This is a genomic window from Streptomyces ficellus (genome assembly GCF_009739905.1).
GTDB classification, from domain to species: domain Bacteria; phylum Actinomycetota; class Actinomycetes; order Streptomycetales; family Streptomycetaceae; genus Streptomyces; species Streptomyces ficellus_A.
In genome coordinates this window covers 1-113,028 of the sequence record NZ_CP034279.1, presented here as the reverse complement: position 1 = coordinate 113,028, position 113,028 = coordinate 1, and the positions used below count along the sequence as shown (strand labels likewise).

Annotated in this window: 99 protein-coding genes, 1 tRNA gene and 6 pseudogenes (1 of these 106 only partly in view); 53 read left to right on the top strand and 53 right to left on the bottom strand. The window is 72.2% G+C overall.

All coding sequences use genetic code 11. The annotated features are described in order from the left end of the window. Together EIZ62_RS00515 and EIZ62_RS00510 are read right to left on the bottom strand one after the other, a co-directional pair. Positions 1-169 carry the 5' end (the start) of an RNA polymerase sigma factor gene (locus EIZ62_RS00515; protein WP_208827720.1) on the bottom strand. 425 nt of this gene lie to the left of the window's left edge, so 169 of the gene's 594 nt are visible here — the first part of the coding sequence; the start codon lies at positions 167-169; its stop codon lies off the left edge, out of view. A 455-nt stretch (positions 170-624) separates the two neighbouring features. Further along, on the bottom strand, positions 625-1,218 hold the full coding sequence (locus EIZ62_RS00510) for a hypothetical protein (protein ID WP_244375323.1): 594 nt from the start codon (positions 1,216-1,218) through the stop codon (positions 625-627). A 133-nt stretch (positions 1,219-1,351) separates the two neighbouring features. Between EIZ62_RS00510 and EIZ62_RS32670 the strand changes: the two genes are divergently transcribed. Both EIZ62_RS32670 and pstS read left to right on the top strand, forming a co-directional pair. Further along, positions 1,352-6,028 carry a hypothetical protein gene (locus EIZ62_RS32670; protein WP_156690736.1) on the top strand — a complete coding sequence of 1,559 codons (4,677 nt, stop codon included), beginning with the start codon at positions 1,352-1,354 and terminating at the stop codon, positions 6,026-6,028. 116 nt (positions 6,029-6,144) lie between these two features. After that, entirely contained in the window at positions 6,145-7,266 is a 1,122-nt protein-coding gene (gene pstS, locus EIZ62_RS00500) for a phosphate ABC transporter substrate-binding protein PstS (protein ID WP_156690735.1), read from the top strand. 67 nt (positions 7,267-7,333) lie between these two features. On the opposite strand, the gene EIZ62_RS00495 is transcribed toward pstS, so the two are convergent. Then, positions 7,334-7,603: a hypothetical protein gene (locus EIZ62_RS00495; protein WP_156690734.1), complete on the bottom strand. Its 270-nt coding sequence runs from the start codon at positions 7,601-7,603 to the stop codon at positions 7,334-7,336. A 106-nt stretch (positions 7,604-7,709) separates the two neighbouring features. Between EIZ62_RS00495 and EIZ62_RS00490 the strand changes: the two genes are divergently transcribed. Further along, positions 7,710-8,630 (top strand): ATP-grasp domain-containing protein, encoded by a 921-nt coding sequence (locus tag EIZ62_RS00490; RefSeq protein ID WP_156690733.1) that lies wholly within the window; start codon positions 7,710-7,712, stop codon positions 8,628-8,630. Positions 8,631-8,795: 165 nt separating this feature from the next. Here the strand turns inward: EIZ62_RS00490 and EIZ62_RS00485 are convergent, their stop codons facing one another. Beyond that, positions 8,796-9,161 carry an MmcQ/YjbR family DNA-binding protein gene (locus tag EIZ62_RS00485; RefSeq protein WP_156690732.1) on the bottom strand — a complete coding sequence of 122 codons (366 nt, stop codon included), beginning with the start codon at positions 9,159-9,161 and terminating at the stop codon, positions 8,796-8,798. A gap of 92 nt (positions 9,162-9,253) precedes the next feature. Beyond that, a complete protein-coding gene (locus EIZ62_RS00480) occupies positions 9,254-10,126 on the bottom strand; it encodes a hypothetical protein (RefSeq protein WP_156690731.1) in 873 nt (290 codons plus the stop codon). A gap of 174 nt (positions 10,127-10,300) precedes the next feature. On the opposite strand from EIZ62_RS00480, the gene EIZ62_RS00475 reads away from it, so the two are divergent. The 4 genes from EIZ62_RS00475 (at position 10,301) to EIZ62_RS00460 (ending at position 14,995) form a co-directional block, all read left to right on the top strand. After that, positions 10,301-10,972: a maltokinase N-terminal cap-like domain-containing protein gene (locus EIZ62_RS00475; RefSeq protein ID WP_156690730.1), complete on the top strand. Its 672-nt coding sequence runs from the start codon at positions 10,301-10,303 to the stop codon at positions 10,970-10,972. 126 nt (positions 10,973-11,098) lie between these two features. After that, the gene (locus EIZ62_RS00470) at positions 11,099-11,821 is read left to right on the top strand and encodes a VOC family protein (protein ID WP_156690729.1); all 723 of its coding nucleotides are present in this window, start codon (positions 11,099-11,101) and stop codon (positions 11,819-11,821) included. 262 nt (positions 11,822-12,083) lie between these two features. Beyond that, positions 12,084-13,292, top strand: coding sequence for a lycopene cyclase family protein (locus EIZ62_RS00465; protein WP_156696113.1), 1,209 nt, complete (start codon positions 12,084-12,086; stop codon positions 13,290-13,292). Positions 13,293-13,366: 74 nt separating this feature from the next. Then, positions 13,367-14,995: an FAD-dependent oxidoreductase gene (locus tag EIZ62_RS00460; protein ID WP_156696112.1), complete on the top strand. Its 1,629-nt coding sequence runs from the start codon at positions 13,367-13,369 to the stop codon at positions 14,993-14,995. Positions 14,996-15,022: 27 nt separating this feature from the next. Here the strand turns inward: EIZ62_RS00460 and EIZ62_RS00455 are convergent, their stop codons facing one another. The 4 genes from EIZ62_RS00455 to EIZ62_RS00440 all read right to left on the bottom strand — a co-directional run bounded on the left by EIZ62_RS00455 (position 15,023) and on the right by EIZ62_RS00440 (position 20,887). Next, the gene (locus EIZ62_RS00455; protein WP_156690728.1) at positions 15,023-16,021 is read right to left on the bottom strand and encodes a Rieske (2Fe-2S) protein; all 999 of its coding nucleotides are present in this window, start codon (positions 16,019-16,021) and stop codon (positions 15,023-15,025) included. Next, positions 16,018-16,986: a phytoene/squalene synthase family protein gene (locus EIZ62_RS00450; protein WP_156690727.1), complete on the bottom strand. Its 969-nt coding sequence runs from the start codon at positions 16,984-16,986 to the stop codon at positions 16,018-16,020. Before EIZ62_RS00450 ends, EIZ62_RS00455 begins: the two co-directional genes overlap by 4 nt. Beyond that, on the bottom strand, positions 16,983-18,524 hold the full coding sequence (gene crtI, locus EIZ62_RS00445; protein ID WP_156690726.1) for a phytoene desaturase family protein: 1,542 nt from the start codon (positions 18,522-18,524) through the stop codon (positions 16,983-16,985). The genes EIZ62_RS00450 and crtI overlap by 4 nt, the downstream gene beginning before the upstream one ends. 260 nt (positions 18,525-18,784) lie before the next feature. Continuing rightward, on the bottom strand, positions 18,785-20,887 hold the full coding sequence (locus EIZ62_RS00440) for an MMPL family transporter (protein ID WP_156690725.1): 2,103 nt from the start codon (positions 20,885-20,887) through the stop codon (positions 18,785-18,787). 179 nt (positions 20,888-21,066) lie between these two features. Here EIZ62_RS00440 and EIZ62_RS00435 point away from each other — a divergent pair, with 179 nt between their 5' ends. Together EIZ62_RS00435 and EIZ62_RS00430 are read left to right on the top strand one after the other, a co-directional pair. Beyond that, positions 21,067-22,611 carry an SDR family oxidoreductase gene (locus EIZ62_RS00435; protein WP_156690724.1) on the top strand — a complete coding sequence of 515 codons (1,545 nt, stop codon included), beginning with the start codon at positions 21,067-21,069 and terminating at the stop codon, positions 22,609-22,611. After that, positions 22,608-24,053: a cryptochrome/photolyase family protein gene (locus tag EIZ62_RS00430; RefSeq protein WP_156690723.1), complete on the top strand. Its 1,446-nt coding sequence runs from the start codon at positions 22,608-22,610 to the stop codon at positions 24,051-24,053. The genes EIZ62_RS00435 and EIZ62_RS00430 overlap by 4 nt, the downstream gene beginning before the upstream one ends. A gap of 41 nt (positions 24,054-24,094) precedes the next feature. Here the strand turns inward: EIZ62_RS00430 and EIZ62_RS00425 are convergent, their stop codons facing one another. Continuing rightward, positions 24,095-25,180, bottom strand: coding sequence for a MerR family transcriptional regulator (locus tag EIZ62_RS00425; RefSeq protein WP_156696111.1), 1,086 nt, complete (start codon positions 25,178-25,180; stop codon positions 24,095-24,097). A gap of 297 nt (positions 25,181-25,477) precedes the next feature. On the opposite strand from EIZ62_RS00425, the gene EIZ62_RS00420 reads away from it, so the two are divergent. From EIZ62_RS00420 to EIZ62_RS00410, 3 genes and pseudogenes are all read left to right on the top strand, one after another. Then, complete coding sequence (locus tag EIZ62_RS00420; RefSeq protein ID WP_156690722.1) at positions 25,478-26,059, top strand: sigma-70 family RNA polymerase sigma factor; 582 nt, start codon at positions 25,478-25,480, stop codon at positions 26,057-26,059. A 168-nt stretch (positions 26,060-26,227) separates the two neighbouring features. Next, positions 26,228-26,878, top strand: a pseudogene (locus tag EIZ62_RS00415) (lysophospholipid acyltransferase family protein); the annotation flags it as partial. Between the two features lie 108 nt (positions 26,879-26,986). Continuing rightward, positions 26,987-27,979, top strand: a complete 993-nt coding sequence (locus EIZ62_RS00410) for an immunity 49 family protein (RefSeq protein WP_156696110.1) — start codon at positions 26,987-26,989, stop codon at positions 27,977-27,979. A 100-nt stretch (positions 27,980-28,079) separates the two neighbouring features. On the opposite strand, the gene EIZ62_RS00405 is transcribed toward EIZ62_RS00410, so the two are convergent. Both EIZ62_RS00405 and EIZ62_RS00400 read right to left on the bottom strand, forming a co-directional pair. Continuing rightward, positions 28,080-28,838 carry a nucleotidyltransferase domain-containing protein gene (locus EIZ62_RS00405; RefSeq protein ID WP_156690721.1) on the bottom strand — a complete coding sequence of 253 codons (759 nt, stop codon included), beginning with the start codon at positions 28,836-28,838 and terminating at the stop codon, positions 28,080-28,082. A gap of 52 nt (positions 28,839-28,890) precedes the next feature. Further along, entirely contained in the window at positions 28,891-29,514 is a 624-nt protein-coding gene (locus EIZ62_RS00400) for a TetR/AcrR family transcriptional regulator (protein ID WP_156690720.1), read from the bottom strand. 125 nt (positions 29,515-29,639) lie between these two features. On the opposite strand from EIZ62_RS00400, the gene EIZ62_RS00395 reads away from it, so the two are divergent. The 6 genes from EIZ62_RS00395 (at position 29,640) to EIZ62_RS00370 (ending at position 36,523) form a co-directional block, all read left to right on the top strand. Continuing rightward, positions 29,640-30,200, top strand: a complete 561-nt coding sequence (locus EIZ62_RS00395; protein WP_156696109.1) for a PH domain-containing protein — start codon at positions 29,640-29,642, stop codon at positions 30,198-30,200. Positions 30,201-30,259: 59 nt separating this feature from the next. After that, complete coding sequence (locus tag EIZ62_RS00390) at positions 30,260-31,816, top strand: PH domain-containing protein (protein ID WP_244375321.1); 1,557 nt, start codon at positions 30,260-30,262, stop codon at positions 31,814-31,816. An 80-nt stretch (positions 31,817-31,896) separates the two neighbouring features. Beyond that, positions 31,897-32,586 (top strand): ArsR/SmtB family transcription factor, encoded by a 690-nt coding sequence (locus tag EIZ62_RS00385; protein ID WP_244375319.1) that lies wholly within the window; start codon positions 31,897-31,899, stop codon positions 32,584-32,586. Next, positions 32,583-33,917, top strand: coding sequence for an MFS transporter (locus tag EIZ62_RS00380; RefSeq protein WP_244375317.1), 1,335 nt, complete (start codon positions 32,583-32,585; stop codon positions 33,915-33,917). The genes EIZ62_RS00385 and EIZ62_RS00380 overlap by 4 nt, the downstream gene beginning before the upstream one ends. 241 nt (positions 33,918-34,158) lie before the next feature. Then, positions 34,159-35,496 (top strand): FAD-dependent oxidoreductase, encoded by a 1,338-nt coding sequence (locus EIZ62_RS00375; RefSeq protein ID WP_156690718.1) that lies wholly within the window; start codon positions 34,159-34,161, stop codon positions 35,494-35,496. Between the two features lie 191 nt (positions 35,497-35,687). Beyond that, positions 35,688-36,523 (top strand): IS5 family transposase gene (locus tag EIZ62_RS00370; RefSeq protein ID WP_156690717.1). Its coding sequence is split into 2 segments (ribosomal slippage): positions 35,688-36,048 and positions 36,048-36,523, totalling 837 coding nucleotides; the frame shifts between segments, so codons are not numbered across the junction. A gap of 20 nt (positions 36,524-36,543) precedes the next feature. Here EIZ62_RS00370 and EIZ62_RS00365 read toward each other — a convergent pair. Continuing rightward, the gene (locus EIZ62_RS00365) at positions 36,544-37,143 is read right to left on the bottom strand and encodes a YdcF family protein (RefSeq protein ID WP_156690716.1); all 600 of its coding nucleotides are present in this window, start codon (positions 37,141-37,143) and stop codon (positions 36,544-36,546) included. Positions 37,144-37,399: 256 nt separating this feature from the next. Between EIZ62_RS00365 and EIZ62_RS00360 the strand changes: the two genes are divergently transcribed. Further along, positions 37,400-38,449, top strand: a complete 1,050-nt coding sequence (locus EIZ62_RS00360; RefSeq protein ID WP_208827718.1) for an LppY/LpqO family protein — start codon at positions 37,400-37,402, stop codon at positions 38,447-38,449. A gap of 9 nt (positions 38,450-38,458) precedes the next feature. On the opposite strand, the gene EIZ62_RS00355 is transcribed toward EIZ62_RS00360, so the two are convergent. Further along, complete coding sequence (locus tag EIZ62_RS00355) at positions 38,459-38,833, bottom strand: fluoride efflux transporter FluC (protein ID WP_156690715.1); 375 nt, start codon at positions 38,831-38,833, stop codon at positions 38,459-38,461. Beyond that, positions 38,830-39,402 carry a FluC/FEX family fluoride channel gene (locus tag EIZ62_RS00350; protein WP_156690714.1) on the bottom strand — a complete coding sequence of 191 codons (573 nt, stop codon included), beginning with the start codon at positions 39,400-39,402 and terminating at the stop codon, positions 38,830-38,832. The genes EIZ62_RS00355 and EIZ62_RS00350 overlap by 4 nt, the downstream gene beginning before the upstream one ends. 150 nt (positions 39,403-39,552) lie before the next feature. Between EIZ62_RS00350 and EIZ62_RS00345 the strand changes: the two genes are divergently transcribed. Further along, positions 39,553-40,389, top strand: coding sequence for an inositol monophosphatase family protein (locus EIZ62_RS00345; protein ID WP_156690713.1), 837 nt, complete (start codon positions 39,553-39,555; stop codon positions 40,387-40,389). A gap of 13 nt (positions 40,390-40,402) precedes the next feature. Here the strand turns inward: EIZ62_RS00345 and EIZ62_RS00340 are convergent, their stop codons facing one another. Next, positions 40,403-41,137, bottom strand: coding sequence for a DUF2470 domain-containing protein (locus tag EIZ62_RS00340; RefSeq protein WP_156690712.1), 735 nt, complete (start codon positions 41,135-41,137; stop codon positions 40,403-40,405). A 218-nt stretch (positions 41,138-41,355) separates the two neighbouring features. Between EIZ62_RS00340 and EIZ62_RS00335 the strand changes: the two genes are divergently transcribed. Both EIZ62_RS00335 and EIZ62_RS00330 read left to right on the top strand, forming a co-directional pair. Beyond that, positions 41,356-41,724: a PRC-barrel domain-containing protein gene (locus tag EIZ62_RS00335; RefSeq protein ID WP_156690711.1), complete on the top strand. Its 369-nt coding sequence runs from the start codon at positions 41,356-41,358 to the stop codon at positions 41,722-41,724. A gap of 139 nt (positions 41,725-41,863) precedes the next feature. Further along, on the top strand, positions 41,864-42,724 hold the full coding sequence (locus tag EIZ62_RS00330; protein WP_156690710.1) for an SDR family NAD(P)-dependent oxidoreductase: 861 nt from the start codon (positions 41,864-41,866) through the stop codon (positions 42,722-42,724). 133 nt (positions 42,725-42,857) lie between these two features. On the opposite strand, the gene EIZ62_RS00325 is transcribed toward EIZ62_RS00330, so the two are convergent. Then, positions 42,858-43,406, bottom strand: coding sequence for a transglycosylase SLT domain-containing protein (locus EIZ62_RS00325; protein ID WP_156690709.1), 549 nt, complete (start codon positions 43,404-43,406; stop codon positions 42,858-42,860). Positions 43,407-44,001: 595 nt separating this feature from the next. On the opposite strand from EIZ62_RS00325, the gene EIZ62_RS00320 reads away from it, so the two are divergent. After that, entirely contained in the window at positions 44,002-45,651 is a 1,650-nt protein-coding gene (locus EIZ62_RS00320; RefSeq protein WP_244376076.1) for an ABC-F family ATP-binding cassette domain-containing protein, read from the top strand. Between the two features lie 10 nt (positions 45,652-45,661). Here EIZ62_RS00320 and EIZ62_RS00315 read toward each other — a convergent pair whose 3' ends face one another. After that, positions 45,662-45,856 carry a DUF1272 domain-containing protein gene (locus tag EIZ62_RS00315; RefSeq protein ID WP_156690707.1) on the bottom strand — a complete coding sequence of 65 codons (195 nt, stop codon included), beginning with the start codon at positions 45,854-45,856 and terminating at the stop codon, positions 45,662-45,664. A gap of 223 nt (positions 45,857-46,079) precedes the next feature. On the opposite strand from EIZ62_RS00315, the gene EIZ62_RS00310 reads away from it, so the two are divergent. After that, positions 46,080-46,442, top strand: coding sequence for a tetratricopeptide repeat protein (locus EIZ62_RS00310; protein ID WP_156690706.1), 363 nt, complete (start codon positions 46,080-46,082; stop codon positions 46,440-46,442). Between the two features lie 15 nt (positions 46,443-46,457). On the opposite strand, the gene EIZ62_RS00305 is transcribed toward EIZ62_RS00310, so the two are convergent. Together EIZ62_RS00305 and EIZ62_RS00300 are read right to left on the bottom strand one after the other, a co-directional pair. Beyond that, positions 46,458-48,962, bottom strand: coding sequence for a CehA/McbA family metallohydrolase (locus EIZ62_RS00305; RefSeq protein ID WP_156690705.1), 2,505 nt, complete (start codon positions 48,960-48,962; stop codon positions 46,458-46,460). Between the two features lie 138 nt (positions 48,963-49,100). Next, entirely contained in the window at positions 49,101-49,895 is a 795-nt protein-coding gene (locus EIZ62_RS00300; RefSeq protein ID WP_156690704.1) for an SDR family NAD(P)-dependent oxidoreductase, read from the bottom strand. 201 nt (positions 49,896-50,096) lie between these two features. Between EIZ62_RS00300 and EIZ62_RS00295 the strand changes: the two genes are divergently transcribed. After that, positions 50,097-50,684: a TetR/AcrR family transcriptional regulator gene (locus tag EIZ62_RS00295; protein ID WP_156690703.1), complete on the top strand. Its 588-nt coding sequence runs from the start codon at positions 50,097-50,099 to the stop codon at positions 50,682-50,684. Positions 50,685-50,768: 84 nt separating this feature from the next. On the opposite strand, the gene EIZ62_RS00290 is transcribed toward EIZ62_RS00295, so the two are convergent. Further along, positions 50,769-51,947, bottom strand: coding sequence for an FAD-dependent monooxygenase (locus EIZ62_RS00290; RefSeq protein ID WP_156690702.1), 1,179 nt, complete (start codon positions 51,945-51,947; stop codon positions 50,769-50,771). Between the two features lie 77 nt (positions 51,948-52,024). Here EIZ62_RS00290 and EIZ62_RS00285 point away from each other — a divergent pair, with 77 nt between their 5' ends. Both EIZ62_RS00285 and EIZ62_RS00280 read left to right on the top strand, forming a co-directional pair. Continuing rightward, positions 52,025-52,612 (top strand): TetR/AcrR family transcriptional regulator, encoded by a 588-nt coding sequence (locus EIZ62_RS00285; protein ID WP_156690701.1) that lies wholly within the window; start codon positions 52,025-52,027, stop codon positions 52,610-52,612. 146 nt (positions 52,613-52,758) lie between these two features. Continuing rightward, positions 52,759-53,799 carry an alpha/beta fold hydrolase gene (locus tag EIZ62_RS00280; RefSeq protein ID WP_156690700.1) on the top strand — a complete coding sequence of 347 codons (1,041 nt, stop codon included), beginning with the start codon at positions 52,759-52,761 and terminating at the stop codon, positions 53,797-53,799. 235 nt (positions 53,800-54,034) lie between these two features. Here EIZ62_RS00280 and EIZ62_RS00275 read toward each other — a convergent pair whose 3' ends face one another. Next, entirely contained in the window at positions 54,035-54,499 is a 465-nt protein-coding gene (locus EIZ62_RS00275; protein WP_156690699.1) for a hypothetical protein, read from the bottom strand. Between the two features lie 245 nt (positions 54,500-54,744). On the opposite strand from EIZ62_RS00275, the gene EIZ62_RS00270 reads away from it, so the two are divergent. From EIZ62_RS00270 to EIZ62_RS00260, 3 genes are all read left to right on the top strand, one after another. Beyond that, a complete protein-coding gene (locus tag EIZ62_RS00270) occupies positions 54,745-55,230 on the top strand; it encodes a cation:proton antiporter regulatory subunit (protein ID WP_156690698.1) in 486 nt (161 codons plus the stop codon). 5 nt (positions 55,231-55,235) lie between these two features. After that, complete coding sequence (locus EIZ62_RS00265; protein ID WP_156690697.1) at positions 55,236-56,489, top strand: cation:proton antiporter; 1,254 nt, start codon at positions 55,236-55,238, stop codon at positions 56,487-56,489. A gap of 139 nt (positions 56,490-56,628) precedes the next feature. Continuing rightward, a complete protein-coding gene (locus EIZ62_RS00260; protein ID WP_156690696.1) occupies positions 56,629-58,830 on the top strand; it encodes a SpoIIE family protein phosphatase in 2,202 nt (733 codons plus the stop codon). A gap of 50 nt (positions 58,831-58,880) precedes the next feature. Here EIZ62_RS00260 and EIZ62_RS00255 read toward each other — a convergent pair whose 3' ends face one another. Further along, positions 58,881-59,342, bottom strand: coding sequence for a hypothetical protein (locus tag EIZ62_RS00255; protein WP_156690695.1), 462 nt, complete (start codon positions 59,340-59,342; stop codon positions 58,881-58,883). A gap of 194 nt (positions 59,343-59,536) precedes the next feature. Between EIZ62_RS00255 and EIZ62_RS00250 the strand changes: the two genes are divergently transcribed. The 3 genes and pseudogenes from EIZ62_RS00250 to EIZ62_RS00240 all read left to right on the top strand — a co-directional run bounded on the left by EIZ62_RS00250 (position 59,537) and on the right by EIZ62_RS00240 (position 63,096). Further along, a complete protein-coding gene (locus EIZ62_RS00250) occupies positions 59,537-60,508 on the top strand; it encodes a GlxA family transcriptional regulator (protein ID WP_208828122.1) in 972 nt (323 codons plus the stop codon). Positions 60,509-60,553: 45 nt separating this feature from the next. Continuing rightward, positions 60,554-61,249 (top strand): annotated as a pseudogene (locus EIZ62_RS00245) (IS5 family transposase). Positions 61,250-61,623: 374 nt separating this feature from the next. Then, positions 61,624-63,096, top strand: coding sequence for an MFS transporter (locus EIZ62_RS00240; RefSeq protein ID WP_156690694.1), 1,473 nt, complete (start codon positions 61,624-61,626; stop codon positions 63,094-63,096). 103 nt (positions 63,097-63,199) lie between these two features. Here EIZ62_RS00240 and EIZ62_RS00235 read toward each other — a convergent pair. Beyond that, positions 63,200-64,112: pseudogene (locus EIZ62_RS00235) on the bottom strand (helix-turn-helix transcriptional regulator). 162 nt (positions 64,113-64,274) lie between these two features. Here EIZ62_RS00235 and EIZ62_RS32885 point away from each other — a divergent pair. Both EIZ62_RS32885 and EIZ62_RS32880 read left to right on the top strand, forming a co-directional pair. Beyond that, the gene (locus EIZ62_RS32885; RefSeq protein ID WP_425281891.1) at positions 64,275-64,421 is read left to right on the top strand and encodes a hypothetical protein; all 147 of its coding nucleotides are present in this window, start codon (positions 64,275-64,277) and stop codon (positions 64,419-64,421) included. Beyond that, positions 64,367-64,735, top strand: coding sequence for a hypothetical protein (locus tag EIZ62_RS32880; protein ID WP_425281867.1), 369 nt, complete (start codon positions 64,367-64,369; stop codon positions 64,733-64,735). Before EIZ62_RS32885 ends, EIZ62_RS32880 begins: the two co-directional genes overlap by 55 nt. Positions 64,736-64,880: 145 nt before the next feature. Here EIZ62_RS32880 and EIZ62_RS00225 read toward each other — a convergent pair whose 3' ends face one another. From EIZ62_RS00225 to EIZ62_RS00200, 6 genes are all read right to left on the bottom strand, one after another. Beyond that, positions 64,881-66,101 carry a beta-ketoacyl-[acyl-carrier-protein] synthase family protein gene (locus EIZ62_RS00225; protein WP_156690693.1) on the bottom strand — a complete coding sequence of 407 codons (1,221 nt, stop codon included), beginning with the start codon at positions 66,099-66,101 and terminating at the stop codon, positions 64,881-64,883. After that, positions 66,098-66,487: an acyl carrier protein gene (locus EIZ62_RS00220; RefSeq protein WP_156690692.1), complete on the bottom strand. Its 390-nt coding sequence runs from the start codon at positions 66,485-66,487 to the stop codon at positions 66,098-66,100. The genes EIZ62_RS00225 and EIZ62_RS00220 overlap by 4 nt, the downstream gene beginning before the upstream one ends. A 27-nt stretch (positions 66,488-66,514) precedes the next feature. Continuing rightward, positions 66,515-67,666: an SDR family oxidoreductase gene (locus EIZ62_RS00215; protein ID WP_156690691.1), complete on the bottom strand. Its 1,152-nt coding sequence runs from the start codon at positions 67,664-67,666 to the stop codon at positions 66,515-66,517. Positions 67,667-67,931: 265 nt separating this feature from the next. After that, positions 67,932-69,398, bottom strand: a complete 1,467-nt coding sequence (locus EIZ62_RS00210) for an esterase/lipase family protein (protein WP_156690690.1) — start codon at positions 69,396-69,398, stop codon at positions 67,932-67,934. Further along, positions 69,395-74,254, bottom strand: coding sequence for an ATP-binding protein (locus tag EIZ62_RS00205; protein ID WP_167536297.1), 4,860 nt, complete (start codon positions 74,252-74,254; stop codon positions 69,395-69,397). Before EIZ62_RS00205 ends, EIZ62_RS00210 begins: the two co-directional genes overlap by 4 nt. Before the next feature lie 632 nt (positions 74,255-74,886). Next, on the bottom strand, positions 74,887-76,374 hold the full coding sequence (locus EIZ62_RS00200) for a hypothetical protein (protein WP_244375311.1): 1,488 nt from the start codon (positions 76,372-76,374) through the stop codon (positions 74,887-74,889). Between the two features lie 155 nt (positions 76,375-76,529). Between EIZ62_RS00200 and EIZ62_RS00195 the strand changes: the two genes are divergently transcribed. Further along, on the top strand, positions 76,530-77,897 hold the full coding sequence (locus EIZ62_RS00195) for a pyridoxal phosphate-dependent decarboxylase family protein (protein WP_156690688.1): 1,368 nt from the start codon (positions 76,530-76,532) through the stop codon (positions 77,895-77,897). A 1-nt stretch (position 77,898) separates the two neighbouring features. Here EIZ62_RS00195 and EIZ62_RS00190 read toward each other — a convergent pair whose 3' ends face one another. The 10 genes and pseudogenes from EIZ62_RS00190 to EIZ62_RS00150 all read right to left on the bottom strand — a co-directional run bounded on the left by EIZ62_RS00190 (position 77,899) and on the right by EIZ62_RS00150 (position 86,058). Then, positions 77,899-78,675, bottom strand: coding sequence for a YhjD/YihY/BrkB family envelope integrity protein (locus EIZ62_RS00190; RefSeq protein WP_244375310.1), 777 nt, complete (start codon positions 78,673-78,675; stop codon positions 77,899-77,901). Positions 78,676-78,993: 318 nt separating this feature from the next. Beyond that, entirely contained in the window at positions 78,994-80,955 is a 1,962-nt protein-coding gene (locus EIZ62_RS00185; protein ID WP_156690686.1) for a hypothetical protein, read from the bottom strand. A gap of 128 nt (positions 80,956-81,083) precedes the next feature. Next, positions 81,084-81,428: a hypothetical protein gene (locus EIZ62_RS00180; RefSeq protein ID WP_156690685.1), complete on the bottom strand. Its 345-nt coding sequence runs from the start codon at positions 81,426-81,428 to the stop codon at positions 81,084-81,086. 62 nt (positions 81,429-81,490) lie between these two features. Further along, the gene (locus EIZ62_RS00175; protein WP_156690684.1) at positions 81,491-81,886 is read right to left on the bottom strand and encodes a hypothetical protein; all 396 of its coding nucleotides are present in this window, start codon (positions 81,884-81,886) and stop codon (positions 81,491-81,493) included. A 291-nt stretch (positions 81,887-82,177) separates the two neighbouring features. Then, positions 82,178-82,684, bottom strand: a complete 507-nt coding sequence (locus EIZ62_RS00170; RefSeq protein ID WP_156690683.1) for a MarR family winged helix-turn-helix transcriptional regulator — start codon at positions 82,682-82,684, stop codon at positions 82,178-82,180. A 32-nt stretch (positions 82,685-82,716) separates the two neighbouring features. Then, positions 82,717-83,238, bottom strand: coding sequence for a PP2C family protein-serine/threonine phosphatase (locus EIZ62_RS00165; RefSeq protein ID WP_425281781.1), 522 nt, complete (start codon positions 83,236-83,238; stop codon positions 82,717-82,719). Between the two features lie 208 nt (positions 83,239-83,446). Then, positions 83,447-84,454, bottom strand: coding sequence for a SpoIIE family protein phosphatase (locus EIZ62_RS00160; RefSeq protein ID WP_156690681.1), 1,008 nt, complete (start codon positions 84,452-84,454; stop codon positions 83,447-83,449). Continuing rightward, entirely contained in the window at positions 84,451-84,999 is a 549-nt protein-coding gene (locus tag EIZ62_RS00155) for an anti-sigma regulatory factor (RefSeq protein WP_244375308.1), read from the bottom strand. The genes EIZ62_RS00160 and EIZ62_RS00155 overlap by 4 nt, the downstream gene beginning before the upstream one ends. Next, a pseudogene (locus tag EIZ62_RS32210) lies at positions 84,941-85,147 on the bottom strand (STAS domain-containing protein); the annotation flags it as partial. The gene EIZ62_RS00155 and the pseudogene EIZ62_RS32210, both read right to left, overlap by 59 nt. 32 nt (positions 85,148-85,179) lie before the next feature. Continuing rightward, on the bottom strand, positions 85,180-86,058 hold the full coding sequence (locus tag EIZ62_RS00150; RefSeq protein ID WP_156690680.1) for an STAS domain-containing protein: 879 nt from the start codon (positions 86,056-86,058) through the stop codon (positions 85,180-85,182). Between the two features lie 35 nt (positions 86,059-86,093). Here EIZ62_RS00150 and EIZ62_RS32205 point away from each other — a divergent pair, with 35 nt between their 5' ends. Continuing rightward, positions 86,094-86,732 carry a MarR family winged helix-turn-helix transcriptional regulator gene (locus EIZ62_RS32205; RefSeq protein ID WP_156690679.1) on the top strand — a complete coding sequence of 213 codons (639 nt, stop codon included), beginning with the start codon at positions 86,094-86,096 and terminating at the stop codon, positions 86,730-86,732. Between the two features lie 204 nt (positions 86,733-86,936). Here EIZ62_RS32205 and EIZ62_RS00140 read toward each other — a convergent pair whose 3' ends face one another. Further along, a complete protein-coding gene (locus EIZ62_RS00140; RefSeq protein WP_156690678.1) occupies positions 86,937-87,428 on the bottom strand; it encodes a MarR family winged helix-turn-helix transcriptional regulator in 492 nt (163 codons plus the stop codon). Between the two features lie 103 nt (positions 87,429-87,531). Between EIZ62_RS00140 and EIZ62_RS00135 the strand changes: the two genes are divergently transcribed. Together EIZ62_RS00135 and EIZ62_RS31815 are read left to right on the top strand one after the other, a co-directional pair. Further along, positions 87,532-88,698: a PP2C family protein-serine/threonine phosphatase gene (locus EIZ62_RS00135; RefSeq protein ID WP_156690677.1), complete on the top strand. Its 1,167-nt coding sequence runs from the start codon at positions 87,532-87,534 to the stop codon at positions 88,696-88,698. A 184-nt stretch (positions 88,699-88,882) separates the two neighbouring features. Further along, a complete protein-coding gene (locus tag EIZ62_RS31815; protein ID WP_167536295.1) occupies positions 88,883-89,059 on the top strand; it encodes a hypothetical protein in 177 nt (58 codons plus the stop codon). A 388-nt stretch (positions 89,060-89,447) separates the two neighbouring features. Here EIZ62_RS31815 and EIZ62_RS00130 read toward each other — a convergent pair whose 3' ends face one another. After that, complete coding sequence (locus tag EIZ62_RS00130; RefSeq protein WP_156690676.1) at positions 89,448-90,395, bottom strand: LysR family transcriptional regulator; 948 nt, start codon at positions 90,393-90,395, stop codon at positions 89,448-89,450. 71 nt (positions 90,396-90,466) lie between these two features. On the opposite strand from EIZ62_RS00130, the gene dapA reads away from it, so the two are divergent. Further along, positions 90,467-91,390 carry a 4-hydroxy-tetrahydrodipicolinate synthase gene (dapA, locus tag EIZ62_RS00125; RefSeq protein ID WP_156690675.1) on the top strand — a complete coding sequence of 308 codons (924 nt, stop codon included), beginning with the start codon at positions 90,467-90,469 and terminating at the stop codon, positions 91,388-91,390. Positions 91,391-91,565: 175 nt separating this feature from the next. On the opposite strand, the gene EIZ62_RS00120 is transcribed toward dapA, so the two are convergent. Beyond that, complete coding sequence (locus EIZ62_RS00120) at positions 91,566-92,147, bottom strand: TetR/AcrR family transcriptional regulator (protein ID WP_156696102.1); 582 nt, start codon at positions 92,145-92,147, stop codon at positions 91,566-91,568. A 97-nt stretch (positions 92,148-92,244) separates the two neighbouring features. Here EIZ62_RS00120 and EIZ62_RS00115 point away from each other — a divergent pair, with 97 nt between their 5' ends. The 3 genes from EIZ62_RS00115 (at position 92,245) to EIZ62_RS00105 (ending at position 95,052) form a co-directional block, all read left to right on the top strand. Then, positions 92,245-92,691, top strand: a complete 447-nt coding sequence (locus EIZ62_RS00115; RefSeq protein ID WP_208827715.1) for a VOC family protein — start codon at positions 92,245-92,247, stop codon at positions 92,689-92,691. A gap of 431 nt (positions 92,692-93,122) precedes the next feature. Further along, positions 93,123-93,389 carry a DUF6199 family natural product biosynthesis protein gene (locus tag EIZ62_RS00110; RefSeq protein WP_167536294.1) on the top strand — a complete coding sequence of 89 codons (267 nt, stop codon included), beginning with the start codon at positions 93,123-93,125 and terminating at the stop codon, positions 93,387-93,389. Between the two features lie 577 nt (positions 93,390-93,966). Beyond that, on the top strand, positions 93,967-95,052 hold the full coding sequence (locus EIZ62_RS00105) for a hypothetical protein (protein ID WP_156690674.1): 1,086 nt from the start codon (positions 93,967-93,969) through the stop codon (positions 95,050-95,052). Between the two features lie 251 nt (positions 95,053-95,303). On the opposite strand, the gene EIZ62_RS00100 is transcribed toward EIZ62_RS00105, so the two are convergent. The 7 genes from EIZ62_RS00100 to EIZ62_RS00075 all read right to left on the bottom strand — a co-directional run bounded on the left by EIZ62_RS00100 (position 95,304) and on the right by EIZ62_RS00075 (position 102,502). Further along, entirely contained in the window at positions 95,304-96,530 is a 1,227-nt protein-coding gene (locus EIZ62_RS00100) for an alpha/beta hydrolase family protein (RefSeq protein ID WP_156690673.1), read from the bottom strand. Between the two features lie 981 nt (positions 96,531-97,511). Next, positions 97,512-98,264, bottom strand: a complete 753-nt coding sequence (locus tag EIZ62_RS00095; protein ID WP_156690672.1) for a hypothetical protein — start codon at positions 98,262-98,264, stop codon at positions 97,512-97,514. Beyond that, positions 98,246-98,824, bottom strand: coding sequence for a hemopexin repeat-containing protein (locus EIZ62_RS00090; RefSeq protein ID WP_167536293.1), 579 nt, complete (start codon positions 98,822-98,824; stop codon positions 98,246-98,248). The genes EIZ62_RS00095 and EIZ62_RS00090 overlap by 19 nt, the downstream gene beginning before the upstream one ends. 103 nt (positions 98,825-98,927) lie before the next feature. Then, positions 98,928-99,146, bottom strand: coding sequence for a hypothetical protein (locus EIZ62_RS31810; protein ID WP_167536292.1), 219 nt, complete (start codon positions 99,144-99,146; stop codon positions 98,928-98,930). Positions 99,147-99,278: 132 nt separating this feature from the next. Continuing rightward, the gene (locus EIZ62_RS00085) at positions 99,279-99,458 is read right to left on the bottom strand and encodes a hypothetical protein (protein ID WP_156690670.1); all 180 of its coding nucleotides are present in this window, start codon (positions 99,456-99,458) and stop codon (positions 99,279-99,281) included. A 93-nt stretch (positions 99,459-99,551) separates the two neighbouring features. Beyond that, complete coding sequence (locus EIZ62_RS00080; RefSeq protein ID WP_156690669.1) at positions 99,552-99,734, bottom strand: hypothetical protein; 183 nt, start codon at positions 99,732-99,734, stop codon at positions 99,552-99,554. 347 nt (positions 99,735-100,081) lie between these two features. Further along, entirely contained in the window at positions 100,082-102,502 is a 2,421-nt protein-coding gene (locus tag EIZ62_RS00075) for a S8 family serine peptidase (protein WP_156690668.1), read from the bottom strand. Positions 102,503-102,761: 259 nt separating this feature from the next. Here EIZ62_RS00075 and EIZ62_RS00070 point away from each other — a divergent pair, with 259 nt between their 5' ends. The 9 genes and pseudogenes from EIZ62_RS00070 (at position 102,762) to EIZ62_RS00025 (ending at position 110,761) form a co-directional block, all read left to right on the top strand. Continuing rightward, positions 102,762-103,556 carry an AfsR/SARP family transcriptional regulator gene (locus EIZ62_RS00070; protein ID WP_167536291.1) on the top strand — a complete coding sequence of 265 codons (795 nt, stop codon included), beginning with the start codon at positions 102,762-102,764 and terminating at the stop codon, positions 103,554-103,556. Positions 103,557-104,066: 510 nt separating this feature from the next. Beyond that, positions 104,067-104,168: pseudogene (locus EIZ62_RS32095) on the top strand (transposase); the annotation flags it as partial. Positions 104,169-104,232: 64 nt separating this feature from the next. Beyond that, a pseudogene (locus tag EIZ62_RS32875) lies at positions 104,233-104,529 on the top strand (transposase); the annotation flags it as partial. Positions 104,530-104,841: 312 nt separating this feature from the next. Continuing rightward, positions 104,842-106,872, top strand: a complete 2,031-nt coding sequence (locus EIZ62_RS32200; RefSeq protein ID WP_425281866.1) for a UvrD-helicase domain-containing protein — start codon at positions 104,842-104,844, stop codon at positions 106,870-106,872. A gap of 140 nt (positions 106,873-107,012) precedes the next feature. Further along, entirely contained in the window at positions 107,013-107,300 is a 288-nt protein-coding gene (locus tag EIZ62_RS00045) for a helix-turn-helix domain-containing protein (protein WP_156690665.1), read from the top strand. Next, positions 107,297-108,883 (top strand): helix-turn-helix domain-containing protein, encoded by a 1,587-nt coding sequence (locus EIZ62_RS00040; RefSeq protein ID WP_156690664.1) that lies wholly within the window; start codon positions 107,297-107,299, stop codon positions 108,881-108,883. Before EIZ62_RS00045 ends, EIZ62_RS00040 begins: the two co-directional genes overlap by 4 nt. Beyond that, positions 108,883-109,455 carry a transcriptional regulator gene (locus EIZ62_RS00035; protein ID WP_156690663.1) on the top strand — a complete coding sequence of 191 codons (573 nt, stop codon included), beginning with the start codon at positions 108,883-108,885 and terminating at the stop codon, positions 109,453-109,455. The genes EIZ62_RS00040 and EIZ62_RS00035 overlap by 1 nt, the downstream gene beginning before the upstream one ends. Positions 109,456-109,516: 61 nt before the next feature. Further along, positions 109,517-109,590 (top strand) — tRNA-Met (locus tag EIZ62_RS00030). A 541-nt stretch (positions 109,591-110,131) separates the two neighbouring features. Continuing rightward, positions 110,132-110,761 carry a hypothetical protein gene (locus tag EIZ62_RS00025; RefSeq protein WP_156690662.1) on the top strand — a complete coding sequence of 210 codons (630 nt, stop codon included), beginning with the start codon at positions 110,132-110,134 and terminating at the stop codon, positions 110,759-110,761. On the opposite strand, the gene EIZ62_RS00020 is transcribed toward EIZ62_RS00025, so the two are convergent. After that, positions 110,762-111,424, bottom strand: a complete 663-nt coding sequence (locus EIZ62_RS00020; protein WP_156690661.1) for a hypothetical protein — start codon at positions 111,422-111,424, stop codon at positions 110,762-110,764. 77 nt (positions 111,425-111,501) lie between these two features. Between EIZ62_RS00020 and EIZ62_RS00015 the strand changes: the two genes are divergently transcribed. Beyond that, on the top strand, positions 111,502-111,900 hold the full coding sequence (locus EIZ62_RS00015) for a hypothetical protein (protein ID WP_156690660.1): 399 nt from the start codon (positions 111,502-111,504) through the stop codon (positions 111,898-111,900). Positions 111,901-111,977: 77 nt separating this feature from the next. Here EIZ62_RS00015 and EIZ62_RS00010 read toward each other — a convergent pair whose 3' ends face one another. Both EIZ62_RS00010 and EIZ62_RS00005 read right to left on the bottom strand, forming a co-directional pair. After that, positions 111,978-112,265 carry a hypothetical protein gene (locus EIZ62_RS00010; protein ID WP_156690659.1) on the bottom strand — a complete coding sequence of 96 codons (288 nt, stop codon included), beginning with the start codon at positions 112,263-112,265 and terminating at the stop codon, positions 111,978-111,980. Positions 112,266-112,285: 20 nt separating this feature from the next. Beyond that, positions 112,286-113,028 (bottom strand): ImmA/IrrE family metallo-endopeptidase (locus EIZ62_RS00005; protein WP_156690658.1); only part of this gene is annotated, 743 nt, incomplete at its 5' end.

Below are 113,028 nucleotides of genomic sequence, written 5' to 3'. Positions count from 1 at the left end.
CCCGGAGGAACGCCTCCTGGGCGACGTCCTGGCCCTGGACCAGCGACATGCCGAAGGTCCGGCGCAGGGCTTCCGGCGCCCGCTCGATGTAGGCCGGGTAGACCTCGAGCAGCCGTTGTCCGAGGTTCCCGCCCAACCGGAGTGTTTCCCCGGGGGGTACGTCGTTCACCACAGGCCGGTCTCCCCGCGGCACCCCTCTGGGGCATGCCGCACCGTCCAGACGGTCAGTACGCTCCCGTCGGCCGCCTCGAAGCGTGCCACCCGGGGCACCAGGCACCGGCACTCCCGCTCCGCTCCGTTGCCCGGGCCCCGGCCCGGGTCCGTGCCCGGCCTCCGCCGAGCCAGCCGCCTCCAGGGCCGGCGCCGCACGGCGCCCAGCGCGTGCACCGCGCTCAACGCGGCCGTGACCAATCCGACCCAGTCCAGGGACGACGTCATGCAAGGGCTCCCGATCTTCCGTGAGAGAGCGCGGCGCGGACGCGCCGTCACCCTTGGACGCCCGGGAGACCCCGGACATTAACGGCTGATCGCACAAGGCCGGAGGTGATCGATGTGTCACCGGTACTGCTGCCTCGGTGACCGTTCCGGATCGGGCCTCGGCGCACGGGCGGCTTGGCCCACCGCCTACGGCTCGCCACCCGGCAGGTCGTGGACGCGCTCGGGGGACACCCCCAGGGGCGGCCCCAGGCCGGACACCCGGAACACCGCGCGGGCCGTCTCCCGGTCGACACCCACCGCCAGCTGGCGCAGCGCGGCGGCGCCGCACAGCAGCAGCCCTCCGGCCAGACACGCACGGGCGTCCTCGTCGACCACGCGCCACAGCGGCGGATTGTCGACCAGCACCCGCGGGTCGAGCTCCACCCGGCCGCCCTCCGCGTCCCGCAGCACCAGGCGCCGCGCCACCCCGTCGGACCGGCACACCGCCACCAGGCGGTCGGTCCGCACGCTGGTCTCGCCCCACACGCCGCGCGAGACCAGAAGGCCGGGGCGGGCCGACACCCTCGGCGGGGTGAGCACCGCGAGCAGCAGTACCGCCAGTACGGCCCAGAGCGCGACCCGCCAAGGACTGAGGCTCCCGGCGCCCGCGTCGATCACGAGCAGCATCCCGAAGAACACCGCCGCGCAGGAGCAGGCGAACCGGACGTCGGCCGCCCAGTTGCCGTCCCGCACCACGCAGGGGTGCCCGCTCGTGGGCACACCATCACGGTCATGTCCCATGGTGGCGACCGTAGGCCCGGGGCGGTCCTCACGGTCGCCGGTTGACGCAGTGCTGACGGAGTCAGAGCCCGTCCTTTACACCCCGTCAACTGCTGCCCTCGGCGCTGTCAGTGGCCCGTGTCAGGATGTTTTCATGATTGTCGCGCTTCCCGGGACGCCCCTCTCCTCCAGCCTGTACGTCGACTGGGTCCTCGCCCACGACCCCGGCGCCGAGCCCGCCGCACGGCGGTTGCTCGACACCGCGAGGGGTGAGCTGCCCGTGGCGTGGGAGAAGCCGGGGCGGTTCCTGGACGGCCTGGCGGTACGCGTCCGGCAGCTGCCGCCCGCCCATCTGCCGTGGTTCTGGGACACCGTGGGCCACTGGCTGACCGCCGCGCTGCGCTCGCCGCGCCACGCGGCACGCGCGTACGGGGAGGCCCGGAAGGCGGAGCGTACGCACGCGCTGCCGGTCGACGCCGACTACCACCGGGCCAACACCCTGCTGTTCGCCCGCGCCGGCGCGCTGCCCGCCAAGGAGCTGACGGAGCACCAGCGGTGGCTCGCCGGGACCTTCCCGCCGAAGGAGGCCCACGAGGACTACGTCCGGCTGCTGACCGCGTGGGCCGTGTCACCCGGCGAGCTCCCGGCCGACCTGGCACGCCGCGTCAAGGCCTCCGCGCGGGCCGCGGGGCTGGGCACCGACGAGGACGCCCGGGTCCTGGGCCAGGTCCTCGCGCAGGCCCGCGGCAAGGCCCTGCCGGACTCGCTGCTGGACGCGGCGGCGGCCGTACTGGAGGAACACCCGCCGGGCGACGAGGTCAACGCCGCCCTGCTGGACCTCTTCCCCCTCGCCAAGGGCGATGCCGCCCCCTGGCTGCGCCTGCTGCTCCGCTCGGGCGCCTCCGAGGCGCTGGCGGCCGGCCGGATCGTCCCCGAGGGCGGGCACGCGGCCTGGCTGGGCCGCTTCGCCGGCGACTACGCCTACCGCCCCCTGCACGGCGGCATCACACGCCAGCCCAAGCCGCCGGAGCTGTTCGACTTCGTGACCCTCCTCGCGCCACGGCTGCGCGCGGCGGACGTCCCCGTGTGCCTCCACAGGACCAAGTGGCGCTACACCAGCCTGGACGCCGACCTGCTCGACGCCTGCCTCGCCGAAGGCATCCCCGTCGAGGATCCGGGCGCCGGCGTGGGGCTGGAGTTCTGGGGCGGCCACTCCCGCCGCGACCTCAAGGCCCTGGCCTCCGACCCCGTCTTCGGGCCCCGCCTCGAAGGCACGGTCCACGAGGAGCTGCTGCGCGGACGGATGTCCGGCTCCCGCACACCCGGTACGGCGATCACCCGCCTCCCCGAGAACTCCGGCATCGCCACCGAGGTGCACCGCCGGATCAACGGCCTGCTCGACGCGCTGCGCGGCGGCGGACTGGGCGCCGCCGACGAGGCGGTGGACGAACTGGCCACGCTGCTCGACCGGCCCACCGCGACAGCGCTGGACGGCATCGAGGAGGCCCTGGCGGAGCTGGACCTCGTCGGCCCGCTCGCCCGTTCCCTGCGGGCCGGGCTCCCGGACGAGCTGGGCTGGCCCGCACTCGACCGCGTGCTCGCCGACTTCGCGGCCGGCTACCGGCGGCCCGGCGACGAGGTGGCGGGCGTGACCTGCACTTGGCCGGTGCTCACCGTCTTCTCGTCCTCCCGAGCCGTCGCCGTCGACCACGCCGGAACGCGCGCCTCCGCCACGTTCTCCGTCCCGGACGACGCCACCACGCACTGCGTCCACTACGCCGGCGGTCAGTTCCTCGTCAGCTGGAAGACCAGCGGGGGCGGATACAACGGGCACGCCTTCTGGACCGACCGTCCCGAGGACGTCTTCGTCCCGGACAATGCCCAGGGCATCGTCCGCTACGGCGGTTCCATCAACGGCGGCCTGGGCTACCAGTTCGAGAGCGCCGACGGCGGCGGCCGCCACGACGGCGAACGGATCCTGCGCCCCGGCGGCCGCGAAGGCATCGCCGACCTCGAACTCCAGATGTCCGACGGCGTCCGGATGTGGAGCTCCGAGATCTACCACCGCGGATGGGCCCTCCTCGACCCCGCCACCGGCGCCCGGACCGAGGACACCGCCCTCCCGGCCTTCCACACCGCCGGCGAACACCCGCCGGGCACCGCCCTGTTCGCCCGCGCCTCCACCCTCGCACCGCTGCCACCCGGGGCCCCGGCGTCCCCGCTGGGCCAGGACGGCGACCTGGCCGGCTGCCGGGTGCTGTACCGCACCGCCCACCGCGGCGGAGCGCCCACCGACTTCGTCGTCGAGGGCGTCGACGGCCGCACGGCCACCTACCGGGTGTCCCGGCCGGGCCAGGAGCCCTGGGGGATCGTCCGCCTGCCGGAAGGGGGCGAGGACGGCGTGCTCGCCGAGGAGACGGCCATCCGCTGCCACGCCTCCGAGGACGGCTCCCTGCTGTGGGAGGTCGACGGATTCCCCGGCCCCGACACCCCCGGCCACCGGTCGTCAGGCCGTTCGCACTCGGACAGCCCCTTCCCGCCACCCGCTTTCTGGCACTTCCTCACCCCGCGCCACCCCGCGTCCTCCGCCGCCCTGCGCGCCCTGACCGACGAGGCGGCCGCCGCCCTGCTCGCCGACCCCGCCGTCACCCCGGCCGGGGTGACCGACCCCCGCGTCGCTGCCGCCGCCCAGCGGGCCGCCCGGCTGGCGGCGGACGTACTGCGCCGCCGGGAGGAACTGTCGCGGCGCGTCGCCATCATGCGGTCCGGGCCCGCCGTCCGGCTGCCCGCCCAGGTCCCCGACACCGAGCTGGTGCCCGCGCTCTGGGGCCTCCTCCCCGAGTTCCGCGCCCACGGCGACCACCGCGCCCCGCAGCCCTACCCGGCCACCCTCACCTCCGTCGCCGCCGACGGCGCCTTCCTCGGCGGCGCTCTCGACGAGGAGACCCGCCGGCTCGCCCCGTCGTCCGCGCCCTACGACTGGAGCGTCCTGCTCGGGCACATCGACGCCGCCGCCTGGCGCGCGGCCGTGACCCCCGCCGGCGACCCCGGGCGGACCGCGCTCACCGCCCTGCTGGAGACCTGGGCGGCCCAGCCCTTCGCCGTACGGGGCAGCACCTGGCGCACCGGCCGTGCCCCCGCCGCCTCCTTCGGCGACCCGGGCCTGCGGGCGGCCGTCTCGGGACCGGCCAACTGGGCGAAGACCGTGCGGTACGTCCAGCCCGCCGACGCCCCCGCCCCCGCGGGCACGATCACCCGCGAGGAGGTGACCAACCCCGACCGGGCGAGCGAGCCCCAGACCGTGACCGTCACCATCGGCCGCGACGACGCCTCCCGGCTGGTCCGCCTCCTCGAACTCCTCGACGAGCACGGGCCGCTGACCGTGACCCCTGACGCCGTCCTCGCCTTCTCCCGCCGCACCGGCGCCCGGCGCGCCCTCGCGACGCTGGTCCTCGCCGGACTGCCCCGCCCCATGGGGTACGACGAGCGCAAGAAGCTCCTGCGCTCCGCGCCGTACAAGGCCGACAAGGACGTCACCGACGTGTACAACGGACTGCCGTACACGATCGGTCCGTCCGGCTGCGCCGAGGTCCTCGCGGCCGGCGTCCCCGACGACCCGGCCGACCTGTGGGCGGACGGCGGCCAGGTCCGGGCCGCCGAGCGGATGGCTGAGGCGTGGAACCGGCTCGTCGGCCAAAGGCCGTACGCGGACGAGGACCTCGCCGCCGCCCTGGACGCCGACCTGGGGCTCGGTGTCGCCTGGGCCCAGCGCCTGTCCGCCCCCGCCGACGCCGCCCCCTCCGCCGACGCCGACGCCGAGGACACCGGCACCGCACCGCGCTCCGACGGCTCCGGTCCGCGTTTCGTCCTCACCGGCGGCAGCACCGGAGGCCTGGACCTCCACCGAATCGAGCACGACGGCAGCTCCGGAGGCGTCGTCCGGCCCTGGGACCTCCCGCACACCGGGCCCGCCACCGTCCTGGCCTGGCTCCTGACCGAGCGTCCCGTCGGCGACCCGGCGCAGGCGCACGCCCGCCGGCTCCGCGCCGAGGTCCTCCGCACGCTCGACGCGCCGGGCATGCTCCTCCCCATGGGCCGGCGGTACGACCTGGCGGGCACGGCCCCCGACGACCCCGCCTTCACCCCGTACGAAGGCACCGTCCTGCCGAACACCTCGTCCGAGTACGGCCGGAACAATCCGTCGACGGCCTACGACGACGGGTGCCTCGTCGTCGCCGTGCCCGGCGGCGACACCTTCCTCCGCCCGTCCGGGGCCGCCTCCCGGCGCAGCGACGCCCCGCTCCAGGACGAGGCGCGGCGGATCGAGGCGGTGCACGCGGAGGACGGCGGCCTGGCACGGCTCGTCGAGCGCGCCGCGACCACGCCGGTGCCGGCGGGCGCGTACGAGGCCGACCCGCGCCACAGCGTCCCGGAACTGGTGGCCGACGTCTCCGGCGCGCTGTCCGTCGGGCCGGAGGCGGCGGCCCTCTACCTCCAGCTCCTGACCCTCGCACGGCCGACGGACCGCAACGTACGGCGCTGGAACGGCTGGACGGCCGCCCGGCACAAGAAGGCCCAGGCCGAACTCGAAGGTTCCGGCGCGATCGAGACCGGCAAACGCGCCCGCGCGGGCCGGACGGCGTTCATACCCGGCCCGTGGACCGAACTCAAGGCCCCCCACATCCCGCTGGAGACGGCGAAGCTCGACCTGTACCTGGCCACCGCCGGCAGCGGCAACAGTGTCACAGGGCCCTTCACCCACCTCCTGCCGCCGCGGCCGTTGCACGAACTCTTCGCCCTCGCCCGGGCGGAGGCCGAGGCGAGGGAGTAGCCGCCCGGCGCCTCCCAGGTGTCGATCCGTGGCCGACCCGTGTTCGCCGGCACGTCACCGCCGCGCCGCCCGCGTCGGCGAGCATCACGGTTCCCGCCTTCGGAGAGGAACCACAGGTGCAGCGTCGACGGGCACATCGCGGACGGCTGGTTCTGGGCACGCGCGTGGTGGCGGCGGGGAGCGTCCTGCTCCTCTCCGCCTGCGGTACCACGGCCGTCAGCGACAGCGCCCCGTCCCCCGCGCCCACGAGCGGCATCGCCTGCGCGTCCGGGGGCCGGCTGGCCGCGTCCGGCTCCAGCGCGCAGCAGAACGCGATGAAGCACTGGATGCGCGAGTACCAGAAGGCCTGCCCCGGCGTGGAGATCCGCTATGTGCCCATCGGGTCCGGCGGGGGAGTCGCCCAGTTCCTGCGCGGGGCGACCGTCCTCGGCGGAACGGACAGCCCGCTGAAGGCCGACGAAGTGGAGCTGTCCCGGGACGCGTGCCGGGGTGGCAGAGCCATCGACCTCCCCATGGTCGGCGGCCCCATCGCCATCGGGTACAACCTCTCCGGGGTGGACGACCTCGTCCTCGACGCGCCCACCCTCGCCAGGATCTTCGACTCCGAGATCACCCGGTGGGACGCGCCGGAGATCCGGCGCCTCAACCCCGGCGCGGCACTCCCCGCCCTCCCCATCGCCGCGGTGCACCGCTCCGACGAATCGGGCACCACCCAGAACCTCAACGCCTACCTCGCCGGAGCCGCGCCCGAGCAGTGGCCGTATCCCAAGGACAAGGCGTGGCAGGCCAAGGGCGGTCAGTCCGCCTCCGGCTCCGGCGGAGTGGCATCACAGGTGCAGGGCAACGACGGCGCGATCGGCTACGTCGAACTGTCCTTCGCCCGGGCGAAGGGGCTCAGCACGGTCAGGCTCGACACCGGCGCGCCCGAGCCGGTCGCCGTCTCCGCCCGGACCGCCTCGGCCGGCATCGCCACGGCCCATGCGGACGGCACGGGCAAGGACATGGCGCTGACCTTCGACTACCGGACGCGGGCGAGCGGCGCCTACCCCATCGTCCTCGTCACGTACGAGATCGTGTGCGACAGCGGGAACCCGCCCGAGGTGCTGCCCGCCCTGAAGTCCTTCCTGACCTACACGGCGAGCCCCCGGGGGCAGAAGGACCTCGCCCGGATCCACTACGCCCCCCTGCCGGACGAGGTGGCCGACCGCGTACGGCAGGTCGTCGGCGGCTTGTCGTGACGGTCGCCGCGCGCGGCACCACGCCGGCGACTCGTGACGGGCGCCGTGCGGGCAGGGGCGCGGAGGCTCATGGGCTGTCGCCCGACCAGTCCCAGCGGCCGGGGTCGGCGGCCCGGCGGCGGTAGTGGGTGCGGCCGCCCGGCCCGTACCGCCCGATCTCCGTCGGCAGCCGGGCCTCCTCCGCGAGCCGTTGCTCGCTCCAGCCGGTGACGTCCAGGAGGAGCCCGTCGAGAGGCCCGCCCACCAGCTCACCGTAGACACGGCCGGGACGCGGGCCGGGGTCCGGGTCCTCGTGGTCGGCGCCGTAGACGCGGCGCCGGAGAATGCTGTCGTCCATACCGGCCAGCTTCACATCCGGCACTGACAACCGGTCCTCCGGCGGCCGACGCACGGCCGGGGGCGACGGCCCGGGGCGACGGCCCGCGGGCGGATAGGGTGCGTGAATGGGGGCGACGTTCATCTTCTGCGCGGACCCGCTGCGGCCACGGCGGACCGACCCGCACTTCGCGGACGAGGCCCGCGCGGCGCGGGCCCTCGACCGCCCCGTCGCGCTGATCGACCACGACGCCCTGGTCTCCGGGGACGCGACCGCGGCCGTCGCGCGGGTTCCCGAAGGCTCCGGGGCGGCCTGGTACCGCGGCTGGATGCTCACCGCCGGACAGTACGGCGCGCTGTACGGTGCCCTGGCGGCGCGCGGAGTGCGGTTGCTGACCGCGCCCGCGGACTACCGGCGGGCCCATGAGCTTCCCGGCTGGTACGCGGTGTTCCGGGCGGCCACGCCGCACAGCGTCCGGCTGCCCGGCGCCCCGGGCACGCTGCCCGACGGGCCCGGGCTCGCCGCGGCGGCGGGCGCCCTCGGCGGCGGCCCCGCGGTCGTCAAGGACCACGTGAAGTCGCGCAAGCACGAGTGGCACGAGGCCTGCTTCGTACCCGACCTGACGGACACCCGCCGGCTCGCCTCCGTGGTCGCCCGTTTCGTGGAGCTTCAGGGCGACTCCCTCGTCGGGGGCGTGGTGCTCCGCGAGTTCGAGGACTTCGACCCCACCGTCGGCGAGGCGCGCGTGTGGTGGGTCGACGGGGAACCGGCGCTCCTCACGGCGCACCCCGACACGCCCGCCCTGAGGCCGGAGCCGGAACTCGGGTTCGTAGGGCCGCTGGTGGCGGCCCTCGGTTGCCGTTTCGTCACCACGGACCTGGCCCTGCGACGGGACGGAGCCTGGCGCGTGGTGGAGGTGGGCGACGGTCAGGTCAGCGACCTGCCGAAAGGCGCAGCCGCAGGCCATCTCGTCGACTGTCTGGCGACCGCGGCGACCGGGCGGGCGCCCCGGGCCCTGCGCCGGCCGGAGTCCCGGCGGGAAGGGTGAGATCCGCCGCGGACCGGGCAGCTCCCCGGGGCCCGGGTGCGCAACTCCAGGAAACCGCCTCAGAAGAGGCCCGGCAGACCACCGGCGCCCGACGGGGCGGATCTCCCGCGGGCCGGCGGACCCGACGGCCCCGTCCAGCCCCACCCGCCCGGCCTGTCCCCGGTGTCACTCGCCGGACCAGGCACCGGGCCGGAGGCCGGGGTGTTCCTCGACCAGCCGGTCCGGCGCCGCCTGTCTCCAGGAGTCGACGAGGATGTCACGCAGCTCCTCCTCGCCCTCCAGCGCGACGAGCCGCACCCGCACCCACGCCGAACTCGCCTCGTGCGGCGGCACCCAGAACTTCTCCGGCTCGGCGGCGATCAGCTCCGCCCGCTCGTGGCGCGGGCAACGCACCGCGAACGACGACTGGTCGTCGGGGATCGTCACGTACATCTTCCCGGCCACCCGGAAGGTCGGGATGTTCCAGGCCTCCTTCTCCACCGTCTCGGGAAGGGCCATCGCGATACGGCGGACGTCATTTGCGTCGATCATGGCAACCACCGTAACCAGCGCCACTGACACCCACCCCGCGCGAACTTCGGATCCCGTGCGGCGCTGCGGGCGCCCGCAGCGCGCCGGTGACGTCAGCGGAGACGTACGGCCGTGACGGTGAAGCGTTCCACCTCGGCGATGTGCCCGCCCGTCGAGGCGACGACCGTCAGCACCGCGTCCTTGGCTCCCTTGAAGGAGACCGAGGAGGACCACGGCTGCCCGGATCCGCCGGCCGGGACGCAGCACGACTCACCCAGGGGCTTCTGGGACGAGGGCTGGCGCACCTGGATCCGGAGGCTCTCGTCCACCCCGCTGATCCGGCCGCCGACGGCCAGGGGCGACCGGACCACCGACCCGTACGCGGGCTTCGTCAGCGAGAACGTCGTGTCGTCGGTGCCGACGACCTCCCAGGGCGCGTCGCGGCCGGTGCCGTAGCGCACGAGACGGACGACGGCCGCGCTGCCGGAACTCTCCGGTCCGCTGACGCCCACGCCGATGCGGGCCTGGGTGGCGGTGACGGTCCGTGAGGTGACGCGGTCGATCTCCGAGAAGCCCAGATAGCCCCGCGCGAAGGACAGCGCGGTCTGCTCCGGGTCGAGGTGCCAGGGCTGGTGGCCGTCCCTGCGGTAGTCGCGCTGCCACGCCTGCACCTGGGCGGGCGTGGTGAACGGCCATATCGGCTGCAGACGGCCCAGTCCCGGAACCGGTGTCACCCCGCCGGCGCCGGAGCTCGTGGAGGCGTCCGGTGCGGGCTTCGACGGAGTCCGCCCGCCCGTGGTGGCCGCCGGCTGTGACGGCTGCGCCGACGGCGACGAGTGGGCCGGTTGTGACGGCGACGACGCTCCCGGCGCGGCGGACGACGGCGGCGGCGCGGCCTGGCGCTCGCCGGTGCCGCTGCACGCAAGCAGGGACACGCCGGTCACGACCACCACACCCGTGAGGCGGAAACGGAGCCAGATGTTCATTGATGCCCCAGAGAACCAGTACCGACCCTCGATACCGTTCTTCCGGTCATCTTGCCACGATATGGGGCGGCTTCCCAGAGCGCTTCGGGCCGTGCGCGCGGTCCTCAAGTAACGTTGTGACCAGTGGTGTTCGTGCGTCGCACGAGCACACCGACAACGGGAGGATCACCGACGATGGCCGTCGTTCACCGGACCACCATGTCCCCCGGCAAGCTGGAACTCCTGACGTCCTGGCTGCCCACCCGCCCCTGGTACGTCCCGACGGGAAGCGCGCCGGAGCTCGCCGTGGCCGGTGGCTTCCGGCTGGACGACCCGGACGGCGAGGTGGGCATCGAGTTCATGGTGGTGACCGACACCTCCGGCGACCGCCCGGCCGCCTACCTCGTCCCGCTCACCTACCGGGGCGCCCCGCTCGCGGCCCCCGGGGACGGCCAGGACACGCTCGTCGGGACGTCCGAGCACGGGGTACTGGGCCGCCGCTGGATCTACGACGGCGCCGGCGACCCGGTCCTCGTCGTCCAGCTGCTCGCCCTCCTCCAGGGCCGTGCCGAGCCCCAGGCGCAGAGCCGGTCGGACGCCCCCGACCCGACCGTCACCCGGCACGGCGCCGAAGACACCCCGGCCTCCCCGACCGGGCCGGCCACCGCCACCGACGGACCGGACAGCACCGGCATCGGGGTCCCCACGGACGCCGGCCTCCTGACCCTCACCCTCACCCGGCTCCTCCACCTCTCGGCGCCCGACTCCGCCACGGACGCCGCCCAGGCCTGGATCACCGCTCCCTGGCGGCTCCCGGACGGCACCGAGCACCGGGCGCCGTTCGCCTCCCTGCGCGTCGGGCCCTGAAAGCGGAGCCCCGGTAATCCCGTTGCGTCCCCCGGGAGCGGGCTCCTAGCGTTGCTGCCGCTCATGGGCGGGGGAGACCAGCCCCCGTCCGCACCGACGCATCAAGGACCGGAGACACGGAACCGGATGACCTCTCAGCTCCTCGCGCTCTGCTTCGACGCGCACGACCCGCTCCGTCTCTCCCACTTCTGGGCAGGTGTCCTGGGCTGGGAACCGGCCGACGACCCCCACGACGCCATCTCCCTGGCACCGAACGACGACACCGGGTTCCACCTGCGGTTCGTGGGCAGCGAGGAGCGGAAGGCCGGTCCCAACCAGACCCACTTCGACCTGACGAGCACGTCCCCCGAGGACCAGCGCCGGACGGTGGCGACGGCGCTGGAACTCGGCGCACGCCACATCGACATCGGCCAGCGCCCGGAAGAGGGCCATGTGGTGCTCGCCGACCCGGAAGGCAACGAGTTCTGCGTCCTGGGGGCGGGCAACACGTTCCTCGCCGACTGCGGTTTCCTCGGAGCGCTCGCGAGCGACGGTTCGCAGGAGGTCGGGTACTTCTGGAGCCAGGCGCTCGGCTGGCCGCTGGTCTGGGACCAGGACGAGGAAACGGCGATCCGCTCGCCCCACGGCGGCCCGAAGATCACCTGGGGCGGTCCGCCGGTGGCGCGCAAGGTGGGGAAGAACCGGCTCCACTTCGATGTCGCGCCCCCTGCCGGCGTCGACCAGCAGGCGGAGGTCGAACGCCTCGTCTCCCTGGGAGCGAAGCGGATCGACATAGGCCAGAGTGATGTGGAGTGGGTCGTGATGGCCGACCCCGACGGCAACGAGTTCTGCGTGATGCCTCCGCGGTAGCGGCACCACCAGTGCCGGCGCGCGTGGCGGGTGCGGTTGGGGCGGTCGGCCGCCGCACCCGCCCAGAGCGCGCCAGCGTGCCGCCCCTCCGCGTACCCCCGCGTCCTGCACCATGGCCTCACCGGCGCACGCCACCGCCCCCGCCGGCCGGCCGAGCGGGGGCGCATCCAACCGGCGTGCTTCCGCCGAATGGGAGGGGAAGCCGCACCAGGAGGAGGAGCCGCCCGTGGCAGGGACGGACGACGACCGCGACACGCGGCCGGTGGTCGACACGGAGGTGGCGGTCGTCGGCGCCGGGGCCGCGGGACTGTCGCTGGCCCACCACCTGTGCGCGGCGGGACCCGGCGGCCCCCGGCCGGCGGACATCACGCTGATCGACGCGCCGGCCGGACCCCTCCGGCCCCCCGAACGCACCTGGTGCTACTGGGAGGAGCCGGGCGGCGACTGGGACGACCTGCTGGTCCGGTGCTGGGACCGGCTCCGGGTACGCGGCCCGGACGGCGGGACCTTCACCGGCAGCCCGGGTCCGCTGCGCTACAAGATGCTCCGCTCGGACGTCTTCACCCGCGCCGTCGGAGAACGCATCGGGGCAGTCAACCGCGTCGAGGCCGCCGTCCGGGCCGTCCTCGACCGGCCCGACGGAGCCGATGTGCTCGGTGTCACCGCCGACGGCCGTCACCTGCGGGTGCGTGCCCGATGGGTCTTCGACTCACGCCCGCCGCGGCGCCCGCCCCCCGCCCGCACCCTCCTCCTCCAGCATTTCCAGGGCTGGTTCCTGCACAGCGAGCGACCGGTGTTCGACCCCGCGACCGTGGAACTGATGGACTTCCGTGTGCCGCAGCCCCACCACGGACTCGCCTTCGGGTACGTCCTGCCGATCGGCACCCACCGGGCCCTCGTCGAGTACACCGAATTCTCCGCCGCGCCCCTCCGCCCCTCCGGCTACGACCGCGCCCTGCGCCACTACCTGCACGACGTGCTCGGCGTCCGGCGGTACGAGGTGACCGGCACCGAGCGCGGGGTGATCCCGATGGGCGACGGGCGCCACCGGCGCCGCGCGGGCCGCTCGGTGTTCCGGATCGGCGCCGCGGGCGGTGCGACCCGCCCCTCCACCGGCTACACCTTCGCCGGCCTGCAGCGGCAGACCCGCGCCGTCGCCGACGCCCTGCGCCACGGCCGCCTCCCCCTGCCGCCCGCCGCGCACCCGGCCAGATCCTTGGCCATGGACGCCGTGGTGCTGCGCGCGCTCGACACGGGACGGGTCGACGGACCCGCGTTCTTCACCGGCCTCTTCCGCACCGTGCCCACCGAACGCCTGCTGCGCTTCCTCGACGGCGAGACGCACCCGCTCGAAGAACTCGGCATCGGACTGCGCACCCCCGTCCTGCCCATGCTGCGCACCGTCGCCGAACTGCCCGTCCTGCCCCGCCGCCACACTCCGGCCGGCCGCCGACAAAGGAACCGCCCATGACCGCGCCGCACGACGAACGGCACCCGGACCGCACCGCGCCGCACGACGAACGGCCGGCGACAGAGGAACCGTCCATGACCGCGCCGCACGACGAACCGCACACGCCCCTGACCGCGCCGCCGCGCGACGAACGCCGAACGGGCCGGCCCCCTGGCCCGCGACCCGGGTCCGCGCCCCGGCGGGGCCGCGACCGCAAGGCTCGTGTCATCACCCCGCGGCCCGGCCGGCCACGCGTCATGGGCGAGGCACCCCGCACGGCGGTCGTCGGAGGCGGCATCGCCGGCCTGGCCACCGCCACCGCGCTGGCCGAACGCGGCGTGCACGTCACCCTCTACGAACGCGAACAGCAGCTCGGCGGGCGGCTCGCGGGTCGGCCGGTGACGCTCGCCGACGGCAGCACGGCGACCATGAGCCGCGGCTTCCACGCCTTCTTCCGCCAGTACTACAACCTGCGCGGCCTGTTGCGGCGGGCCGACCCGGGGCTCGACCGGCTGCGCGCCCTGCCCGACTACCCCCTGTGGCACAGCGGCGGGCTGCGCGACAGCTTCGCCCGCATCCCGCGCACCCCGCCGTGGAACGCCGTCGCGTTCGCCGCGCTCAGCCCGAGCTTCCGGGCGGCCGACCTGGCCGGCATGAACCCGCGCGAGGCGCTGCCCCTGTTCGACGTCCGCGTACCCGACGTCTACCGGCGGCTCGACGACACCAGCGCCCTGGACCTGCTGAAACGCATCCGCTTCCCCGAAGCCGCGCACCACCTGGCCTTCGAGGTCTTCTCCCGCAGCTTCTTCGTCCACCCGCGGACCCTGTCGGCGGCCGAACTGGCGCTGATGTTCCACATCTACTTCCTCGGCTCCAGCGAGGGCCTGCTCTTCGACGTGCCCGACGAGCCCTTCCCGCAAGCCCTGTGGGAGCCCCTCGGCGACTACCTCGCCGGGCACGGCGTCCAGTTGCTCGAAGGCCGGGCGGTCGACACCGTCGAACCCGCCCCGCACGGCGGGTTCACCGTCTCGGCGGCGGGCCGGGCCGACCATCACGACGCCGTGGTCCTCGCCCTCGACACGGCCGGTCTGCGGCGCCTCGTCGCACAGTCGCCCCGGCTGGGCGACCGGGCCTGGCGCACCCGGATCCGCCGCCTGCGCACGGCGCCCCCGTTCCTCGTCTCCCGCTACTGGCTGGACCGCCCCGTCGACCGCAACCGCGCCGGTTTCCTCGGCACCAGCGGCTACGACGGCCTCGACAACGTCAGCGTCCTGGAACGCTGGGAGGGCGAAGCGGCACGCTGGGCGGCCCGCACCGGGGGCAGCGTGGTCGAGCTCCACGCGTACGCCACCGCACCCGGCATCCACCGCCCCGGCTTCCAGGAGCGGATGCTGACCCGGCTGCGCTCCCTGTACCCCGAGACCCGGGACGCCCTGATCGTCGACGAGCGCCACGAATGGCGCGCCGACTGCCCCCACTTCCCCGTGGGCGGCTACCGGGACCGCCCCACCGTGCGCACCCCGGACCCGGCCGTGATGGTGGCGGGCGACCTGGTGCGTACCGGACTTCCCGTGGCGCTCATGGAACGGGCCGCCACCAGCGGCTTCCTGGCCGCGAACGCCCTGCTGGAACGGTGGGGCGTGCGCGGGCAGACCCTGTGGACCGTCCCCCCGCGCGGCCGCTCGGCACCCCTGCGCGCCCTGGCCCGGTTCGCCGCCGACTGAAAGGTTCACCCCCCGCCACGGCGGGGCTCAGCCCGGGAACCGCCCCGACGAGCGCAGCTCCCAGCGCCTCTCCGCGTACGCCAGGTCGTCGCGCCACAGCCGTCCCGCGGCGGCCCGCATCAGGGGCCGCACCAGCGGCGCCGCGGCCCGCGCGACGGCGAAGCCCCGCCGGTCCGAGGCGGCGACGACCGCCTCCACCACGGCTGTCCGGGGCTGCCCCGTGGAGTCGGGACCGAGCGGCGTGGCATGCGTCTCGACGACCGAGCCGCACCCCTCGCCCTCCTCGATCTCCATCACGACCGTCCGCGGCCCCGGTGCCGTGAACCGCGCCCGCACCGGCACCACCACCCGGCCGGCCAGCCGGAAGGAGACGTCGACCAGGAAGGCGTCCTCGTCCTCGCCGCTGTCCAGCACGGTCAGGTCGACGAAGGAGTACGGGTGGAACCAGGCACCGTGCCACGGGTCGAGGCGGTTGGCGACCACGTCCTCCGGCTCGCACCGCCCCACCCCCGACCACACCGCGGCGACCGCCCCGGCCGGGTCCGGGCGCACCGGCACGCGGGGCCGTTCCGTCGGTTCCTCGCCACCGCACCGGTCGAGCCGCACCCACATCAGCACCCCGTCGTCGTACGCGGGGAACGGCTCCCAGCCGGCGAACGGGCCGCCGTCCAGGGCCAGCCCGTGCCAGTGGCACACGAGCGTGCCGCACCGCACCCGCGCCTCACCCAGCGGCGCCCCGAGGTGCGGGCAGGCCCCGGGGCCCGCGTGCACCCGGCCGTCCGCCCCGCGCCAGGCGACCACCTCCTGCCCGGCCACGGTCAGGCCCAGCGGCCGGTCGGCCACCAGGGCCCGGGAGGCGCCCAGCACGTACCAGTTCCCGGACGGCCGGCCGCTCGCCCGCTTCAGCGCGCCCGCGATCAGCCCGGGCCGGGCGTCGCGCCACGTGGGCCGCTGCCGCTCCCAGGCGACGGACGACCGGCGCAGCGCGAGCGGGAACCGGCCCCCGCGCGAACCCCGGGGCCTCACGACGCCGCCCCGCGGACCGTCGCCCCGCGCACGGTCGAGCCGAGCCGGGCGGCCGCCACCCGCGCCACCCCGCCCGCGGCCACCACCGCGCGCCGCCGCCGCGGCACCGCCGCACGCCGGTGCACCGAGGACCAGCCGTCCCGCCGGACGGCGTCCAGGATCTCGCCGTACAGCACGAACGCCGCCCGCACGCACGGCCGGGACACCGGGTCCAGCATGGCGAGACCGGGCGCCGCCTCCCGGTACACGTCCCGGGTGAGCGCGGCCGCGGCCGCCAGCGCCGAGACGATCCTGGCGTCCCGGCGGCCGGTGCGCCTGCTCCACAGCAGCAGCTCCCGGTGCGCGCCGTGGGCCGCGAGGAGATCGGCCGGCAGGTAGACCCTGCCCCGGTCCAGGTCCTCGCCCACGTCCCGCACGAAGTTGGTCAGCTGGAACGCCAGACCCAGCGCCGCGGCGTGCGGCGCGGCCTCCTCGCGCGGCACGACCGTGCCGAGCACCGGCAGCATCTGGAGCCCGATGACGGCCGCCGACCCGTGCATGTAGGCGCGCAGTTCGTCGTACGTGGCGTAGTCGGTCACCACCAGGTCCGCCCGCATGGACACCAGGAAGTCCCGGAAGAAGGAGGGGTCGATGGCGTACGCCCCGGCCGTGTGCGCGAGTGCCCGCACGACCGGCTCCCGCACCGGGGCCCCGGCCAGCGCCGCGTCCAGCCGGGCCTCCAGCTCCCGCAGCGCCGCGGCCCGCTCCCCGGTGGTCGCCGTGTCACCCAGGTCGTCCACGATGTCGTCGGCCCGCCGCGCGAACCCGTACAGTGCGTGCACCGCCGGGCGCCGCTCGGGCGGCAGCAGCCGGGTGGCCAGGAAGTACGTCCGGCCGTGACGCGCGTTCAGATGGCGGGAGCGGGTGTAGGCGAGGCGCAGCTGAGGGTCGGTGATCCCCGCCGCGTCCAGTTCACGCACCGTCATACGGCCTCCGTCGTGGCTGTGTCCGCGGACCGCGGGTGGCGCGTCCCGGCCGGCCGCGTCCGCCCTCCGGTGATCCGGGCGGCGGCGAGCTTCCCGGACAGCAGCACGGTGGGCACCCCCACCCCCGGCGTGGTGCCGCACCCGGCGAGCACCGCGTTGTCGGTGCCCCGGACGAAATTGCGCGGCCGGAACGGGCCGGTCTGCGCGAAGGTGTGGGCGGCGGAGAACGGGGTGCCCGCGGCGTGTCCGGACGCGGTCCAGTCGGCGGGCGTCACCAGCAGCTCCTCCTCCACACAGCTGCCGAGCCCGGTCAGGCCCCGCCGCTCCAGCTCGGTGAGGAGCGCGTCGCGGTAACGCGGGGCCAGGTCCCGCCACTCGCGCGCGCCGGGCCCGATGTCGGTGTTCGGGCAGGGCGCGAGGACGTAGTGCAGATGCCGGCCGGGCGGCGCCAGGGACGGATCGGTGGCCGTGGGCCGGGTGATGAGCAGGGACGGGTCCGACATCAGCCGGCCCGTGCGGGTGATCTCCCCGAAGGTGCGGGCCCAGGCCGCCCCGAACGACAGGGTGTGGTGCCCCAGGTCCGGCCAGGACCGGTCCGTCCCCAGGTGCAGGACCACCGCGGAGGGGGAGTGGCGCAGTCGCAGCGGCCGGCGCGGCCGGCGGCCCAGCAACCCGTACGCGACCGGCAGGTCGGCCGTCAGGACCACCGCGTCGCACGGCACCCGGCCCCGGTCGGTGACGACGGCGGTGACCCTGCTCCCGGACCGCTCCAGGCGGGTGACGCTCTCCTCGTACCGGAACTCCGCGCCCGCCCCGGCCGCCGCGTCCGCCAGGGCACGCGGCAGGGCGTGCATCCCGCCCCGGGGGAAGAACACCCCGGCCACCGTGTCCATGTAGGCGATCACGGCGTACGCGGCCAGCGCCCGGGCCGGCGGGACACCCGCGTACAGCGCCTGGAAGGAGAACACCCGGCGCAGCCGCTCGTCGGACAGGAACCGGCCGATCCTGCCGTCCAGCCGGCCGAAGCCCCCCAGCGCGGCGAGGCGGGCCAGGTCGGCGCCGAACAACTGGAACGGCGAGTCGAAGTTGACGTCGATGAACCGGCGCATCTGCGCCCGGTAGAGCCGCTCCAGCCACTCCCGCAGCCGCAGGTACCCCAGCGCCTCCCGGGCCCCGGCGAACCGTTCCACCTCGGCGGCCATCGCCTCCGCGCCGGTGTGCACCGCCAGCGCCGAACCGTCCGCGAACCGCGCCCGGTAGGCCGGGTGCAGGGGCACCAGGTCCAGCCGGTCGCGCATCCGCGCACCGACGGCCGCGAACGCCTCCTCCACCAGGTCGGGCATGGTGAGCACGGTCGGGCCGGTGTCCATGCGGTACCCGCCGCGCGTCTCCAGACCGGCCCGCCCGCCCGGCACGGCGCACCGCTCCACCACCGTGACCCGCCGCCCCGCACCCAGCAGGTGCAGCGCGGCGGACAGGCCGGCCAACCCGGCCCCCACGACCACCACGTGGTCCGTACGCCCCGGTACGGTCCTCATCCGGCAACCCCTCGCGCGTCGACTGCACGGTCCTTCGAACCATTCGCCGCGGACGCGCCCGGCGGATGCACCCCGGCCCCCGCGGCGTACGGCTGCCGCGCGACGCGGCCCCGCGACAGCCGTACCCGCAGTGGATCACCGCGCGGGCCCGCGCGCCTTCCGGGCGCTGCCGTCCGGGTCCCCGCCCCACCCCGCGCCCGCCCGGCCGGATCGGCGCGCCCGCGTGCCCGGCCCGGCCGCCGCACGCAGCCCCCGCCGATTCACCGCCCCGCCGGGTCGCGCCGTTCCTCGGGGCGCCGGGACAGCGCGCCCGGCCACCAGGCGGCCGGGCCGATGTCCCGCACCAGGGCCGGGACCAGCAGCGAGCGGACCACCAGCGTGTCGAGCAGGACGCCGAACGCGACGATGAACGCGATCTGCAACAGGAACGCCAGCGGGATCACCGCCAGCGCGGCGAACGTGGCGGCGAGCACGACCCCCGCCGAGGTGATGACACCGCCCGTCGCCGTCAGCCCCCGCAGCACGCCCTCGCGCGTGCCGAACCGCAGCGACTCCTCCCGCACCCGGGACATCAGGAAGATGTTGTAGTCGACGCCCAGCGCCACCAGGAAGACGAACCCGTACAGCGGAACCGACGCGTCCGTGCCGCTGAAACCGAGCGCCCGCTCGAACACCAGCGCCGACACGCCCAGCGTGGCCAGGAAGTTGAGGGCCACCGTCGCGATCAGCAGCACCGGCACCAGCAGAGAACGCAACAACAGCACCAGGATCACCAGGATGATCGCGAGCACCACCGGGATGATGAGCAGGCGGTCCCGCTCGGCCGTCCGCTGCGTGTCGTACTGCTGGGCCGTGTAACCGCCCACCAGCGCGTCCGCCCCCGGCACCGCGTGCACGGCCGTGCGCAACCGGGCGACCGTGTCCTTCGCCTCGTCACTGTCGGCGGTGGCCGCCAGCGTCACGTCGATCCGGACCCGCCCGTCCACCACGAGCGGGGGACCGCCTCCGGGGCGGCCCGCGGCCGTCACCGGTGCCACCGAGGCCACCCCTCGCGTCCCCTGCGCAGCCCGGGTCACCTGCGTCACCCGGTCGGCGTCGGCGATCACCACGGCGGGATTGCCCGAGCCGCCGGGGAAGTGCCGGGCCAGCGTGGCCTGCGCCGACACGGACCGGGCGTCGGACACGAAGATCTCGTCCAGCGGAACGCCCCGCGCGGTCAGCGTCGGCGCGAAGGCGGCGCAGGCGGCCAGCGCGACGAGCGTCACCGCCCACACCCGGCGCGGCGCCCGGTCCACCAGGCCCGCCAGTCGCGACCACACCGGATGGCCCGTGTGCGCGGGCTTCGCCGGCCAGTAGGCCGCGCGCCCCAGCAGCACCAGCACCGCCGGCAGGAACGTGAGCGCGCTGAGCACGGCGCACACGATGCCGATCGCGCCGACCGGCCCCAGCGCGCGATTGTTCGTCAGGTCGCTCAGCAGCAGCGCCAGCAGCCCGAGCGCGACCGTCGCCGCGCTCGCCGTCACCGGACCCGCCGACCGCCGCACCGCCGCCCGCACCGCGGTGAACCGGTCGCGGCCCTCCGCCAGCTCCTCCCGGAACCGCGCCGTCAGCAGCAGCGCGTAGTCCGTCGCCGCGCCGATCACCAGGATGAACAGGATGCCCTGCACCTGGCCGTCCACCCGCACGACGTCCCGCTCCGCCAGCGCGTACACCACTCCGCACGCCAGCCCGAGGGCGAACACCGCACCGATGATGATCACCAGCGGAAGCAGCACGCTGCGGTACACCAGCAGCAGGATGAGCAGCACCGCGGCCAGCGCCACGAGCAGCAGCACACCGTCGATGCCCGCGAACGCGTCGGACAGGTCGGCCTGCGTCGCGGCCGGCCCGGCCAGCTGCACCCGGGTGCCGGGCACCTCCCCGGCCGCGTCCCGCACCCGGTCCAGCACCTCCGGCAGGTCGTCCCCCAGGTCCGGCCGCAGCTGCACGACCCCCTGGAGGGCCTCCCCGTCCCGCGACGGCAGCGCCGGCGACGGTTCGCCCACCACACCGGGGGCCCCGTCGAGCGACGCCAGCGCGGCGGTCGCCGCGCCCCGCCCGGCCGCGACCGGCACACCGCCGTCGCCGTCACCCGCCCCCGTCCAGACGACGATCACCGGCACCGACTCCTCCTGGCCGAAGGCCCGCCGGGCCTCCAGGACCCGCGTCGACTCGGCGCTGCGGGGCAGGAAGGCGGCCTGGTCGTTGGTGGCGACGTCGCCGAGCTTCCCGGCGTACGGTCCCAGACCGCCGCCGACGGCCAGCCAGACCACGATCAGAACGACGGGCAGCAGCCACCTGACGTACTTGCCGGTGAGAGGCATCGCACTCCTTGGACACACGGAACGGATCTGGCAGGGCTCGCAGGAGTACTTGTGCCGCGCGACGGCCGCCGGATGCACACCGCGCGGGACAGATGTACGCATCCGGACGGGTCCGCCGGGCGGAAGGAAGAGGCAGGGGGGAACGTGGAAGGGTCAGGACCATCCGGCAGGGAGCCCCCATGACCAACCCGAACGGCGCACGCCTGTGCCTGGTGACCGGCGCCACCGGCTACATCGGCGGCAGGCTGGTTCCGGAACTGCTCGACGCCGGGCACCGGGTGCGGTGCCTGGCCCGCACGCCCGGCAAACTGCGCGACCACCCTTGGGCCGGGCGGGTCGACGTGGCCCGTGGCGACGTCACCGACGAGGAATCGCTGCGCGCCGCGCTGCGCGACGTCGACGTGGCCTACTACCTCGTCCACGCCCTGGGCACCGGACGGGACTTCGAGGAGACCGACCGGGACGCCGCCCGCCTCTTCGGCCGCTGCGCCCGCGAGGCCGGTGTCCGGCGCATCGTCTACCTCGGCGGCCTCACCCCCGCCGGCGTGCCCGCGAGCGGGCTCTCCCCGCACCTGCGCTCCCGCGCCGAGGTCGGCCGCATCCTCCTGGACTCCGGCGTGCCCACCACCGTGCTGCGCGCCGCCGTCGTCCTCGGCTCCGGCTCCGCCTCCTTCGAGATGCTCCGCTACCTCACCGAACGGCTCCCCGTCATGATCACCCCGAGCTGGGTGCGCACCCGCATCCAGCCCATCGGCGTACGGGACGTCCTGCGCTACCTCGTCGGCAGCGCCGCCATGCCCCCCGACGTCAACCGCGCCTTCGACATCGGCGGCCCCGACGTACTGACCTACCGCGACCTGATGCGCCGCTACGCGGTCGTGTCCGGACTGCCACGACGGCTGATCCTGCCCGTCCCCGTCCTCACCCCCAACCTCTCCAGCCTCTGGGTCGGCCTCGTCACCCCCGTACCGCCCGCCATCGCCCGGCCGCTCGCCGAGTCACTCCGTCACGAAGTCGTCTGCCGGGAACACGACATCGCCCGGTACGTCCCCGACCCGCCCGGCCACCCCATCGGCTGCGACGAGGCCCTCACCCTCGCCCTGCGGCGGGTCCGCGAGGCCCAGGTCACCACCCGCTGGTCCTCCGCCGCCGTACCGGGCGCACCCAGCGACCCCCTGCCCACCGACCCCGACTGGGCCGGCGGCAGCCTCTACACCGACCGCCGAGAACGCCACGTCGACGCCCCGGCCGACGCCCTGTGGCGGGTCATCGAGGGCATCGGCGGCGAGAACGGCTGGTACTCCTTCCCGCTCGCCTGGGCCGTACGCGGCTGGCTGGACCGGCTCGCCGGCGGTGTCGGCCTGCGCCGGGGCCGCCGCGACGCCCACCATCTCCGGGTCGGTGACTCGCTGGACTTCTGGCGCGTCGAGGAGATCGACCCCGGCACCCTGCTGCGGCTGCGCGCCGAGATGCGGCTGCCGGGCCTCGCCTGGCTGGAGATGTACGCCGAGGACGACGGCGAGGGTCGCAGCATCTATCGCCAGCGCGCCCTGTTCCACCCCCGCGGACTGCTGGGCCACGCCTACTGGTGGGCCGTGTCCCCCTTCCACGCCACCGTCTTCGGCGGAATGGCCCGCAACATCACCCGCGCGGCCCAGGACGAGGCGCGGACCCGCACGAAGTCCGGCCCCGGCACCGGCAGCCGCCGGGGGTTGGCGTCATGACCGTCTCCGTCGTGCTGTTCACCAACGACCTGCGGCTGCACGACCACCCGCCGCTCCGGGCCGCGCTCGGCGGCGACAGGCAGGTGGTGCCGCTGTTCGTCCGCGACCGGGCCATCGAGAAGGCCGGCTTCGCGGTCCCCAACCGCAGCGCGTTCCTCGCCGACTGCCTGCGCGACCTCGACGAGGGCCTGCGCGCCCGCGGCGGGCGCCTGATCGTCCGGTCGGGGGACGTGGTGCGGCAGACCTGCGCCGTCGCCGCCGAGGCCGGCGCGGACGAGGTCCACATGGCCGGCGAGCACACCCGTTACGCCCGCCACCGGGAGGACCGCCTGCGCGCCGCACTGGAGGCGGACGGCCGCCGCCTCTACGTCCACGACGGCGTCGTCACGGCCGTCGAGCCGGGCGCGCTCACCCCGGCGGGCTCCGACCACTTCGCCGTGTTCACCCCCTACTTCCGGCGCTGGAACGACCACCGGCCGCACGAACCGCTCACCGCCCCGCGCCGGGTGCCGGTCCCCGACACGGTGTCCTCCGAACCCGTCCCCGCCCGCTCCGAGGTGACCGGAACCTCCCCGGCGCTCGCGGCAGGCGGCGAGAAGGAAGGGCGCAAGCGCCTGACGGCATGGCTGCGCGGCGCGGCGACCGCCTACGACACGCGCCACGACGACCTGGCCGGGGACGCCACCTCCCGGCTCTCGCCGCACCTGCACTTCGGCACCCTCTCGGCGGCCGAGGCCGTCCACCGGGCCCGCCGCGCCGGCGGCCCGGGCGCCGAGGCGTTCGTACGCCAGGTGTGCTGGCGGGACTTCCACCGCCAGGTCCTCGCCGCCCGCCCGGCCTGCGCCGACCGCGACTACCGCACCAGGCACGACCAGTGGCGCACGGACGAGACCGCCGCCGACGACATCGAGGCGTGGAAGCAGGGCATGACGGGCTACCCGATCGTCGACGCCGCCATGCGCCAACTCGCCCACGAGGGCTGGATGCACAACCGCGGCCGGCTCCTGACGGCGAGCTTCCTCGCCAAGACGCTCTACGTCGACTGGCGCATCGGCGCCCGGCACTTCCTGTCCCTGCTGGTCGACGGCGACATCGCCAACAACCAGCTCAACTGGCAGTGGGTGGCGGGAACCGGCACCGACAGCCGCCCCAACCGCGTCCTCAACCCCGTCATCCAGGGCAAACGCTACGACCCCGACGGCGCCTACGTACGCCGGTGGGTCCCCGAACTCGCCGGCGTCGAGGGGCCCGCCATCCACGAACCCTGGAAACTCCCGCCCGGCCGCCGGCCCCGCCAGGACTACCCCGACCCGATCGTCGACCTCGCCGAAGGCCTCGCCCGATTCCGCCGGGCACGGGACCTTGACCGGGACCGGGGCGGAGACGGAGGGCGGAGCCGGGACCCGGACCCGGACCGGGACCGGGAGCCGGCCCGGGAGTGACGGCTGCCGCGGCGGGCCCCACGCCGACGGCCGTCGCCGGTTCAGGAAGGCCCCGCGCCGGGCGCGGGACCGGTCGCGCACACTCCGTTCAGCGCGGTCACCGCCTCCCGCAGGGACAGCGGCCGCAGGACACCGGCCGGACGGGGCCCCGCCCACCCCGGCCCCGCGGTCAGCACGGCCGGAGCGGTCCTGGCTCCCCGTACGCCCCAGCCCGTGGCGGCCACGTCCCGCGCCAGCGGCACGTTCGCCGTCGAACGGGACTGCGACCACAGCACCACCGCGGCCGGGCCCGTCCTGCGTACCGCCGCGCCCAGGGCCTCGACCGGAACGGCGGCGCCGAGCATCCGGTACGCCAGCCCCGACCCGCCGAGCGCCGCGGCCAGCGCCTCCAGGGCCAGGCTGTGCTGCTCGTCGGGTACGCACGCCAGGAGGACGGGCCCCCGCGACGCCGAGTCGGGCGTGCGCGCCGGCGCCCGGCGCAGCGCCGTCGACACGTGCCACGACAGGAGGTGCTCCACCTCGACGTACCGGTCGCCCGACGTCTCCCACGTCCGGCCCACGGCGTGCAGCACCGGCACCATCACCTCCTCCCACGCGGCGACGGGCCCGAACCGCCCCACGAGCGTGGCGAGCAGGTCTTCCATCGCCGGGGCGTCCAGCCGCACCGCGGCCCGCGCGAGCCCACGGCACTCCCGGCGCACCTCGGCCGGCGACAAGGGCGGCAACGGCGGTGGTGGCGACGGCAGCGGTGCCGGTGGCGGTACGGCGCCGGGGGTTCCGGGCGGAGGCCCGGCCCGGGAGGTGCCGTCCGCGGCGCCCGGCGCCCCGTCGGGGCGCGGAGGCGGTACGAGGGCACGCCCGCCGGACGGAGCGACGACGGGCAGGAGGGAGCCCGGTTCGCCGGCCGCGCGCCGGTCCCGTTGCCGTGCCGCCAGGGCGGCCTCCGCGGGCGGCACCCCGGACGCGGTCAGCCGGCACATCTCCCGCAGTACCGCGAGGTCGGCCGGCCGCCACCGGCGGTGCCCGCCCGCACGTCGGTCCGCCGGCCCCAGCCCGTACCGCCGGTCCCAGGACCGCAGCGTCACCGGCGAGACACCGAGCAACCGCGCCACGGCCCCGGTCGTCATACCGGGCCCGGCCGCCGTGTCGGCTTCGATCGCCGTTCCGGGCTCGGCCGCCGTATCGGGTCCGGCCGTCGTATCGGGTCCGTGCTTCGTACCGGGCCCGGTCGTCACGCTGGGCTCAACGGAATCGTTCACGCACCGATTATCCGATGCACAAGCGTTGCGAGTTGCCCAGGTGATCTTGCTCTCCGCACGGTGGGCCCCAGAGCGGCGTCCCGGGCGCTCCGGGGCGCCGTCGAAGCGGCTCGGTCGTGCCCGTCCCCGGCACCGGCCCCGCACCGGTGAGAAGGAGCAACCACCATGACGGACAAGCCCGTTGTCACCGCCACCCGCCCCGGACCGGCGGACGAGGACCTCGCCGCGCGGGTCGTCCGGGGCGAGGAGGAGGCCATGGCCGCCGCGTACGCCCGGTGGGGCGCGCTCGTGCACGGGCTCGCCCTGCGCGCGCTCGCCGATACCGCCGAGGCGGAGGACGTCACCCAGCAGGTGTTCTTCGCCGCCTGGCACGGCCGCGCGGGCTACCGGCCCGAGCGCGGACCGCTGTCCGCCTGGCTCGTCGGCATCACCCGCCGCAAGGTCGCCGACGCCCTCGCCGCCCGCACCCGCCGCGCCGACCTCACGGCCCGGGCGGAGCGCGCCCAGCACACGACCGCCCCGCGCGGCCCCCGCACCGAGGACGTGCTGAACCGGGTGTGCGTGGTCCACGAGCTGTCCCTGCTGCCGGAGGCGCAGCGGGCGGTGCTGCACATGGCGTTCTACGACGACCTCAGCCAGGCGCAGATCGCCCGCCGCACGGGTCTGCCCCTGGGCACCGTCAAGAGCCACGCCCGCCGAGGGCTGCACCGACTGCGCCGCCGGCTGACCCCGCCCGGAGCGTCCTGACGCCCCCCGGACACCGGCGTGCCCGGCACCGGCGTCCCGACCCGCCGCGGGCCGGGCCATGACGCCGGACTGGGTACCGGGCCGAGGGCGACTGAGTAGCAGCGCTCAGGCCGGCCGTCCCCGGCCCGCCGACGATGAGGGGGCACATCGCCGGAACGGGAGACCCACATGCTCAGCCGCCTCAGCCACACCCTGGTGCCCGCCTTCGGGCGCCTCACGGTGACGTCCGACGCCGGTGCCGTCATCGCGCCCGGCAGCATCGTCGCCGCGAACCACACCTCGCTCGCCGACCCCGCCATCGTGCTGGCCGCGCTGCGCCGGCTCGGTGTCCAGCCGGTCGTCATGGCGGCAGCCGGGCTGTGGCGCCTGCCCCTGCTCGGCGGGGCGCTCGCCCGCGAGGGCCACATCCCGGTCTTCCGCAGGGACCGGCGCGCCGCGCAGGCGCTCGACCTCGCCGCGGAGGCCCTCGACCGGGGCGCGTCGGTCCTCATCTACGCCGAGGGCGGTATCCCCGCACGCACGGACGCCGCCGAGGCGGCGCCGGGCGCCTTCCGCAGCGGGCTCGCCCGGCTCGCCGAGCGCACCGGCGCGCCCGTCGTTCCGGTCGGCCAGGCCGGTGCGCGCCGGGTCGCGTCGGGCGGCACGGCCAAGTGGCTCGCGGGACTCGCCACGGCTCCGGTCCGGCGCCCCCGCCTGCACGTCCACCTGGGGGCGCCGCTGATGCTGACGGGGGACGCGGTGGCGCGTACGGCCCAGGCGTACGGAGCCGTGACGGACGCCTGGCGGACGGCCGCCGCCCGCATCGGCGAACCGGCCGCCCGCATCGGCGACCCGTCGCGCCGCCCGGCCGGCGCTCCGCCGGTGCTGTCAGTGCCGGTTGATAGCGTGCTCAGTCCAGTCGGGGAGTCCATGAAGGGGCGGGGGCGCATGCGAGATGTGGCATGTCATCAGATCAGCGAGCAGCGGTTGGCCGAGGCGCTCGACGACATTCGCGGGCGGGCCTATGCGCGGTGGCACTCGCTGCGGTACGGCAGCATCTCGCCGACTCTGATCCGGGACATGGCGGACGAACTGCTCGACCATGTCGCCGCGCGAACGGTGACGGAGCCGGGGCTCGACGCCGCCGCGCGCACGGTCGCCGTCACCGCCGCGGAGTGCGTGCACGGAGTGCTGAGCATCATGTGCTTTCCGGAAGGGGACCAGGAACTCCGGTTCCCCCTCGTCGGGGAGCGGATCAGCACGGACCCGGACGACGACGAGTTCGGGGACGGGGGCATCACCTTCCGGGACGTCGTCACGGAGGCGCCCACCGCGCGGACCTGGCTCGACACATTCGAGCTGTGCGTCGTCAGCGGGCACGTGTGGGACTGGGAGCGGGTCACCGGGCTGATGCTGCGCGGCGACTACGCGTCCGCCATCCGTGACGGCGTGCCCTACAACCGGTACACCTCCGTCTCCGACCCCGCCGACCTCGCCGCCATGGACGCCCTGTGCCCCTACCTCACCGAGGCGGCCGGGCATCTGCCCCGCGACTGGCCGACGGTTCCGCTGCGCAAGCCCGACGCCGGGGAGCGCGCGAGGGCCGCCCGGAGGCTCGACGAGGTCGGCGACGCGCTCAGCGCGGAGCAGCAGCTGCTCCGCGTGCTCCTCGACGACGACCAGCACGCCTTCGAGGACGCCCTCGTGGCCCGGCTGGTCGCGTACCGGGAAGGCGTCGAGGCCGATGCCGGCGATCCCGCGCCCCGGTCCCTCCTTCCCCTCGGCACCCTCGCCCTGGCCTGCCTCGCCGTCCAGGCCCATGGGTGGGAACTCGGCGTCCGGTCCGGGTATCTGCCGTACGGTCTGCTCGGATCGCCGGACGCGACGCGCCGGGCGGCGGAGGGGAACCGGAACGACGCGGGTCACTGGGCCGCCACGTAGCCCACCGGGGTGTCATTCGCGATGATCCGAGCGACAGGGCCTGGAGCACGGGGGAGGGGCGCCTGGGGGAGGGACGCCCGGGGGAGGGTGGCGCGGCGACTCAGCCTGCCCGTGCGACGATCCGGTCGATCGCGGGGCGGAGGAAGGCGAGGGTCAGTTCCGCCCGCCGTGCGAGCCACTGCTCCGACGTGTCGGCCGCGGAGGTGTCGTAACGACGCCGCCGGACGTCGGCCACGACCTCCGCGGGGGCGCCCATCTCCAGGAGGACGTCGAGTGCCTCGGCCTTGGTGATCAGCCGGCCGTCCCTCAGGGTCACCGTGGCCCTGGCGAGGACCAGCAGCCCGAGGTCGACCCAGGAGTTCTCGGTCCACAGCTCCGGACGGTCCAGGCGAGGGCGCCAGTAGTCCGCGAAGTTCTCGACGATGTAGCCGGTCAACTGACCGTCCGGCACCGGCGGCAGGAGGGCCTTCGGGGGTTCGCCGTACAGGACGCGGCCGAAGTCGTGCAGTTCCCGCCGCGTCACCGGGGTGATGGGCCGGCGCATGAGTTCCTCGTGCGCCCAGGTGACGTGCGGGCGGGCCGGGTCGCCCAGTTCCGCGGCGGCGGCGTAGCTGCAGTGCAGCTTCGGCACGAGCGGGTTCGCGAGGCGGCCCAGGCCCTCGTGCGACTCGCGGAGCGATTGTTCCTCCTCTCCGGTGCACGGTCGTTCGAGGACGGCGATGAGGTCCAGGTCGCTGCGGCCCGGCTGGTAGTCGCCGCCGGCGAGTGACCCGTGGGCCCACACCGACAGCAGCGGCAGGCCGGGGCGGAGCATGTGGAGGAAACGGTCCAGGAGTTGGTGCGTGGCCTCGTCTGTCATACGCACAGTCTGTTCCACCGGGCGACCCGTGAACCGGCGGAGCGGGGGAGCGTCAGCTTTCGCTTCTGAAGAGCCGGTCCAGGTGCGCGTCCAGGCGGTGCAGGGCCTCCTCGCCCGTCTGCACGCCCAGCAGTGTGTACGCCGTCAGGCCGTCGACCAGGCTGATCAGCAGCATCGCCTCGGTGTGCGGGTCGAGCGCCCGCTCCTCCGCGAGTTCGCCCCGCTCCCGGGCACTCCGCAGGAGGCTCACGAAGAGCTCCGCGAGTTTCGGGATGCCTTCCCGGGCCTCCTCGCGCAGGCGCTCGTCGTGGATCGCGCGCGCGAAGTACGCCGCGCCGACCAGCGTGCCGATCCGGCTCCTCTCGTCCAGCGGCAGCATGCCCGCCAGACACTCCCGCAGCACGGTCCTCGGCGGCGGCTCCTGTCCGGCGGCCGGGGCGAGCGCGCCGAGACGCTCGCGAATCCGCCGGTCGGCCAGGACGTTGATGTGCCGCAGCGCGAAGAGCAGCATCTCGTCCTTGGTACGGAAGTAGTGCTGGAGCCTGCCCAGCGAGATGTCCGCCTCCGCCGCGACGTCGCGCAGACTCACGCCGTCGAGGCCGCGCGTACTCGCGATGCGCCACAGCGCCTGCGCGATCTCCGAGCGTCTGGCCTCGTGGTCCACCTTCTTCGGCACTCCGCACAACCTACTTTCCCTCTGACCCCGCCCGGCCCGTCGCGGACTCCGCCCTTTGGCAAGTCACTCGTACCGTTGTAGCGTATCGCTATCCAATACAGTTGACTTGGAAAGCGGTCCTCCTCATGTCCCTGCCTCCCGCCCCGCAGCTGCGGGCGCCACGCCACCGGGTCGACCCGCGGGCCCGCCGATGGTGGACGGTCCAGGCGCTCGTCGTGGTCAGCGGGCCGATGCTGCTCACCGCGCTCGCGCTCGGCCTGTGCTCCGCGCTCTTCTTCAGCGGCGCGCTTCCCTGGCTCCTTCCGCTCCTGCTGGTCACCCTGGTCGTGCCCGCTCTCGGCTACCTGGTCCTCATGCCGCGCCGCCGCCACGAAACTCACGCCTGGGAACTCGGCGTCCACGCCGTCTACGCGGCCGGTGGCTGGATGTGGCAGCGCCGCCGGATCGCCCCGCTGTCCCAGGTCCAGACCGTCGACACCGTCCGGGGGCCCCTCCAGCGGCGGTACGGCCTGACGACGCTCACCGTCACCACGGCCTCCACCGCGGGCGACATCACCATCGAGGGCCTCTCCGAGACCGACGCCGAGAAGGTCGCCCAGGCCATCGGGCGTGCCGCCCACGCGACGCGCGCGGGCGTCGCCGAGCCGCGGCGGGCGGCGGCCGGTCACCGGGAGGGAGCCGTATGAGCCGCATGAGCAGTACGCGCCACAGGAGGCGTACGAGCCGTACGAGAAACATGAGCCGCATGCACCGTCACGCCGACGGCTGGCGCCGTCCCGCCGCCCGCACCCTGCTCGTCCAGTGCGGCTGGCTCGCCCCGCCGCTCGGATCGCTGGGCCTCGCCGTCCTGGCCACCGGCGGACGGCTCCCCGAGGGTGCCCGCATCACCCTGATGGCCCTCACCCTCTCGTTCGCCGCCGTCTCCGCCGCGGGCCTGGTCCGCTGGGCCCGGACCCGCTACCGGCTCACCGTCGACGCGTTCGTGCTGCACAGCGGTGTGTTCAGCAGGCACAGGCGCACCGTGCCCCTCAGTCGCATCCGCAGCGTCGACCTGACCGCGACCGTGCTGCACCGCCTGCTCGGCCTCACCGTCGTACGCGCCGCCACCACCGCCTCGGACGGCGAGCGCGGCGTCATCACCCTCAACGCGGTGACCGTCCCCGAGGCCCACCGGCTCAAGGCCGCGCTGCTCGCCCACGCGGACACCCGCTCAGCCGAGGGTGAGAGCGAGGGCGAGGGCGAGGGTGACGCGGTGCTCGGCCGCCTCGACTGGCGCTGGCTGCGTTACGCGCCGCTCACCTTCTGGGTCGTGGGCGGTGTGGGCGTCGCCGTGGGAACGGCGTACCGCGTGCTCGACGGGCTCGGTATCGAACTGTGGCGGGTGGGACTCGTCCAGCGGGCGTTCGCCGAGTTCGGCAACCGCATGCTGTGGCTGACCGTCCCGGCCGCCCTGGTCGTCGTGATCGCCCTCGGATCCCTCGGCGCCCTCGCGGTGTACGCCGAGAACTGGTGGGGCTACAGGGCCACCTGGACCGACAAGGACACCCTCACCGTACGGCGCGGCCTGCTCACGACCCGCTCGGTCGCCCTCGAACGCGACCGGCTGCACGGGGTGCTCCTCCGCGAGCCGCTGCTGCTGCGCGCCGCCGGGGGAGCGAGCGCGACCGCCGTCGCGGGCGGCCTCGGGGACAAGGAGGAGGCCCGCGCGCGCGGAGCCCTGCTCCCGCCCGCGCCACGCGACGTGGCCGTCCGCGTCCTGACCGGCGCGCTCCGCGCACCCGCCCGACTCTGGGACTCCGTACCGCTGACCGCCCACCCCGAAGCGGCCAGGCGGCGACGGGTGGTGCGGGGGCTGCTGTACGCCGTCCTGCCGCCGACGATCGCGCTCCTCGCCCTCGCGGCGTTCCTCTCCCCGGTGTTCCTGCACGTCGCCTGGGTGTACGCCCTGTCGGCGACGGCGGTCTCCGGGCTCCTGGCCCGGGACGCGTACCGAAGCCTCGGCCACGCGCTGCACGGTCCCCACCTCCTGGTGAGAGCCGGTACGTTCAGCCGGGACACCCTCGCCCTGGAGCGCGCGGCGATCGTCGCCTGGACCTTCTCCACCTCCCCGTCCGCGCGCCGTTCCGGCCTCGTCACGCTCACGGCGGCCGTACCCGCCGGTGAACACGCCTACCGCGTACGCGACCTGGCCGCGACCGACGCCGTCGCCCTCGCCGCCACGGCTCGCCCGGGAATCCTGGACGAGTTCCTGGACCACGACCCGCCCCCGCGCCCCGGCACCACCTGGCCGACCAGCGCCTGACCGTCTGAGGTCCGTGGGGACGGCGAACCACTCTCCAAAACTTTCTTGGCAAAGCCGGGTCGCCGTCCTACTCTCCCTCCATGACCGATGGACCCTTCTCCGGCATGGGCAGCCGCCGTGTCCTCGACCCGGCCGAGGACACCGCCGCACTCAAGGCGCTCACCCACCCCTTGCGGATCCGGCTGCTGGGGCTGCTGCGGCAGGACGGACCGGCCACCGCGAGCGAACTGGCCGTACGTACCGGTGAGTCGTCCGCCTCGACCAGCTACCACCTGCGCGTACTGGCCAAGTACGCCTTCATCGCCGACGCCGAGCACCGCGACGGTCGTGAGCGGCGCTGGAAGGCGGTGCACGAGCTCACGAGCTGGAGCAATGCCGCCATGTCCGGATCGGACACGGCACGCGCCTTCGGCGCGGCGTTGCACCGGGCCCAGCTGGACCACTTCGAGCGGTCCCTCGCCGGCTTCCAGCGGGACGTGGAAGCCGGGTGGCTCGGCCCCGACTGGCTGGAACCGGCAGGCGTCTCGGACCTCATGGTCAGGCTGACGCCCGAGTCGCTCACCGAGCTGTGGACCACGATCGAGCGCACCGTCGAGGAACTGGTCACCCGCGACGCCGACGACGCACGCGCCGAACAGGTCGCCCTCTTCTTCGCCGGCTTCCCCACCGGGCAGCGGGACGACGCCGCCACCGGGCCGGCCGGCGAGGCCGAGGAGCGTGACGCCGCCACCGGGCCGGCCGGCGGGGCCGAGGAGCGTGACGGAACGTGAAGCAGCCGCTGGGCCCCGACGCCGCACGCCGTCGCTTCGCCACCGTCACCTTCCTCTTCTGGCTGCCGGTCGGCCTGTACATACCCGCGCAGGTGCTGCTCCTGACCGAGCGCGGCATGGCCCTCCCGGTCGTGGCCGGGCTCTTCGCCGTCCACTCGGTGACCGTGTCCGTCATGGAGCTGCCGACCGGTGGCCTGGCCGACGTCGTCGGCCGCCGGGCCGTCCTCGCCGCCGCGGGGGTGCTCAACCTGTGCGCCCTCACCGCGATGGCCCTGGGCACCACCGTCTGGGCCCTCGCCGTCGCCATGGTGCTGATGGGGGCCGGCCGTGCCCTGTCCAGCGGACCGGCGGAGGCCTGGTACGTGGACACCGTCCAGGCCCACTCCGGCGCCGGGGCCGACCTGCGCACCGGCCTCGCGCGCGGCAACACCGCCTCCGCCGCCGCGCTCGCCGCCGGAACCCTCCTCGGCGGCGGCCTGCCGCTGCTCCTCGACCTGGCCCCGGACGCGGGTGCCCGCATGGCTGAGGCCACCGGCGGACTCGTCCTGCCGCTCTCGGCGCCCGCGCTCCTCGGAGCCGTCGTCAACGCCGCGTACGTGACGTATGTGCTCTGCTCACTGCCGGAGCCGCCCCGGCCGCCCGCGACCCTGCGCCAGGTCCTGCGCGGTGTCCCCGCCACGACGGCGGCCGGACTGCGCCTGGGCGCGCACGAACCCCTCGTACGCCGGGTCCTGCTCTCCGCGGCCGCGGTCGGCGCGGCGCTCGCCACCGTCGAACTCCTCACCCCGGGACGCGCGGCCCGCCTCACCGGTACGCCGGAGTCCGGCGCCGTGGTGTACGCCGTGCTCGCCTGCCTGGGCTTCCTGTGCACGGCGCTCGGCAGCCACAGCGCGCCGCTCGCCGCCCGGCTGACGGGCAGCAGCGAGCACGCGGCCCTGGCGAGCCTCGCGGTGAGTACGGCCGGGTTGCTGCTGCTCGGCGTCACGGCCGCGTGGGGAGGGCCGGCACCGGCGGTCGTGGCCGCCGTCGGCTACGGGCTCGTCTACTTCGGCCTCGGCGCCGCCGGCCCGAACGAGAACGACCTCCTGCACCGCCGGGTGGACAGCACCGTCCGGGCCACCGCGCTCTCCGTACAGTCCCTGGCACTCCAGTCGGCGGGAGCCGTGACCGGCCTGGTCGCCGGTTCGCTGCCGGCCGGGCCCCTGCCGTGGCTGGTGGGATCCGTGGCGCTGCTGGCCGGCACGCTGCTGTGGACCCGCCGGGCGGCCGGCCCCGCAGCGGGGGAGGAGCAGCAACCGTACGCCCGCAAGGCGTTGCCCCGTGCGCCGTGACCGTACGGCGGGCGCACACGGAACCCGGACCGGTCGGCTCGGGAACCGGGCAGACGCGCAGGGCGGCGCCACGGGCACCGATCCCGGGCCCTGAACGGCCGGTATTCCCCCTCCGCGCTGCTCACCGCACGCCGGCCGGCCCGCCGCCGGGGTAGTGTCCGGCGTGACCGCGACGCCGACGGCAACCGGACGGCCGCACAGAGGAGTCGGACGCTCGCGCCCGACTCGGTGAGGGGTGCACGTGCAGAGGGCTGTAGTGCTCGGGGGAAGCATCGCCGGCCTGTTGGCGGCCCGCGTGCTCAGCGACCACGCCGAGGACGTGGTCGTCGTCGAACCGGACGCGCCGGACGAGGAGGGCGGCGGGCGCGGCGCTCCGCACCGCGGGCAGCTCCACGCCCTGCTCAGCATGGGCCAGACCCAGCTCGAGCGCTGGTTCCCCGACTTCACCCAGGAGCTGCTCCGGAGCGGTGCCCGCCTCGGCACCGGCGGAGCCGTGCGGTTCTACGTGGACGGGCGGCTCAAGGCGCCCGTCCGGGACATCTCCATGATCGGCGCGTCGCGCACGTGCATCGAGAACCTGGTCCGCAAGCGAGTCCTGGCCCTGCCCAACGTCCGTATCCACCAAACGCAGGCCCGCGATCTCGTCCTCAACTCAACCCGCGTGACCGGTGTCCGCGTCTCCGCCACCACCTCCGCCTCCGCCGGCGGCCACGACAGCGGCTCCGGCGAACTCGCCGCCGATCTCGTCGTCGACGCCATGGGCCGCTCCAGCCGGCTGGACACCTGGCTCACCCGGCACGGCTGGGATCCGGCGCGGCTCGACCGCATGCGCATCGACCTCGGCTACGCCACCGCGACATTCCGCAGGGGCACCGAACTGCCCGACACCGTCGTCGCCCACTGCACACCGGGCCCCGCCAGCGGCTACCAGCCGACCATCGTCGAGCCCGGCGCGCTGACGGCCATCGAGGGCGACCGCTGGAGCGTGGTGCTGGCCGGCTACGCGCACCACGCACCCGGCGCGGACCGCGAGGAGTTCCTCGCCCGGATGCGCCGCTGCGCCCCACCCCTGCGCGAGGTGGCCGAACGGTGCGCGCCCGACAGCGAGATCAAGCCGTATCGCTTCCCAGAGGCCCGGCGGCGCACCTACACGTCCCTGGGGCGCTTCCCCGGCGGCCTGGTCGTCGTCGGCGACGCCCTCGCCTCCGTCAACCCCATCTACGGCCAGGGCATGACCCTTGCCACGCTCCAGGCGTCGTCCCTGGCGGCACACCTGCGCTCCGGGGCGCGGCCGTACGACCCCGCGCTGGCGTACTTCCGACGCGCGGAGACCGTCGTGAACGCCGCCTGGCAACTGTCCTCCACCGCCGACCTGGCCCAGCCCCACGTCACCGGCCCCTACCCCCGCGGCTACGCCTTCCTGCGCTGGGCGGGCGACCGGATCACCGAGGCCTCGGTCCGGGACTCACAGGTGAACCAGGCCTTCATGGACGTCGTCCACATGCGCGCCCACCCCAGGACCCTCACCAGCCCCCGCATCCTGCTCCGGACGGCACGCGTCATCGCATCCCGGCCATGACCGCCCACCGTGCCCCCACCACCGTCTCCCCGAACATCCCCGTCAGAGCACACGGCCGACGCCACAGGGCACTGTTGGGGGACGGCATGAACGCCAAAGCCGGAGGTGGAAGTTGTAGGCGGCGCTCCTAGGCCGCCCCTAAGAACTCCTAACGAAATGATCTTCGAGGTGGTTGGATCACTCCCAGACTGATGATCTGGGGGCGCGGGGTGGCGCGGTCGAAGCCGTGGGAAGTTGACGACGAGCTGTGGGCGGTGATCGAGCCGTTGTTGCCGAAGGTTGAGCGGCGGGCCCGCCACCCCGGGCGCAAGCGGCATCCGGATCAGCTGGTGCTCCAGGGCATCCTGTTCGTGATGCATACCGGGATCGCCTGGGAACTCCTGCTGCGGGAACTCGGCTTCGGCTCGGGTATGACCTGCTGGCGCCGTCTGGCCGAGTGGACTGAGGCAGCGGTGTGGCCCTGGCTGCACGAGGTGGTCCTGGCCAAGCTCCGCAGCGCGAACGCCCTGGACTTCTCCCGGGCAGCGGTCGACGGCTCGCACATCCGGGCATTAAAGGGGGCCCCAAAACGGGACGAAGCCCTGTCGGCCGGGGCGGGACGGGCAGTAGGCATCCCCTGATCACTGACGCCACCGGCATACCGCTCGCCGCCACCTTGACCGGCGGCAACCGCAACGACGTTACCCAGCTGATCCCACTCCTCCAGGCCGTGCCGCCGGTGCGAGGCAAGCGCGGCCGCCCCCGGCACCGCCCGGACGTGGTGCTGGGCGACTGCGGCTACGATTACGACAAGTACCGCCGCCTTGTCTGGGATCTCGGCGTGAAGCCGCTGATCGCCCGCCGCGGCATCGAGCACGGCTCCGGTCTGGTCGCCCAACGCTGGCTGGTGGAGCGCACGTTCGCTCACCTGCACTGGTTCCGCCGCCTGCGGATCCGCTGGGAGATCCGCGACGACATCCACGAAGCCTTCCTCACTCTGGGGTGCGGCATCATCTGCTGGCGCCGGCTCAAGCACCACCAGGCTTGAGCCCAGGCGACAGCGCCTGTCTACAGCGAGACCTTCCGCTCTTCGGCCTTGAGGCCGCGGAGTGTCCAAAGTCCGTACAGAGCCAACAACGGTTTGACGACCATCCACTCACCAGGGCGGTAGTCGTCCGCGCGCACCAGCCTCTCTGCAAGATCGGGCCGCTGCCGCCGCAAGTAAGCACGGGCCTTGAGCGCATGAGCTGGCTGGGAGGCGATCTTGATGCGATCCACGTCCTCAAGCAGTGGGATCACGTTCGTGACGTTCTCCCACGTCGTCGCGCTTTGGTCTTCGAGGAGCACCGTGCCGTCGAACGCAAGCACCGACTTCGCGTAGCCAGCCATCAGCTGGGCCTCAGTGGCGCCGCTGCTGGTCGCACCGCCGCTGAAGATCACGCAGGTCCCATGCGCACCGTCAGCGACGATGGAGCGGATTCCAGCACGGACTCGCCATCGGTTGATCAAGTTCGCCGTCACTTCGGGACTCCGGTACCCCAACACCACCACGGCCGCGGAGGTGCCTCCGCCACTCCCCACGAGCGCTCGAGACCAGCGCCAGTTCAACCACTCACCCCAGGCCAAGGCTGCAACTCCAGCTATCGCCAATCCCGTCCTTCGCCGCATGCGGCGACTCTAGGACACCTCGGTTTCGGGCCACGAAGAAACCAGCCACGCTACACACGACGCATTCTGTTAGCAGTTCTAAGCACTTGTGGACCGGAGCACGCAAGCCGGAGTCCGTGGCTCGGACGTCCAGGTGAGTGAGCGGTCAGGGTCGGTGGCGTGGCACCTAGCCCGGGCGGGGGAACCTGGTGATCCTGGCTCTCGCACACACGGTGTGCTCCCCATCGACTGGCCACCACGAGAGCCGGAGGCACCCGTGAGCGTGAGCAGAGGGCGGCATACGAAGGCGGCGGCGGCCCCGTCGCGGCGCGGGCTCCTCGCCGCCGGAGCGTTGGCCCCGGTCGTCGCCGGTGCGGGCTCGGCGCCGCATGCCACCGCGACGGGCCGGAGCACGGCGGACGAGGCGTACCCGAGCCGCGGTGCCGAATCGCCCGGTGCAGGCGTCGGCGCAAGCACCGGCGGTGGGCGGCCGTTGCGGCCGCTGGTGACGATACTGGCCGACTGGAAGGACGCCGCCGAGGCACTCGGCGCGCCCGGGAAACTGACGGAGGACGGTACCGTCTTCCGGGTCACGTTCCCTCGCGCCGACCTGGACGTGTCGTCCTACGGGGTGACCGGTGTGACGGTGGCGTCGTACGCGGCGTTCGCCCGATACCCCGACGGGCGGACGATGCTCATGGGGGACGTGGTGGCCACGGAACCCGAACTGCAGCACGTCACCGATGCAATGCAGGCGCACGCCCTGGAGCAGACGGCGATCCACAAGCACCTGCTCGCCCACCGCCCCCACCTGTGGTGGACGCACCTGCACGGACTGTCGGCCGACACGGTGGCACTGGCGCGCGCCATGCGGGCGGCGCTCGACGCCACCTCGACCCCGGCGCCCCGGGATGACGCCGGCGAGACGGCGGTGGACCTCGACACCGCCGCGATCGACGCAGCCCTCGGCGCGCGGGGCCGGAGCGAGAACGGCTACCGCTTCTCCTTCGCCCGCCGGGAAACCGTCACCGACCACCATTACGTGGTGCCGCCCGCCATGGGTGTCACGACAGCCATCACCTTCCAGCCCGTGGGCGGCGGACGCGCCGCCGTGTCGGGCGACTTCGTCATGACGGCCGGGGAGGTGCAGAACGTCATCGTCGCCCTGCGCAAGGGAGGGGTCAGCGTGGTCGAGCTGCACAACCACGCCCTGCGGGACGAGCCGCGCCTCTTCTACCTCCACTTCTGGGCGGTCGGGGACGCGGTGCGCCTCGCCCACACCCTTCAGCGCGCCAAGGCGGCGACCAATCTGGAAGCCGGCACCTGAAAGCCGGGTTCAGGCGAGGAGGGCGCCGGCCAGGGCGTGTCCGGCGAACGCGGCGGCCAGTCCGGCGAGGACGCTGATGAGCACGTTGGCGGCGGCCAGCGGCTTGGCACCGGTCTCGGTCAGCCGGACGGTCTCGTACGAGAAGGTCGAGTACGTGCTCAGGCTCGCGCAGAGCCCCGGCCCGATGAACTCGTGCACGAGACCGGGCACGGTCGTGGCCGCGACGGCGCCGGTCAGGAAGCCCAGGAGCGTGCAGGCCGCGGTGTTCACGGCGATCGTCCCCCAAGGGAGCACGGTGCCGTACCGGGCCTGGACAAGACGGTCGGTCAGGTAGCGCAGCGGCGCGCCGACCAGCGCACCGGCGATCACCATCAGCCAGTTCACGCGCGGCCCCCGTCGTGGCCGGTTCGCGGTGGCAGCAGCAGCCGTGTCGTGGCGGCCGCGGCCCAGACGGCGAACAGCGCCCCCACGAGGGTGGCGGCGAGATAGAGCAGCGCCGTGCCCGCACGGCCGCTGCCGAACAGCTGCTGGGCGTCGACCGCGTACGTCGAGAAAGTGGTGTACCCGCCGAGGACACCGGTACCGAGAAAGGGGCGGGCCAGCGGGTGGGGCGCCGCCGCCCGCTCGGTGAGGAGCACGATGAGTGAACCCATGGCGGCGCTCCCGGTGACGTTGACCCAGAACGTGGTCCAGGGGAACGCGCCCGTCACGGTGGGCCACAGCAGGCTCGCGCCGTAGCGGGCGCAGGCGCCGAGTACGCCGCCGAGCGCGACGGCCGCGAGGATCTCCGCCTGACGGCGACGCGGACCGGGGGCCCTCCGCGCGGGCCAGGCGTCGACGACGGTGTCGGGGTCGACCGGCCGGGCGCGGCCGTCCCGCCCGCCGCCGCCGTGGCCGGTGTCGTCGCCACTGCCGGCCGGCGTGCTGGGCTCGTGGTCGTGGTCGTGGTGCACGCTGCCAGGCTCCTACGTGATCGTCTCGGCCCGCGCGCGGGCACGCGGAACGATCAGCCAGGTTACGTCGCCGGAACCGGCGGACACTCCTACCGACCCGGGCCGCCCGACCGCCCCGCCGCCGGGTTCCCGCCCGGTAACCTGCGCGGCATGATCAACTCCCATGCGAGAGCGGACGATTCCACGGTTGCCATAGCGGCGGCCCGTGCCGGCGCCGACGTGGTGCGCTCCCTGTACGGTCAGCGGCTGACGCGCATCGACAAGGGCGCCGGGGACTTCGCCACCGCCGCCGACGTGGCGGCCGAGAACAGCATCCTGGACGTCATCCGGGCCGCGCGCCCCGAGGACGCCGTGCTCGGCGAGGAGGGCGGGCGGCAGGGGGCCACCGATGCCGGACGCCAGTGGCTCGTGGATCCCCTGTGCGGCACGCTGAACTACGCCGTCGGCAACATGCTGGTGGCCGTCAACGTGGGCCTGCGCGGCGGGGCCGCGGCGGTGGCCGACCCGTTCAGCGGCGAGGTCTTCTTCACCGACGGCACGACCGCGCGGGTACGGCAGGGCGGGGTCGACGCCCCGCTGGTGCCCACGTCCGCCACCCGACTGGTGGACGTCAACCTGGACCCGCCGTTCCCGAGCGCACCCGGCTTCCGGGCGGTGGACCTCCTGGGGCACCCGGACTTCACCGCCCGGTTCAGGCCGCGGGTGGTGTCCACGACCCTGGCGCTGGCCTGGGTCGCCGCCGGCAAGAGGGCCGCGTACGTCACCGACGGCAACGACCTGTCGGAGAGCGTGCACTTCGCCGCCGGCATCGCCGTGTGCCGGGCCGCCGGGTGCGTGGTCACCACGCTCGACGGGACCCCGGTCGGAGGAGCGGGCCGTGGACTCGTGGTGGCGGCCGACGCGGAGACCCACGAGCAACTGATGTCGGTGGTCCGGGGCCTCCGCGACCTCGACGGCCTCGGCGACCTCGACGGCCTTCGCGACTGACGGCCGGCGGGGACTACGGGCGCGCTGACGGGTACGGGTGCGGGTGCGGATGGTGCGAGCAGCGGGTCGCCGCGAGGAGTCGCCGCACCTGCTCCCCGGCTTCGGCGGCGTCCCGGGCCTGGGCGGGGAACAGGAGGCGCAGGTCGCAGTGGCCTTCCCGGTACTCGCAGCGCAGGGTGATGCCGTACCGGTCCACGGAGAGCGGAAGGGCCCGTACCACCCCCTGCGGCAGCCGGGCACCGGCCAGCACGATCAGGTCCGCCACCATGTCTTCGTGGGCGTCGGCCAGATGCGTCAGCATCGCGGCCTCCTCGACGGCGAGGGGATCCGGCTGGGCGAGGGTGACGTCGTCGGGGCGGACGTCCACCGACCCGGCCGCCGTCCGCAGCGTCACGCGCGCGAGGTCCAGGCGCAGGCCATCACCGTCCTCCGGCTCTTCCGGTACGAGCCGGCCGGACATCGTCACCCGGGCCCGCACGCGGTCGCGGAGCGGGGTCGGCGCGATGTCGGTGAACTCCAGCACGGCGGCGAGGCCACCCCGCGGCGCGACGGCGACCTGGGCGGCCAGCGGGCTGTCGGCCTGGGCGGCGAGGGTGACGCGGCCCTTCCGGTCGACGGAGTGCATGCCGATCAGGTCGTAGTCCTGTCCGTCCGTGTCGAGGGACAGGGAGACTGCCCGCGCCAGCACGGAGCGGACGAGTTCCGCCGCGGTCTGCTCGGGCGGAAGGCTGTCGGTCGCGGCACTCAACGGAACTCCTCGCGGTACGGATGAGAACGGGGGCGCCCCCGATTAGGTGAGGCTAACCTAACCATCCCGGAGCCGGTGCGTCCACATCGCCACCCCGAGTCACGGTGCGTACTCCGGATCTTCGCGGGAAGGCGGAGCCCCAGCCGGTCGCTTCCTCCCGGACTTCGCCGGAAGGAGGCGGCCGTTGGTACCGCCGAGTTCATGAAGGGGTTGTTTTCATGTCCGACAACGTGTGGGGCTACCGCGAGACGTCCGCCTGGGCGGCCGGTACGGATCTGACCGGCTACAAGGTCGAGGCCGTGGACGGCTCCATCGGCAAGGTCGACAAACACTCCGACGAGGTCGGCTCCTCCTACCTCGTGGTCGACACCGGCCCTTGGATCTTCGGCAAGGAGGTCCTCCTGCCCGCCGGCACGGTCAGCCGCATCGACGCGGACGAGCGGACGATCCACGTGGACCGCACCAAGGAGCAGATCAAGAACGCCCCGGAGTTCGACCGGGAGAAGCACCTGGGCGACGCCGGGTACAACGAGGAACTGGGCACGTACTACGGCACGGGCGCCCCGTTCGGCGGCCGCCCCGCCTGACCTGAACCGCTTCCGCACGGGCCGCAGCCTCTGAGTCGGTGAGCCGAAGTCGCCCCTCCCGCGCCCAGCGACCCGCCTATGATCACTGCATCCTTTTGCATGGGATGGGATGGGACGGGACCGGGAGGGGCGACCAGTCATGACCGAACAGCGAGTTGTGCTCATCACCGGCGGTGGCACCGGCATCGGTGCCGCCACCGCACGGCTGTTGCGGTCGAGCGGGCACCACGTGGTCGTCTCGGGACGGCGTGCCGAGCCCCTGGACCGCGTCGCGGAAGAGACCGGGGCCCTGGCGCACCCGGCCGACGCCGGGGACCCGGAGCAGGTGCAGGGCCTGGTGGAGGCGGCCGTGTCCGCGTACGGGCGTCTCGACGGCGTCGTGCTCAACGCCGGTGTCGGACGCGGCGGCGCGGTGGGCGACCTGTCCGACGAGGACTGGGACACCGTGATGCGCACCAACGTCACCGGCCCCTTCCTCCTCCTGCGCGCCGCCCTCCCGCACCTGCTGGAGACCCGCGGCTCGGTCGTCGCCGTCGCCTCGGTGTCGGCGCTGCGCAACGGAGTGGGCAACGCCGTCTACGCGACGTCGAAGGCGGCGCTGCTCCAGCTGTGCCGCTCGGTCGCCGTCGACTACGGGCCGCGTGGGGTTCGGGCCAACACCGTGTGCCCCAGCTGGGTGCGCACCGACATGGCCGACCGGCGGATGGCGCGCTTCGCTGACGAGGCGGCGCTCGACGCGTCCGGTGCGTCCGGCGCGTCCGGTGCGGCGGAGGGGAGCCGGGGGAGCACCGGCGTCGACCGGGCCTACGAGGCGGCGACCCGGCTCCTTCCCGCCCGCCGCCCCGGCGAGCCTGGCGAGGTCGCCGAGGCCGTGGCGTGGCTGCTGTCCCCCGCCGCGTCCTTCGTCAACGGCGCGACGCTCACCGTGGACGGCGGCGTCACGGCGGTCGATCCCGGAACGGTGGCGTTCGACTTCCACGTCGAACCCCGCACCCCGTGACGTCGAGCGCACCTAGGGCGCACAAGTCGCACAGGGCGGACATCAGGCGCACACGCGCGCGCACGCGCGCGACCCCGGTCGCGAGAGATCGCGCCGGGGTCGTGTGCGTGGAGGGTGTCCGGGGGAAGCCGGATCAGTAGGCGGAGTCGACGTTGTCGATCGAGCCGTACTTGTCGGCCGCGTAGTTCGCGGCGGCCGTGATGTTCGCGACCGGGTCGGTCAGGTCGTCCGGGGTGCCGGCGACGTGGTAGGCGTCGAAGGTCGGCTGGATGACCTGGAGCAGACCCTTGGAGGGCGTGCCGTTCTGGGCGTTGACGTCCCAGTTGTTCTGCGCGTTCGGGTTGCCGGAGGACTCCCGCATGATGTTGCGGTGGAGGCCCTCGTAGCTGCCCGGGATGTTCTTCGCCTTCATGATGTCGAGGGCTTCCTTGATCCAGCCGTCGAGGTTGTCGGCGTACTGCTTCTTCGCCTTCTTGGCCGGCTTGGCGGCAGGGGCGTCAGCCGCCGAGACCTGCGCCGTCGACACCTGCGCCGCCGAGACGTTCGCCGAGACCGGTGCTGCCTGGGCGGCCGAGGGGGCCAGGGTGAGCGCCGCGGCCGCGGCACCCGCGGTGGCGATGCCTGCGACGGAGAGCTTGCGGAATCGGGCGATACGGCTGGTGGTGTTGGTGCGGGCGGTCATACGCGAGTGAACTCCATCGTGAGACGACATGGTGGTGCCGGCCGGGGGTGGCGCGGCGGGTGCGGGGCGAACCTCCGCAGTGCGTCCGGGGCGGTCTGCCGAACCGTGGTGCTGTCCGGCCCGAGCGGTGCTCCCGGGGACGACAGCCATGGTTAGGGGCGCTTCGGGCACAACGCAAGGATGTGACGTACTACCCGAACACATAGCAAAGCGCCCGAACCGGCTGCCCGGGGCCGCCCGGGCCCCGGATCGCGGGTGCGGCGCGTACTACCGCCTTTAGAACGTGACGTGGCTCTATGCGGGGCATCACAACTGCGGCGCCTCGGTGGGGGGTCGGTGTGACGCCCCGGTGGAAGTGGTTCACACAGCGTGCGGCGTTCACGCGGTCGGCTGCGACCAGTAAAAGGGATTGACGAGACGATCCGTCTCGTCTAGTTTCGTGATCGTACGGCAGACGGCTTCATTTCCATGTCCGCCCGCCCGTACGAGGCCACGCCACCCAGGAAAAGGACTCCACTTGCACCCTGCTCCCGCCGGTACGACAGTCCCCCGCACCGCCTCCACCACCGCTGCGGCTTCTCCCGCCGCCTCCCAGATCGCCCTGAACGAGGTGACCAAGCGCTATGGCGACCGCATCGTCCTGGACCGCGTGTCCTTCACCGTCCGCCCGGGCGAGAAGGCCGGGATCGTCGGGGACAACGGCTCCGGAAAGTCCACGCTGCTGCGGCTGCTCGCCGGAGAGGAGCCCGTCGACAACGGCACCCTGACTGTCACGGCCCCGGGCGGGACCGGCCACCTGCGCCAGACCCTCGACCTGCCGGCCACGGCGAGCGTCGGTGACGCCGTGGACCACGTGCTGCGTGGCCTGCGCGACCTGGAGCACCGGATCCGGATAGCCGAGAACGCCCTCGGCGCCGCCGGCCCGGCCGCCCTCGAGCACTACGCCTCGCTGGTGGCCGAATTCGAGGCGCGGGGCGGGCACGGGGCGGACCGGCGTGTCGAAGTGGGCCTGCGCCGGCTCGGCGAGCACGCGCCGCTGGACCGGACCCGCGCGCTGGGCACCCTCTCCGGAGGGCAGCGCTCCAGGCTCGCGCTCGCCGCGACCCTCGCCTCCGCGCCCGAACTGCTGCTGCTCGACGAGCCGACCAACGACCTGGACGACACCGCTGTGGCCTGGCTCGAAGACCGCCTGCGCCGCCACCGGGGCACGGTGATCGTCGCCACCCATGACCGGGCGTTCCTGGAACGCGTCACCTCCACCATCCTGGAGGTCGACCACGACCGGCGTACGGTACGCCGCTACGGCAACGGGTACGCGGGCTTCCTCACCGCCAAGGCGGCGGACCGGGCCCGCTGGGCGCGGGAGCACGAGGAGTGGCGCGAGGAGGTCGCCCGGCAGGAGCGGCTCGCCGACTCCGGCATCGGGCGGCTGGCCGAGATCCCGCGCAAGGCGCCGTGGGCGTTCAGTGGCGCCGGCGCCTTCCGGGCGCGCTCGCGGGCGCACGGCGCGCAGAGCCGCATCCGTAACGCACGGGAACGCCTGCAACGGCTCACCGAGCACCCCGTCCCGCCGCCTCCGCAGCCGCTCCGTTTCACCGGCCGCGTACACGGCACGACGGCGACCGTGAGCCCCGCTACGACGGCCCCCGGAAACGACCGCACGGCGACGCACCTGGAGGACGTCCTGGTCGAAGGGCGGCTGTACGTGCCGTCCCTGCGGCTGCCACCGGGCGGGCGGCTGCTCGTCACCGGCCCCAACGGCGCGGGCAAGAGCACCCTGCTCCAGGTGCTCGCGGGGGAGGTCACCCCCACCCAGGGCGCCGTGAGCCGACCGGAACGGGTCGGGTTCCTGCGCCAGCAGGGCGCTCCGGGGGAGGCGCGGGACGGCCGGACGCTGCTCGCGGCGTTCGCGGCCGGGCGGCCCGGGCCGGTCGATCAGTACGCCGACGGCCTGCTCGGCCTCGGCCTCTTCCGTGCCGCCGACCTCACCGTCCGGGTGCGGGACCTCTCCGTGGGGCAGCGGCGCAAACTCGAACTGGCCCGGCTGGTCACGGCCGGCCCGCTCGATCTGCTCCTGCTCGACGAGCCGACGAATCACCTGGCGCCCGCGCTGGTGGAAGAGGTCGAGGCGGCCCTGGCGCACTTCACCGGAACGCTGGTGGTGGTGACGCACGACCGGCTCCTGCGGGAGCGCTTCACCGGCCGCAGGCTGGAACTCCCCGCGCGTACCGACGGAGACCGGTGACCGTAATCGATCACGCCTCCTGGCCGGTCACAGCCCGGCGGGGTCTCGGCACCAGCTCGCCGCCGCAGTTGGGGCAGATGTGCCGCATCGCCTCGCTGCACGGCGGGCAGAAGGTGCACTCGTGGGAACAGATGCGTGCCACCGCGTCGTGCGGCAGAGCGGCCGACTCACAGCGCTCACATCGCTCCCGCATGTCCAGGGCCATGGTGTCTCTCCTTGCCGTTCAGGCGCCGCGACTCGATCGCCTGTGCCCTTCATCCTTCGTGTGCGCGGCAGGCGCGGAAAGCGGCGGGAGGGTCAAGGATCCATGTGATCGGGCCACCGGCCGGAGGGCGCGCCCTCCACCCCGCCCTCCCCGCCCGAAAAGGATGGTGGAATTTTCAACGACCTGTGGTGGTTGACGGCGCGGAAGGAGGCCATCAGTGGACATGACCTACACCGCCCCCGGCGACGCCTACTACTCCCGGGGGACGCCGGCGGAGCGCTGGGAGCGGGCACAGCTGTTCTTCGACGCCAAGGAGTACGCCGTCGCCGCGCGGGTGCTCAGCGAGCTGGTCGAGGAGGTGCCCGAGCAGACGGGGCCACGCCTGCTGCTGGCGCGAGCGTACTACCACTCGGCCCAACTGCGCCGCGCTGAGGCGGAGTTGCTTCTCATCGTCGAGCGCGATCCCGTCGAGCGCTACGCCCGGCTCCTGCTGGGCCGCACCCTGGAGCGCCAGGGGCGCACCGACGAGGCCAAGCCGCACCTGACCATCGCGTCGGCGCTCGCCGGAGACTTCGGGGACGCCTGACCACGTGATCGCCCATCAGCGCGGCCGGCCCGCGCTGATGGCCGTCACATGCGCCGAGCCGTCGCGCAGGGCGGCGATGTGGACCTGGCCCGCGGGGAAGGGGTCGCGGCTGTTGGGTCCGGGTACGGGGGCGAACGGAGTCCAGGAGCCGTCCGGGTTCCTGACGTTGTGCCAGACCCGTCCGTCGAGCCCGACCGTCACGACCTGGGCGGAGCCGTCGGGCATGCCCGCGATGCCGACCGCGCTCGCTCCCATGGTGGGAGTGGTGACGCCCCGCGGGGGCCGGAAGCCGGTCCAGGAGCCGTCCGCACGCCGCTGCTGGTGGTACACGATCCCGTCGAGCCCGATCGCGAGCACCTGGGCAGAGCCGTCGGGCAGGCCCGTGATCGCCAGGGCGGGCCCGGAGAACGCCGGGGAACCGTTGTAACCTGCCGGCCGCCCCCAAGCCGTCCACGCTCCGTCCCGCTCGCGGACGCAGTGGTACATGGCACCGTTCGTACCGTAGCTGAGCAGCTGGGCGGAGCCGTCGGGCATCGCGGCGACCGACACCTTCGTCGCCCCCCACCGGCTGCCCGCCGCGAGCCCCGGCACGGGCCGGAACCCCGGCAGCGTGCCGTCGGCGCCGCGCTGCTGGTGGTAGGTCGTGCCGTCCATGGCCGTCACCACGATCTGACAGGTGCCGTCGTCGAAAGCGGCGACGTCCGCCTCCCGGACGGTGAACCCGGCCGAGCCGTCCGGCCCTGGGACGCGCCGCCAGGGCTGAAGCGCGCGCGCCCCACGAGCTGTGGCCAGCCACAGACCGTTGTCGGGCGCGATGCCGAGCATCACGACCGAGCCGTCCGGCATCCCGGCAGCGGCGCTGTGTATGCCCGCGAAGGCGCCGGTTTCGCCGGCCGCGCCCGGCAGGGGGCGCATGCTGCTCCAGGAGCCGTCGGGGCGGCGCTCGGTGTGGAACAGCGCACGCCGCTCCACGTCGTACGGGGGAAGTCGCGCGGAGTGGAACCACACCGGGTTGGTGATGGCCACCAGTTGGTCCAGGGTGGTCGACGCGGGCTTGGGCCGGCGCACCTCGGCCCGGGCGAACAGGGAGGCCTTGCCCCAGCCGCGCCACCGCAGCCGGCCCGTGCCACTGCCGTCGATGGCGGTGGCGGCCATGATGCCCCACTCGGTGTGGAGGGTGGCGATGCTGTCCAGGGCTCCCGTCACGTCCAGCGTCACGTCGACGGTGTCGAACAGCACCAGGGGCAGCTCCTCGCCGGGCCCCGCGACGGCGTTGCCCGCGCGGGCGGTGAAGTCCAGGGTCACGGCGGCCGATTCGACGGCGTACGACCGTCCCAGGCGCAGTGCGTCCAGCACGGCGGGCGTCGACAGGCTGGTGGCGCGCACCACGTTGTGGGGCCGGCCGACCGCGTCCGTCGGGCTGTGGGCGTCGCTGTTGCCGACCGCGGCGACCCGCTTGCCGAGGCAGAGCATGACGTGCCAGGCGGCGATGTTGGCGGCGTCGTCCAGCGTCCACGGCCCGTTCCACACCTCCAGCGCGTCCACGCGGTCGAGGCCGAACTCGAAGAAGGACCCCGGTGCCGGTGTGAGGGGGTGCGCGGCGATCGTCAGGCCGCCCAGACTGTGCACCCGCCGCGCGTGGCCCTCGAACGCCCCCTGGTTCGCGGGCCCGTAGCGCCAGTCCACCCATTCGCCCTGCGGCAGACCGACGGCGAGCCAATGACCGTGCCGGGTGGTGACCTCCTCGGCGTTGATGACCAGCAGGTCGGTCGGCACGTTGCCCCGCCACGTCACCCCCGTGGAACTGGTGTTGTGGTCGGACGTGGCGATGAAGTGCAGCCCCTCCCGTCGGGCATCCGTGACGATCTCGTCCACCGTGCGCTGCCCGTCGGAGTGCACGCTGTGCAGGTGCAGGTCGCCCCGGTACCAGCCGGGCCCGCGCCCCACCACGGCGGACGGCAGGATGTCGTACGGGGCCTGGGGCAGCGGGTCTCCGTGGTGCAGGGTCACGTCCACCCGCCAGTCCATGCCGCCGGGTGCGCTGACCATCGGCCCCAGGATGACCGACCACCCGCCCGGCTCGACGGGCCCGGGCACGTAGCCGGGAGTGGCATCGGCCCCGGAGAGGGTGAAGCCGGACCGTGCGCCCTCCGACCAGCCGCGGAAGCCGGACGGGCCGAGGACGCCGAGGTCCAGGATCCCGGCGGCGGCCTCGTGCGAGGTGGTGACCGAGATCCGCCGCACCCCGGCCGGGACGCCGAACGGGACGTACACCCACTGGTCGTTGCCGTGCGGGGCGCGGCCCCGGTAGGTGGTGGTCACCGTGTCGGTCCCCCGCCCCCTCGTCGCGGCGTGCGCGACCGGCGCGGGAACCAGCGCGGCGGCCCCGCCCGCCGCCAGCAGGGCGCCCAACCGGAGCAGGGACCTGCGCTCGACGCCCTCGACGCCGGCGGTGGGGCCGGACGCGGGTTGGTCCGCGGGCCCGTCCGTGGCTCGGTTCGTGGGCAGTTCACCCGGCACGGCCGCTCTCCTTCACGTGGGATGGCTTGCGAGTGGGACGGAACGCGAGTGCAACGGAATGCGAGTGGGACGGCTCGCGAAGCGAGCGTCTGGGGCGGTCCGGGCGCCGGGCGGACGCCGATACTTTCCGGACACTCCCTAGCGTCGTGAGCGCTGGGCCTCGACCATCTGACGCACCGGTCCGTCGATGCCCGCCCGGGCCTGGACCCGCTCGGCGAAGCCGGGGAACTGCCCGGCGATCGCGCTCAGCAGCCGCAGCTCCAGGGGCGCAACGTTGACCTCGCACCGGTCGTGGCGAACGGCTCGTACGGTGGCGTCGGCGACCTGACCGGGCGTGACGGTCCGGATGCCGTTCGGCGGGGTGGCTCCGGTCGCGGCGAACATCCCGGCGTCGCGCACGAAACCGGGCTGGACGAGGGACACCCCGACGCCGGTGCCCCTGAACTCCTGGCGCAGGGCGAGGGCGAAGCCGCGCAGCCCGAACTTCGTCGCGTTGTACAGGGAGGTGGACCGGGTCGCCGCCTTGCCGGAGATGGAACCGACCAGCACGATGTGGCCCCGCCCGCGGGCCACCATGTGCGTCGCTAGCAGCCGGGACAGCAGGACGGGCGCGCGCAGGTTCACGTCGAGGGCGCGGTCGAGCTGCTCCTCGGTGTAGTCCAGCAGGTCGCCGCTGGCGGGCAGGGCCGCGTTCGCGACCAGTACGTCCGTCCCGGCGCACGCCTCGGCGAGGCGGACGACGTCGGACCGCTCGGCCAGGTCGGCGAGCTCGATGCGGGCGTCACCGCAGGCGTCCGCGGCGGCCTTGAGCGCGTCCTCCCGCCGCCCGGTGAGCGTGAGGCGGGCTCCCTGCGCCGCGAAGCGCGCGGCCAGGGCGGCGCCCAGGCCCCCGGTGGCCCCGGTGAGCAGAACGTTCGATCCGGATATGTCCACGAGCACTCCCGTACGGCGTCCCGATGCTGCTGTTCGTTCGAACGAACAGTAAGGACCGGTCCACCGCTTGTCCACACCCATGCTGCTCCCAACTCGCAGACCACCGAAGGTTGTTCGCACCGGCCTCGGCGGGGGGCGCACGAGCCGGGCGGGGTGCACCGGCCAGGAGGGTCGCACCGGCCGGTGAGGCAGAATGCGGACATGCCTCACGCCTCCGACACCCGCCAGAGCATCATCGACGCCGTACTGCGGATCATCGGGCAGGACGGCATCGCCGCCGTCACCAACCGGCGGATCGCCAAGGAGGCCGGCGTCTCCCTCGGTTCCGTCACCTACCACTTCGCCACCCAGCACCAACTGCTGCGCGAGAGCCTGCTCCACTTCGTGGCCGAGGAGACCAGGCACTTCACCGCCCTCGCCGACGCGTGCTCCGGCGAGTGCCCGGACGAGCCCTTCGACATCGGGCAGGCCGCCGAGGTGGTGGCACAGGTGGCGGGCGGCAACGCCTTCGACAGCCGGCACATCGCGCCCTTCGAGCTGTACGTCCAGGCCGGCCGCGACGAACGGCTGCGCGCCGCCGCGGCCGAGTGCTTCGCCGCCTACGATCTGCTGGCCACCCGGATCCTGACCCAACTCGGCGTACCGGACCCCGAACGGCTGGCCGGCGCGGCCGTCGCCCTGGTCTTCGGCCAGCAACTGCGCCGCCTGGCCACCGGTGCCCCCGCCGAGGACCTGGTCGACACGCTGCTGGTCCTCACCCGGCTCACCGGGACGCCGTCGGCCCCGTAGCCACTCGCCGGGCAGCCACCTGCCCGGGGCGCCCTCAGGTCGCCAGCCGCCCGGGGTCCTCAGGTCGCCGGCCGCCCGTGGTCCTCAGGTCGCAGGCGACGGGTTCAGCCGGGGCGGTTCCCAGGCGTGGTGCCGGAGGATCGCGCGGGTCGCGGCACCGGAGGGGGCGAGCCGCATCGCCCTGTTGCGCAGGGCGACCGCCACGGGGTGGGAGAGTTGATGGCCCATCCGCCCGGCCTGCCTCGCGGCACGGGCGACCGCCTGGCTGCGCGGGCGGCGTTCGGCGTCGTACCGGGCGAGCGCGGCCTCGACGGTGGGGCCGGAGGCGAGCGCGGCGGCCAGGGTGACTGCGTCCTCCAGCGCCTGACAGGCACCCTGCCCCAGATTGGGGGTCATCGCGTGTGCCGCGTCGCCCAGCAGGGCGATCCGGCCGGCCGTGTACGAGGGCAGCGGCGTGCGGAGTTCGTACACGTCGTGGTGCAGCACGGCCTCGGGCGCCGTCGCGGCGAGCAGGGCGGGAACGGGGTCGTGCCACCGGCCGAACCTCCGGCGCAGCTCGGCCGACGGATCGGCGAACCGCGTCCCCGCCGGAAGCCCGAGCACGGCGTGCCACTCGGCCCGCCCGTCGGGGAAGGCGATGTGCCCGAACTCGGCCCCGTGTCCCCAGGTCAGCTCGAAGTCAGTACTCAGGTCGACCGGCCGCTCGGTGATGGCGCGCAGCACCGTCGAGCCGCTGTAGACGGGGCCGGGGTGGTCCGGGAAGAGGTGGCTTCGTACCGTGCTGCGGACGCCGTCCGCCGCCACGACCAGATCCGCGTCCAGGGTCGTGTCGCCGCACTCGACGCGTACGGTCCCCGAGCCGGTCCGCCGGATCTCGCTCGCCTCCGAGCCGATCAGCAGGGCCCCGCCGGGCAGGGCGTCGCGCAGCAGCCGGTGCAGGGTGGCGCGCGGGATGCCCACGATGGGGGAGCCCACCGCCCGCTCCAGCACGGTGCCGTCCATCCGGGTCAGCCAATCGCCGCGCGGCGTCCGCGTACCGCCGCTGTACTGGCCCCGCGACGCCTCCCGCACCGCCTCGCCGACGCCGAGCCCGTCCAGCGCCCGCAGCCCGTTGGCGGCCAGCGAGATGCCCGCTCCCATGTCGTCGAGTACGGACGCGCGCTCGACGACCGTCACCTCCCAGCCCGTTCGGCGCAGACCGATCGCGGCGGCCAGCCCGCCGATGCCCCCTCCGACAACCACTGCTGTCCCCGTCCCGCCCATATGACATCCCCCGCCTTCCTTCTACACCTGTAGAAACACGACGCTACCCGACGCTCTACAGGTGTAGAAAGAGGGGTATGACTCCGGACCGGCGCACCCTCCTCGCGGACGCGGCCCTCGACGTGCTCACCGACGAGGGCATCCGCGGCCTGACCCACCGCGCGGTCGATCGCCGAGCCGCCCTGCCGCCCGGCACCACGTCGGCCTACTTCCGCACCCGGGCCGCGCTGCTCACCGCGCTGGTCACCCGCCTGGTCCAGCTCGACCAGGCGGAACTGCAGGCGACGGCCGAACGGCTGCCGCCGCTGCGCACCGTCGATGACGTGGTGGACGGCATCGTCCAGCTCACCCGGCAGCGGCTCACCGGCGAGGGCCGCCGCCGCTCGCTCGCCCGTTACGCCTGCGCGGTGGAGAGCGTGCGCGACCCGGAGCTGCGGAAGATCCTCGTCCCCCACGAGAACGCGGGCCGCCGGGCCGTACGCTCGTTCCTGGCAGCCCACGCCGTACCGGACGTCGACAACCGCACGCACACGCTGCTGACCTGCATCGACGGACTCGTCTTCGACCGGCTCGTGAGCGGGGGCGACGTGCCGCGTGAAGCCGTCGAAGGCCTGGTCGCCGCCGCCCTGCGCCAGGGCCGTAGCCCCTCGCCCCCGTCCGGGTGACCTGCTCGCGGCCGACAGAAAAAAACCACGCCGTCGGCCGATGAGTTGTGGCTCCGAGTCCGGTCCACCCTGTGCACGACCACCCCGGGCGATCCCGGGGGACGGCGACCCCGTCAACCGAACAGCGACCCCTGTGAGGCAACGCCATGACCGAGACCGGCCCGACGACGGACACGACCACCGGCCCGAAGACGGACACGACCACCGGCCCGACGACGGACGCGACCACCGGCACGACGACGGACGCGACCACCGGCACGACGACGGACGCGACCACCGGCACGACGACGGACGCGACCACCGGCACGACGACCGACACCCGCACCCTCGACGCACCGGGCGCCACGCTCACCTACGACGTGCGGCGCCCGGACGGCGACGGCACCGCGGGGCGGCACCGTCCGCTCCTGCTGATCGGCTCGCCGATGGACGCGGCCGGGTTCGCCACGCTGGCCGGGCACTTCGCCGACCGGACCGTCGTGACCTACGACCCGCGGGGCACCGCCCGCAGTCCGCGCACCGACGGCGCCGCGCGAACGGCGCCCGAGGAGCACGCCGACGACGTGCGGCGGGTGATCGAGGCGGTCGGCGCCGGACCGGTCGACCTGTTCGCGAGCAGCGGCGGCGCCGTCAACGCGCTCGCGCTGGTGGCCCGGCACGGCGAGCTGGTGGCCACGCTGGTCGCGCACGAGCCGCCGACGACGCAGGTGCTTCCCGACCGCGAGGCCGCGTTCGCGGTCTGCGAGGACATCCACACCACCTACCTCCGGCAGGGGATGGGTCCGGCGATGGCCAAGTTCATCGTCACCGCCGGCCACAAGGGCCTCTTCACCGAGAACTGGCACGACCAGCCGGCGCCGGACCCGGCCGCCTTCGGACTGCCGGCCGAGGACGACGGCTCGCGCGACGACCCCCTGCTGGGCCAGAACATGCTCGGCTGCACGGGTTACCGGCCCGACATCGTCGCGCTGCGGGCCACCTCGACGCGGGTGGTCGTGGCGGCGGGCAAGGAGTCGGAGGGGGAGTTCCCGGCCCGCGCGGCGGCCGAGCTCGCCCGGGAGCTGGGCACCGACCTGACCCTCTTCCCGAGCCACCACGGAGGCTTCCTCGGTGGCGAGTACGGCCAGCACGGCGCCCCGGAGGAGTTCGCGCAGACCCTGCGCGCGGTACTGGCCGACGCGGGCTGACCCGCCCGAGCCGCCCGACCCACACACCGTGCCCACGGGGCCTTTGCGTACAGCCTTGACGCTAGGTCGTATCCGTAAAGTCTCGCCTGGCCCGGGACGCCCTGCACGCACTGTCGCCGCGTTGTCGTCGGTCGCCATGGCTCCGCCATGTCTCCCTCCTCCGCCTCGCGACAGTATGCACCGGACGCCACGGCCCCCGCCCTCCGGGCGGACGCCGATACTTTCCGGACACTCCCTAGGTCTCGAGGCCCTCGTCAGGGCGGGAGAAGAGCGCACGCGCGTTGTCGTTCATACCGGCGAAACCGTCGACGAGTTGGGCCGCCACACGCCAGGGCGGCCCCTCGTCGAGTACCCAGGTGTGCCAGGCCAGCCCGGTGAACTCCCGGCTCACCGCCTCCCCGGGATCCAGACGGCGGAGGAAGAACGACAACCTGGTCCGGCACGTCCACCGGCCGTCGCCGCCGCGCTCGGGCGCCGACATCTGATGCAGGGTGTGGCGCTCGTCGAAGAACACCGAACGCGCCGCCAGGAAGTCCCGCAGCCCTCCCGCGCCTTCCCATACATAACCGTCCGAGAAGCCCGTACGGAAGTCCGGCGTGAGGATCTCCCTCAGCATGACCTCCGCGTCGGCATGCGCCTGGAGCAGGTCGAAGTACCGTTCGACGGTGTCCCAGACGGTGGCCTCGGTTCCCGCACCCATCGTCGCCCCCTGGTGGAGCAGGTCGTGTCGTCACCTCCAGGGTGCGCCCCGTCCGACAGCACCGCATCCGGCGACACCCTTCTTCCGGTCCGGAACCGACCTGGCACCATGAGTCCCTGCCGCGCCGGATCGCCTGCCCGAACCCGCCGCGCGCAGTACGGCCGTACCGCCGTACCGCTGCCCGGTACCGCCGTCGCAGTGGGCGGGACGGAGAACGAACGAGAACGAACAGAGAGGGACGGGCTGTGCCTGCTCCACGGATGCGCACGACACCGCTGCCCGGCATCGGGGTCCAGTACGACCTCAGCACCCGCGAACACCGCCAACTGTCGGTGATCGCCCACCGGGACGGGACCCGGACGGTGAACGTCTACCGGGCCGACGACCCCGATGCCTGCGCCCAGTCGCTGCACCTGACGGGCGCCGAGACGGCCTCGCTGATCGACGCGCTCATGCCGGCCCACCACAGCCCGAACCTGCTCCACACCACCGACCTGGGCCTGGTGGCCGAGCGCATCGAGCTGTCGGCGCACTCGCACTGGAACGGCCGCGTCCTGGGCGAGACCCGGATGCGCACCGAGACCGGGGTCTCGGTGGTCGCGGTCCTGCGCCGCGCGGAGGCACGGCCCTCACCCGCACCGGACTTCCGTCTCGCCGGCGGCGACACCCTCATCGTGATCGGCACCCGTGAGGGCGTCGACGCCGCCGCCGCGATACTGGGACGGGAGTGAATCCCGTGCACTCCGCGCTCTTCCTCATCGAATTCGGTGCGATCATCCTCGGCCTCGGCCTGCTGGGCCGGGTCGCGGGCAGGCTCAAGTTCTCGCCCATACCGCTCTACCTGCTGGCGGGTCTCGCGTTCGGCGAGGGCGGGCTGCTGCCCCTGCCCGCCAGCGAGGAGTTCGTCGCGATCGGCGCCGAGATCGGCGTCATCCTCCTGCTGCTGATGCTCGGCCTGGAGTACACCGCCAGCGACCTCGTCTCCAACCTCAAGACCCAGTACCCCGCCGGCCTGGTCGACTTCACCCTCAACGCCCTGCCCGGCGCACTCGCCGCGCTGCTCATGGGCTGGGGCCCGGTCGCCGCGGTCGTGCTCGCCGGGGTCACCTGGATCTCGTCCTCCGGTGTCATCGCCAAGGTGATGGGCGACCTGGGACGCCTGGGCAACCGCGAGACACCGGTCATCCTCAGCGTGCTGGTGCTGGAAGACCTCGCCATGGCCGTGTACCTGCCCATCGTCACCGCCCTGCTCGCCGGCGTGGGACTGGCCGCGGGCAGCGCCACCCTCGCCATCGCGCTCGGTGTCGCCGGCGCGGTGCTGTTCGTCGCCCTCCGCTACGGCAGGCTGATCTCCCGCTTCGTCTCCAGCGACGACCCCGAGAAGCTCCTGCTCGTCGTCCTGGGGCTGACCCTGCTGGTGGCCGGCATCGCGCAGCAGCTCCAGGTCTCCGCCGCGGTCGGTGCCTTCCTGGTCGGCATCGCCCTGTCCGGTGAGGTCGCCGAGGGCACCCACACGCTGCTCAGCCCGTTGCGGGACCTGTTCGCCGCGGTGTTCTTCGTCTTCTTCGGCCTGCACACCGACCCGGCCAGCATCCCGCCCGTCCTGCTGCCCGCACTCGCGCTCGCCGTCGTCACCGCCCTCACCAAGATCGCCACCGGTTACTGGGCCGCGAGGCGGGCGGGCGTCGGGGTCAAGGGCCGCTGGCGCGCCGGCGGCACCCTGGTGGCCCGTGGCGAGTTCTCCATCGTGATCGCCGGTCTCGCGGTCACCGCGGGCATCGAACCGGCGCTGGGGCCGCTGGCCACGGCGTACGTCCTCCTCCTGGTCGTGATCGGGCCGCTGACCGCCCGCTACACCGAACCCGTGGCTCTCTGGATCAGCAGGCGCCGCCGCCCGGACGAGCCGGTTCCGTCCACCCCGACCGCCCCGTCCGCCTCCTCCCGGCCGCCCGAGGCCGTCACGGACCAGGACCGGGCGGGGCACGCGTAGACCGCTCCGCACCTGGGCCCACCGCCGGGGCTGGGATGCGGGGTCGCGGGCCGCAGGGCCGGCCGGGGATGCCTCGGCGGATCTACCGGGTCTATCGTCCTGATAAGGGCGATACGCACCCGGCGGGCAGGTGAGTTCCATGCACCACACGGACGGGGCGACCGGGGCGGCGGAGACGGCGGCCCAGCAGGCACCGGACCGGCTGGACGGGCCCCTGGCCGCCGTCATGGAGGAGACCGGGGCCTCCGTGGGGCTCGTGTACCTGCTGGAGGCGGAGGAGCGCGTCCTGAGGCTGGGGCTCGTGGCGGGGGCGCCTCCTCCGATCACCGCTCCCTGGGCACGGATCTCCCTGGACGAAGCCGTCCCCGTGGCCGACGCAGTCCGCGAGCGACGGCTCGTCTGGCTGGGCGGCGGCCAGGAGGAGGTGGCCCGCCGCTACCCGAGGCTGGGGCTGGTGCTCCCGTACGACTTCCTCCTCGCCGCGGCCCCGATCGCGGGCGGCGGTGACGACGCGCTGGGCGGCCTCGTCCTCCTGTGGCCGGGGTGGCACCCCCCGCGGCTCAGCGAGCGGGAGGAGGAGGGCATACGCACCTTCGCCCGGCGCGCCGAGCAGTGCCTGCGAGGGGCGCCGGCGCGGGACGGTGACGTCCGGCCGCCCCAGGGCGAGCCGCGTTTCGTCGCCGCGCCACGGCGGCGGCACCTGGACCCGGCACGGGCCGCCGCAGCCCTCGACTTCACCGACCGCATGCCCCTGGGCTGCTGCGCACTGGACCTCGACGGTCAGATCACCTTCATCAACACGGCCGGCGCCGCACTGGTGGGCGTCGACGCGCCGAAGCTCCTGGGCAGGCGCCCGTGGGAGGTGCTGCCATGGCTGCGCGACCCTCTCGTGGAGGACCGGTACCGGGCTGCGGTGGTGGCCCGGCGGCCGACGGCCTTCACCGCGGTCCGGCCGCCCGACGCACGTCTGCTCTTCCAGCTCTACCCGGACGAGCGCGGCATCAGCCTGCACATCTCTCCCGCCGCGACGGTCTCCTCCGGTACGACGCCCCCGGCAGCCCTCGCCCCGGACGCCCCCGCCCCAGCCACTGAAGGGGAGACCGGACAGGAGCCGATGGGGGCCATGGGGCTGTACCACCTGACGCACCTGGCCGCCGCCCTCGCCGAGGCGGCCGGTGTCCGGGACGTGATGGAGCTGCTGGCCGACCAGATCGTGCCGGCGCTCGGCCCCCAGGGCCTGGTCCTCATGACGGTGGAGGAGGGACGGCTGCGGATCATCGGCCACCGCGGCTACCGGCCCGAATTCGTCGCCCGGTTCGACGGCACGCCGCTGACCGCGGCCGTCGCCAACGCGCAGGTGCTCACCACCGGCACCCCCGTCTTCTTCGCGAGCTACGAGGAGTTCCGCCGCGCCCACCCCGACGCACCCCGCCACGAGGGCCGCAGCGCCTGGGCGTTCCTGCCGCTCACCGCGTCCGGCCGGTCGGTGGGCTCACTGATCCTCTCGTACGACCGCCCGCGCCCGTTCCCCCCGGCCGAACGGGCCCTGCTGACCTCGCTGGCCGGCCTGATCGCCCAGGCGCTCGACCGCGCCCGCCTCTACGACGCCAAGCACGCCCTGGCCCACACCCTGCAGACCGGCCTGCTGCCCCAGACCCTGCCACCCGTCCCGGGCCTCGACGTCACCGCCCGCTACCGGCCGGCCGGGCACGGCATGGAGATCGGAGGCGACTTCTACGACCTGATCCACCCCACCCCGACGACGGTTGTGGCCGCCATCGGCGACGTCCAGGGACACAACGTGAACGCCGCCGCACTGATGGGACAGGTCCGCACCGCCGTCCACGCCCACGCCACCGCCGGCACACCGCCCTCGCAGCTCCTCGCCCGGACCAACCGCCTCCTGGCCGACCTCGACCCCGGACTGTTCACCAGCTGCCTGATCGTCCAGGTCGACCTCGAACACCGGCGCGCCCGCCTCGCCAGCGCCGGCCACCCGCCACCCCTGCTGCGACAGCCCGACGGCGGGACGGACGTACTCCCCGTGCCGCCCGGACTCCTCCTCGGGATCGAGCCGACCGCCGCGTACCCGACCCTGGAGATCCCGTTCCCACCGGGCGCGCTCCTGCTCCTCCACACCGACGGCCTGGTCGAGACGCCCGGCACCGACATCGACTCCGCCACCCTGAACCTCGCCCGCCACCTCGCCCGCCACCACCTCGACCACCCCGGGGCGCAGAGCCTCGACGACACCGCCGACAGCCTGTTGCGGTATTCCGAACGCACCACACCCGGCACGGACGACATCGCCCTGCTCCTGCTACGGGCGACGCGGGCCTAGCACGTCCTACGGGCCGTGCCGACCCAGCGGACAGCCCCACCTGGCGGCGATCACTGGACCGCGAGGGCGACCAGCGCCAGCGCGCCACAGGCGTCGACGACGCAGCACCACTCCGACCACGCCCGCGGGACGACCCGGCCGGACCGGTGGTGGACGAAGTCCCAGACGGCGTGCCCCAGCCACCCCGCGGCGAGGACGTACCAGCCGAGGGTGTCGTCGACGGCCAGGGCGGCCAGCGCGACGGCGGTGAACCCGGCGAGGCCCAGGAGCTGTACGAGCAGGGCACCGGGCCGGCGCAGTTCGCCCCGTACCGCGCCGAAGAGCAGGTAGCACACCGGCATGACGACGAGGAGCGCGGCCAGGAAGCCCCGCGGTGGCAGACCGTCGGCGAAGGTGGCGACCGCCAGGGCCACGGCGAGCAGAGTCGGCCACCTGTGCCCGAGGGCGCGCACGACATCCCGCGCTCCGCTGGTGCCGCTGTCACGTTCGTCGCGGGGGGACTCGATCGTCATGGTCTCTCCCTGGTGCTGCAGAAGTCCGGAAAGGAAAGGGGCGGGTGCCGGGGGTGCCCGCTCCACTGTCCGGGTGGCGCCGCCGGTACGCACGCGGTGGCCCGGCCGATGTCCGCAACCTTGGGGTGGCGGTCCTTCCGGCATAGGGTCGCCGCATGGCGGAACAGCGCGGGGGCGGGCCGGGCGGGCGGCGCGTGACGGAGCGGCTCATGGTCGTGGTCGGCTACCAGGCGGCCGAGTTGCTGGACATCGCGTGCGTGACGACGACCCTGGCCATGGCGAACGAGCTCGGATCCCCGGCCGTGCCGTATCGGGTACGTCTGGCCGGGCCGGGCGGCGGGCCCATCGTCTGCGGCTCCGGACTGGTCCTGGACAGCCAGCAGTCCCTGGAACAGCTCGTCGGCCCGCTCGACACCCTCATCGTCTCCGGAGGCCCGGGCTTCGAACGGGCCGCCGCCCACCCCGGCATCGTGGGCCACGTTCGGCGACTGGCGAAGGAGAGCCGACGTGTGGCGTCGGTGTGCACCGGAGCGGGCGTCCTCGCCGCCACCGGCCTCCTGGACGGGCGCCGCGCCACCACCCACTGGCGCTTCGCCCCGCAACTCGCGGCCCGGCACCCGGAGGTGACCGTGGACGCCGCGCCCATCTACATCCAGGACGGGAACGTGTACACGGCGGCCGGGATCACCAGCGCGCTGGACCTCACCCTCGCGTTCATCGAGGAGGACCACGGCCCCGAGCTGGCCCGCGAGGTGGCCCGGGCCCTCGTCGTCTACCTGCAACGACCTGGCGGTCAGGCGCAGATGAGCCTGCACACCGCCGCCCCGGCACCCCGCAACGAACTGGTCCGCGAACTCGTCGCGCACATCGCCGCCCACCCCGACCACGACCTCGGCGCCCCGGCACTGGCCGCCCGTGCCGGGGTGACTGTCCGTCACCTCACGCGTCTGTTCACGGAACACCTCGGCCAGGCACCCGGCCGGTTCGTCCGCCAGGCCCGTACCGAAGCGGCCGCCCACCTCCTCGCGTCGACGACGCTGCCGATGGCGAGCGTGGCCGCCCGCTGCGGATTCGGTACGACCGAGTCGCTGCGCCAGGCGTTCACCGCCCGGTACGGGATCTCACCGTCCCGCTACCGGGCCACACAGACCCGTCAGCCCCACTAGGGCGTGTATCGAAAATGGATCTTGAGCAGTGAATGATCTCCGGTCATGGAGCGGGGAGATCTCACAGATGCGCAGTGGACAGTGCTGGAGCCGCTGTTGCCGAGAGGTGTCAAGGCGGGACGGCCGCCCGTCCGGTCGCGACGGCAGTTGATCGACGGCATACGCTTCCGGGTCCGTACTGGTGTCCCGTGGCGGGATGTACCTGTCGAGTACCGGCCGTGGGGACGGGTCTGCGACCTGTCTCGCCGATGGCAGCGGAACGGCACCTGGCACCGGATCGTGAGCCGGCTTCAGGCCCTGGCCGACGCGAGGGGAGCGATCACGTGGGATCTGAGCGTTGACTCCACCGTCTGCCGCGCCCATCAGCATGCGGCCGGGGCCCGCAGACAGGGCGATCTGCAGAAGGAACCACCGGGGGCATCTTCACCGAGCCTCGTGATCACGGGCTGGGACGGTCGCGCGGCGGCTTCACCACCAAACTGCAACTGGCCGTCGAGCAAGGGCAGAAACCCATGTCGATCGTGATCACCGCAGGACAGCGAGGAGACTCCCCGCAGGAAGCTCGGGTCCCGTGGCGGCCGACCGCCACGTTTCGACCGGGCCGACTACCGGGATCGTCATGCGGTCGAGTGCGGAATCAGTCGTCTCAAGAGGAACCGTGCGGTCGCCACCCGATATGACAAGCTCGCCGTCCGCTACGGAGCGAACGTCCTCGTCGCGGCCATTAGCGAGTGGCTGTGACAGAAGGACTTACGCGGCCTCGTGCCCGTTGTCTTGACGAGCTGCGCGATATGGAGGTGCGCGGGACCTGACGGTTGTCGTACCGTGGTGAGGTTCCTGCTGCTTGGTGACCGCGGTGGCAGGCCCGGACCCGTCGTTTCACGATCTTGAGGTGAGCTTGTACCCCCAGGCCAAGTAGCCGTCCGTCGTTTCCCCGCGTTCTGTTGTGAACGTGTGCGGGGGCGGACGTCGCGCTGGTCTGAGTTGCGTCAACCACCCCCGCATTCCCCTTGCTTCCCGGGTGCAGCTCTGCCGTCTGCCCCGGGCCTGGTGCTGTGCTGACCCGTTGCGGCCGGCGGCGGGCTCCCCGATTCTTCTGGATCAGGAGCCTTTCCGTGGTTTCCCCCGCGCTCGGCAACGAGCCGCAACATTCCTCCGAGCCCTCCGCTCAGCCAGGTGCGTCCAAGGTGGCCCTGGCCGCGAAGATCGCCCTGGTGGTGGTCCTGGTCGCCGAGCTCATGAATATCCTCGACAGCTCGATCGTCCTCACCGCCCTGCCCACTCTCCAGGAGTCTCTTGGCGCCGGACCGGCGGCGCTCCAGTGGGTGACGGCCGGCTACTCGCTGACGATCGCCTTGGGCTTGATCACCGGCGGCAGGCTCGGTGACCTCTACGGCCGCCGCAGGAGCTTCCTCATCGGCACCGCCGTCTTCACCCTGGCCTCGCTGCTGTGCGGGCTCGCAGCCGACCCGGGCACGCTGATCGCCGCCCGCATCCTGCAGGGCGGCGGGGCCGCCGTGATGCTGCCGCAGGTCCTGGCCACCCTCCACGTCACGTTCGACGGCGAGCAGCGCAGCAAGGCATTCGGCCTCTACGGTGCCGTCCTGTCGTTCGGGTCCGTCCTGGGGCCGGTGCTGGGCGGTGTGCTCACCCAGTCCGACTTGTTCGGCCTGGACTGGCGGCCGGTCTTCCTGATCAACGTGCCCCTCGGCCTGGCCGTGTTCCTCCTCGGCCGGAAGTTCGTCCAGGAGTCGACCGCGGAACGGGCGCAGCGTCTGGACCTCACAGGTGTGCCGCTGTCCGCGCTGTCCATCGTCCTGATCGTCTTCCCGCTCACCGAGGGCCACGCGCACGGCTGGCCCCTGTGGTGCTGGGCCATGCTCGCCGCCGGCGTCCTCGTGCTCGGCGTCTTCGTCCGCCACCAGCAACGCAGGAAGGACGATGGCCCGCTGGTGGTGCTGTCGCTGTTCCGGGACCGGGCGTTCTCCGGCGGCCTTACGACGCAACTGCTGCTCGGCCTGTCGACCGGCATGTTCTTCATGACCTGGACGCTCTACCTCCAGCGCGGCCTGGGCATGAGCGTGCTCCAGGCGGCCGTGGCCTTCGTCATGATCGCCCTGGGTGAGCTGGCCGGAGCGACGGTCGCGGTAAAGGCCGCCGGACGCTTCGGACGCCGCCTGCCCCAGGCCGGGATTCTGCTCGTGCTCGGCACGATGACCGCTTACGGTCTTCAGATCGTCAGCCGTCAAGGCGACCTGACGCTCCTGGCGATGACCGTTCCGCTCCTGCTGCTCGGGCTGGGCTTTGGCTCGGTCGGCGGGCCGCTCGCCGACATGTCGCTCAGCAAGGTCCCGCACGAAAACGCGGGGTCGGCCTCGGGCCTGTTCAACACGTCCATCCACCTGGGCATGGCCCTGGGCACTGCGCTGACCGCCCTGGTGTTCTTCTCCGCCACCGGTGGCTCGACCGAGGGCGCGCTCAACCGGGATGCGTTCACCGGCGTCCTGTGGTGGGTCGGCGCTGCCTTCGCCGCCATGTGGGCGCTGATGTTCCTCCTGCCCACACGAACGAGCAACCAGACCGACTGAGCTCTAGCCCGCTGCGGCAGCACACCGAAGAACGTGCCGCCGCAGCGGGCAACCCAGAGCACTTCCGACACACGGCCTAGACCCGCCAGAAGCACCAGACCAATCAGACCCGCTGGCCCGGCCGACGCCCCGGCCACAGCGCCCGGCCTCCCGGGGACAGTGTCACGGGCGTTCCGGCGCGCGCCGACGTCGGAGCCGCCGCCGTGGCGTGGAGAGTGCCCAGCAGACTGAGGGCGTGGGCGCTGGGGCTGCCCGGTTCGGCCTGGTGGACGACGAGCTGCTGGCCCGGAGCATCGCGTACGTCGAAGGCCTGGTACGTGAGGGTCAGCGGGCCGACGTTGGGGTGGAGGAGACTCTTGGCGTCCTGGGTCTTGCCCAGTACGGCGTGCGCGTTCCAGAGACGGGCGAAGTCAGCGCTGCGCTCGGTAAGGGCGCGAACGAGACGGCGCAGCCGGGGGTCGTTCGGATCGACACCGGCGGCTTGGCGGCAGATGGCCCACGATCGCCTGCGCCACCGTGCCCCACCGGGTGGAGAACCGTCGGCCCGCCGGGTCGAGGAACGTCATGCGGGCCAGGCTGCCCGCCCGTTCGAAGGGCGAGTGCAGGGCCTCGGACAAGGCGTTGGCCGCCAGGACGTCCAGGGTCCGGTTGATGACGAACGCCGGGGCGGCAGAGTGCCCGTCCGCCAGCTGACGGAGGGCGGGACCGATCACGTTCGGGGTGGGGATGAACGGGCCGAGCGGCACCGCCCTGGCGAGCCGGTGCAGGTGCGTGTACGCGTCGGGTTCCAGGCGCAGGGCCTGGTCGAGGGAGTCGAGCACCTGGGCCGACGGGCGACGTTCACGGCCCTGCTCGAGGCGCGTGTAGCAGTCGGCGTTCATTCCGGCGAGGACGGCCACCTCCTCACGGCACAGGCCGGCGACTCTGCGCACGCCGTGGCTCGGCAGGCCGACGTCCTGCGGCCGCAGGGCCGCCCTGCGGGCGCGCAGGAACGCTCCCAGGTGGTTGTCGGTCACGCCCCTCAGGCCATGCCGCGGAAAGGTGTGGTGCCCGGGTGCGCTCCACCCCGGCACCGCCCGGCCTTGGCAGGGGCTCTTCGGCCCGCGCGGACTCGCTCGGGCCGGACGGATCCACGTCGTCGGCCCGACCTCGTACTCCGCGAGAGGAACACCGTACGCATGACGTTCGTACCCAACGTCGTCGCCATCACAGGATCCGGCAGCAGGATCGGGGAGCGACCGCCCGCCGGCTCGCCGCCGACGGCCACCGGCTGCTCCTCGGGCCGCGGCGCACCGATCAACTGGGCGCGCTGGCGCCAAAGTTGACCCACGCGGGCGGTACGGCGGCCTTCCAGGGAACGGACGTCACCGACGCCGCCGACGTCCGCGACTTCGTGACCGCCGCCCGCGAGCGCTCCGGCAGGATCGACGTGGCATCGGCCACCTGCGGTTCGTCGCCGTCACCACACCGGCGCGCACAACCTCCCCCTACGCCCTGGGCGGGCACCTACGACTGGGAGTTCCGCCGCGACCCCGGCGGACGGCTCCTGACCCGCCAACAGCTCACCGTCCGATGGACCGACGGCGAGGACGCCCCGCACGCGTTCGCCGAGGCCCCCGCCAAGCCCGTCCAGGGATGAGTGCGGCGGTCCCGCGACGCCGCACGCTTCGTGCGACGCCGGCTGAGACCGGACGGTGGGCGTGCTGAGGGGAAGGGGAACCGGACAGCCGCGGCACTGAACGAGCGCGGGGACCCAGCAGCCACGACGGGATCCCGTGCCCGCGTCAGGGACGGCGGAAGACGGCGACGGAGTTGTGGCCGCCGAACCCGAAGGAGTTGGTGACGACGGCGTTCAGCGCCTTCGGGCGTGGGCTCCCGGTGACGATGTCCAGCTCCAGGCCTGGTTCCTGCGCGGTGAGATTGGCGGTGGGCGGGACGACACCGTGGTGCAGGCTCAGGACGCTGCACACGGCCTCGATGGCCCCCGCACCGCCGATGGCGTGCCCGAAGACGCTCTTGTTCGCGGTGACCGGGGGCGAACCGCCGAAGACGCGGAGCAGGGCGCGGGCTTCGGCCTGGTCGTTGAGGAGGGTTCCGGTGCCGTGGGCGTTGACGTGGTCGACGTCGCCCGGCGCCAGCCCCGCGTCACCGAGCGCCACCTGGATGGCGCGCGCGGCACCGTCCCCTTCGGGGTGGGGCGCGACGCAGTGGTGGGCGTCGGCGGTCGAACCGCAGCCGGCCAGCTCGGCGTAGACGCGGGCGGAACGGGCCCGGGCATGGCCGGCGCGTTCCAGGACCAGGATGCCGGCGCCCTCGCCGAGGACGAAGCCGTCACGGCCGGTGTCGAAGGGGCGGGAGGCCCCGGCGGGGTCCTCGCACCGCGTGGACAGGGCGCCCATGCGCCAGAAGGAGGCCGAACCCATGGGGCAGCGGGGCGAGTCGGCGCCACCGGCCACGACGATGTCGCAGGCACCCGCGTCCAGCAGCAGTTTCGCCGCGCCCAGAGCCGCGGTCCCGGAGGCGCACACGGTGCTGGTGCACATCGTCGGGCCCTTGGCACCGAGGTCGAGGCTCACCTCACCGGCCGCCATGCCGGGCTGGCTGCGGGCGACCAGGCTCGGGGAGAGCCCGCCGTAACGTCCGTCGAGGACCTTCACGTACTCGCGGGTGTGATCGAGTGCGGTACCCCCCACACCGACCACGACGCCGACCCGGGTGCCGTCCCACTCCGCCGCGTACAGCCCCGCGTCGGCGACCGCCTCCCTGGCCGCCACGACCGCCATCTGGATGAACCGGTCGATACGCCAGCGCAGTCCGCGCCCGAGCGCCGCCGACAGGGCGTCGTCCGGGACGCGGCAGGAGAAGTCGACGGGCATGCCCTCCAGCGCGGCGTCGGGCGCGGCGGTGGGAGCTCCTGACAGGAGGTGCTCCCAGCTCGGCTTCACGCCCACCGCGGCGGGGGTGACCAGACCGAGGCCGGTGACCGCCACGGGCTCCCGGGTCACGACAGCACACCTTCCGCCGCGGAGCCGGTGCCGGCACCGGCTCCGGCTCCGCCACCGGCGGAAGGTGAGACGACCGGAGGTGAGACGACCGAAGGCGAGAGGGGCTCCTGCACGACCGCGCCCTCGCCCTGCCGCTTCCCGATGGCGGCGTGCTCCTCGAGGATGCGGACGGCCTCGGCGAGCGTCGTCTCAGCCGTCAGACCGGCGGGCTGCTCGAGCAGCTCGATACCGTCCTCCTCTTCGAGGATGACGAGGAGTTCGACCAGCCCCAGCGAGTCCATCCCGAGGTCCTGGAGCGACGCTTCGGGGCGCAGGGCCCCTGGGTCGACTTCGAAGTGGTCGCGGAGCAGTCCGGTGAGGCGCTCTTGCATGGGTGAGGGGTTCATCGCATCTCCAGGCGGGTGAGGGGGAATCTAGGCGGACGTCGCCGCCGGCACGCTCCTGCTCCTGGGCCCGTCGAGGGTGCGGGCCAGATAGGGGACGTCGAGCGGCAGGGGGGCGGGGACGCCGTCGCGTGTCTCTGCCGTGTCGAGTGCGGTGCGCTCGTAGCTGCGCCGCAGATACCCGTACCGGTGGCCGCCGGGCTGCAGCGCGACGGCGAACGACTCGAAGGCGGTGGCGTCGCCGTGGTCCGCCACGACGACGGGCTCGAGCCAGGGGACCATCGACCGGAGGGCCTCGAGCCACACGCGCGCCGGTGTGTCGACGGGGTGGGTCACGTGCCGGGTGGTCGTGCCCGGTGCGCTCTCGTCGCGGACGAGGCGCATGACGGCGTCCGCCGCGTACTCCACGGGGGCGATGTTGGTGGTGCTGTCGGGTCGTCCCGGCAGCCGGACACGGAACACGCCGTCACGGTCCGGGCGCATGCCGAAGTGCCGGACGAGGAAGTCGGGGCCGCGTGCGGCGAGGCGGCCCAGCCGCAGCCCCAGGACGGAGTGGGGGTGGCGCGGCCCCGACGGCACGAGCGGCTTGTCGGTCACCAGGGTGCTGGGCCGCAGCACCAGGGCCCGGCGCCCGTCCTCCCCGGCCCAGGCACGCACCAGCAGCTCGGCCCGGTACTTGGACTCCTCGTACGGGGTCATGAATCCGTAGGAACCGTCCAGGTCGCTTTCGGCGACCGTGCAGTCGCTGCGCCCACCGGCCACGTACGCCGTGCTGATGTGTACGAAACGCGGCCGGCGCCGGCCGGCGGCGGCCAGTTCCAGCATGCGCCTGGTGCCCTCGACGTTGATCGCGCACACCGTCGCGAGGTCCGCTTCGAGATGGGTGGACGCCGCGCAGTGCCACACCTCGTCCACCTCGTCCGCGAGCCGCGCGAACGCCGCAGCGGGCAGCCCGAGACGTTCCGCGTCCAGGTCGGCGCGCACCAGACGCAACTGCTCGGTGTCCACCGCATCGTTCCGCCGGCCGTCGGAGGCGAACGCCAGCGCACGCGCGACACGATCCGCCGCCCGGGGCGGTGCGTCCCGTACGAGGGCGATCACGCGCAGGTCCCGCCGCAGCAGCCGGGACAACAGGTGACTGCCCAGGAACCCCGTCGTACCCGACAACGCGATCGTCCTCATACGGGAAGCCACCTCTCGCACGTCACCCGGAGCACGCGGGCCGCTCGTCGCCCGCTGCCCGGCACACACCCGCACACCACTCGCCCCACAGCGTGGTGTGCCCGGCGGACCGCCGCTGCCTGACACACACAACCAGTCACCCGGATGCCTTGCGCGGGCATCTCGTATCACCGGCCGCGCATCCGCGAAGTCACCGCTGCGGGGGCAGGGAGAGAGCTGCGACGTCACCCCGCCATGTGGCGACGCCCGTACGACAACGCGACAGTCACAGCAGACGGGTACGGATGAACTCCGGCAACTCGCCGCACGCGAGGCGCTGTTCAAGGTCGGCGAGCCGAGCGGCCGTGGGGCCGGTGATGTCGAGGTAGCCGGGGTCCTCGGGCGACCGTGGCTGCGCCGGGCGGGGAAGGGCGAGGGCGGAGGTCGCGGGGGAGCCCCCGGCGAGGTGTTCGCCCATCGCCGCGGCCGGACTGACACTCAGCCGCATGGGCTTGTTCGCGAGGAACCGCCACACGTCCTCCTGTACGGCCGGCAGGCTCGGCAGGCTGCCGTGCTCGCCGTGGACGTACCGCGTCTGACCCACCCAGGGGAGCTGCGCGGAGGCCAGCGGTACCCGTCCGTCGCCGTCCCGGTCGGGGTGGTGGGGGACGCGCGAGGTGACGCGGTCCATGTGCTGCCACAGGAAGCCCATGCGTTTGTTGTAGGCGAGGCGGAACAGCGTCTTGAATCCGGTGCCGGCGATGACGGCCATCCGGTCGCGCTGCCGTTGGTCGAGCGAGTGGTGCCAGGTGTGCAGGTCCCGGTGCTGTTGGGCGGTGGCGTCGAGGAGGGACTGCAGGCGCAGGAGTTCGGCGGGGCTCAGCTTCAGGTGCCAGGCCGCCGCGTCGTAGAAGTCGAAGTTGCCGCATGGGTGGTCGTAGTCGGGGCCGCCGTCCTTGGCACCGCCAGTCGCGGGGTACACCCCGGCGGGGGCGGGCAGCAGCCCGAGGACACCCGACAGGGAACGGAACGTCTCCCGGGTGAGATACCTGCGCAGCAGCGTGAGGAACTCGTGTCCCCAGAAGTGGTTCTTCAGGTAGCCGCCGATGGCCGGCGAGCCGTAGTGCGGCGTACCCAAGAAGACGATCTTCCCGATGCGGTCCCACAGGTCCGGGTGGCGCATGAGCGCGGTGCGCACGACGAGGCCGCCCATGCTGTGCGCCACGAGGTGGAGAGGGGTCTTCGGTTGGTTGGCCTCGTGCGCCGCCAGCACGGTCTCATGGAGGCGGTCCGCGCTGACGCCGAAGGGTTTGCGCCAGTCGTACGGGAAGGTGAGGTGCTGGACGCCTGCCTGCCGCTCGGCGGCGAAGAGGAAACCCTCGTAGGAGGCGTCGACGGCCACGGGCTGGATCTTGAAGGAGGGGTGGGCGTCACTGTGGCCGTCGGGACCCAGAGCGAGGCTGTCGATACGGCTCCGGGAGCGGATGTCCAGCCACCAGACACCGCCGAGTCCGGTACTCGCGAGGACGCTGCCCATGACGCCGGGCACGAAGACGAGGTTGGTGGGCTCGGCGGCGAGATGCCCCGTCGGGGCGGGGCCGGCCGATCGACGGAGCTCGTCATAGGCGTCAGGGCCGAGCAGGGAGCGCAGTGCGTCGGCGGCTTCCGGGTCGCGCACCAGGGCCATGCGGTCGGCTGTGCCGGCCGTGAGGAACCGGTGAGCGATGTCGTGCGGGTGGTGCGGTGTCGTCACGCTTGCCTCGCTCGTGTCGGCGGTGTTCGTCGGTCGGGCCGGTGCATGGCCGCCACTTCGTGGGCCTTGGCGACGAAGACCTGGTCGTCGTTGACGTAGCTGTAGAACAGGCCGCCGATGCTGCGGTACTCGTCCCAGAAGAACTTCCGTGTCTGGGCGAGGGCTTCGCCGGCGGAGGTGGGAGCGCCCTGGGCGTTCCGGGTGTAGAGGAAGTGGAAGAACACGCTGGCGAAGCGGGCGGCGAAGTTGGTGGGCACCTTGCACTCGCTGCCGATGTAGGCGCGGCTGCCGCGCTCCAGGAAGGTGTTCTGCAACTCGTTGCTGTAGGTGTGCTCCGCCGCCGACGTCTCGCACGCGTTGATGAAGATGAGCGGCTTGTCCAGCAGAGGGTCGTCCCCCATGTCGGCCAGTTGCAGGACGTCACATGCGTCGCTGGTGCTGCCGAACCGGAGGCTCGGCTTGTTGCCCGCTCCGGTGGCCGCCTGGCAGAAGACGTAGATGAGCGCGACGGGGGAGGGGTCCCACAGGAACGCCGACAGCTGCGCCTTGCGGTCGTCCGCCGAGACGGGAAGGATCTTCGGCTGCCAGGTGGCCAGCTCCAGGGCGTGTTCCTGGGCCGCGGCGAGGGTCTCGTCGTCCGGCCCGCCGCCCCAGTACATCAAGTGGGCGCGTACGGCGTCGTCGTCGAGCGACCGCGTGGACTCGCAGGGGTGTATGACGTGCGAGATCCGCAGGCGCAGGCCGAGGAAGTCGTGCGCCTGCACCGGCTGCCCCGGGGGCGGCAGGGTGCCGCGGTACAGCAGTGGCCAGGGGACGTGCTGGGGCGTGCAGTCCTTCCAGTGGATGGCCAGCCGGTCGCCGGGCTCGAGGTTCTTGACGAGAGTGTGGAGGTCGGTGCCCTCCGGGAACATGGCCTTGAAGAGCTGCCGGCCGGCCAGCGCCAGCGCCCGCAGCTCGTCGCTCCGGGCGTCGGCCGCCCATGCCTGCTCGTCCTCGTCGTGGACGGACGACAACGTCTGCTGCGACCAGTCGAAACAAGGATGGAAGTCCCGCAGACGCTTGGCGACGTCGGCGGCGGAGATGCCGTTGTACCGCTGTGCACGGGTCTGCCAGTACGCGTCCAGGGCGACCTGCGCGTCCCGGACGCGCTGCCCCGCGGTGGCCGAGGGCTGCCATGCGGTCACGTCGGTCCCCTGCCGCCTGCCGGCCACCCGCAGACTCCACCACGCCTGGGGAGGGTTCACGTACAAGGACAGTTCACGGGCGGCTCGTTGCCATTCGTTCGGAGCCTTGAGCGCGGTCTGGCTGGCCGGAACACGCTGCCGGGCTCTCGTCTGCACGCCACCGCGATGACGCCGGTGAGGCCGCGTCGGGCATAAGACGCGCGGTGCCTCCCCGACCGCGGACCGCTCGGCGCGGCGGTCGTCGGTGCGGTGGCCGTCGGTGCGGTGGTCGTCGGGCCCGTCGCCGGTGGGGTCGTCAATGCGGTCGCCGGTGGGGTCGTCATCGCGCTCACCCGTGCGGTCGGCCGTGTGGTCGTCGTCGGCGGGAGCATCCGTGCGCCGGCCGCCCTCGCCGGGGCCGTCCGCGGGCCGGCCGCCGTGGGTGGGCCCGTCCGCCGCCGGCGGGCGCTGACCGGGCAGGCCGGGGGACGGGACATCCGGCGGGTCACCGGTTGGCGGGCCGCCGGGCGACAGCAATCCGTCGAAGGGCGCGGCCGGGAGGGACTCCTCGACCGGGAACTCGATGGTCAGCTCCCGGTACGGGTCGTCGTCGACCAGCACCATGACGTCGATACGGGCCGTGCCCGCCTCGCGGGGCGTCACGACGACGAAGCGTTCCTCAGAGTAGCCGTCAGGCGGGATGAGCAGCTCGAAGTCGATGTTCCACTGGGGCTGGTCGCCACCGACTGAGGCGTTGGCCCGGAACCTCGGATCCCCCTCGTCCCGTACGGAGAGCTCACAGGTGGAGGACCACACGATCCAGCGCGTCAGCAGCCCCGCGGCGGGGATCTCGTCCACCGGGATCACCCGGTCACCCGCCGTCAGGTTGTCCGGGTGGTCGTCCGGCCCCACCTGGAAGCAGCCGGTGTGACTCTCGGCCACCCGTAGCGGGGCCTCGTCCAGAGCCGTGTCCGTGAACCAGAAGTTGATGTGCTGGGCGTCCACCGCGTCCAGTTCGTCGACCGGGAGCACGTGCTGGGCCGGCGCCGGTCCACCGGTCCCGTGGCCCGCTTCCTCCGGCCCGTCGCCGTTGCCGCCGGAGTCGCCGTCATCGACACCGTCATCGTCGTCGTCGCCGGGGAACCCTGCCGAGCCGGGAGCGACGGGAGGGCCGCCCTCACCGCCTCCGCTTCCGCCACCGCGCGCGTGCGCGCTGCCGGGCGGGTTCTCCACCCCCGCGTGCGACGCCCCGTCGGCCCGCTCGTCCGTGTTGCCGCGTTCGTCCGCGTCGCCCTGGCCGGCCGCGCCCTGGCCATCAGCACCCTGACCGGCCGTACCCCGGCTCGAGGCGCCCCACTGCCCGACGCGCGCCTCGACGCAGAGGTTCTCCAGCTGCGTCAGGAAGTCGTCCGCGTCGGCGGAACTCACGAGGGGAGCCCGTGAAGTGGGCCGGCGGCGGCCGGGGGCGGACACGGCGGCCCGCCCGGTGCCGATCTCGCGGGCGGCACGCTGCTCGGACGCCTTGCGCAGGCCGGGGGCGTCACCTGCCTCGGCGAACAGCTCCGCGGCGTGCTCCAGCGCGGAAACAGCCTGGGCGGACCGGCCGGCCAGCCGCAGCGCCAGGTACGTCCCGTAGTGGGCGCGCGCCTCACCGAGAACCCACTGGTCCTCGAAGCTCGCCCAGGCTGCCGAGTCCAGGTCCTGCAGGGCGCGTTCGAGGTCGCCCTCGGCGATCGCCAGCAGGCCGGACAGGTGCGCGAACACCGCCTGAGCGCGCACGTCACCCCGACTGCTCATGCGTTGCCGACCGGCGTCGACGAGTTCCCGGGCGGTCCGGATCCCGCCCTCCACACGGTGCAGCAGGTAGGCGACGACGACGGTCGCGAGGTCGGCCACCACGTCCGGATGGTCCGCGGTGTGCTGCGTACAGGCCGCGAGGTTGTCCAGCTCGGCGGCCAGCCACTCCGCCGCCTGGGACGGCTCCCGCAGGGAGGGCGCGAACTCCGGCAGGGACCCGCTCAGCGCGTCCGCGGACTGCTGCCGGGTCTCCAGCAGGTAGGCGGCTGTCGCGGTGCGCCGGTAGTAGTCGACCAGCCGCCGTCGTACCTCCTCCTCGTTCCCGGCCAGACCCCCACTTCCGGCCGAACCTCCAGCCCCATCCGAACTGACATCCCCACCCGAGCCCTCGTTCCCGGCCGGGCCGGCCGTCTCCGTGTCGGCGAACTGCTCCGGCGAACCGGCGTGGAGGTAGGAGGAGACCAGGACGTGCATGCGGAAGCGGCCGGGGGAGACCTCGGTCAGCAGGCTGTGCCGGTACAGCGACTCCAGACACTGGTCGGCCTGTTCGACCGTGGTGTCCGCGAGCACGGCGGCGGCGCGCTTCTCGAGTTCGGGGCCGGGGTGCATGCCCAGGCGCCGGAGGAAACGTCTTTCGGTGTCGTCGAGTGTGCGCAGCGAGGTGTCGAGTACGTCCGAGATGGACGCGCGTCCACCGGAGAGGCGGCTGAGGCGCCGCGGGGCGCTGGAAAGGTCGGTGACGAGGTGCGGAACCTGCCAGGTGGGGTGGGCGAGGAGGACACTGGCGGCGAACACGAGGGCGAGCGGGAGGTTCCCGCACAGCCGGGCGACTTCTCGGGCGTCCCGCGCGTCGCCCTCGAACCCGCGGTGCCGCAGTAAACGGTCGAAGAGCGCGGTGGACGAGTCCGGCGCCAGCTCATTGACGGGTACGGATCTGGTCACCTCCGCGGCTTCGAGGCGGATTCTGCTGGTCACGACCGTCAGGCAGCCGGGGTACCCCGGCAACAGGGGTTCGACCTGGCTGAAGTCGGCCGCGTCATCCAAAATGATCATCATGCGTTTCGACGCCAGCCAGCTCCGCCACATGCCGGCCCGGCCGTGCACGCTCTCCGGCTGCACCCCTTTGGGAAACCCCGCCGCCGTCAGCAGAGAACCCAGCAGCTGAAAGGGGGACGCCGGCTCGTCCCTCGGGTCGTGCCCCCGCAGGTTGATGAACAACTGCCCGTCGGGGAACCGGTCGGCCTCGGCCAGGCGGTGGGCGGTGTGCACCGCCAGCGCCGTCTTGCCCACGCCCGGCATGCCGTGCACCAGGCACACGGACGGCTCGTCGGCCGCCTGAGCCACCTCGACCAGCTGTTCCACCTCGCTCTCACGCCCCGTGAACGTCGGTACGTCACGAGGCAGCATCCGCGCGGGGCCCAACCGGTCGAACACCGTGGGGCCGGGCAGGCACGAGGCGGCGGCACCCGACGCGTCCGGTGCCGGCAGCGCCAGGCCGCCGGTGGCACCCACCAGTCCCGAAAGCTGTATGACCGGGACGCTGTGGGCGAACGTCGCCAGATACGACAGAGCGGCCGGCTGCGACAGGACGGTGCTCCGGGCGGAGACCAGCAGCTCGTTGAGCAGGCGGTGCACGTCCTGGTCGGCGGCCGAACCGCCCCTCACCAGGTCCTGCAGCCGACGCTGGAGCGTGACGGTCAGCTCGTGCTCGACGTGCGCGTTCGCGTCGTCCCGAGCGGCGAGGATCAGCTCACGCGCCTCCTCCAGCTCCAACGACACGTTGTCGGCCTCGTCGGGCTGCGCGTGGCGGAACAGATCCACCATCCGGTCCCGGGCGAGCTGCCAGGCATCGGTCGCGAGGGCCCCCACGATCGAAGCCGACGTCGCAGCAAGCACAAGTGGATCCATCAGGCCCCCGCCCAATCGCCCGTCGTCCCCAACTGTACGAGCGGACAGGGCGGCTCGGGCCCGTTTGGACAGGTTGTCCAGAAGCATCAAATAGCGTTCCGTTCACGGTGACGAGCGGCACCACGCGCCCCTTGGCGACGTCATGCCGGTTGGTTGACTGGTGCTGACGATGTGACGGATGCCTGCCGCGGAGCAGGCGCGGAGCAGGCGCGGAGCGAGGCCGGAGCAGGTGTGGTCACCTGCCGGGCGTGCGTACGACGGAGGAGTCGGCCCGATGCGACCCGCTTGCCAGGGGCCGGTCACCCGCGGAGCCACCCCCGGTCGGATCCGTGCCCGTACCGGCGGCGTCCCCGCCCGCACAGCACCGCGGAGACAACGGCAATCCCGGGTCATGGAGCATGCGCATACCGTTCTGAGCAAGGCGTACCGCGCTGGACGACGCAAAGTGACAATGCCCTGTCACACACGGAAGTCCAGATGCGGCACGAACAGGGCCGATCACAAACAGGGCCGATCGAGGCAACAACAGACGCTAGGCCCTGCCCGCGCACCGCTTTCGCCCTGTTACCGAATCGCGACAATCTGTCACCCTCGCACCGCCCGACCGCGCCGGGGCGGCCTCACGCTCCGGACCGGGGAAGCCCCGCCACCGCCCACTTCGCCCGGGTGGACAGCCGGCTGAGGGCCTTCGCCGACTCGGCCCCCACCGTGCCCAGCAGGCGTCTCGCGTGCACCATCGTCGTACGGGCGAGGTCCCCGTCGCCCGCCTCCAGCGCGGCAGCCACCAGCTCCAGGTGCTGCTCGGTGACCAGCCGGCCCAGCCCCCTGCGGTGCCACTCGGCAACCGAGTCGTCCGGTGCGCCCCCCTCCAGCCCCAGCGCCGTCCGCGCCTTGTGCAACGCCCGTCCGGCGGCCGCCAGATCGCCCTTGACCCGCTCCAGGCGGGCCAGCGCGTACGCCTCCGACGCCCGGTCCCACGCCGAATCCTGGAGGGAGAGCAGATTGGCCTGCGCGCGGGCCGCCTGGGCCCAGTCGCCGACGCGCTCCAGCGCACGGCTCAGGCGCCTCAACCGCTCGGCGTCCGGGCCCGTGTCGTCCAGCAGGCGAATCAGGGCGGCCCTGGCGTGCTCGACGCGGCCCTGCCGGAAGGCCAGGTCGATCCACGTGAACGGTGACTCCGCCTCCCGCCCGAACCGCTCGGCCTCCGGGCCGGCCGCCCAAGCGCCGACCGCCCCCGAGCCGACCGCTCCCGAGGTGGCGGAGCGCAGGAGCGGGGCGTCCTCGTCGTGCCCGTACGACGCCAGCAGTACCGCCGCGAGCCATCGCTCCTCGAACCGCTCCGACCCCACGGTGTTCTCCCGCTCCAGCAGGAAGCGGAGCAGCGGCACATCCTCTTCCCTCCGGCCGTCGGCCCGCCGGCCCTCATCCCTCCAGTCCTCATACGCGGCCCACAGGATGCCCGCTCGCAGTACGGCGTCATCGGCCACCGCCTTCCGCACACCGGAGTCACCGGCCCGCAGCCGCTCCAGCGCCTCCCGGCCGGGACCGAGCACGACATCGCGCAACGGCACGCGATAGGACTCATGGAGCCGGTACGCACAGAGCTCGCGCGCGTTGAGCAGGACCTGGTGCGGATCGGTGCGCCCGGCCGCCGACTCCGCCATGGCGAAGAGCTCGACCAGGGGCCGTCGGGGCAGACCGAGACCGCTGAGCAACGCCTCGCGCTGTGCGTCCAGTTCGGGGGCGAACTCCTCGCGGGCCTCGTCGTCCCCGGCGCGCACAGCGGCGATCATGCCGTCCTCGTCGAGTTCGGAGGTGAGCCCCTCGCACCACTCGGGCAGCCGGACGAGCATTTCCAGCGCCTCGCCGACGCTGTCCGCGATCAGCACCGCGTCGCCCTCGGAGGAGGCGTGGAGCACGGCAGTGCCCCCGCACAGGAAGTACGTTCCGCCGGTGTCGTCCCCGGCTATCGGCTCCAGCGGCTTACCCGACGCCAGCCGCACGTCCTCGGCGTGGTGGACGCGCTCCACATCGAAGTTGAACGGAAACGCCGCAAGTTCGGCCAGTTCGGGTCGGGTACGCAACAAGTGCAGAACGCGATCTGTCATACGCCCGACCCTAGGCCGCGTGCCCAGACGGTCCTCACCGTCCTAGCCGCGCGAGCGCCCTCGTCGCCCCAGCCATGCGGGCCCCAGCCGCGCGATCACCTCCGCGCCACCACCCGCGTTTGCGAGGCGCCGACGCGTGTCCCATAGTCCGAAGTATGGACGCGCGCGAAAGGGCGCTCCGACAGGCGTACGACCACGCCCTCCGCTGGCTGGCCGACCTGCCCGACCGCCAGGTCCCCGCCCGGGCCTCGGTCGACGACATCGTGCGGGCGCTCGGCGCGGACCTGCCCGAGGCCCCGAGCGCTCCCGCCGACGTCGTCGACCTCCTGGCCACGGCCTGCGAGCCGGGCCTCACCGCCTTCCCCAGCGGCCGCTTCTACGGGTTCGTCGTGGGCGGTACGGAGCCGGCGGCCCTCGCCGCGGACTGGCTGGTCAGCGCATGGGACCAGAACTGCGTGATGCGCACCGTCTCGCCCGCGTACGCGGCTGCGGAGGAGATCGCGAGCACCTGGCTGCTCGACCTTCTCGGACTGCCCCGGGACAGCGCGGTCGGCTTCACCACGGGCGCGACGATGGCGAACTTCACCTGCCTCGCCGCCGGGCGCGACACCGTGTTGCGGCGGGCCGGCCGGGACCCGGCCCGTGACGGGCTGGCCGGGGGACCGGCGGTGCGGGTCGTGGTGGGGGAGGGGCGCCACACGGCCGTGGACGTCGCGCTGCGCTATCTCGGGCTCGGCGCGCCCGACATCGTGCCGGCGGACGACCAGGGGCGCATCCGGCCCGACGCCCTGCGGCGGACGCTGGCGGGCGGCGGGGGAGGCCCCGTGATCGTGGTCCTTCAAGCAGGCGAGATCCACTCGGGGGCCTTCGACCCCTTCGACGAGGCGATCCGTGCCGCGCGGGACGCAGTCGCCTGGGTGCACGTCGACGGCGCCTTCGGTCTGTGGGCGGCCGCCTCACCGGCGTACGCACGCTTGACGGCGGGCTGCGCGGCCGCGGACTCCTGGGCGACGGACGCCCACAAAACCCTCAACGTCCCCTACGACTGCGGGCTCGCCGTCGTACGCGAGCCCTCCGCCCTCCGGGCGTCGATGGGACTGCACGGCGACTACCTCATCCAGCACGAACACGGCGATCCCTCCGACAAGGTGCCCGAACTCTCCCGCCGCGGCCGGGCCTTCACCGTGTGGGCCGTGCTCCGGTCCCTCGGCCGCTCAGGGGTGGCCGACCTCGTCGACCGGCTCTGCCGGCACGCCTCCGCCTTCGCCACCGGCATCGCCGCCATCGACGGTGCGACCGTGCTCAACGACGTGGAGTTCACCCAGGTCTGCGCGTCCTTCGGCAGCGACTCCCGCACCGAACGGGTCCTCACGAGGCTGCTCGACGACGGCACCGCCTGGATCAGCGGCTCCACCTGGCACGGCCGACGCGTCATGCGCATATCGGTGAGCAACTGGTCGACGACCGACGACGACGTGGCGCGTACCCTCACCGCGATCCAGCGCGCGGCCGCCGGAGCCTGACTCAGGTGGGCGCGCCGGGGCCCGGCCCCCGGGAGGGCGGCGTTTCCGGACCATGAGCGCCGGAACGGTGCCCGCCCGGGCGATCGGTGAGCATCCGGCCGACCACCGCCCCCAGGTGGATGACCACACCCACCGCCACCAGCCACGAGATGATGATTATGACGACGCCCACGGGGCCGTACCGCTGCTCGTTCGCCACGATGGACTCCGAGAAGTAGCGCGCGGAGAACAGGCCGAGGCCCGTCCAGCACACGCTGGTCACCAGCGCGGCGGGCAGGAGGGCACGCCACCGCACCGCGCCGGACAGCAGCACCCAGATCGTGCCCCACCAGAACGCCACCGCCCAGACGAATCCCGTCAGGCTCCGCAGCGGCAGCCCACCCGTCAGACGGCCCAGCGCGGTCTGCGCGGCGCCGAACAGCAGCAGACCCACGAGCCAACCCACTTGCAGCGTCATGTCGCGCATACCGCGGCCGGGCACGTCGAAGAGCACCTGGTACCAACTCTGCAGGGTTCCGGCCACGGCCATGGCCCCCAGCGCCATGAGGAAGCCGCTCACCACCGTCACGGTGTCCGAGCCGGGCCCGGGCACGATCAGCGACGCGACCGCCTCCGCCGCCTCCTCGGTCAGTCCCAGCCACCGGATGACGACCGTCGCGGTGTCGCGCCCGGTCGCCTCGGTGAGGACGATCAGCATGGGGAAGAAACACAGCAGCGCGAGCGCGGCAAGCTGAAGCGCGTGGTTGAAGAAGTCGGCCTCGGTGAGCCGGCTCCACATGTCGCCCCACAGCCTGCCCGGCCGGCTTGCCTTGAGCCGCCTGGCCGACTGCGGTGGCCACTGTCCGCCCCGCGGTGCACCCTTACGCCTGCGGCGAGCCTCGCCTCCCATGCAGGCATTGAAGCTCGCGGCCCCCTGCTTGTCGCGCCGCCGTGCCGAACCGGCCCGTACTCCGTTCCGGTACGTCAAGCCGCGCACGGGCCCCCGGAACCCGCACCGAGTCGAGCGTCCGCCGCCGAACCGACCCCGCACCCACCCCAAAGGACCACCCTCAAAGGAGCACCCGCAAAGGAGCATCCTTCAACGACCCGCCCTCGCCTACGCGGCCAGCAGCTCCTCGATGGTGCCGCGCTCCGGGTGGTGCGGGTCGCTTCCTGTCAGCCGCCGGTACAGCCGCTGCCAGGCCTCCTCATCCCCCACGGGCAGATGCGCGCGCACCAAGGCGGCGAGCTGCTCCACCGTCTCCCCGATCTGTGGCGGAGCGTCCGGCCGGCGGCGGGCGTCACCGAGGACGCGCAGCACGCACGGGCCCTGACCGAGGCGCCGCAGCAGGTCGTCGGGGGTGAGGAGTCCGGCCGTGAGCAGGTCCTCCAGCTGTTCGGCCGCCCCGTCCTGGTCGGCGCTGTGGTCCAGCCCGGCGCGCAGCACACCGTCGTCCGTGAGCCAGGACTCCGGGTAGGAGCGGTGCCGGCGGTAGTCCCTGCGTATCGCCTCGATGTTGCGGGCCGCGACGTCGGGCGGCGTACCGGGTCGGTTGAGCATCTGAGGCCAGTACCGGAACGGCTCGCGGGCGTGCTCGGCCTCCAGATACGGCCAGTCGGGCTCCGGGAAGAGCTCCATCAAGCGGTCGGCGGCGTCCGCGCCTGCCCGCGGGCCGAGGCGGCGCAACCGCGCGGCGAGCTTGGGCGTGGTCAACTCCTTGGCCGCTCGCGCCCGGAGGGCCGCCTCCGGGTCGTCAGCGGTCAGCGCCTTCTCGCAGATACGGGTGACCGCTGGGCCGACGTGGCCCGTGGCGAGCAGCCCCGACAGCCGGGACGGGCCCCCGTGCCGCAGCAGGTTGAGGCAGCCGGTCAGTTGCTCCTGCATCTTGAACTTCGCCCGATGGGTGCTGGCGAAGGCAGCCTCGATGAGTTCCGGTTCGACCGCGTGGAGGCAGTCGGGGAGTGCGTTCCATGGAATGCGGTCGGCATGAGGCGCAAGCTGCACGGCCGGGTCGGTGACGACTCTGCGGCGTTCCTCGGCGGAGACGTAGAAGTGGTGGCCCAGCACGGCCAGGTGGATCTCAGGATCGCCGTACGCCAGGAGCCGCAACGCCGTTCCCGGGGTCAGGTCGATGCCGCGGGCGATCACCAGCAGGGCGTCACGGTTACGGCTGCGCAGGAAGTGCTCCAGAACTGCTCTGGGCGTGCCGATCCGTAGCGCGACGACGTACTGCGCCAGCAGAGTGCCCAGGTTCGGCGTCAGTTCGGTCATCACGGCGTCCAGCACATCGGTGTCGCACCGTCGCAGCACCTCACCCGCCGGCCACCACCACTGGGCGCGGAACAGCTGGTCCTCGACCTTCCCGCCGACTGGCTTGCGCTGGGGCAGAAGCAGGTCGGCGGAGGCCGCCACGGTGTCCTGCGACTGCTTCACCAGCGCCGCCCAACTGGACAGCGCACCAGGGTCTCTGCAGTCCGGCCGGCAGGCCGCGTCCACCGCGGTGAGCAGTTTGAGCCAGGCCGTCGGGTCCGTTCCCAACGAGCTCGTGAGGAGTGCCCGCAGTTCCCGTTCGAATGCATGTCGAGCCCGTTTGTGGTTGAAGCGCACGCGTATCGGCATCGTCCAGCGCGCCGGATACTCCTCGACGATGTCCGCGGCAGTCAGCGCTCCAGCCTCATAGGCCGCCGCCAGCCGGACTACATGGGCCGAGGCCCGGTCACCGGCGGCCGTGCCGGCCGCCACGTCGCTGCGGAGCCGCTCCAGTGCGGTACCACCGTCGGCCGGGGGAGTCGGATGCGGCGCCCTGACCTCCGCCGGCAGGTCACAGCTGCGCCACGCCTCCGTCAGCCATTCGGGGCAGCCAACGGCCCGCGGATAGCGGCCGGGATGCGTACGCACCAGAAAGCGCACGACGTCGCCCTCGGCAGGCAGCGGCGGCGAACCCTCTCCGGGCTCCGCAGCCAAACGGCGCAGCAGATCCACGGCGGCCACCGCCGCCAGGTGAACCTCTTCGTACGGTGCGTCATGCGAACGGGCGCCCATCTCTGCCTCCCCCATGGCGGTCCTGACGATCAACATCAGTGGACCACACGGCACTGACAACGAGACGGCCCCGCCCCACCCGGCCCTCCCACCGCACGATGATCACCAGCCCGCGGCCACAGGAAGGCCTTGATGCCGCAGCAATTTCACCAGTCGCTGCCCCTCTACTCCACCATTTCAGGCTCATCCTGCTCGAAGGCGATACGGCAGCGTTCGACCTGGTCGGCCACCTGCTCCATGAACCAGCACATGATCTCGTAGGGGATCACGCGTTCGTCAGGACTGTAGACGCGGACGGTAGGTCGCAGGTTCGGATCCTCGTCGGGGACAAGCGCCACGAGGAGCGCAGCACCGGGCAGGTACGTCACCCCGCCATGCGGGTCCTCGTCCCCGTCGGCCGGCGCGGGCCGGGCCTCGCTCAGCTCCACGGCCCAGGCGTCGTCGGCCAAGGCGTAGTGAAACAGGACGGCGTAGTGACGACCCGCGTGCTCCTGCAGCTCCCATGGCATCCCCGCAGGCTGCCACAGCTTCCGTGCCGGAGTCTCCTGCGTATCAGGCTAGGGGAGCCGCATCAAGGAATCATGACGCAGTGGTTCTCGATGAACCTGCCGCTGCGGTCCAACCCTCCGCAGACCGCCAATCGCGGATACGCACGGAACTCCCGGTTCACGCTGAACCGCCACCGCGACACGCCTGCCTTGCTGGCCCGGTAATCGCCCACGAAAGCGCGCAGCGTTCCCGCGATGCCGTCGCGCGTGGTCACCGTGATGTCCTGCACGTAGTCGCGCCCCTGGTAGGCGGTGGCCACGCAAATGTACGTGCCGCACGTCGACTTGACCTCCGCGCTCGCCGGCGGCGCGGTCACCAGCCCGAGCGCACTGACCACGGAGACCGTAGCCGTGATGGCTGCCGCCCGTCGACCTTTCACGGTCACCGGCTGGAGCTTGACCGGACCCACGTACTTCATACGGTCCCCCTCGTGGCGCTCGTCAGCTGCGTGCACACTCCTCCCCACTGTCACGGCCCCAGCCGTAAGCCGCAATGCCGACAACGGGGCGCATTCGCCTGTACGTGAGGCGCGAGGGGCGCGCGCGGCATCCCGCACGACCTCACCACCGGTCCGACACGTGGTGATCGGGTCGATGGGAAGGCTGCGCTTCTTCACCTGCCCCAGTGATCATCGTCCGCGGGTTCCAATGGACCTGCACTGACCACGGGCGGACGAGCTCCAGCGCCGCGGAGCGGACGCCGCGGTGACTCAGGCGGATGCGACAGGCGGCGTCGTGCCCGCGTCCGTTGCTCCTCCAGGATCAGCGGCGTCCTCTGTGGCGAGGCAGAAACTGCTCAGTCCGGTGGCAAGAGCGGTACGTTCCGCGGGCGGCATGGCGGAGATGACGTCGAGCAGGGCGGCTTCGCGGCGTGAACGAAGCTCCTGCAAATAGGTCTCACCATGGCCTGACAGGCGTAGTTCCAGCTCTCGCCGACTGGAAGAGCTGGGCGAGCGCTCCACGAACCCCAGTGCATCGAGGCGGTCACACATCCGGCTCACCGACGACGGTGCCGATCCGAGTACGTCACCCAGAGTGCGCAGGTTCATGGGCTGGTCGCGCTCAAGGATGTACAAGACCCGCAATTGCGAGGTCGAAACGGGGGCGGGGGACGTAGTGTCCCGTCCTTTGTTCCAGAGCACTTCGAGCAGTTCGATGACCTCCCGGGCCGAACGCGCGGCTTCCCGGACGGCGCTTGGCGAACTCTCGGAACGCATGTCCTCAACTGTGACACTTCGCAACGTCCTTGTCAGTCGCTGAGACACAAGGGCTCCTCCTTCGCAGCTGGCCAAGCCCAGCCTATGTCCAGGCGCAACCAAAGCCCAGGCTCACCGAAAGCCAGAGTCGTGCTGAGAACGTGCTGGCTGCCCGGTTTGGGGTAGCCGATTCCGCGGCCGCGCACTTCGAGATAGGAGCCGGTTCCGTCGGACCGGATGAGGAGGGCGGGCAGGTGGCTGCCGTTGGCCAGCCGCAGCTCGCCATTGACGGGGTTGAGCCGGGCCAGAAGCACGGTGGCCATGAGGTTGCGGTCGAAGGGCGTCAGTACCTGGTCCGTGCGTTCCACGATCGTTTCGAGCGGATGACATTCGAGCACCAGGGTCCGCACGGCGTGTGTCACTGTCAGCGCGGTTCGGGTGCTCGTGAGGCCGTGTCCGAGGGCGTCGACGACGGTGATGTGCGCGGTTCCGTCGGGCAGGGTGAACCAGTCGTACAGATCCCCGCCGGTGGGGTCGTCCACACCGGTGGGGTCGTAGTGGACGGCGAACTCCACGCCCGCCACCTCGAGCGGCCGGGGACGAAGCGCGTCCTCCAGCGCACGCAGAGTTCGTCCGTGAGCCTTTCGTATGTGCTCCTCGCGTGCTTCCAGCTGTACGTACAGAGCCAGAACTCCGCTGTCCGTCTCCGCGAGTTCACGTTCGAGCCGACGGTGCTCCGCGGCGAGAGTGTCGCCGCGCGTGATCGCCGCGTGCCAAAGCTTGTCAGGAGCCGATGGCGAGGGCGGTGGCGTCATCGCGGCGTCGGCGGTGGTGGTGGACCAGTGAGGCGACCATGAGCGGTGGAGGGAGACGCAGGTACGCGGCGGACGCGTCCCGCGCCCACCGGTGATCGATTCCGTCGGTGTGCACGAGTACAACGGAGTCACGGCCGTGCAGCTGGAGAGTGTGGACGCGTGGTGTCGGCATGTTGTAACCGACTATCCCCGGCTGTCCGAGGAGTTGTTGGTGGATGCCCTGGGGCGAGAGGGTGAAGACGCGTACGTTGCCGGTGCCGCAGTATTCGACGTGATCGGAATGCGTGCGGACGACGGCCGCGGCCGCGCCGCGGGTGTGCCGCAGCGCCCGGTGAATGGCGGTCATGATGTCGGCGAGGCCGTGGTCGGCGAGCGGATGGAAGGTTCGTACCGCCCGCTGGACGGCCGCGGCGGCTTCGGGGCCGTGTCCCAGCCCGTCGAGAACCAGCCCGGTCCGCACCTTCCCGTGGCGCACCACGGCGTAGTTGTCGCCGCACTGCTCCTGGCCGGATGCCGGCAGGCACAGCGCGCCCACGGCGGTCGGCGGCGGCGGTTGCAGGTCGAGCCGGGGGTCGGCGATCCAGGCATGGGCGAGGGTGCCGTACGCAGATCCGGAGCGAATGGTGAAGTGCGTCGCGATGCGGCGCACCGCCCCCAGGCCCGCCCCGAGCGTGTTGGTGGTGGTGTACCCGTCGGTGAAGCTCAGATCGAGATCGGCGATCCCCGGGCCCTGGTCCACCGCCAGGATGTCCATACCGTTGCCGGCGGCGCCGGGCTGGAGGTAGACGGCTCCGTCGCGGGCATGCTTGTGGATGTTGCTGGCGAGCTCGCTGGCGAGTACCGCTGCCCGGTCCGGCAGCGCGCCGGGCAGGCCGCAAGCGCGTGCGACCTCGCGCGCCTGGTTGGCGGCGGCGTACACAGCGCTGTAGTGGTCCATGGGGATGTGGACGGTCGGCATCCCGGGGGCTGGGGTCACGGGCGAGAGGTCCAGCGGACCGCGACGACGGTGGTTCCCTCGCCCGGCACGGTCTGGACGTCGAACTCGTCCATCAGGCGGCGAGCGCCGCCCAGGCCGTGGCCGAGACCCGATCCGGTGGTGTACCCGTCGATGAAGGCCGTCTCAAGGTCGGGGATCCCGGGCCCTTGATCGGACACGGACAGTTGGAGACCGGTGCGGCCGGACCGTTGAACGGTCTCCAGCGTGAAGGTACCGCCGTGCCCGTGAATGTAGGCGTTACGCGCCAACTCGCTCGCGGCGGTCACGATTCGCGTCTGGTCCACCAGGCTGAAGCCCATTCGCAACGTCAGGGCGCGCACGGCGTGGCGGAGGGTCAGCAGATCCTCCTCCGAGTGGAGCGGGTGCTCGGTGGCAGTCCCGATGCGTTCGGGCTGGGGCTCGGACTCGGGCCCGGGCCTGATGGCGGCGGATCCCGACGGCGCGGTACGTACGTTCTCGGTCAGGTCACCGTGGGGGATCATCGGCAGCCCCTTCTTGAGGCCGGCGAGCTTGGTACCAGCCAAGCGCGGTCATCCCCTGCTCGGCGTTGAGGGCGGTTTCCACCCCGTTCAGGCGAAGGTCCAGCTCCACGAGCGTGATGGACACGGCGGGACGCATGCCTGCCACCACAACTCGCGCCCCCAGCAGGCGGGCGGTGGTGGTCAATTCCACGGAGGCGCCCGCAGAGGCGCCCACAGAGGCGCTCACCGGGTTGCCGCAGTGCTGGCCCGCGGGACCGGCTGCTCGGTCCGGTTCATCGCGGCAGCAAGCGCGTCGGCCAGGGTCGCCCGGGTCAGGATGGGGGACAGGTCGATGCCCAGCTGGGCGATGATCTGGGCAATGGGCGGGCGGATCCCGCTGATGAGGCAGTCCGCCCCCATGAGGCGTACCGCGTTGACCGTCTGCATCAGATGGTGCGCCACAGCGGTGTCCACGGTCGGGACGCCGGTGATGTCGATGATCGCCACCTGAGCCTCGTCCCGCTGGATTGCCTCCAGGAGGTTCTCCATGACGACCTGGGTGCGGGTGGTGTCGAGTGTGCCGATCAGGGGCACCGCCAGGATCTTGTCCCACAGACGCACCACCGGAGTGGACACCTCCAGCAACTGCCGGCTCTGTCGCAGGATGATCTCCTCTCGTCCCTCCACGTACGTCTCGAACGACAGCGCGCCGGCGGCGTCCAGGAGCCGGTTGACCAGCAGCGCCGCCGAGTAGAGCGTGTCGGCCTCGCGAGTGGAGTGCTGGACCGCCTCGAGTAGGGCTTCCTTCAGCGCCAGCACGGCCAGCGACGTGGCCGTCGGAGTCGCCCCGCCTCGCGCCCGGCGCAGGGACAGCTCGACGATCGCCTGGTGCAGCAGCGGCTGGGTGGCAACCACTCGGCCCTCTGGCTGCGTGCTCTCCAAACCGGAACGCAACGCGTCGACCAGAGCGTCGGCCTCCTCCCGCAGCTCGGCCTCGGTCGTACCGCTCCCGAGCGCCGCCTGCTCCAACTGCAGCTGCACCCAACGGTCGGCCACCTTGTCAGGATGCTCCCGCAGAGCCGCGAGGACATGCGTGCGAGCCTCCGGCTCACTGGCGTTCATTTCCATCCACCTTCGCAATAGTTGTCGCGCGGCAAATGTACCCCGGCTCCGGTGGTGCGGGAACCCGCTGCGGGAGGCAGGTATGTGGCGGCCAATGCCGGGCACCTGCAGGGCAAGAAACGGGCGTGATTCCCGGGTGGTACGCGAAGGACAGCCCAGGCGGCACGCGAGTGGCAGCCCAGGCGAACAATCCCAGACGGACATGTGGGACAGGCGTGCAGGAGAGCAGGGCGGCGGTCCGAGGCGAGGCCGATGCGACGAAGGCGGCAGCCACGTTGGTTGCCCTGTGGGAGTTTGTGGCCTTGTGTGCTCCGGGCCCCGTCCCCTTCCTCACGCTACGGGCCCTGGCGGCGGTGGAGCGGTCCGCGGCGCTGGGGGTGACCGAGCTGGGCAGGATTCTGGGCATGACGCCGGCATCAGTCAGCCGTCTGTGTGGGCGCCTGGAGGATGCAGGGTTTCTCGACCGTCGCCTCCACGCCGGCGACCGCCGGAGGGCGGTTCTCGTACTGACGCCCGCGGGCGCCGCGGCTGTGGAGGAGTTGCGGGCGGACTACGAGGGCGCCATCGCGGCAGCGCTTCCTCCGTCCGACGCCCAGCTCCAGGCGGTCAAGGAGGCGTGCGACACCTTCCGGGCGAACCTGGAACGGGTAGCGTCCCTGGGTGGAGGCGCCTAGGGGACACCCGAAGCGCGGGTCTCAAGCCGCGCGGTGCGAAGGATAGACAGTTACCTCGGCGCAACAGTTGTCGTTTGACAAGTGTGCGTGCGAGGAACACTCTTACCTCATGCTGGCCTCAGGGTGCCCCACCCCGCGGGCACGCCCGAGGAGCGAAGGCAGGTGAACCAGTGAAGCGGACGACATGCCGACCGTGCCCGACGGTCAGGCGGACTCCGCTGCGTCACCGGCGGCTTTGGTGGCGGCGCCTTCGAACGCGACCCGGAAGCCGCTCAACCCGGCCGCGAGCGCTGCGCGCTCCGCGGGTGGCATGGCGGAAATGACCTCGAGAAGTGCGGCTTCCCGGCGCGATCGCAGGTCCCTCAGGTAGCTTTCGCCGCGGCTGGAGAGGCGCAGCTCCAGTTCCCGCCGACTGGATGAACTGGGGGTCCGCTCCACGAAGCCAAGGGCGTCGAGCCGGTCGCACATCCGGCTCACCGACGACGGCGCCGATCCCAGCACCTCACCCAGAGTGCGCAGATTGATGGGCTGATCGCGGTCCAGGACGTACAGGGCGCGCAGCTGCGAAGACGACACCGGGGCCGGCGACGCCATGTGGCGCCCCTTGCTCCAGAGGACCTCGAGCAGCTCAATGACCTCGCGGGCGGCGCATGCGGCAGCATCCCGGTCAGCGCCTGAAGAAGTCTCGGAATGCATGCCCTCAACTGTGACACTTAGCGACGGCCTTGTCAGTCTCTGCGACATAAGAGGCCATACGCTCCTTTTTGATCATTCTTCCTGAACAGGTGGTAATCGAACGGTGGACAGATTCTCGGCTGTGGAACGCGCGCTGAGGGGAGCAGCTCCGCACGCGCTCTACGAAGCGGTACAGGATGCGCTCACCACCCACTACACGGCCGTCTCCGTCGACCTGCTCATGGCCGATTACGCGATGACCATACTGCAACCGGTCAACGCCCTTCCTTACACCGCTGAGCCGGTCTCCGTACACGCCAGCGCCCCGGGGCGTGCCTTCGGGTCCCAGCAGCCTCATGTGGAACGCCCTGCCCGCGCCACCCATGTCATCGCCCATTTCCCCGTCAGTGTGCGCGGAGACCGCATCGGTGTCCTCACGGTCCGCCTCCCCGAAGATCAGTACAACCAACAGACCGAGCGAGAACTCCATGAGATCGCGGAAGTCCTGGGACACGAGATCGCCGTAGCCGAACGCGACACGGACCTCTACCTCCAGGCCCGCCGGGCGAACAGGCTCACCCTCGCCGCCGAAATGCAATGGCAACTCCTCCCCGGCCGCTCCTGCGCACGACCCGAGTACGAGATCGGCGCACAGCTCGAACCGGCCTACGCGATCTACGGTGACAACTTCGACTGGTCCGCCTCCGCCGATCACCTGACCCTGACCGTGACCAACGGCATGGGCGAGGGCATCGAGGCCGCGCTCCTGACCAACCTCGCCATCAATGCCCTGCGCAACGCCCGACGAGCCGGATTGTCACTCGTCGACCAGGCCTTCCTGGCCGACCAGGCCATCTACGGCCACTACCACGGAGCGGCCCACCTCTCCGTTCTCCTCCTGCGCTTCGACCTGGCGACCGGAGAGGTGGAGATCGTGGACGCCGGATCACCGAAGATGTGGCGCCTGCGGCAGGGCAAAGCCGAGCCGATCGAACTCGAAGCCCAGCTTCCCCTCGGCATGTTCGAAGACACCATCTACGCGGCCCAGCCGTTCACCGTCCTGCCCGGTGACCGTCTCTTCTTCCTCAGCGACGGCGTCTACGACGTCGCCTCACCGGCCGGCGAGCGCTACAGCGAAACCGCGCTCACGCGAGCGATGACCGCCACCCGCCTGCTGCCCCCGTCCCAGGTCCCCCGCGCGGTACTCCACGAACTCGCCGGCCACCGGGGCCCCATCGACGCCGACGACGACGCCATGGTCGTCTGCCTCGACTGGCACGGCCGCCGATAACTCCCGCTTCCCGCCGGCACACCTCTACTGCCTGCCGCATGCGGGACACTCAGCCGCGCGCCTCACTCGCGGATGCTGCCCCCAGGATGACTGGACAGCCCTGCTGACGAAAGCACGTCATGTTGGCAGCATCTAGTCGCCGGCAGGGGGCAGATGGGTGTCATCGCTGAGGGAAGGGACACTCATGCTCGGTATAGCGGCAGCGGTATTGTTCTTCATCGCGTTCGTCATCAACGCCGGCGACATCACCACCAACGACGTCTTCTCATCGACCAACATCATGCTCATCGGGCTGGGGTTGCTGGCTCTGCACGTGGCCGGTGTGGGCGGCACCTGGTCCGGCCGGTCTCGTCGACGCTGAGGCGTCGGGGGTGGTGGCGTCGCCACCACCCCCGACCACCTTCACCTTTACGGCACCGTCATCGAACCGGCACCGACTCCTGCCGCGTCGACGGCACACGGGCCCGGGCAGGCAGACCATGGCGGGCTGACGGCCCCTTAACCGTTGGACTGCTGGTCACTCGGCCCGTGACCAGCGCATCCACGTGCGCGCGCTTGCCCGCGAGCCCCCCATCTCGGCGGCTACGCACGTGACACCCCGGATGGGTGGGGCTTCTGCGCCTGCGTGGGTGTGAGCGAACCGGGCACGGAAATGTGCCGCCCTCAGGGCCCCGGCCGCACGCCACGAACCGGCGGCGGTGCAACGGGGAGCGAGCCGGCGGGAGAGCCGCCCATCCCCGACCCACGCTTCATGGCGCAGCGTTTGATGTGGCACTGCCCAAGGCGGTCACCGCGGCCCGTGCCGCCGTCACGAACGCGGCGATCGCCGGATGGGTGCCGCCTCCCGCGCGGAAGGCGACCCGGGAGCGGCGGAAGAGGGGGAGCCGGGTCAGGACTACGCCCTCCGGTGCTGGGTCGGCTGCCATCTCCGGTACGAAGCCTGCGCCTTGCCCGATCGCGGCCAGGGCCAGGACCGTACGGAAGTCGTTGACCTGGTGACGGATGCGCGGCTGGAAGCCGGCCGCCTGGCAGGCGCGTACGGCCATCGCGTGCCCGGTCGTACCGTCCCGTGCGGTGATCCATGGCGAAGTGGCCCACGGTCCGAGCAGCTCCGCCAGCGTGCCACCACGGACATCAGAGCGCGCGACCTGGCCGGTGCGGTCGGCGCCGCCCGTGGCAAGGAACACCGGCTCCTCCAGCAGTGGCACCTGCTCGATCGCGGTGTCGGGTGACGCGGGGACGAAGTCGTAGTCGTGAACGAGCGCCACGTCGAGTTCGCCGGCTCGCAGAGTGTCGGAGACCCGAGCCGAGTCGATCTCCCGCACCATCGGCTCGAGTGTGGGGTGCTGCAGGGCCAGCTCGGCCAGGGCGGCGGGCACGATCGCGGGGCCGCCGGAGGGGAACGTACCGATCCGCAGCGACCCGCCGATGCCCTCGCGGGCGCCGGCCAGCTCGGAGACCGCCCGTTCGAGACGTTCGAGAACGGCGTCGGCGTGCGCGGCGAGGGTCCGCCCCGCAGGCGTGAGTACCACCCGCCTGCCGCTGCGCTCCAGCAGGGGCACCCCCGCCTCGCGCTCGAGGACGCTCAGCTGCTGGGAGACGGCCGAGGCGGTGTAGGCCAGGGCCTCTGCCACGGCCGCGATGGTGCCGCGTCGGTCCAGTTCACGCAGCAGGTGGAGGCGTCGCACATCGAGCATAAGGACAGCTTACGTATGAGCCAAGAAGCCTGAACTGGTTCTACTGGGTTGTCCTGGGTGAGGCTGGTCGCATGAAGACCGACATCGATCTCCGTGGCCTGTTCGTCCCGCTGGTGACGCCGTTCACCGAAGATCTGCGCGTCGCTCCGGACGCCCTGGCCCGCCTCGCCGACGAGGCCCTTTCCAGCGGTGCGCGGGGACTCGTCGCTCTGGGGACGACCGCGGAGGCGGCCACGCTGACGGCCGAGGAGCAGCAGACCGTGGTCCGTGTCTGCGCGGCCGCGTGCCGGGCCCACCGCGCTCCGCTGATCGTCGGCGTCGGCACCAATGACACGGCCGCCGCCATCACGTCACTTCGCCGGCTCGCCGAGGACGGTGACGTCACCGCGGCGCTGGTGCCCGCGCCTCCTTACACCCGACCCGGTGAGGCGGGAACGCTGGCGCACTTCACCGCCCTCGCCGAACACGGCGGCCTGCCGCTGGTCGTGTACGACATCCCCTACCGCACGGGCCAGCCCCTCAGCCCCGGCGCGCTCCGCACCCTCGCACATCTTCCGGAAGTCGTCGGCGTCAAGTACGCCACCGGGTCGATCGACGCCGCCACGATGGAACTGCTCGGCCGGCCGGATCCGGGCTTTGCGATGCTCGGCGGCGACGACGCCGTCATCTCGCCCCTGTTGGCGGCGGGCGCTCATGGAGGCATCCTGGCATCGGCGAATATCTGTACCGCCGATTATGCCGAGTTGATCGCTTTGTGGCATGGCGGGGCCGCTGGTCCGGCCCGCCGTCTGGGGGCCGTATTGGCCCGCCTGTCGGCCGTGCTCTTCGCTGAGCCGAACCCGGCTGTGATCAAGGCGGTGCTGTATGCCCGGGGCCGCATCCCTGCCCCGGCCGTCCGTCTGCCGCTGCTCGCCGCTTCTGGGGATGTTGTCCGCCGGGCGCTGGAGGTGGTTAGGGCTCCTGTTCACCGAGGCCAGGAAGGGGCCCTGATGTGACGTAAGCCCGCGTGGTTCCTCCCGTGGCGGCGAGTCGGCTTGTGCCCGGCGACGGTGCCGGCCACCGCCTTGCTGACGGGCGACGCCGGTCTCCTCAGAGCTGACCGGGGCGCGGCGTTGACGCGGTGAGCCTTCGCCGCACCGACCCGCGCGCATGGTGTGGGCGCGTGGGGGGTCAGGCCGGGGTGCGCAGTCCCGCCAGGAGCCGGTCGAGTGCCACTTCCGCGGCCTGGGTGTCCCCACCTCGTGCGATCCAGAGCGCGGCCTCGTTCATCGCCCCCGAGAGCAGCCGGGTCAGGGGCTGCGCCGGCTGGCCGGTGATGATGCCGGCCTCGGTGAGCGCGGTCAGGGCCTCGGCGAGGTGGCGGGCGGAGGCTTCCTCGTCCTGGGCGCGCCATTCGTCCCAGCCCAGGACGGTCGGTGCGTCGGTCAGCAGGATCTGCCGCACGGCCGGGTCGGTGCCCGCTTGGAGGAAGGCCCGGCAGCCCGCCCGCAGCTGCTCCCAGAGGTCTTCGTGCCGTTCGGCTTCGGTCGCGACCCGCTCGCCCAGTTCCTGCTGCACTTCGCGGACGACGGCCCGGAAGAGCCCGGCTTTGCTGTCGAAGTGGTGGTACGCGGCCCCCTTGGTCACCCCCGCGGCCCGCGCGACCTCGGCCAGCACCACATGGTGGTACCCCTCGGCGGCGAACCGTCGCCGTCCTTCGTCCAGCAGCGCCCGCCGCGTGGCCGCCCGCTGCTCCGCCCGGCTGACCGTCATCGTCCGCACCGCCCTTTCCCTTTCGCGTACCGGGGGTATGCTAGCGCCACGACTCACATACCCGGGGTATGTGAAAAGGGACTGGAGAACCACTGTCATGACCAGCGAACCCACGACCGTGCCCAACAGGCTCAGCGGCTTCTACCCGGTGCTCGCCAGCCGCGACGTGGCGGCTTCCCGCGACTTCTACACCCGCCACCTCGGCTTCGGAGTGACCTTCGAGGCCGACTGGTACGTCAGCCTGCGCCGCTCCGACGCCCCGCACTACGAACTGGCCCTCCTCGGCCACGCCCATCCGACCGTCCCCGAAGGCCACCGGGCCGCGCTGCAGGGCGGATTGCTGCTGAACTTCGAGGTGGACGACGTCGACTCCGAGTACCGGCGACTCGTGACGGGGGCGGGCCTGCCCGAAGTTCTGTCACTGCGTACGGAGGAGTTCGGCCAGCGCCATTTCATCATCGCCGCCCCGGACGGTGTACTGGTCGACGTCATCACCGTCGTCCCGCCCAGCAGGCAGTACGCCGCGCAGTACACCAACGCCTGACAGACGGCCGCCCTTCCCGCAGGGCGCGCACAGTGAAACCGGGCTGCCGCTGGGCGCCGCCGATCGGCAGGCGAGCGGGCGCGGCGCCCGGGCCGGCTGCCGGCCGTCTGCCGGTACGCTGCCGGCCGTCTGCCGGTACGGCGATGCGGACCACACCACGACGGCCGGAGAGCCGTGCCGGGGAGCGGCGGACGGTACGCACGCTTAAGACGCGGTGGTGAGCGTCTGGCCGCTCGGCATTCCTGCGCACTGTCCCCCCTCCCGGCGGACTGGCCCGCAGGGGCGCCGTCGTGGAACCGACCCCTGCCGGATCCCCAACCCGGGCGTCCTTGACGACCGACCCGGCCGAGTGGCGGCTGGACGGTGTACTCAACCATCCACCGGACGACATCCTCCGTTATCGGTGGGGGAGTTCGGGCATCAGAGGATTCATGGATTACTACGCGGTGGTGCGGGTCGCTGCGGGCGGCGACGGCGGCAATTTCCTCCTCATTCCGTTCCTGGGCCTCTTTCTGGTCATGGGCCTGGTCCAGGTCATACGTCCGCAACTGCTGTGGAAGATGAACAGATCCCTGCAGCGGGGCTGGGTGAAGAACCCGGACGCCACCGAGCCCACCCGCAAGGGGTACACCATGGACCGGGCGATCGGGGTGCTGGTCGTAGCCTTCGTCATATGGATGCTGGTCCGGCAGTTCTGACGCCGGTTTAGGGGCTGTCGTGGCCGGCAGGTGGCCCGTGTCCGGCTCCGCCGCTTGGTGGCGGGGCAGCCCCCGGGCTGCCCCGTGTTGCGCACAGTCAGCCGGTTTGGGGACGCCACCGGTTGTCGTGCGCGGGTTCGGTCCTGCTGTGCCACGCCAGTGCCTCGCTGATCGGGCGGGGGCGGTTTCGGGTGGCCAGGGCCGGTGCCTTGAGCATGCCCCCGGCCGTATGCGCAATGGTCGCAGCCACTTCGCTGGCGGGTCTGGACGGGCTGCGACGCCCCTTGTGTCGGGGGAACGCGTCATCCCCGAGCGCACGGCTTCCCACCGGGAGGATCTGGTGGTGCTGCCCCTGCGCCCATGATGCCCATTGCTCGGCCGGACCCGGGAGAACGTCCGAAAGCGTGAGTGTCCAGCGTCGATGTCGGTGTTACCCGGGGAGCAGCCGAGCGGCGCCCGCAGCTTGCGGCGGACCACGGACCACGGACCACGGCCACGCTTCGCTGGAGCCGTCAGCCTCTGGACTTCCTACCGGCGCCTGGAGGATCCTCGCAGGGTGTTCTCTCGCGGAAGTGCCGTGCAGAACGAAGCGGTCGGTCGTCAGATGACAGCCTTTTTCCAGCAGCTTGATCGCAGCAAGCGTGGTGATCCGGAAGCCGTGGCACAGGCGTATGGCCGCTATGTGCTGCGTGCGTCGTGGGTGCGTGATGAGGTGACGCTGCGGGACCGGCGCAGGTTGGAGGGTGTTCCCTTCTGCGTCGGGCTGGCCGCCCGGCAGCGGGACTTCACCCGGCTGACGCAACGGGTACCCCTTGTCTCGGACACGTTGCTGCTGTCGCACAGCGGTAACGGCAACTTCATCCGGCTCGGCGCCGTGGGAGGGGGTGACAGTCAGCCGTTCGACCCGGTGGACGCGGTGCCGCTCGGTGCGGCCCAGTCCCGGCCGCCGGCTGCGGAGCCGTACGGCATGTTCTGCCCGGATCCCGGCAAGCTGGGACGCTGGGTGCTGGAGGCGGAGCCGCTGTTGCGGGCAGGGCTGGTGTGGTATCTGCCGACGTACGGCCGCCCCGGGAACGACCGCCGGGGACACCGGCGAACACGCGGCCCGTACACGGGACCATCCGCGGTCGATTTCCTGGTGCGCAACGGCCGTGCTGTGGAGACAGCCACGGCGCGGCCCCTGACGGGCCCCCTGGTGCGCCCGGTCCTGGAGATCGATCTGCCGTTCCTGGCCGGGGTCGGGCTGCGGGACTTCGCTCAGATCACCGTTGAGGAGTTCGATTCCTACACAGCGTTCCGCGCCTTCCTGCGCCTGGCGTTGCTGCGCATGGACGACGCCATGGACTGCGTGCAGTCCGAACGTGCCCTCTACGTACTGTCGCAGGAGATCAGCGAGCACGTACACGGCCTGCGGGCACAGATGACGCAGGCCCGGCGCACGCGGGCCCTCGCCACCACGGGCGCGGTGGTGGGAACGACCGGAGCGGTCCTTGTCGCGGTGTATGGACCTGCTCTGGAATCAGCACTCACGGTCCTCGGCGGAGGCGGCGGCGTCCTGGGTGTCCTGGGCGCCCTGGTCGCGGAGAAGGGCAGCCGCAGGCCCACCCACAATCCCTGGTACTACGTCTGGGCCCTGCAGAGAAAATCCACCGGGCGCCGCTGAGCTGGATTCTCCGGCTGCAACCAACGCCGGAGCGATCCACCGTGCCCGGGGTGGACACGATGGCCGCCCTCTTGCACACCTGCTTCCCCGGAAACGGACAGGACCTTGGGCGTTACGTCATCGGCCTCGGCCGCATCGAAAGGGGCGGTGGCCGTCCTGCATCAGCCCAAGGTCCTGTCCGCCGCAGCTCCCGGTCACCGCCTTGATCGAGGGCTGTCCGTTGTGAAGGGCCGCCGGCGCAGCGTGCGGCCTTACCGCCCGGGGTGGTTGAACCGTACCTCCGGGTTGTCCGCCGCGGGGCCGTCGAGGAGCGGCTGGGGCCGGCCCCGCAGGTGCAGGTCGAAGAAGGCACCCGTGTAGGTGCGCACCACGCCGATCGCGCGTGCGGCCGGGATCGTCGGCTGCGCGTCCGGGTACGGCACGCGCAGCTGGTCGAAGAGGACGGGCACGTCCGAGAAGGTGAAGTGGTGTGCTCCCGTCACCGCGAGCCACCGCTTCCACCCGTCCAGGTTCCGCCACGCGGCGTCCCAGGTCGCGTCCTCGCCTCCCGGCTGGTGGGCGGCGTCGTCCGTGCCGAACATCAGGAACGGCCGTCCACCGAGCCCCTGCTCCGGTACGGGGTCCCCGAAGGCGCCGTCCATGTTGACGCCCGCCCGGACGCGGTGATCGTTCGCCATGACGGAGGCCGCCGCGGCACCGCCCAGCGAGTGGCCGGCGGCCCCGATACGCTGCCGGTCGATGAGGCCGGCGTATCGCCACGCCGGGCGCGGGCCGGTCAGCCGGTCGAGAACGAACGACAGGTCCCGTCCGCGGTTGACGGTCGCCTTGCGCATGTCCTCTGCTGTCTCGGCCTTCCGGCACGCCACACAGGTCAGTACGCGCCCGCCGGGGAACACCGTCCCCGACGACTCGTAGGCGTGGTCCACCGCGGCGACCACGTAACCGCGGCTCGCCAGGTCCTCGGCGAGCGTGGTCAGGGTGAACCGGGGCGCCCCGAAGCCGGGGGAGAGGAGCACCAGCGGATGCTTCCCGGGCTGCGGGCGGGCGTGGAGGGAGCTGTGGGAACGCGTGGCGCTCAGCGTCTCCACGACCGCCTCCTCGCGCACCCCCACCTCCGCGAGGAGCAGCTGCGCCTCGCGCCGGTCCGCGTACCGGGAGGGTGCGGCCGCCGTGGAGCGCGCGGGGTAGTACAGGTCCACCATCAGCTCGCGCCGGCGCTCGGGCATCCAGAGGTCTGGCCGCGAGGGGTCCACGAGGTGGAGAGCCGAACGGCCCACCTCCGCCCGGCCCGTGGGCTCGGGCAGCAGCACACCGGTGGCCGCGGGGCGGGCGGGGCCGGAGGCGGGAGCGGTCGTGGCGGCGGCGGCGGATGCCGGGACGGCCGGAGCTTGTGCGAACGCCGCCGGAGCGGCTGTGGCCAGGGTGAGGAGGGCGACGACCGCGGCGGTCGCCGGGCGCAGTGTGCGTGACGTCTTCATGGAAGTGACGGTAGAAGCGCGCGGGCCGGCCGTCATCGGCCGCTGGTCTCCCTCCGGTACGACCACAGGTGGATCTTCCGTGTCCGTCCCGGCTCAACCACGTGGGTCGGAGGCGAGTTGCTTTCAGACCCGGCGCTGCAGCCCGGGATCCGCATCACAGCCGGGTGCCTACCCAGCGGAAGCATCAGCCCGGTGGATCGCCCTCGAGCAGGGCACGGGTTCAGTCCACCTCGACGCCGTCACCGCCGGCCTCACCATGCCCTGGTGTTCCGGCGCCGTCGAAGGACACATTCACCGGGTGAATATGCTCAAGCGAGCCATGTACGGCCGAGCCTCGTTCGACTCCTCGGACCTGGATTCTCACCCAGCCAGGGAACTGTGACTCGTGCCGCGCCTCATGCGACGAGCCTGGTGGCAAAGGCCGCTGTGTCAGCGATCCTGGGCCGGGTGGCGGGTCTCCTGGCTGCCTAGGGCGTGTTTCGAAAGTCCCGTCTGGCCGGGAACGCCCGGCACGCACGCTCGCGGCGTTGTCGGCCGTCGGCGCAGCCCGCTGCGCTCTCCGACCTCCGCCTTGCGATCGCACGCCCCAGACGCCCCCGGCCCCGCCCTCCGGGCGGACGACGCTACTTTCGAAACACACCCTAGTAGGGGTGGGGGCGCTGGGCCTGGGAAGCCGCACGATCTTGGAGCCTGCAGGACTCACCGGCCCGGGCGCCCCCCGGAGGAAGCCGCGGTGAGATCGGACCGTTCACAGCCTGCCAGGCGAAGGACTGTTGCGCAGCCCCTCTCCGGTCTGACAGGGCCGGTATGGAGATAGCCGCATGACGATCGCGGCGGGTGCTTTCCCCAGGAGCTTCGAAGGCCGTGTCTGAGGGCACAGTCACTCCCTGGAGGTGGCCGGCCGGTCCCCGTCGTCGTTTCCGCCCAGCAGCACCAAGGCCTTTGCCTGCCACAGCGATGAGCCCGTCTCTCGTGGCCAGGTCATGCCCGTGTACGTCCTACCTGCATGTGGATGTGGTTCTGGTGAGCTGCGCGCAGGTGGGGGTCTCCCCCGTAGTCGGGGTAGATGACGAATCCCGAGCCCCCAAGGTCCGGCACGGGCCACTTGTTTCCGACGCCGATGCCGTTGGCCTCACATTCGAACGTCGCGTACCGGAAGGCGGTGGAGAAGAGGGAGAAGGCCAAAGGGTCGACGGAAGGCGATATCCGCACGCTGGGCCCGTTGGGCAGGGAGCCCCAGTGTGTCTGTACGGACCTGTGGAACGAGGTGCCGGCTACCTTGCCGACCAGGCCGGAGAAGTCGAGGGCGCGCCCCTGGTTGTGGCAGTCATTGGGCGGTCCGGAACCGTGGCCGATCCCGAGGTGAAGAACCTCCGCGACGTCCGGTGCGGAGGAGTTGAGCCACCTGGTGAGCCGGTAGAGCGCCATGAGCATCCGCTGGTCGATGTTGTCCATGACGTCGGCGCTGGGAGCGATCTCGTTGGTGTAGCGGATGCCATCGATCCGTGGGGGCTTCACAGCGACGCGCTGGTCTGGTTTCGGGGAGACGACACCTGCGGGGCCGTCCACGAAGGGCGGGCTTTTGAGGGTGAGCTTGCCGCGCCGGATCAGGTCCGCCAGCAACCCGTTGGCTTGGGGGGCCGTGAGAAGCCTCGCGGGCTGGAGCGCTCCTGCGGGTGTGGTGGGGTGGAACGTCGAGAGGGCGCCGCTCTCGGTTACGCGATCCTCGTCCACATCGAAGCGCTGGTAGGTGTGGTTGTGGAAGAAGTAGGCGAAGCGCCCCCTGGGTAGAGGGCAGCGTCCAAGCCGGCCGTGAAGACCCCGGGCCAGGCTGAGGCGATCTTCCGTGGGTACGCAGGGTCGACCCGGTCGGCAGTGATGTCGTAGCGGAGGTAGGAATCACCTTTGAAGAGGTAGAGCTTGCCCGTTCCCCAGTTCATGGCGGCGTCGATGCCGGCCTGCCAATTCATGCCGCCGCGTGACCCATCGGGGAGGCCCGGCCAACTGGGTGCCAGGGGGAGGGGGTGGCCGTCCGGCGGCCTGTACGCGGGGTCGACGCGATCCTTGGACTCGTCGTATCGGACGTACGTCGAACCGAGGAAGGCGTAGGCCTTGCCGGCTCCCCACCAGACGAAGGCGTCAGGTGATGTGGCCAGCCCGTCCCACGCAGCGATGGGCCTGCCGCTGGCTTCGAGGTTGCCTGTGATCCCGTCGTACCTGTCGTAGTGGTTGTCGTCGAAGAAGAGGTAGACCTTGTCGTTGGGCCAGGCAATGGCGGACTTGAGCGCGGACACAGTTCCTCCCAGCTTGTGCTTGGCCGCGGCCTGATATCGCTGGCTCCTACGCCCGCGGCCGGTGCATTTGGGGTGACAGCCAGCTGATCCGTCGAGAAACGGGTCACAGCGCCTCGCCTTCTGACACGCCAGCGACGGAGTCGTCGCACTGCTCCGGATCCACGCAGGGCCCCGGGTCACCCGGGTCGTGTCTGTTTTGACCTCCGATCTCGTGCTGCCGCCATTTGATGACGCCGTCCTCTTTGTAGGGGGACTTGATGAAGAAGGGCCTGTAGGGGACGGCTCGGTCGATCGAGCCCTGGAGGGGCAGTTTGAGTCTCATGGGTGTCTCCAGCACAGGCGCACCCCGGGGGCCTGGTCACTGAGGCCGAGGTGCCCATGGTTGGTCGCTCGGACGGCGGTCCCGCGCGGGCGGTCGAGGCGCACTGCCTCGCGCCTACGCGGGACCTTCAGGTCAGATATCGAGGATCCGGGTCAGCGTCTTGAAGAAGTTGCTCGGCTCGACGCCGGGGCTGGTGCCGGGGGAGTGGGCTGTGGTGGCGCCGGTGCGGTCGATGGGCGGTGCCTGTCGGGGCATCGCCAGGCCGGAAGGCTTCTGCCGCCTGTCCGTCACCCGTTCGGTCTGCTTGCGCATGGTCGTTCCCTTGGGGGATTAGGGCTTTGTGGGCAGTCAGCGGCGGTCCGTTGCGAGGGGCGACGGCACCGCCGCCGGCTGTCTCGTGTCGCCTCAGATGGGCAGCAGCTTCGAGAGCATCGAGGTGAGGAAGCCGCTCGGCTCGACGCCGGGGCTGGTGCCGGGGGAGTGGGCTGTGGTGGCGCCGGTGCGGTCGATGGGCGGTGCCTGTCGGGGCATCGCCAGGCCGGAAGGCTTCTGCCGCCTGTCCGTCACCCGTTCGGTCTGCTTGCGCATGGTCGTTCCCTTCGTCCGATACTGCGGAAGGCTGGAGCCTTCCCCTGGTTCATCCGAGTGCGTACGAGGCAGCGGCGGCCCTCTTGCATGTGGCATCGGTGCGGATTCCATGACCGACTCACACGTAGGCGCCTTTGGACGCGTAGCACATCTGCCGGGCCAGTCCCTTCATCTGGCTACAGCGAGCTGCTGCTTCTACGCCCGGGCCCGCCTGCGCGCCTGCCGCCACCCCAGGGGTGGACTCTCGATTCACCGGGCGTGCCTGCAGTGGCAACGCCATGCTGGAGTGCTTGTCTTTGCCGTTCATCACGAGCTTCTTTCGCTTTCGCGTGAGGAGGCGAGCGGTGTTACATGTCACCGAGGAACGTCCGGGTCGGCACCAGGCTCACACCCGGGAGGTCGCTGACATCGATGGTGTAGACGTAGGTAACCCTGGCTCTTTGGTCGTTCTCCGGGTCTATGAAGCTGATGTAGACGTCTTGGCAGTCCGAATTGGGACGGCTGAACGGGCTCTTGGAGACGGTGATGCGATCCAGCGTGTACAGGCGGTCTTCCGGCCCAGGAACGTGCTTGGCTGACAGCAGCCCCTGCATGATGTCGCTGCCGAACTGGTAGGCGTTGGTGCCGGCATAGTTCAGTGCCCTGTCCGCAGAGCTCTGCCCGAGGTTGCGGAACTGGTTGTACAGCTTGTCGAAAAGCGCGCGGATGGTCTTCTCGAGGTTGGCCTTGTCGATCCTGACGTCCCGCTCCTTGGCGTCATCGAGGACGCTGTCAGTCACCGAGTGCACCAGCTTGGCTTCATTCCAGGTTGCGATGCCACGGCTCTGTACTTCCAGAACGGGCAGTGTCATCCCGTTGAACAGCCGTGCGGTGCGGTCGGTCAGCACCCCTGGGATGGAGACCCGTGAGACGTACTCGTTGATCTCCTGCCGAGGCCGGGACTGTCCCCAGACTGCGTCGCGCAGCACCTTGTAGACGTGCGAGACCGGAGGGTACCAATGCTCGGACAGCGAAGTGGGCGGCTCTGGAGACGCTCCGGGCATGCGCGGCTGCCTGTACGTGGCATCCGACTCGTCCGGCGCGGGGGGCACGGGCCCTCCCCATTCCATGCCCACCGCGGGCTCGGCTTCGAGGACGTAGGCCGGCATCTTGTCGATCTCGAGAGTGAAGTGCAGCTTGCCGCACTCCCAGGGAGCCGCGGACAAGTAGTCGCGCATCTGCCCCGGGTCATACACGTTGGCCGGGTAGACGACCGGGCCGTCAGGACCGGGCACTTCGACGTCCGGCATCTCCTGGCGGAAGGAGTCACGACGTGCCTCGGTTCCGAAGTCGTAGTTGATGGTGCCGATGACATACACCAAGGGGCGTGGGCCGTACTGGGTCGCTGAGCACGCGGGGCGCACGCCTCCGGCCGGCAACGGTGGTCCGGCCGCCATGGTGGGAGCAGCGGGAACCGCCCCTGACGTCGTGCCGGGGCCGGGAGGCGTGGCGGCGGCGTGGAGCGAAGCCTGACGGACTTCGTCGACGATGGCCGCATCGTCGTGCTGCTCAAGCAGAGGTTGCTCGTTGTTCGCCGGCGCTGCGGCCCCGTGTGGTGTGGTGTCGCCTGCGCAACCGTTGCAAGTACAGGACGGGCGCAGGCCGTCTGACGGTACGGACCCCTGTTGCGGCGACGGGCTTGCGATCTCCGCAGGAGCGCCGAGTTCCTGTGACGGCGCGGCGGGAGGGCCTGTGGTTTCCATGGAGGTGGCTTTCTGGCTCGTGGTGGTGTGGGTAGCCCTCTGTGAGGGCTGGACGCCCGCGGTAGCGAGCTGAGGCAGCTGCTGTGGTGCGCCTATGCGGGTTTGGTCTCTCTGAGCCGCTTCTTCGCGTGCCACCGGCGTGTGGTGAGCGACGATCGACTGATAGGCAAGGGCTGCGTTGAGGTGCCCGCCCAGATGGCGGCGGCACTCAGCGTTCTCGTCAGGCAGACACGCCGGGGGAGTGGCCGTCTGCAAGATCAGCCGCCCCACGGCCTTCGGATTCGCCTCGCGACCCGATCGGACCTGTGCCGACACCAGCAGGCCGGCTACGCCCGCGACTGCCGGTGTGGCGAAACTGCTTCCCGTCAACAGGCGGTGGCCACCGCCGGGGACGGCGCCGTCGATGTCCTCCCCGGGCGCCAGGACGCCGTTGCGCTGGTAGACCGCGCCCCAGTTGTTGAATTCAAGAGGTGCCCCCACGGCGGATGTCGCACCTACGGACAACACGCTCGGCACAGCAGCGGGTACTTGCAGGCAGTCACATCCGTCGTTGCCCACCGCCGAGACGACGAGGACACCGAGTTCCTCGCAGCGCTGCAAGGTGTGGGCCAGCAGATGATCCGCCTGCCCATCGGCCGTGCGCTCACCGCCGCTGATGTTGATGACGTGCGCTCCCTCCTGCACGGCGCGCTCTATGGCCCGTGCAAGATCCACTTGCGGAACGCGATCCGGGCTCAGGTCACGGAACACGGGAAGGATCAGCCCGCGGCACCGTGGAAGCATGCCTGTGATCGGACTGGTCCCCTGGCCGAAGAGCAGGCTGGCCACATGCGTGCCATGCACCGACATGGGCCCCTGCCCGGCGGGCTCGCGCACGAGCGTGTCGATCTGCGTGACGTCGGCGCCCTGGAAACACGGGTGCGTGAGGTCGACCGGCCCGTCGAGCACGGCGACGCACACCTCGGAGGTTCCGAAAAGATCCTCCTGGGGGACTGCCACGTCCCTGAGTACCGAGCGGATCTCCATGGCGCCTTCTTTCAGATCACCTGGCCGGTGGTTTCCTGCCGGAAACTCACACGTCTGACACTCGGGCAAGCGCGTTGGCCCAACGTTGCCCGACCGCTCGAATGCGTTGCGGAAGCGTTGCTGAGATGCCCCCCAAGCGTTCCTGCCGCTGGACAGCCCTTCGCCTGCTTAGGCCAGCGGCTACCCGCCGCAGTGTCTGACCCCGTGCTCGATTCACATGCGCATGCGATATGCACTTGGTAGTTGCACAGTGGGGGTTGTGTCTGCGAAAGCCGTTCTCAAGCTGCTGAGTGGTTTCGACTTCATCTATGACGGTGGTCGGGTCACCTTGCCGCTGGCCGCGCAGCGACTGTTGGCGTTCCTGGCCCTGCAAAGTGATGGGATGCACCGAACCGTTGCCTCCGAGCAACTGTGGCCGGACTGCGACCCCTCCAGAGCCGGCGCGAATCTCCGCTCGGCTCTGTGCCAGGCCAGACGAGCACGTACAGCAGCGGTGATCGAGATAGCAGGGCCGCGCCTGCATCTGGCCCACACCGTGAGGGTGGACCTGCACGAGACATGGGCTCAGGCCCGCACCCTCGCTGAGCGTGCCTCGCCGCTGCCCGCAGCACCCGACGTCATTGTCGGCGCACTAGGCCGTGAGCTCTTGCCGTGCTGGACAGACGATTGGCTGACCCTGGAACGCGAACGGTGGGACCAGATGCGCGTGCACGCCCTGGAAAGCCTGGCGCAGCGAATGCACGACGAACAGCAGTACCTCGCAGCGCTCGAAGCCGCTCTTGTCGCCGTCGCCATCGACCCCGTTCGCGAGACTGCTCACCGGATCCTCATCGAGGTGCACATCGCTGAGGGCAACCACGCCTGCGCCGTGAAGACATACCAGGAATACCAGGCGTTCCTGCAGCGGGAACTCGGGGTGTTTCCCTCACCACAGATGATGAAAATCGTGCAGGACATCGGGATCCCCGTTCCCCCGCCAGCCGACCTCAGTCCGCCGGCAGCAGTGGCACAGGCCAGGACCCGCACAGGAGCCCGTTCCCGCACACTGGCGTAAGGAATCAGTGCCCGTTTCTCAAGTCGCTGAAGTGATCTTCTGGCGGGCCTAGGCAGTCTCGTTTGGATCATGAAGGTGAGCTGTTGCTCGGTAAGATTGATGTCCGAGGGAGAACGAGGGGGTGCGATGACGCTCGTCATCGAGCTGCGGCGCGGGGTCTCAACCGCTCGGACCGGACGGAAGGCAGGACCGCGTCCCGCAGCAGGGGCACTTGAGCGGATAGTCGTCGATGGTGAGCTCTGGGCGGCCCTGGAAACGTTGGGCCGACACCGGCTGCCCACCCTGGCTGACGTCGATCCGTACGGGGAGACCCTGCTGCGGGGTGAGGCAGTGGACCAGATGGTGCGGGAACTTGAAGGTTCAGATCTTGCTCGGCTGCGAGGCGCTGAGAGCCAGGCCGTCTCGACTCTACTGGCCTGGGGCCTGCGTTGTCGCTCTGACAAAGAACTCCGCATTGCCTTCTCGGGGGATTAGTCCGCCACTCTCCGATCATCTGATCGTTGGTCGGGCATGCCGTTGACTGACGCGCAGTGGGCGAGGATCGAGCCGTTGCTCCCGGACCGGACACCGAAGCGGGGTGGCCGCTGGCGGGATCACCGGCAGGTGATCGACGCGATTGCCTTTGCTCCCGGACCGGACACCGAAGCGGGGTGGCCGCTGGCGGGATCACCGGCAGGTGATCGACGCGATTGCCTTCAAGTTCCAGACCGGAACGCAGTGGGTTCACTTGCCGGAGAAGTACGGCAACTGGCGAGGCGTCTACAACCGACTGCGGATGTGGGCCATCGACGGTACCTGGCAGCGGGTGTTCACCGCGCTGATTGCCCAGGCCGACGCCGACGGCGACCTCAACTGGGCCGTCTCGGTGGACTCCACCATCGTCCGCGCACACCAGCACGCAGCCGGAGGCGGCCGGGGGGCGAGCCCGCAAAAAGGGGCACCGATCAGCGAACCGGACAACCACGCCATCGGCCGGTCTCGCGGCGGACTGACGACAAAGATCCATCTGGCTGCCCACGCACTACCCCGACCGAAGCGGCAAGGTCCTCCTCAACGTCGCCTTCGCGCCCGCCGCACACACCGCCCTCAGGGCAGCGGCCGACCAAGCAGCACAAACACCTCAGCGCTTCCTGGAGCTGGCCATTCACCGGGCACTGGCCCAGCACGCCGACGCCGAGGCCGACCGCCTCGAACGAGCCCTGCAGCACCTGCTCGCCCACACCACCCCAGCCCATCTCCTCGCGGCCGTCGGGCACTGCCTGACCCGCACCTCCGGAGCCGCGCCATGCTGAACCCGACCGACGAACAGGCTGCCGCGGCCGACGCCTTCCACGCCGGCGAACACCTGGCCCTGCAAGCCGGCGCGGGCACCGGCAAGACCACCACCCTGACCCAGCTCGCCCACGCCACCCAGCGCCGCGGCCGCTACCTCGCCTACAACCGGGCCATCGCCCAGGACGCCACCAGGCGCTTCCCCAAAAGCGTCCTGTGCAAGACCGCCCACGCCCTGGCCTACGCCGCCGTCGGTCACCGCTGCGCCAGCCGCCTGGGCGCCCCCCGCCGCCCCGCCTGGCAGACCGGCCAAGCGCTCGGCATCACCAAAGCCATCCGCGCCGGAGAACGCGACCTGTCCCAAAAGACCCTCTCCTATGTCACCCTGCGCACCGTGGCCCGCTTCTGCCACACCGCCGACGCGACGATCACCCGCCACCACATCCCCCAGCTGCGCGGCCTGGAAGAGCCCGGCCTGCACGCGCAACTCGCCGCGCACCTTGTCCCGTTCGCCCGCAAGGCATGGCTGGACCTGCAACACCCCGACGACGGCGCCGTCCGCTTCGACCATGACCACTACCTCAAGATCTGGGCCCTCACCCAGCCGAAGATCGACGCCGACTTCCTGCTCCTCGACGAGGCCCAGGACACCAACCCCGTCGTCGAGAAGATCTTCCTTGCCCAACGCGACCACGCCCAGCTGGTCATGGTCGGCGACTCCGCTGAGGCCATCTACCACTGGCGCGGCGCCAAAGACGTCATGGCCGGCTTCGACGGCACCCAGCTTGCCCCTTCCCGGTCCTTGCGCTTCGGCCCCCGCCTCGCCGAGGAAGCCAACCGCTGGCTGTACCTGGCCGACGCCCCCATCCGTCTCACCGGCGCCGACACCGTGCCCACCGAACTCGGCCCCGTCACCCGGCCTGACGCGGTCCTGTGCCGTACCAACGTCGGCGCCATGGCCCAGGTCATGGAGCTGCTGTCCGACGGACACCGGGTCGCGCTGGCCGGGGGAGGAGACAGCCTGCGTGCTCTGGCCCTGGCAGCCCGCGACCTCAAAGAAGGACGCCGCACCACCCACCCCGAACTGGTTCTGTTCACCACCTGGGGCGATCTGCAGGACTACGCCGCCTACGACCCCGCCGGCCGCGATCTGCAACCCCTGGTCGACCTGGTCGACACCCACGGCGCGGACGCCATCCTGGCCGCCGTGGCCCATCTCGCGCCCGAAGACCAGGCCGAGGTGACCGTCTCCACCGCGCACAAGGCCAAAGGCCGGGAATGGGCGCAGGTGAAGATCGCCGACGACTTCACCCCACCCTCCGACGGGCCGCCGCACGACACGGGGCAGGGAACCGTCCGCCGGATCGACGACAAGGAGGCCTGCTTGGCCTACGTAGCCGTCACCCGTACCCGGCACCGCCTCGACATCGGCGGCCTGTCCTGGATCAACGAGCATCCGCAAGAAACATCGGCCGATCCTCAGCCACCGCGGTGGTGCCCAGGGCGGGTTCCGGGCCTTTGGAGCCTCCGCCGGGAAGATGCACGGGGAGCAGCGTTACGGATTGCAAGGGACGGGCGGCTGCCTCTGTCGGTGACGGCGCAGGCGAGAAGCCCTCAATGGCAGCCCGCTGTCCACAGACAGCCCCCGGCAGGCTTCTTGAGCTATGGACATCAGCTCGCCGGGCATCGCCCGGAACAACAAGAAGACGCCGCGCTGCGAACGCCACGACACCCTCCTCCAGGCCGAGGAGCTCAGCGAGTTCGCGGCCCGGTTCCCGGCCGGCCACCAGGCGCAGATGGCGTTCCTCCTGGCCAGCTACGCCGGCAACGTCTCCCTGGTCGCCGCGCTCTTGGGCACTGGAGGGCGTACGGTGCGCCGCCACTGCCGTGGGTGGCCGCCACCGCCCGGGCTCCGGCTGCGCCGGGCCCTGCACCGCCGTGTCGTGGACCTCGTGTGCCCGCGGTGCCTGTCCGATCGTGCGGTGGAACAGGCGCGCCAGGCGAATCGGGAAGCCCGGCGCGCGGCCCGACGGCTTCCGCGTGATCCCGGCGGCATGGATCGCTGACACACCGGATGCCCGAGAACCTTCAGCTCCCTCAGAACGCTGAAAGCTTTTCTGCATTGATGATAGTGAAAAGCTGATGAAGATGCGTAAGTTGCATGGATTCAGGTAAGATGGTGGTATGGGATTGCGCTTGGAGGAGTCGCTGCGGCTGGCGGTGGCCGCGTTGATGCAGGTAACGGGTGAATCGCAGCGGTCGGTCGCAGGGGTGCTGGGACTGACGCAGACACAGGTGTCGCGCCGGCAGTCGGGCACCATCTCCTGGAGCCTGCGCGACGTCGACGTCCTGGCCGAGCACTACGGCATCGGCGCGCTGGATCTCCTGGCGGGTCCGACCAGAGCGTGCGAGGCGCTGCCCGCCGACAGGCGCCGTACCGCGCGGACCGAAGCAAGGGGGACGGGCCGGTGAGCGACTTCGACGCGATCGACTCGCTGCTCGACGCCGTCGGCCCCCAGGCCGAACTCCCTCCCTGCCCCGTACGCCGCGAGCTGCGGGAGCGGGCTCGGCTGTCCAAGGCACAGGTGGCACGCGCGCTCGGCGTGAGCCCCTCAACCCTCAGCGGATGGGAAAGCGGCCGGGACCCGGCCGGCGAGATCCGCACCAAATACGCCTACCTGCTGGACGGGCTGAACGCCAAGCTCGCCACCGAGACTGAGACCGAGACCGAGACCGAGGCAGCGCCGGCTGCGGAGCAGCCCGTCACGTCAGGCACGGCCGCGACCGTCACCCCCGTGTCTTCACTCGGCCTCGGCCAGGACGGAGACGGGAACGAGGACGGGGACGACGTGGAGCTGCTCGTCGCCCCCGAGCCCTGTGTGCTGTGCGGCCATCCCGCCGGACAACGCGTGGCGGGGTTCGCTCAGCACCTGACCCCGGCCGACTGCCGGCCCACCGCCACCGGAGCCCCAGCTGCCCCGCCAGCCGGACACCCCACCGCGCACACCTCGAAGGCGCCGCTGCGCACGGCACGTCCGGCGCGTGCGGTGGAGCGTTCCAAGGGCCCGGCCCGCCACGCGTTCCAGGAGACGTCCGGCCCGGTCGACCTCATCCGCGAGGCCGTGCAGGGCGCGCTTGCCGAGTACCGGGGCGACGTCGACGCAGCCACGGCGGCGCTGGTGAAGCGGGCCATCCCGGACGCGATGCGACTGCTGGACGAGACCCGTAAGGGCGCCCGCTACGACGTGATCGCGCACCCCTTGATCCCCGATATCCTCAAGAAGCAGACGGCGCGCGGCGCGGACCAGATCTGGGAAGCCCGCCCCAAGTGGACCCGTCACGAACTCCCGCCCGGCCGGCATGAGGTGACCGCGCTCGACATCAACGGCGCCTACCTCTCCGCCCTCAAGACGCACCTCCCGCTCGGCCAGCTCGAGCACTCGACCGGCCTTGCCCATGACCGCCGCCGCTCCGGAGTCCACCTGATCACCCCGCCCGAGTGGGAGCACGAGGCGGTGCTGCCCAACCCGATCGGGCAGCGGGACGAGCCCGGTCCCCTGTGGGTCACCGAGCCGACGCTCCGCCTCCTGCTGCGCCTGTCCGGCCCCAGGCACCAGCTGTGTGAGCCTCCTCAGATCCACGAGTCGTACACCTCCGGGGCCACGGAGAACCTGCTGGAGAAGTTCCGCATCGCACTGAAGGACGCCCGCGACACGGCGATCGAGCAGGGCGACACGGTGACGCTGGAGTACGTGAAGGCGATGTACTCGAAGTTCGTCTCCACGATGGGGGAGTCGAACTACAACCGGGAGCTCTACCGTCCGGACTGGATGCACCTCATCCGCAGCCAGGCCTTCGCCAATCTGTGGCTCAAGGCACTCAAGGCCCATGACGAGGGCCTGGCCGTCGTCCGGGCGATGGGCACCGACGAACTCCACGTCATCGGTGACTGGCGACGTGTCTTCGCCGAAGGCCGAGCTGTTACCGAGGTCAAGGTCAAGGACACGTACACCGCCGGAACCGACGCCGCTGAGCACGAAGGCGAGGGGGAGTAGTGCCGGAGAAGAACATCGACTTCGGACGGTTCGGCGCCCGGGGCATCAAGGGCAGCGACGCCGTCGCTCGCAAACTCGACGAACTCGCGGGCGGCATCGCCACTCCCGTGACCGCCAAGCGCGGCTGGATGGCGCGCCTGCACTACCTGACGAAGTCGCCCCAGACCCTGAAGGCCGCGCAGGACGCCGGACTCACCGTGACCCGCCGAACGCTGAAGGCATGGCTGGAGGGCAAACGCCGCCCCTCCAAGACCAGCCTGGAACGCATCGACCAGGCGTACCGGACGGTGCGCCGCCACAACGTCGCCCGCCACCTCCTCAGGCGCCTCAACCGCGACGGACGCGGCACCCGGGTGGAGATCCACCCGCTCAACCAGTCCCAGGTGCCGCAGCAACTTCAGCGCGTGGTGGAGTACCGGACGATGAACGTGCGCCGCTGGGACCGCATCGTCGGCTCCTGGGCGGCCGGCGACCACCAGAGCCTCGACGCCGCGTGGCAGGACACGATCGTCGACCTCGGCTCGCAGTGGGGCCAGTACGAGTACGTCACCAACGTCGGCTTCGCCGCATAGAGCCCGCGCCGGAAGGTGGTCTTCGGCACCTGCTGGGATGGCGTACGGTGGGGGACCCCGACGCGGGGTGGAGCAGCTCGGTAGCTCGCTGGGCTCATAACCCAGAGGTCGCAGGTTCAAATCCTGTCCCCGCTACTGCCGAAGGGGCCCGGATCTACACGATCCGGGCTCTTTCGCGATCCTGGGACGCTCTCACGTCTGCCTCCTGCCCGGCAGGAGGCCCGGCCGCCCTTGCTGCCTGCCCGGAGGTGATCGATCTCAGGCCGTTCTGCTGTGGTCTCTCTGCGGCGAACAGAGGAGTCCTCGGTGACGGTGCGCGGACCGCAGTGGCTGGTGTCTGCGCACCGTGCAGGGTTGGCATGTGCGCGGTCCGCGCTGGGATCTCGCAGCAGGTCCTGATCTGAACAAAGCCGGTCTGTGCATATTCGTCTCTGTGCATATTCGTCACCGAGCCGCCGTGCCGTGCGGGACCTGCGCCGTGGCCCAGCTGGCCCACGCGGTATGCCGCCCGCAGGCCCTGGTGCCAGGGCAAGAGCGGTAGTTCTACCGTGCGGTCGGCGACATAGCACTGTGGCAGGGAATGTGCGGGATTTTGGAACGTTTGGACGAGACGGCCGTGCCCCATTGGATGGGATAGTCGGGGCCGCCGGGTGCGGCCGAAGTCGGATGAGGCAGGGTGAACGCCATGGTGACCTTGGCCAGCCCGTCGGTGGGCACGTCGGTACGCGCAGCCTCTGCGGCCGTGCTGGATCCTGCCGCGCTGTCTGTCTCGCTCCAGCTGATGGGCAGCCAGGCGCTGCTGTTCTACCGCCTTGACGAGGAAGAATGCGCACGCCGCGCCCGCGTCTCAGCGGCCCGTCTGGACAGTCTCGATGCGCTGCAGACTCTTCTGGAGCTGCCCGTCGACGAGCCCGTCGACCTCGCCTCGCTGCCCGCACGGCTGCGTGCGGCGGTACGGCGGCTTCCGGCCGGCGCCGCCGACGTCGATTGCCGTGAGGTCACCCGGCGCGCGGTGCGGCCGCTCACCATTGATCTCGCCGTGGTGCGGGCAAGCGCCACTGGCTGGCGCGGAGGACTCGAGAAAGCCGGCCGTTTCGCCCCCTTCTGTCGGCGCGCCCTGCTGCTGGACAGCGCTCCACCGGCGGCTGAGGAGATGCTGATGGAAGCCGCCTTCTACGGCATCGGCGTCCTGGCGGCAGACGGCGAGAGCGTGGACATGCTGCTGGAACCCCGGCCCTACATCCCGCGCCGCCACACCCCCGCAGCGTGGTGCTTCATCGAGGAGTTCCACCACCGCATCGGCTAGTCACACCTCACCGCGCTCCACTCCCGCCACCGGACGTGCCGCGGACGCAGTCTGCGAGGCGACGGGGGTCTGCGCCCACTGCAGCAACTGCGCGGGCACCCTGAAGGCGCTGAACCCGGGATGGTCGAGTTCAGCATTGAGGACCGGGTAGCGGTCCACCGCGCGCCGGCAGCGCTGCTGCCACCATGCGGGCCGTCCGGCCGGCTCGACGGCGTCCATCGTTCGCAGCCACTCCATCAGCACCGCGGCGTTATGGGCGGCGACCGGCACCTGCCAGTGATTGTCGATAAAGGTGTCCAGCACGAGTCCGTCGCAGGCCGCACACCGGCACACCGGCGCCAGACCTGCGGCGAACCGCTTCGCCAGCGTCTCGCCGAGGAAGAAGTCCATCAGCTCCGGCAGCAGCACGGAGGGCGAGTTCGGTCCGCCCGTGGACCGCTTGGCGGCCTGGCCGGGCGGCACGATGTGCCGCACGCTGCTGGTGGCGCCGAAGGCGGTGAACACCGCCCCGTGGGCGAGGGCCCCGAACGCTGCGAGATCGGCACGCAACAGCGCTGTGCCAGGCACCTCCGCCAGCAGCCGCTTGAGGTTGCCCACCGCCTGGGAGAAGCCGGCCAGCGGGTCCATCTGTCCGCCGAGCATGACCGCCTTGGGGTTGGGCACGACATGAGCCAGGCGATCAGCTGCCGGACCGCGTCGTCGCGCAGCCACCCCACGTCCATGGGAACGCTGAAGAAGACGTGGGGGTCCTCCAGCTTGAGGACCTGGTGGACGGCGGCCTTGAGGGCGTCGGAGTCTTCCGCGTGCAGGTATCCGGTGGGCGTCATGGCCGCCGTCGCGCCGGCACGGTGGCCCACCTGCCCCTCGAGCGACAGCCGCAGCGGGTCGCCGAAGGCCAGCTGGCCTTTCGAGACGTCTGGGAAGGGGTCGTCCTCGCTGGCCGCCGCCACGGTGTAGACGGCGGGATCCGCGAGCAGCGGTCCGGTGAATCCTTCCTCGCGCAGTTTGCGGACCTTCGCCGCCGCCCCGGGACCGCTGACGACGAGCCCGCTGCGCACCGGATCGAGCTGCTCGCGGATATAACCGACGCGGCTCACTCCAGCCTGCAGCAGCATCCGCCCCTTCAACTGCACAGGTAAAACGGGGGTGTGAGGAGGGTAGGGGGGCTCCGCGGGATCGGAGCCGGCGCCCGGGCACGGGGAGGGGAACGACTCAGTCATGGCCTCACCTTCGAAGCGGAATCCACCGTCGCGCCTTCGCGCGGGGCGTACAGCAGCTGGAAGTCCTCGGGCAGTAGCCGGGCGCAGCGGGCCAGCTCTTCCTCGCTCATCCCTGCGGCCAGAGCGGAGCGGATCAGCCCGGGGACGTATCGGGGCCGCTCCCGGTCTATCTCGACCGGTTCGGCCGTGCGGTAGCCCAGCGCGGACATCTCCACCATCACGCTGCGGTACTGCCAATCCGTGACGAAGTTCAGACTCTGCGCCCGGCGCAGCAGCGCGGCCATCGACACCTTCCACTCCCGCTTCAGCCGGGCCAGCAGTTCCAGGTCGACGCGGGCGTGAAGGCGGAGCGGATGTCACGCGCGGGCATGAGGAACTCGGCGGCGAATTCGTCGGCTTGCCGCTCCTGCATGGCGCTGTCGCCGGGGGACTGGTGCAGGACCAGGTGCCCCAGCTCGTGCGCCAGGCTGAAGCGGTAGCGGTCTGCGGGCGCGTGGTGGTTGGCCAGGATGAGCGGCGGCTGCGTGCCGTCCCACTGGCTGACCGCATCGAGCCGGCCGCTGCCCAGATCACGCGCGACCACCAGAACTCCGGCCGTCTCCAGAGATGCGGTGAGGTCCGCCGCCGGGCCCGGCGGCATGCCCCAGGCCTTGCGGACCTGCCGGGCTGCATCCTTGGCGGTGGTCAGGGCGTCGAGCGCGACAGTGGGAATGGCCGCGGCCCGCACGCCGAGACCGGGTCGGCACGCGGCGATGCCCTGCAACTGAACCCGTGTCAGCGCGAGATGGGCATGTTGGCGCCGAAGGGCGGAGACGGTCAACGACGCACGCTTGCGGTGGTGGACGAGCCCCACGCCGACCCCATGCACCTGCGGATCCAGACACAGCAGCTCCGGCGGATACCCCAGCGCCGCCGCATAGAGCTCCAGCCGCTCTCCTGAGACCGCCAGCCGGCCGCTCTCAGCGCGGCTCACATACCCCTGCGACACCACCGCGTCACCGCCGGAGGCCTTCGTCATCGCCTCAGCCACGTCGGCTTGTGTCATGC

What these genes read in the sequence shown, in the direction of transcription:
- EIZ62_RS00510 (WP_244375323.1), bottom strand. Translation starts at nt 1,218, where the DNA reads ATGGGACATGACCGTGATGGTGTGCCCACGAGCGGGCACCCCTGCGTG.
- EIZ62_RS32670 (WP_156690736.1), top strand. Translation starts at nt 1,352, where the DNA reads ATGATTGTCGCGCTTCCCGGGACGCCCCTCTCCTCCAGCCTGTACGTC.
- EIZ62_RS00495 (WP_156690734.1), bottom strand. Translation starts at nt 7,603, where the DNA reads ATGGACGACAGCATTCTCCGGCGCCGCGTCTACGGCGCCGACCACGAG.
- EIZ62_RS00490 (WP_156690733.1), top strand. Translation starts at nt 7,710, where the DNA reads ATGGGGGCGACGTTCATCTTCTGCGCGGACCCGCTGCGGCCACGGCGG.
- EIZ62_RS00485 (WP_156690732.1), bottom strand. Translation starts at nt 9,161, where the DNA reads ATGATCGACGCAAATGACGTCCGCCGTATCGCGATGGCCCTTCCCGAG.
- EIZ62_RS00480 (WP_156690731.1), bottom strand. Translation starts at nt 10,126, where the DNA reads ATGAACATCTGGCTCCGTTTCCGCCTCACGGGTGTGGTGGTCGTGACC.
- EIZ62_RS00475 (WP_156690730.1), top strand. Translation starts at nt 10,301, where the DNA reads ATGGCCGTCGTTCACCGGACCACCATGTCCCCCGGCAAGCTGGAACTC.
- EIZ62_RS00470 (WP_156690729.1), top strand. Translation starts at nt 11,099, where the DNA reads ATGACCTCTCAGCTCCTCGCGCTCTGCTTCGACGCGCACGACCCGCTC.
- EIZ62_RS00460 (WP_156696112.1), top strand. Translation starts at nt 13,367, where the DNA reads ATGACCGCGCCGCACGACGAACCGCACACGCCCCTGACCGCGCCGCCG.
- EIZ62_RS00450 (WP_156690727.1), bottom strand. Translation starts at nt 16,986, where the DNA reads ATGACGGTGCGTGAACTGGACGCGGCGGGGATCACCGACCCTCAGCTG.
- crtI (WP_156690726.1), bottom strand. Translation starts at nt 18,524, where the DNA reads ATGAGGACCGTACCGGGGCGTACGGACCACGTGGTGGTCGTGGGGGCC.
- EIZ62_RS00440 (WP_156690725.1), bottom strand. Translation starts at nt 20,887, where the DNA reads ATGCCTCTCACCGGCAAGTACGTCAGGTGGCTGCTGCCCGTCGTTCTG.
- EIZ62_RS00435 (WP_156690724.1), top strand. Translation starts at nt 21,067, where the DNA reads ATGACCAACCCGAACGGCGCACGCCTGTGCCTGGTGACCGGCGCCACC.
- EIZ62_RS00430 (WP_156690723.1), top strand. Translation starts at nt 22,608, where the DNA reads ATGACCGTCTCCGTCGTGCTGTTCACCAACGACCTGCGGCTGCACGAC.
- EIZ62_RS00425 (WP_156696111.1), bottom strand. Translation starts at nt 25,180, where the DNA reads ATGACGACCGGGGCCGTGGCGCGGTTGCTCGGTGTCTCGCCGGTGACG.
- EIZ62_RS00420 (WP_156690722.1), top strand. Translation starts at nt 25,478, where the DNA reads ATGACGGACAAGCCCGTTGTCACCGCCACCCGCCCCGGACCGGCGGAC.
- EIZ62_RS00410 (WP_156696110.1), top strand. Translation starts at nt 26,987, where the DNA reads ATGCGAGATGTGGCATGTCATCAGATCAGCGAGCAGCGGTTGGCCGAG.
- EIZ62_RS00405 (WP_156690721.1), bottom strand. Translation starts at nt 28,838, where the DNA reads ATGACAGACGAGGCCACGCACCAACTCCTGGACCGTTTCCTCCACATG.
- EIZ62_RS00395 (WP_156696109.1), top strand. Translation starts at nt 29,640, where the DNA reads ATGTCCCTGCCTCCCGCCCCGCAGCTGCGGGCGCCACGCCACCGGGTC.
- EIZ62_RS00390 (WP_244375321.1), top strand. Translation starts at nt 30,260, where the DNA reads ATGCACCGTCACGCCGACGGCTGGCGCCGTCCCGCCGCCCGCACCCTG.
- EIZ62_RS00385 (WP_244375319.1), top strand. Translation starts at nt 31,897, where the DNA reads ATGACCGATGGACCCTTCTCCGGCATGGGCAGCCGCCGTGTCCTCGAC.
- EIZ62_RS00365 (WP_156690716.1), bottom strand. Translation starts at nt 37,143, where the DNA reads ATGCGGCGAAGGACGGGATTGGCGATAGCTGGAGTTGCAGCCTTGGCC.
- EIZ62_RS00345 (WP_156690713.1), top strand. Translation starts at nt 39,553, where the DNA reads ATGATCAACTCCCATGCGAGAGCGGACGATTCCACGGTTGCCATAGCG.
- EIZ62_RS00335 (WP_156690711.1), top strand. Translation starts at nt 41,356, where the DNA reads ATGTCCGACAACGTGTGGGGCTACCGCGAGACGTCCGCCTGGGCGGCC.
- EIZ62_RS00330 (WP_156690710.1), top strand. Translation starts at nt 41,864, where the DNA reads ATGACCGAACAGCGAGTTGTGCTCATCACCGGCGGTGGCACCGGCATC.
- EIZ62_RS00325 (WP_156690709.1), bottom strand. Translation starts at nt 43,406, where the DNA reads ATGACCGCCCGCACCAACACCACCAGCCGTATCGCCCGATTCCGCAAG.
- EIZ62_RS00315 (WP_156690707.1), bottom strand. Translation starts at nt 45,856, where the DNA reads ATGGCCCTGGACATGCGGGAGCGATGTGAGCGCTGTGAGTCGGCCGCT.
- EIZ62_RS00310 (WP_156690706.1), top strand. Translation starts at nt 46,080, where the DNA reads ATGACCTACACCGCCCCCGGCGACGCCTACTACTCCCGGGGGACGCCG.
- EIZ62_RS00295 (WP_156690703.1), top strand. Translation starts at nt 50,097, where the DNA reads ATGCCTCACGCCTCCGACACCCGCCAGAGCATCATCGACGCCGTACTG.
- EIZ62_RS00290 (WP_156690702.1), bottom strand. Translation starts at nt 51,947, where the DNA reads ATGGGCGGGACGGGGACAGCAGTGGTTGTCGGAGGGGGCATCGGCGGG.
- EIZ62_RS00285 (WP_156690701.1), top strand. Translation starts at nt 52,025, where the DNA reads ATGACTCCGGACCGGCGCACCCTCCTCGCGGACGCGGCCCTCGACGTG.
- EIZ62_RS00280 (WP_156690700.1), top strand. Translation starts at nt 52,759, where the DNA reads ATGACCGAGACCGGCCCGACGACGGACACGACCACCGGCCCGAAGACG.
- EIZ62_RS00275 (WP_156690699.1), bottom strand. Translation starts at nt 54,499, where the DNA reads ATGGGTGCGGGAACCGAGGCCACCGTCTGGGACACCGTCGAACGGTAC.
- EIZ62_RS00260 (WP_156690696.1), top strand. Translation starts at nt 56,629, where the DNA reads ATGCACCACACGGACGGGGCGACCGGGGCGGCGGAGACGGCGGCCCAG.
- EIZ62_RS00255 (WP_156690695.1), bottom strand. Translation starts at nt 59,342, where the DNA reads ATGACGATCGAGTCCCCCCGCGACGAACGTGACAGCGGCACCAGCGGA.
- EIZ62_RS32885 (WP_425281891.1), top strand. Translation starts at nt 64,275, where the DNA reads ATGACGTTCGTACCCAACGTCGTCGCCATCACAGGATCCGGCAGCAGG.
- EIZ62_RS00220 (WP_156690692.1), bottom strand. Translation starts at nt 66,487, where the DNA reads ATGAACCCCTCACCCATGCAAGAGCGCCTCACCGGACTGCTCCGCGAC.
- EIZ62_RS00215 (WP_156690691.1), bottom strand. Translation starts at nt 67,666, where the DNA reads ATGAGGACGATCGCGTTGTCGGGTACGACGGGGTTCCTGGGCAGTCAC.
- EIZ62_RS00200 (WP_244375311.1), bottom strand. Translation starts at nt 76,374, where the DNA reads ATGACAGATCGCGTTCTGCACTTGTTGCGTACCCGACCCGAACTGGCC.
- EIZ62_RS00195 (WP_156690688.1), top strand. Translation starts at nt 76,530, where the DNA reads ATGGACGCGCGCGAAAGGGCGCTCCGACAGGCGTACGACCACGCCCTC.
- EIZ62_RS00190 (WP_244375310.1), bottom strand. Translation starts at nt 78,675, where the DNA reads ATGTGGAGCCGGCTCACCGAGGCCGACTTCTTCAACCACGCGCTTCAG.
- EIZ62_RS00185 (WP_156690686.1), bottom strand. Translation starts at nt 80,955, where the DNA reads ATGTTGATCGTCAGGACCGCCATGGGGGAGGCAGAGATGGGCGCCCGT.
- EIZ62_RS00180 (WP_156690685.1), bottom strand. Translation starts at nt 81,428, where the DNA reads ATGCCATGGGAGCTGCAGGAGCACGCGGGTCGTCACTACGCCGTCCTG.
- EIZ62_RS00175 (WP_156690684.1), bottom strand. Translation starts at nt 81,886, where the DNA reads ATGAAGTACGTGGGTCCGGTCAAGCTCCAGCCGGTGACCGTGAAAGGT.
- EIZ62_RS00170 (WP_156690683.1), bottom strand. Translation starts at nt 82,684, where the DNA reads ATGCGTTCCGAGAGTTCGCCAAGCGCCGTCCGGGAAGCCGCGCGTTCG.
- EIZ62_RS00150 (WP_156690680.1), bottom strand. Translation starts at nt 86,058, where the DNA reads ATGAACGCCAGTGAGCCGGAGGCTCGCACGCATGTCCTCGCGGCTCTG.
- EIZ62_RS32205 (WP_156690679.1), top strand. Translation starts at nt 86,094, where the DNA reads ATGTACCCCGGCTCCGGTGGTGCGGGAACCCGCTGCGGGAGGCAGGTA.
- EIZ62_RS00140 (WP_156690678.1), bottom strand. Translation starts at nt 87,428, where the DNA reads ATGCATTCCGAGACTTCTTCAGGCGCTGACCGGGATGCTGCCGCATGC.
- EIZ62_RS31815 (WP_167536295.1), top strand. Translation starts at nt 88,883, where the DNA reads ATGCTCGGTATAGCGGCAGCGGTATTGTTCTTCATCGCGTTCGTCATC.
- EIZ62_RS00130 (WP_156690676.1), bottom strand. Translation starts at nt 90,395, where the DNA reads ATGCTCGATGTGCGACGCCTCCACCTGCTGCGTGAACTGGACCGACGC.
- dapA (WP_156690675.1), top strand. Translation starts at nt 90,467, where the DNA reads ATGAAGACCGACATCGATCTCCGTGGCCTGTTCGTCCCGCTGGTGACG.
- EIZ62_RS00120 (WP_156696102.1), bottom strand. Translation starts at nt 92,147, where the DNA reads ATGACGGTCAGCCGGGCGGAGCAGCGGGCGGCCACGCGGCGGGCGCTG.
- EIZ62_RS00115 (WP_208827715.1), top strand. Translation starts at nt 92,245, where the DNA reads ATGACCAGCGAACCCACGACCGTGCCCAACAGGCTCAGCGGCTTCTAC.
- EIZ62_RS00110 (WP_167536294.1), top strand. Translation starts at nt 93,123, where the DNA reads ATGGATTACTACGCGGTGGTGCGGGTCGCTGCGGGCGGCGACGGCGGC.
- EIZ62_RS00100 (WP_156690673.1), bottom strand. Translation starts at nt 96,530, where the DNA reads ATGAAGACGTCACGCACACTGCGCCCGGCGACCGCCGCGGTCGTCGCC.
- EIZ62_RS31810 (WP_167536292.1), bottom strand. Translation starts at nt 99,146, where the DNA reads ATGAGACTCAAACTGCCCCTCCAGGGCTCGATCGACCGAGCCGTCCCC.
- EIZ62_RS00085 (WP_156690670.1), bottom strand. Translation starts at nt 99,458, where the DNA reads ATGCGCAAGCAGACCGAACGGGTGACGGACAGGCGGCAGAAGCCTTCC.
- EIZ62_RS00080 (WP_156690669.1), bottom strand. Translation starts at nt 99,734, where the DNA reads ATGCGCAAGCAGACCGAACGGGTGACGGACAGGCGGCAGAAGCCTTCC.
- EIZ62_RS00075 (WP_156690668.1), bottom strand. Translation starts at nt 102,502, where the DNA reads ATGGAGATCCGCTCGGTACTCAGGGACGTGGCAGTCCCCCAGGAGGAT.
- EIZ62_RS32200 (WP_425281866.1), top strand. Translation starts at nt 104,842, where the DNA reads ATGCTGAACCCGACCGACGAACAGGCTGCCGCGGCCGACGCCTTCCAC.
- EIZ62_RS00045 (WP_156690665.1), top strand. Translation starts at nt 107,013, where the DNA reads ATGGGATTGCGCTTGGAGGAGTCGCTGCGGCTGGCGGTGGCCGCGTTG.
- EIZ62_RS00010 (WP_156690659.1), bottom strand. Translation starts at nt 112,265, where the DNA reads ATGGCCGCGCTGCTGCGCCGGGCGCAGAGTCTGAACTTCGTCACGGAT.